This window comes from Falsihalocynthiibacter sp. CO-5D18 (genome assembly GCF_041205445.1).
Classification (GTDB): domain Bacteria; phylum Pseudomonadota; class Alphaproteobacteria; order Rhodobacterales; family Rhodobacteraceae; genus Falsihalocynthiibacter; species Falsihalocynthiibacter arcticus.
This window is the reverse complement of record NZ_JBGFCF010000010.1, coordinates 1-114,889: the sequence shown is the minus strand read 5'-3', so window position 1 is coordinate 114,889 and position 114,889 is coordinate 1. Positions and strand designations below refer to the sequence as shown.

At 52.0% G+C, this 114,889-nt stretch carries 105 protein-coding genes, 1 tRNA gene and 6 pseudogenes (1 of these 112 cut by a window edge); 73 read left to right on the top strand and 39 right to left on the bottom strand.

The window, feature by feature from the left end; translation table 11 throughout:
• The 5 genes from hydA to AB9F27_RS14170 form a co-directional block, all read left to right on the top strand.
• Positions 1-1,377, top strand: partial view of a dihydropyrimidinase gene (hydA, locus tag AB9F27_RS14190; RefSeq protein WP_335585746.1) — the 3' portion only. It extends 84 nt beyond the left edge of the window; the window shows 1,377 of its 1,461 coding nt (coding positions 85-1,461); its start codon lies beyond the left edge, outside the window; the stop codon is at positions 1,375-1,377.
• A 68-nt stretch (positions 1,378-1,445) separates the two neighbouring features.
• Complete coding sequence (locus AB9F27_RS14185; protein WP_335585745.1) at positions 1,446-2,228, top strand: ABC transporter ATP-binding protein; 783 nt, start codon at positions 1,446-1,448, stop codon at positions 2,226-2,228.
• A 65-nt stretch (positions 2,229-2,293) separates the two neighbouring features.
• Entirely contained in the window at positions 2,294-3,169 is an 876-nt protein-coding gene (locus AB9F27_RS14180; RefSeq protein WP_335585744.1) for an ABC transporter permease, read from the top strand.
• Between the two features lie 38 nt (positions 3,170-3,207).
• Positions 3,208-4,014 (top strand): ABC transporter permease, encoded by an 807-nt coding sequence (locus AB9F27_RS14175; RefSeq protein WP_369757889.1) that lies wholly within the window; start codon positions 3,208-3,210, stop codon positions 4,012-4,014.
• A gap of 35 nt (positions 4,015-4,049) precedes the next feature.
• Positions 4,050-5,033, top strand: a complete 984-nt coding sequence (locus tag AB9F27_RS14170) for an ABC transporter substrate-binding protein (RefSeq protein ID WP_335585742.1) — start codon at positions 4,050-4,052, stop codon at positions 5,031-5,033.
• Between the two features lie 143 nt (positions 5,034-5,176).
• On the opposite strand, the gene acs is transcribed toward AB9F27_RS14170, so the two are convergent.
• The 6 genes from acs to AB9F27_RS14140 all read right to left on the bottom strand — a co-directional run bounded on the left by acs (position 5,177) and on the right by AB9F27_RS14140 (position 12,489).
• Positions 5,177-7,126 (bottom strand): acetate--CoA ligase, encoded by a 1,950-nt coding sequence (acs, locus tag AB9F27_RS14165; protein WP_335585741.1) that lies wholly within the window; start codon positions 7,124-7,126, stop codon positions 5,177-5,179.
• Positions 7,127-7,264: 138 nt separating this feature from the next.
• Positions 7,265-8,008 carry an ABC transporter ATP-binding protein gene (locus AB9F27_RS14160; RefSeq protein ID WP_335585740.1) on the bottom strand — a complete coding sequence of 248 codons (744 nt, stop codon included), beginning with the start codon at positions 8,006-8,008 and terminating at the stop codon, positions 7,265-7,267.
• Positions 8,009-8,017: 9 nt separating this feature from the next.
• On the bottom strand, positions 8,018-8,776 hold the full coding sequence (locus AB9F27_RS14155) for an ABC transporter ATP-binding protein (RefSeq protein ID WP_039002515.1): 759 nt from the start codon (positions 8,774-8,776) through the stop codon (positions 8,018-8,020).
• Positions 8,777-8,790: 14 nt separating this feature from the next.
• Complete coding sequence (locus tag AB9F27_RS14150; RefSeq protein ID WP_335585739.1) at positions 8,791-10,014, bottom strand: branched-chain amino acid ABC transporter permease; 1,224 nt, start codon at positions 10,012-10,014, stop codon at positions 8,791-8,793.
• Between the two features lie 2 nt (positions 10,015-10,016).
• Entirely contained in the window at positions 10,017-11,048 is a 1,032-nt protein-coding gene (locus tag AB9F27_RS14145; RefSeq protein WP_335585738.1) for a branched-chain amino acid ABC transporter permease, read from the bottom strand.
• A 97-nt stretch (positions 11,049-11,145) separates the two neighbouring features.
• Positions 11,146-12,489 carry a substrate-binding protein gene (locus AB9F27_RS14140; protein ID WP_335585737.1) on the bottom strand — a complete coding sequence of 448 codons (1,344 nt, stop codon included), beginning with the start codon at positions 12,487-12,489 and terminating at the stop codon, positions 11,146-11,148.
• A gap of 228 nt (positions 12,490-12,717) precedes the next feature.
• Between AB9F27_RS14140 and AB9F27_RS14135 the strand changes: the two genes are divergently transcribed.
• The 5 genes from AB9F27_RS14135 to AB9F27_RS14115 all read left to right on the top strand — a co-directional run bounded on the left by AB9F27_RS14135 (position 12,718) and on the right by AB9F27_RS14115 (position 18,783).
• On the top strand, positions 12,718-13,980 hold the full coding sequence (locus AB9F27_RS14135; protein WP_335585736.1) for a helix-turn-helix domain-containing protein: 1,263 nt from the start codon (positions 12,718-12,720) through the stop codon (positions 13,978-13,980).
• Positions 13,981-14,117: 137 nt separating this feature from the next.
• A complete protein-coding gene (locus tag AB9F27_RS14130) occupies positions 14,118-14,486 on the top strand; it encodes a response regulator transcription factor (RefSeq protein ID WP_039002511.1) in 369 nt (122 codons plus the stop codon).
• Positions 14,483-14,764 (top strand): hypothetical protein, encoded by a 282-nt coding sequence (locus AB9F27_RS14125; RefSeq protein WP_335585735.1) that lies wholly within the window; start codon positions 14,483-14,485, stop codon positions 14,762-14,764. The genes AB9F27_RS14130 and AB9F27_RS14125 overlap by 4 nt, the downstream gene beginning before the upstream one ends.
• Before the next feature lie 2 nt (positions 14,765-14,766).
• A complete protein-coding gene (locus AB9F27_RS14120) occupies positions 14,767-17,499 on the top strand; it encodes an ATP-binding protein (RefSeq protein WP_335585734.1) in 2,733 nt (910 codons plus the stop codon).
• Positions 17,500-17,592: 93 nt separating this feature from the next.
• Positions 17,593-18,783, top strand: coding sequence for a FliM/FliN family flagellar motor C-terminal domain-containing protein (locus AB9F27_RS14115; RefSeq protein ID WP_369757884.1), 1,191 nt, complete (start codon positions 17,593-17,595; stop codon positions 18,781-18,783).
• A 7-nt stretch (positions 18,784-18,790) separates the two neighbouring features.
• Here the strand turns inward: AB9F27_RS14115 and AB9F27_RS14110 are convergent, their stop codons facing one another.
• The 3 genes from AB9F27_RS14110 to AB9F27_RS14100 are packed head-to-tail and all read right to left on the bottom strand — an operon-like array spanning position 18,791 to position 20,075.
• Positions 18,791-19,216 carry a TIGR01244 family sulfur transferase gene (locus AB9F27_RS14110; RefSeq protein WP_369756576.1) on the bottom strand — a complete coding sequence of 142 codons (426 nt, stop codon included), beginning with the start codon at positions 19,214-19,216 and terminating at the stop codon, positions 18,791-18,793.
• 20 nt (positions 19,217-19,236) lie between these two features.
• The gene (locus AB9F27_RS14105) at positions 19,237-19,656 is read right to left on the bottom strand and encodes a DUF6691 family protein (RefSeq protein WP_335586252.1); all 420 of its coding nucleotides are present in this window, start codon (positions 19,654-19,656) and stop codon (positions 19,237-19,239) included.
• On the bottom strand, positions 19,656-20,075 hold the full coding sequence (locus tag AB9F27_RS14100) for a YeeE/YedE thiosulfate transporter family protein (RefSeq protein WP_335586251.1): 420 nt from the start codon (positions 20,073-20,075) through the stop codon (positions 19,656-19,658). The genes AB9F27_RS14105 and AB9F27_RS14100 overlap by 1 nt, the downstream gene beginning before the upstream one ends.
• A 151-nt stretch (positions 20,076-20,226) precedes the next feature.
• Here AB9F27_RS14100 and AB9F27_RS14095 point away from each other — a divergent pair, with 151 nt between their 5' ends.
• Positions 20,227-20,439, top strand: coding sequence for a hypothetical protein (locus AB9F27_RS14095; RefSeq protein WP_039002504.1), 213 nt, complete (start codon positions 20,227-20,229; stop codon positions 20,437-20,439).
• A 9-nt stretch (positions 20,440-20,448) separates the two neighbouring features.
• Here AB9F27_RS14095 and AB9F27_RS14090 read toward each other — a convergent pair whose 3' ends face one another.
• Positions 20,449-20,664: a hypothetical protein gene (locus tag AB9F27_RS14090; protein WP_039002502.1), complete on the bottom strand. Its 216-nt coding sequence runs from the start codon at positions 20,662-20,664 to the stop codon at positions 20,449-20,451.
• 132 nt (positions 20,665-20,796) lie between these two features.
• Here AB9F27_RS14090 and AB9F27_RS14085 point away from each other — a divergent pair, with 132 nt between their 5' ends.
• Positions 20,797-21,057: a DUF2312 domain-containing protein gene (locus AB9F27_RS14085; protein WP_039002604.1), complete on the top strand. Its 261-nt coding sequence runs from the start codon at positions 20,797-20,799 to the stop codon at positions 21,055-21,057.
• Positions 21,058-21,482: 425 nt separating this feature from the next.
• Positions 21,483-21,740 carry a HipA domain-containing protein gene (locus tag AB9F27_RS14080; protein ID WP_335586250.1) on the top strand — a complete coding sequence of 86 codons (258 nt, stop codon included), beginning with the start codon at positions 21,483-21,485 and terminating at the stop codon, positions 21,738-21,740.
• 496 nt (positions 21,741-22,236) lie between these two features.
• Here the strand turns inward: AB9F27_RS14080 and AB9F27_RS14075 are convergent, their stop codons facing one another.
• Genes AB9F27_RS14075 through AB9F27_RS14060 form a run of 4 tightly spaced genes read right to left on the bottom strand, consistent with a single transcriptional unit; the run spans position 22,237 to position 25,478 of the window.
• Positions 22,237-22,926 (bottom strand): VTT domain-containing protein, encoded by a 690-nt coding sequence (locus AB9F27_RS14075; protein ID WP_335586249.1) that lies wholly within the window; start codon positions 22,924-22,926, stop codon positions 22,237-22,239.
• A gap of 49 nt (positions 22,927-22,975) precedes the next feature.
• Positions 22,976-24,415, bottom strand: coding sequence for a multicopper oxidase domain-containing protein (locus tag AB9F27_RS14070; RefSeq protein WP_335586248.1), 1,440 nt, complete (start codon positions 24,413-24,415; stop codon positions 22,976-22,978).
• A 21-nt stretch (positions 24,416-24,436) separates the two neighbouring features.
• A complete protein-coding gene (locus AB9F27_RS14065; protein WP_335586247.1) occupies positions 24,437-24,904 on the bottom strand; it encodes a rhodanese-like domain-containing protein in 468 nt (155 codons plus the stop codon).
• A 37-nt stretch (positions 24,905-24,941) separates the two neighbouring features.
• Positions 24,942-25,478, bottom strand: a complete 537-nt coding sequence (locus AB9F27_RS14060) for a calcium-binding protein (protein WP_335586246.1) — start codon at positions 25,476-25,478, stop codon at positions 24,942-24,944.
• Between the two features lie 167 nt (positions 25,479-25,645).
• Here AB9F27_RS14060 and AB9F27_RS14055 point away from each other — a divergent pair, with 167 nt between their 5' ends.
• The 4 genes from AB9F27_RS14055 to AB9F27_RS14040 all read left to right on the top strand — a co-directional run bounded on the left by AB9F27_RS14055 (position 25,646) and on the right by AB9F27_RS14040 (position 28,904).
• Entirely contained in the window at positions 25,646-26,371 is a 726-nt protein-coding gene (locus AB9F27_RS14055) for a response regulator (protein ID WP_039002326.1), read from the top strand.
• A complete protein-coding gene (locus tag AB9F27_RS14050) occupies positions 26,368-27,759 on the top strand; it encodes an ATP-binding protein (RefSeq protein ID WP_335586245.1) in 1,392 nt (463 codons plus the stop codon). The genes AB9F27_RS14055 and AB9F27_RS14050 overlap by 4 nt, the downstream gene beginning before the upstream one ends.
• Before the next feature lie 92 nt (positions 27,760-27,851).
• The gene (locus AB9F27_RS14045) at positions 27,852-28,268 is read left to right on the top strand and encodes a hypothetical protein (RefSeq protein ID WP_335586244.1); all 417 of its coding nucleotides are present in this window, start codon (positions 27,852-27,854) and stop codon (positions 28,266-28,268) included.
• 444 nt (positions 28,269-28,712) lie between these two features.
• Entirely contained in the window at positions 28,713-28,904 is a 192-nt protein-coding gene (locus AB9F27_RS14040; protein ID WP_369756568.1) for a cytochrome c-type biogenesis protein CcmH, read from the top strand.
• 712 nt (positions 28,905-29,616) lie between these two features.
• On the opposite strand, the gene AB9F27_RS14035 is transcribed toward AB9F27_RS14040, so the two are convergent.
• The gene (locus AB9F27_RS14035; protein WP_369757888.1) at positions 29,617-29,736 is read right to left on the bottom strand and encodes a DUF2933 domain-containing protein; all 120 of its coding nucleotides are present in this window, start codon (positions 29,734-29,736) and stop codon (positions 29,617-29,619) included.
• A gap of 472 nt (positions 29,737-30,208) precedes the next feature.
• On the opposite strand from AB9F27_RS14035, the gene AB9F27_RS14030 reads away from it, so the two are divergent.
• From AB9F27_RS14030 to AB9F27_RS14005, 6 genes are all read left to right on the top strand, one after another.
• Positions 30,209-30,667 (top strand): cytochrome c, encoded by a 459-nt coding sequence (locus tag AB9F27_RS14030; protein WP_335586243.1) that lies wholly within the window; start codon positions 30,209-30,211, stop codon positions 30,665-30,667.
• 394 nt (positions 30,668-31,061) lie between these two features.
• Positions 31,062-31,619 carry a cytochrome c gene (locus AB9F27_RS14025; protein WP_335586242.1) on the top strand — a complete coding sequence of 186 codons (558 nt, stop codon included), beginning with the start codon at positions 31,062-31,064 and terminating at the stop codon, positions 31,617-31,619.
• The gene (locus tag AB9F27_RS14020; protein ID WP_335586241.1) at positions 31,620-32,519 is read left to right on the top strand and encodes a cytochrome c; all 900 of its coding nucleotides are present in this window, start codon (positions 31,620-31,622) and stop codon (positions 32,517-32,519) included.
• Between the two features lie 64 nt (positions 32,520-32,583).
• Positions 32,584-33,984: a multicopper oxidase family protein gene (locus tag AB9F27_RS14015; RefSeq protein WP_335586240.1), complete on the top strand. Its 1,401-nt coding sequence runs from the start codon at positions 32,584-32,586 to the stop codon at positions 33,982-33,984.
• 55 nt (positions 33,985-34,039) lie between these two features.
• Positions 34,040-34,771, top strand: a complete 732-nt coding sequence (locus AB9F27_RS14010; RefSeq protein WP_335586239.1) for a DsbA family protein — start codon at positions 34,040-34,042, stop codon at positions 34,769-34,771.
• A 91-nt stretch (positions 34,772-34,862) separates the two neighbouring features.
• Positions 34,863-35,345, top strand: a complete 483-nt coding sequence (locus AB9F27_RS14005; protein WP_335586238.1) for a cytochrome c — start codon at positions 34,863-34,865, stop codon at positions 35,343-35,345.
• Between the two features lie 58 nt (positions 35,346-35,403).
• Here the strand turns inward: AB9F27_RS14005 and AB9F27_RS14000 are convergent, their stop codons facing one another.
• Positions 35,404-35,604 (bottom strand): heavy-metal-associated domain-containing protein, encoded by a 201-nt coding sequence (locus AB9F27_RS14000; RefSeq protein ID WP_335586237.1) that lies wholly within the window; start codon positions 35,602-35,604, stop codon positions 35,404-35,406.
• Positions 35,605-36,089: 485 nt separating this feature from the next.
• Here AB9F27_RS14000 and AB9F27_RS13995 point away from each other — a divergent pair, with 485 nt between their 5' ends.
• From AB9F27_RS13995 to AB9F27_RS13985, 3 genes are all read left to right on the top strand, one after another.
• Positions 36,090-38,231 (top strand): copper-translocating P-type ATPase, encoded by a 2,142-nt coding sequence (locus AB9F27_RS13995; RefSeq protein WP_369757887.1) that lies wholly within the window; start codon positions 36,090-36,092, stop codon positions 38,229-38,231.
• Between the two features lie 13 nt (positions 38,232-38,244).
• The gene (locus AB9F27_RS13990; RefSeq protein ID WP_335586236.1) at positions 38,245-38,664 is read left to right on the top strand and encodes a hypothetical protein; all 420 of its coding nucleotides are present in this window, start codon (positions 38,245-38,247) and stop codon (positions 38,662-38,664) included.
• A 433-nt stretch (positions 38,665-39,097) separates the two neighbouring features.
• A complete protein-coding gene (locus AB9F27_RS13985; protein ID WP_335586235.1) occupies positions 39,098-40,423 on the top strand; it encodes an APC family permease in 1,326 nt (441 codons plus the stop codon).
• Positions 40,424-40,532: 109 nt separating this feature from the next.
• Here the strand turns inward: AB9F27_RS13985 and AB9F27_RS13980 are convergent, their stop codons facing one another.
• The gene (locus AB9F27_RS13980; protein WP_335586234.1) at positions 40,533-41,408 is read right to left on the bottom strand and encodes a hypothetical protein; all 876 of its coding nucleotides are present in this window, start codon (positions 41,406-41,408) and stop codon (positions 40,533-40,535) included.
• A 116-nt stretch (positions 41,409-41,524) separates the two neighbouring features.
• Here AB9F27_RS13980 and AB9F27_RS13975 point away from each other — a divergent pair, with 116 nt between their 5' ends.
• The 11 genes from AB9F27_RS13975 to AB9F27_RS13925 all read left to right on the top strand — a co-directional run bounded on the left by AB9F27_RS13975 (position 41,525) and on the right by AB9F27_RS13925 (position 53,555).
• On the top strand, positions 41,525-43,198 hold the full coding sequence (locus AB9F27_RS13975) for an ABC transporter permease (protein ID WP_369757883.1): 1,674 nt from the start codon (positions 41,525-41,527) through the stop codon (positions 43,196-43,198).
• 113 nt (positions 43,199-43,311) lie between these two features.
• Positions 43,312-43,387: transfer RNA gene (locus tag AB9F27_RS13970), tRNA-Thr, on the top strand.
• Between the two features lie 164 nt (positions 43,388-43,551).
• A complete protein-coding gene (locus AB9F27_RS13965) occupies positions 43,552-44,739 on the top strand; it encodes a tyrosine-type recombinase/integrase (protein WP_369757882.1) in 1,188 nt (395 codons plus the stop codon).
• Between the two features lie 807 nt (positions 44,740-45,546).
• Entirely contained in the window at positions 45,547-46,161 is a 615-nt protein-coding gene (locus AB9F27_RS13960) for a Rieske 2Fe-2S domain-containing protein (RefSeq protein ID WP_369757881.1), read from the top strand.
• A complete protein-coding gene (locus AB9F27_RS13955; RefSeq protein ID WP_369757880.1) occupies positions 46,158-46,994 on the top strand; it encodes an aromatic ring-hydroxylating dioxygenase subunit alpha in 837 nt (278 codons plus the stop codon). The genes AB9F27_RS13960 and AB9F27_RS13955 overlap by 4 nt, the downstream gene beginning before the upstream one ends.
• On the top strand, positions 46,991-47,623 hold the full coding sequence (locus tag AB9F27_RS13950) for a glutathione S-transferase family protein (protein WP_369757879.1): 633 nt from the start codon (positions 46,991-46,993) through the stop codon (positions 47,621-47,623). The genes AB9F27_RS13955 and AB9F27_RS13950 overlap by 4 nt, the downstream gene beginning before the upstream one ends.
• Positions 47,620-49,011, top strand: coding sequence for an amidohydrolase (locus AB9F27_RS13945; protein WP_369757878.1), 1,392 nt, complete (start codon positions 47,620-47,622; stop codon positions 49,009-49,011). The genes AB9F27_RS13950 and AB9F27_RS13945 overlap by 4 nt, the downstream gene beginning before the upstream one ends.
• Positions 49,011-50,105: a BMP family ABC transporter substrate-binding protein gene (locus AB9F27_RS13940; protein WP_369757877.1), complete on the top strand. Its 1,095-nt coding sequence runs from the start codon at positions 49,011-49,013 to the stop codon at positions 50,103-50,105. Before AB9F27_RS13945 ends, AB9F27_RS13940 begins: the two co-directional genes overlap by 1 nt.
• Positions 50,102-51,607: an ABC transporter ATP-binding protein gene (locus AB9F27_RS13935; RefSeq protein ID WP_369757876.1), complete on the top strand. Its 1,506-nt coding sequence runs from the start codon at positions 50,102-50,104 to the stop codon at positions 51,605-51,607. The genes AB9F27_RS13940 and AB9F27_RS13935 overlap by 4 nt, the downstream gene beginning before the upstream one ends.
• On the top strand, positions 51,604-52,683 hold the full coding sequence (locus AB9F27_RS13930) for an ABC transporter permease (protein WP_369757875.1): 1,080 nt from the start codon (positions 51,604-51,606) through the stop codon (positions 52,681-52,683). Before AB9F27_RS13935 ends, AB9F27_RS13930 begins: the two co-directional genes overlap by 4 nt.
• Positions 52,680-53,555 (top strand): ABC transporter permease, encoded by an 876-nt coding sequence (locus AB9F27_RS13925; RefSeq protein WP_369757874.1) that lies wholly within the window; start codon positions 52,680-52,682, stop codon positions 53,553-53,555. Before AB9F27_RS13930 ends, AB9F27_RS13925 begins: the two co-directional genes overlap by 4 nt.
• A gap of 472 nt (positions 53,556-54,027) precedes the next feature.
• Here the strand turns inward: AB9F27_RS13925 and AB9F27_RS13920 are convergent, their stop codons facing one another.
• Together AB9F27_RS13920 and AB9F27_RS13915 are read right to left on the bottom strand one after the other, a co-directional pair.
• The gene (locus AB9F27_RS13920; RefSeq protein ID WP_369757873.1) at positions 54,028-55,017 is read right to left on the bottom strand and encodes an HAD family hydrolase; all 990 of its coding nucleotides are present in this window, start codon (positions 55,015-55,017) and stop codon (positions 54,028-54,030) included.
• A 162-nt stretch (positions 55,018-55,179) separates the two neighbouring features.
• The gene (locus tag AB9F27_RS13915) at positions 55,180-56,826 is read right to left on the bottom strand and encodes an arylsulfatase (protein WP_369757872.1); all 1,647 of its coding nucleotides are present in this window, start codon (positions 56,824-56,826) and stop codon (positions 55,180-55,182) included.
• Positions 56,827-57,564: 738 nt separating this feature from the next.
• On the opposite strand from AB9F27_RS13915, the gene AB9F27_RS13910 reads away from it, so the two are divergent.
• Positions 57,565-58,302: a competence protein CoiA gene (locus tag AB9F27_RS13910; RefSeq protein WP_369757871.1), complete on the top strand. Its 738-nt coding sequence runs from the start codon at positions 57,565-57,567 to the stop codon at positions 58,300-58,302.
• Positions 58,303-58,637: 335 nt separating this feature from the next.
• Here AB9F27_RS13910 and AB9F27_RS13905 read toward each other — a convergent pair whose 3' ends face one another.
• Entirely contained in the window at positions 58,638-59,522 is an 885-nt protein-coding gene (locus AB9F27_RS13905) for an AraC family transcriptional regulator N-terminal domain-containing protein (protein ID WP_369757870.1), read from the bottom strand.
• A 161-nt stretch (positions 59,523-59,683) separates the two neighbouring features.
• Between AB9F27_RS13905 and AB9F27_RS13900 the strand changes: the two genes are divergently transcribed.
• The 6 genes and pseudogenes from AB9F27_RS13900 to AB9F27_RS13875 all read left to right on the top strand — a co-directional run bounded on the left by AB9F27_RS13900 (position 59,684) and on the right by AB9F27_RS13875 (position 64,651).
• Entirely contained in the window at positions 59,684-60,598 is a 915-nt protein-coding gene (locus tag AB9F27_RS13900) for an aldo/keto reductase (protein ID WP_369757869.1), read from the top strand.
• A gap of 268 nt (positions 60,599-60,866) precedes the next feature.
• Positions 60,867-61,835, top strand: a complete 969-nt coding sequence (locus tag AB9F27_RS13895; protein WP_369757868.1) for an SDR family oxidoreductase — start codon at positions 60,867-60,869, stop codon at positions 61,833-61,835.
• A 345-nt stretch (positions 61,836-62,180) separates the two neighbouring features.
• Positions 62,181-62,402 (top strand): annotated as a pseudogene (locus tag AB9F27_RS13890) (ATP-binding protein); the annotation flags it as partial.
• Between the two features lie 147 nt (positions 62,403-62,549).
• Positions 62,550-63,362 carry a class I SAM-dependent methyltransferase gene (locus AB9F27_RS13885; RefSeq protein WP_369757867.1) on the top strand — a complete coding sequence of 271 codons (813 nt, stop codon included), beginning with the start codon at positions 62,550-62,552 and terminating at the stop codon, positions 63,360-63,362.
• Positions 63,363-63,433: 71 nt separating this feature from the next.
• Positions 63,434-63,943, top strand: a complete 510-nt coding sequence (locus AB9F27_RS13880; protein WP_369757866.1) for a DUF1993 family protein — start codon at positions 63,434-63,436, stop codon at positions 63,941-63,943.
• 447 nt (positions 63,944-64,390) lie between these two features.
• Positions 64,391-64,651: a hypothetical protein gene (locus AB9F27_RS13875; protein ID WP_369757865.1), complete on the top strand. Its 261-nt coding sequence runs from the start codon at positions 64,391-64,393 to the stop codon at positions 64,649-64,651.
• Between the two features lie 274 nt (positions 64,652-64,925).
• Here AB9F27_RS13875 and AB9F27_RS13870 read toward each other — a convergent pair whose 3' ends face one another.
• Positions 64,926-66,107, bottom strand: a complete 1,182-nt coding sequence (locus AB9F27_RS13870) for a phytanoyl-CoA dioxygenase family protein (RefSeq protein ID WP_369757864.1) — start codon at positions 66,105-66,107, stop codon at positions 64,926-64,928.
• A gap of 80 nt (positions 66,108-66,187) precedes the next feature.
• Here AB9F27_RS13870 and AB9F27_RS13865 point away from each other — a divergent pair, with 80 nt between their 5' ends.
• From AB9F27_RS13865 to AB9F27_RS13815, 11 genes and pseudogenes are all read left to right on the top strand, one after another.
• The gene (locus AB9F27_RS13865; protein WP_369757863.1) at positions 66,188-67,222 is read left to right on the top strand and encodes a LacI family DNA-binding transcriptional regulator; all 1,035 of its coding nucleotides are present in this window, start codon (positions 66,188-66,190) and stop codon (positions 67,220-67,222) included.
• A gap of 340 nt (positions 67,223-67,562) precedes the next feature.
• On the top strand, positions 67,563-68,474 hold the full coding sequence (locus tag AB9F27_RS13860) for a hypothetical protein (RefSeq protein WP_369757862.1): 912 nt from the start codon (positions 67,563-67,565) through the stop codon (positions 68,472-68,474).
• A gap of 147 nt (positions 68,475-68,621) precedes the next feature.
• Complete coding sequence (locus AB9F27_RS13855; RefSeq protein ID WP_369757861.1) at positions 68,622-68,879, top strand: helix-turn-helix transcriptional regulator; 258 nt, start codon at positions 68,622-68,624, stop codon at positions 68,877-68,879.
• Positions 68,788-69,246, top strand: a complete 459-nt coding sequence (locus tag AB9F27_RS13850) for a helix-turn-helix domain-containing protein (protein ID WP_369757860.1) — start codon at positions 68,788-68,790, stop codon at positions 69,244-69,246. Before AB9F27_RS13855 ends, AB9F27_RS13850 begins: the two co-directional genes overlap by 92 nt.
• Before the next feature lie 52 nt (positions 69,247-69,298).
• Positions 69,299-70,318, top strand: a complete 1,020-nt coding sequence (gene xerC, locus AB9F27_RS13845) for a tyrosine recombinase XerC (protein ID WP_369757859.1) — start codon at positions 69,299-69,301, stop codon at positions 70,316-70,318.
• Between the two features lie 64 nt (positions 70,319-70,382).
• Positions 70,383-71,833, top strand: a pseudogene (locus AB9F27_RS13840) (N-6 DNA methylase).
• Positions 71,830-72,324 (top strand): annotated as a pseudogene (locus AB9F27_RS13835) (restriction endonuclease subunit S); the annotation flags it as partial. The pseudogenes AB9F27_RS13840 and AB9F27_RS13835, both read left to right, overlap by 4 nt.
• A gap of 54 nt (positions 72,325-72,378) precedes the next feature.
• A complete protein-coding gene (locus AB9F27_RS13830) occupies positions 72,379-73,023 on the top strand; it encodes a restriction endonuclease subunit S (protein WP_369757886.1) in 645 nt (214 codons plus the stop codon).
• A 50-nt stretch (positions 73,024-73,073) separates the two neighbouring features.
• A complete protein-coding gene (locus AB9F27_RS13825) occupies positions 73,074-73,880 on the top strand; it encodes a hypothetical protein (protein WP_369757858.1) in 807 nt (268 codons plus the stop codon).
• Positions 73,870-76,166 (top strand): annotated as a pseudogene (gene hsdR / locus AB9F27_RS13820) (EcoAI/FtnUII family type I restriction enzme subunit R). Before AB9F27_RS13825 ends, hsdR begins: the two are co-directional and overlap by 11 nt.
• A gap of 367 nt (positions 76,167-76,533) precedes the next feature.
• The gene (locus tag AB9F27_RS13815; RefSeq protein WP_369757857.1) at positions 76,534-76,950 is read left to right on the top strand and encodes a hypothetical protein; all 417 of its coding nucleotides are present in this window, start codon (positions 76,534-76,536) and stop codon (positions 76,948-76,950) included.
• Between the two features lie 1,097 nt (positions 76,951-78,047).
• Here the strand turns inward: AB9F27_RS13815 and AB9F27_RS13810 are convergent.
• The 5 genes from AB9F27_RS13810 to AB9F27_RS13790 form a co-directional block, all read right to left on the bottom strand.
• The gene (locus AB9F27_RS13810; RefSeq protein WP_369757856.1) at positions 78,048-78,242 is read right to left on the bottom strand and encodes a hypothetical protein; all 195 of its coding nucleotides are present in this window, start codon (positions 78,240-78,242) and stop codon (positions 78,048-78,050) included.
• Positions 78,242-78,541 (bottom strand): hypothetical protein, encoded by a 300-nt coding sequence (locus AB9F27_RS13805; protein ID WP_369757855.1) that lies wholly within the window; start codon positions 78,539-78,541, stop codon positions 78,242-78,244. Before AB9F27_RS13805 ends, AB9F27_RS13810 begins: the two co-directional genes overlap by 1 nt.
• A 99-nt stretch (positions 78,542-78,640) precedes the next feature.
• A complete protein-coding gene (locus AB9F27_RS13800) occupies positions 78,641-78,829 on the bottom strand; it encodes a helix-turn-helix transcriptional regulator (protein ID WP_369757854.1) in 189 nt (62 codons plus the stop codon).
• An 89-nt stretch (positions 78,830-78,918) separates the two neighbouring features.
• Positions 78,919-80,019, bottom strand: coding sequence for a hypothetical protein (locus AB9F27_RS13795; RefSeq protein WP_369757853.1), 1,101 nt, complete (start codon positions 80,017-80,019; stop codon positions 78,919-78,921).
• Complete coding sequence (locus tag AB9F27_RS13790) at positions 80,020-81,219, bottom strand: tyrosine-type recombinase/integrase (protein ID WP_369757852.1); 1,200 nt, start codon at positions 81,217-81,219, stop codon at positions 80,020-80,022.
• A 336-nt stretch (positions 81,220-81,555) separates the two neighbouring features.
• Here AB9F27_RS13790 and AB9F27_RS13785 point away from each other — a divergent pair, with 336 nt between their 5' ends.
• A complete protein-coding gene (locus AB9F27_RS13785; protein ID WP_369757851.1) occupies positions 81,556-82,743 on the top strand; it encodes a tyrosine-type recombinase/integrase in 1,188 nt (395 codons plus the stop codon).
• A 798-nt stretch (positions 82,744-83,541) separates the two neighbouring features.
• Here the strand turns inward: AB9F27_RS13785 and AB9F27_RS13780 are convergent.
• Positions 83,542-84,219 (bottom strand): Crp/Fnr family transcriptional regulator, encoded by a 678-nt coding sequence (locus AB9F27_RS13780; RefSeq protein ID WP_335586715.1) that lies wholly within the window; start codon positions 84,217-84,219, stop codon positions 83,542-83,544.
• 293 nt (positions 84,220-84,512) lie between these two features.
• Between AB9F27_RS13780 and AB9F27_RS13775 the strand changes: the two genes are divergently transcribed.
• The 6 genes from AB9F27_RS13775 to AB9F27_RS13750 all read left to right on the top strand — a co-directional run bounded on the left by AB9F27_RS13775 (position 84,513) and on the right by AB9F27_RS13750 (position 94,280).
• Entirely contained in the window at positions 84,513-86,441 is a 1,929-nt protein-coding gene (locus AB9F27_RS13775) for a DUF3604 domain-containing protein (RefSeq protein ID WP_335586716.1), read from the top strand.
• A gap of 4 nt (positions 86,442-86,445) precedes the next feature.
• Entirely contained in the window at positions 86,446-88,236 is a 1,791-nt protein-coding gene (locus tag AB9F27_RS13770; protein WP_335586717.1) for a DUF3604 domain-containing protein, read from the top strand.
• Positions 88,237-88,306: 70 nt separating this feature from the next.
• On the top strand, positions 88,307-89,290 hold the full coding sequence (locus AB9F27_RS13765; RefSeq protein WP_335586718.1) for a transporter: 984 nt from the start codon (positions 88,307-88,309) through the stop codon (positions 89,288-89,290).
• A 795-nt stretch (positions 89,291-90,085) separates the two neighbouring features.
• Positions 90,086-90,904 (top strand): alpha/beta hydrolase, encoded by an 819-nt coding sequence (locus AB9F27_RS13760; RefSeq protein WP_335585891.1) that lies wholly within the window; start codon positions 90,086-90,088, stop codon positions 90,902-90,904.
• A 55-nt stretch (positions 90,905-90,959) separates the two neighbouring features.
• Complete coding sequence (locus AB9F27_RS13755; protein ID WP_335585892.1) at positions 90,960-91,904, top strand: GGDEF domain-containing protein; 945 nt, start codon at positions 90,960-90,962, stop codon at positions 91,902-91,904.
• Positions 91,905-92,333: 429 nt separating this feature from the next.
• Positions 92,334-94,280, top strand: a complete 1,947-nt coding sequence (locus tag AB9F27_RS13750; RefSeq protein ID WP_369757850.1) for an ATP-binding protein — start codon at positions 92,334-92,336, stop codon at positions 94,278-94,280.
• Positions 94,281-94,614: 334 nt separating this feature from the next.
• Here the strand turns inward: AB9F27_RS13750 and AB9F27_RS13745 are convergent, their stop codons facing one another.
• The 5 genes from AB9F27_RS13745 to AB9F27_RS13725 all read right to left on the bottom strand — a co-directional run bounded on the left by AB9F27_RS13745 (position 94,615) and on the right by AB9F27_RS13725 (position 98,190).
• Positions 94,615-94,737, bottom strand: a complete 123-nt coding sequence (locus tag AB9F27_RS13745) for a hypothetical protein (RefSeq protein WP_335585895.1) — start codon at positions 94,735-94,737, stop codon at positions 94,615-94,617.
• 366 nt (positions 94,738-95,103) lie between these two features.
• Positions 95,104-95,715: a LysE family translocator gene (locus AB9F27_RS13740; RefSeq protein ID WP_335585896.1), complete on the bottom strand. Its 612-nt coding sequence runs from the start codon at positions 95,713-95,715 to the stop codon at positions 95,104-95,106.
• A complete protein-coding gene (locus tag AB9F27_RS13735) occupies positions 95,712-96,422 on the bottom strand; it encodes a phenylalanine--tRNA ligase beta subunit-related protein (protein WP_335585897.1) in 711 nt (236 codons plus the stop codon). The genes AB9F27_RS13740 and AB9F27_RS13735 overlap by 4 nt, the downstream gene beginning before the upstream one ends.
• 46 nt (positions 96,423-96,468) lie before the next feature.
• The gene (locus AB9F27_RS13730; RefSeq protein WP_335585898.1) at positions 96,469-97,281 is read right to left on the bottom strand and encodes an AraC family transcriptional regulator; all 813 of its coding nucleotides are present in this window, start codon (positions 97,279-97,281) and stop codon (positions 96,469-96,471) included.
• A gap of 321 nt (positions 97,282-97,602) precedes the next feature.
• Positions 97,603-98,190 carry a hypothetical protein gene (locus AB9F27_RS13725; RefSeq protein WP_369756555.1) on the bottom strand — a complete coding sequence of 196 codons (588 nt, stop codon included), beginning with the start codon at positions 98,188-98,190 and terminating at the stop codon, positions 97,603-97,605.
• Positions 98,191-98,265: 75 nt separating this feature from the next.
• Here AB9F27_RS13725 and AB9F27_RS13720 point away from each other — a divergent pair, with 75 nt between their 5' ends.
• Positions 98,266-98,784: a Crp/Fnr family transcriptional regulator gene (locus AB9F27_RS13720; RefSeq protein WP_335585900.1), complete on the top strand. Its 519-nt coding sequence runs from the start codon at positions 98,266-98,268 to the stop codon at positions 98,782-98,784.
• Between the two features lie 510 nt (positions 98,785-99,294).
• Here the strand turns inward: AB9F27_RS13720 and AB9F27_RS13715 are convergent.
• Together AB9F27_RS13715 and AB9F27_RS13710 are read right to left on the bottom strand one after the other, a co-directional pair.
• Positions 99,295-99,657 carry a hypothetical protein gene (locus tag AB9F27_RS13715; protein ID WP_335585901.1) on the bottom strand — a complete coding sequence of 121 codons (363 nt, stop codon included), beginning with the start codon at positions 99,655-99,657 and terminating at the stop codon, positions 99,295-99,297.
• Between the two features lie 7 nt (positions 99,658-99,664).
• On the bottom strand, positions 99,665-100,051 hold the full coding sequence (locus AB9F27_RS13710) for a DUF302 domain-containing protein (RefSeq protein WP_335585902.1): 387 nt from the start codon (positions 100,049-100,051) through the stop codon (positions 99,665-99,667).
• Between the two features lie 240 nt (positions 100,052-100,291).
• Here AB9F27_RS13710 and AB9F27_RS13705 point away from each other — a divergent pair, with 240 nt between their 5' ends.
• The 4 genes and pseudogenes from AB9F27_RS13705 to AB9F27_RS13690 all read left to right on the top strand — a co-directional run bounded on the left by AB9F27_RS13705 (position 100,292) and on the right by AB9F27_RS13690 (position 103,031).
• A complete protein-coding gene (locus AB9F27_RS13705; RefSeq protein ID WP_335585903.1) occupies positions 100,292-100,663 on the top strand; it encodes an SHOCT domain-containing protein in 372 nt (123 codons plus the stop codon).
• Between the two features lie 96 nt (positions 100,664-100,759).
• Positions 100,760-101,385, top strand: a pseudogene (locus AB9F27_RS13700) (multicopper oxidase domain-containing protein).
• Between the two features lie 60 nt (positions 101,386-101,445).
• On the top strand, positions 101,446-101,721 hold the full coding sequence (locus tag AB9F27_RS13695; RefSeq protein ID WP_335585904.1) for a hypothetical protein: 276 nt from the start codon (positions 101,446-101,448) through the stop codon (positions 101,719-101,721).
• Between the two features lie 467 nt (positions 101,722-102,188).
• Positions 102,189-103,031, top strand: coding sequence for a sulfotransferase (locus AB9F27_RS13690; RefSeq protein ID WP_335585905.1), 843 nt, complete (start codon positions 102,189-102,191; stop codon positions 103,029-103,031).
• Positions 103,032-103,280: 249 nt separating this feature from the next.
• Here AB9F27_RS13690 and AB9F27_RS13685 read toward each other — a convergent pair whose 3' ends face one another.
• Together AB9F27_RS13685 and AB9F27_RS13680 are read right to left on the bottom strand one after the other, a co-directional pair.
• Positions 103,281-104,393 (bottom strand): choloylglycine hydrolase family protein, encoded by a 1,113-nt coding sequence (locus AB9F27_RS13685; RefSeq protein WP_335585906.1) that lies wholly within the window; start codon positions 104,391-104,393, stop codon positions 103,281-103,283.
• 260 nt (positions 104,394-104,653) lie between these two features.
• A complete protein-coding gene (locus AB9F27_RS13680) occupies positions 104,654-105,019 on the bottom strand; it encodes a hypothetical protein (protein ID WP_335585907.1) in 366 nt (121 codons plus the stop codon).
• A 74-nt stretch (positions 105,020-105,093) separates the two neighbouring features.
• On the opposite strand from AB9F27_RS13680, the gene AB9F27_RS13675 reads away from it, so the two are divergent.
• The 3 genes from AB9F27_RS13675 (at position 105,094) to AB9F27_RS13665 (ending at position 107,474) form a co-directional block, all read left to right on the top strand.
• Positions 105,094-106,071: a sodium-dependent bicarbonate transport family permease gene (locus AB9F27_RS13675; RefSeq protein WP_369757849.1), complete on the top strand. Its 978-nt coding sequence runs from the start codon at positions 105,094-105,096 to the stop codon at positions 106,069-106,071.
• 1 nt (position 106,072) lies between these two features.
• The gene (locus AB9F27_RS13670) at positions 106,073-106,381 is read left to right on the top strand and encodes a DUF3240 family protein (protein ID WP_335585909.1); all 309 of its coding nucleotides are present in this window, start codon (positions 106,073-106,075) and stop codon (positions 106,379-106,381) included.
• 427 nt (positions 106,382-106,808) lie between these two features.
• Positions 106,809-107,474, top strand: a complete 666-nt coding sequence (locus AB9F27_RS13665; protein WP_369757848.1) for a L,D-transpeptidase — start codon at positions 106,809-106,811, stop codon at positions 107,472-107,474.
• Here the strand turns inward: AB9F27_RS13665 and AB9F27_RS13660 are convergent.
• From AB9F27_RS13660 to AB9F27_RS13650, 3 genes and pseudogenes are all read right to left on the bottom strand, one after another.
• On the bottom strand, positions 107,471-107,761 hold the full coding sequence (locus AB9F27_RS13660) for a hypothetical protein (RefSeq protein WP_369757001.1): 291 nt from the start codon (positions 107,759-107,761) through the stop codon (positions 107,471-107,473). The two genes, AB9F27_RS13665 and AB9F27_RS13660, sit on opposite strands and share 4 nt — an antisense overlap.
• 519 nt (positions 107,762-108,280) lie before the next feature.
• Positions 108,281-109,708 carry an IS1182 family transposase gene (locus tag AB9F27_RS13655; RefSeq protein ID WP_369757847.1) on the bottom strand — a complete coding sequence of 476 codons (1,428 nt, stop codon included), beginning with the start codon at positions 109,706-109,708 and terminating at the stop codon, positions 108,281-108,283.
• A 530-nt stretch (positions 109,709-110,238) separates the two neighbouring features.
• Positions 110,239-110,679, bottom strand: a pseudogene (locus AB9F27_RS13650) (ATP-binding protein); the annotation flags it as partial.
• A 379-nt stretch (positions 110,680-111,058) separates the two neighbouring features.
• Here AB9F27_RS13650 and AB9F27_RS13645 point away from each other — a divergent pair.
• The 3 genes from AB9F27_RS13645 (at position 111,059) to AB9F27_RS13635 (ending at position 114,341) form a co-directional block, all read left to right on the top strand.
• Positions 111,059-112,150 (top strand): DUF1214 domain-containing protein, encoded by a 1,092-nt coding sequence (locus AB9F27_RS13645; protein WP_369757846.1) that lies wholly within the window; start codon positions 111,059-111,061, stop codon positions 112,148-112,150.
• Positions 112,151-112,330: 180 nt separating this feature from the next.
• The gene (locus AB9F27_RS13640; protein ID WP_369757845.1) at positions 112,331-113,323 is read left to right on the top strand and encodes a DUF1214 domain-containing protein; all 993 of its coding nucleotides are present in this window, start codon (positions 112,331-112,333) and stop codon (positions 113,321-113,323) included.
• Between the two features lie 22 nt (positions 113,324-113,345).
• Positions 113,346-114,341 (top strand): DUF1214 domain-containing protein, encoded by a 996-nt coding sequence (locus AB9F27_RS13635; protein ID WP_369757844.1) that lies wholly within the window; start codon positions 113,346-113,348, stop codon positions 114,339-114,341.
• Positions 114,342-114,889: the final 548 nt, after the last annotated feature.

The following is a 114,889-nucleotide window of genomic DNA, read 5'->3' as shown; positions in this document are numbered from 1 at the left end:
AAACAGATAGGCGAAAACCTCTCGGGCGACACATATATTGATGCGGAAGGGGCTTACGTGATCCCCGGCGGGATTGATCCGCATACCCATCTTGAGATGCCCTTTATGGGCACGACGGCGGCGGAGACTTTTGAGAGTGGAACATGGGCCGCGGCGGCCGGTGGCACCACGATGTTGGTTGATTTCTGCTTGCCCGGCCCTGATGGCTCGATAAAAAACGCGATCAACGAGTGGCACCGCAAATCCGCACCGCAAATTTGTTCCGACATCGGCTATCATATGGCGATCACGGGCTGGAATGAAGACATCCACCGCGAGATGAAAGACGCGGTTGATATGGGCGTCAATTCGTTCAAGCACTTCATGGCCTATAAGGGCGCATTGATGGTGGAAGACGACGAAATGTTTGCATCTTTCCAGCGCTGCAAGGAGCTTGGTGCGCTGCCGATGGTGCATGCCGAGAACGGCGATATCGTTGATATCCTTCAGAAAAAATACCTAGCCGAAGGCATCACGGGCCCAGAAGGGCACGCTTATTCGCGTCCGCCAGAACTTGAGGGCGAAGCGGCAAATCGTGCGATAACGATTGCCGATGCTGCGGGAACGCCGCTCTATATTGTCCATGTTTCTTGTGAGCAGGCCCATGAGGCCATTCGTCGGGCGCGTCAAAAAGGTATGCGGATTTACGGCGAGCCGTTGATTCAATTCCTGACATTGGACGAAAGTGAGTATTTCAAAGGCGATTGGATGCATTCGGCGCGGCGCGTAATGAGCCCGCCGTTCCGTAATAAAGAGCATCAAGCCAGCCTTTGGGCGGGTCTTCAGAGTGGGTCATTGCAAGTAGTCGCGACGGACCATGCGGCCTTTAATTCAGAACAAAAACTGATGGGGAAAGATAACTTTTGCCTCATTCCGAACGGCTCAAATGGGGTGGAAGAACGGCTTGCTGTTCTCTGGACAGAGGGCGTTGAAACGGGCCGCTTGACCCCCAATGAATTTGTGGCCGTAACCTCTACAAACATTGCAAAAATCCTCAATATATATCCGAAAAAAGGGGCGATAATGGAAGGGGCCGACGCGGATATCGTTGTTTGGGATCCGAAGATTTCAAAAACAATAAGCCAAGCCAATCACCATTCTGTCTTGGATTACAACGTGTTTGAAGGGTTCGATGTTAAAGCGCAAAGTCGGTATACATTGAGCCGTGGCGAAGTTATTTGGGCATGGGGGCAGAATAGCCAGCCTCAACCCGGTCGCGGGCGCTTTGTACCAAGGCCGGCCTTCTCGAGCGCTTCAAAAGCCTTGAGTAAGTGGAAAGAACTCAACTCTCCACGCACAATTAAAAGGGATCCAATGAACATTCCTGCGGGAATCTAAATCAACGTGCCGGCAGTGTCGGCACGTACAAAAATGACCGGAAAACCGGCAATCTCAAGGGGGACGGCGTGAGCCAAGCAACTGTAATAGAAGCTAAAAATCTGGACCTGACATTTCAAACAAACGATGGTCCAGTCCACGCGCTAAAGGATATTAGCCTTAAGATCAACCAAGGCGATTTTGTTAGCTTCATCGGACCGTCGGGGTGCGGGAAAACTACGTTTTTACGTACGATTGCTGCTCTTGAGACGCCGTCGGCTGGGGAATTGACCGTCAAAGGAATGAGTGCGGAGGAAGCACGTCAGAAGCGCGCCTACGGGTTTGTTTTTCAGGCGGCGGGCCTTTATCCGTGGCGAACTATCGCGGGGAATATCCGACTGCCCCTTGAAATCATGGGGTTTTCTAAGTCTGAGCAAAATGAGAAGGTCGAGAAAGTACTCGAACTTGTTGAGTTGGCGAATTTTGGCAATAAATTTCCGTGGCAGTTATCGGGTGGTATGCAACAGCGCGCGAGTATCGCGAGGGCCCTTGCGTTTGACGCCGATATTTTGCTGATGGATGAACCCTTTGGTGCTTTAGACGAGATCGTGCGAGATCATTTGAATGAACAGTTGCTAAAGCTCTGGGCGCGAACCAACAAAACAATTGGCTTTGTTACGCACTCGATTCCGGAAGCCGTGTATCTGAGCACCAAGATCGTCGTTATGAGTCCGCGGCCCGGACGCATTGCTGACGTCATTGAAAGTACGCTGCCCAAAGAACGGCCGCTGGACATTCGTGAAAGTCCCGAGTTTATCGAAATTGCACATCGGGTGCGGGAAGGCTTACGTGCAGGTCATAGCGATGATTGATGTGGGCTTGTTATTTTCGAACATCGACTGGCAAATCAGTGCGATATTGGAAGGGAAATTCTCTTATGCGTAGCATTTTTCCAATATTGACGGTTGTAACGGCAATCATTGTTGTTTGGTATTTTGGAACTTACCAAATGAACAAAACTTGGACGCAAGACCAAGCGCGGCGTGCAAATGTTGAGCTTACGTTGAACGAAATCGTCGCGGATACAATGGCCCAAGACCGGCCCAAGCTCCCGGCTCCCCATCAAGTGACGCAAGAAATCTGGAAAACTACGGGCGCAATGGTGCTTGAGGGCAAGGGTATGTCTAAACGAAGCTTGATTTATCACGGGTGGATTACTTTGAGTTCAACGTTGGTTGGTTTCGCCATCGGCACCATCGGTGGAATTCTATTGGCCGTGGGCATCGTCTACAACAAGGCGATGGATATGAGCGTTATGCCGTGGGCGATCGCTAGCCAAACTATTCCGATCCTTGCCATCGCGCCGATGATCGTGGTCGTTATGAACTCTATCGGGGTGCAGGGACTGTTGCCCAAGGCCATTATTGCAGCCTATTTGTCGTTTTTTCCGGTCGTTGTTGGCATGGTGAAGGGACTGCGTGCACCCAATAATATGCAACTTGATCTAATGAAAACCTACAATGCCAGTGGGGCTGAGACGTTTTGGAAATTGCGCCTCCCAAACTCGATGCCCTACTTTTTTACAAGTCTGAAAATCGGGATTGCTGCGGCGCTGATCGGCGCGATTGTAGCGGAACTTTCATCCAGCCCGTTGCGTGGTTTCGGCGGCCGAATGTTGACGGGGAGTTATTACGGGCAGACCATCCAAATTTGGAGCGCTTTGTTTTCGGCAGCGGTTATGGCGGCCTGTCTCGTTGGATTTATTGATTTTTTACAACGCGTCACGTTGCGTAGAATGGGGATGACGCAATGATTTGGATCGTTTCTGTACTGCTTTTTTGGGCTGCGGCCATGGGTGTGAATATTAAAATCGCCAATAGCGTTGTGGCGAAAACGCGTGCGGGAAAACTTTTTGTGCCGACACTGTTTGGCGTCACAATTCTGGTTGTTTGGGAAGGGCTTGTGCGGGGCATAGAAGTGCCTGCCGTAATTTTGCCGCCGCCAAGCGCCATCGCGGTACGGCTGAGTGAAAGTCTACCAATTCTTTGGACGGATTTTGTTCAAACCTTTGTAAAGGGCGCTTTGACGGGGTATATCATCGGTTGTGGCTCCGCGTTTCTGATCGCAATTGCGATTGATCGCTCTCCGTTTTTGCAACGTGGTCTGCTTCCAGTTGGCAACTTTGTCGCGGCCTTGCCCATAATTGGTACTGCGCCCATCCTCGTGATGTGGTTCGGGTTTGATTGGCATTCCAAAGCCGCAGTTGTGGTTGCGATGGTGTTTTTCCCAATGCTGGTCAATACGGTTCAAGGGCTAAAAGAAACAGATGCAATGCAACGCGATTTGATGCAGAGTTATGCAGCAAGTTATTGGCAAAGCTTGTTTAAACTGCGCCTTCCTGTTGCGATGCCGTTTGTTTTTAATGGGCTTAAAATTGCGACAACACTGGCGCTTATTGGGGCAATCGTTGCTGAATTTTTCGGTTCTCCGACTCGTGGGATGGGGTTCCGCATTTCAACGGAGGTCGGGCGTTTAGGGCTTGATATGGTGTGGGCAGAAATTACGATTGCGGCAATTTCGGGATCGTTGTTTTATGGATTTGTGGCGTTCGTTGAGAAAAAGGTAACCTTTTGGCATCCGTCTCAGCGGCGTCGGTGATAATTAAAAAAACTAATCAACATGGGAGACTACCAATGAAAAAACTACTGACAAGCGCTCTAGCTTTGGGCTTTGCTGCGGGTGCGGCGAATGCTGCTGATGATCTTACTTTGCAACTTAAATGGGTGACGCAGGCTCAATTCGCGGGCTATTACGTGGCTCTTGATCAAGGATTTTACGACGAAGAAGACCTGAACGTTACGATCAAACCCGGCGGCCCCGATGTGGCGCCAGCACAGGTTATCGCTGGTGGTGGTGCCGATGTTGTTGTGGATTGGATGCCTTCTGCTTTGGCCGCGCGCGAGGCGGGACTTCCGCTCGTGAACATTGCACAACCGTTCAAAAGCTCCGGCATGATGCTTACGTGTCTCAAGGAAAGCGGCATTGTTGCTCCCGCTACGGATTTCGCCGGAAAAACACTTGGTGTTTGGTTCTATGGCAACGAGTATCCTTTCCTGAGCTGGATGAGCACCCTTGGCTACACCACAGAGGGTGGCGACGGTGTAACTGTTCTAAAGCAAGGGTTTAACGTTGATCCATTGTTGCAGGGGCAGGCCGATTGTGTGTCGACAATGACCTATAACGAGTACTGGCAGGTGATTGACGCAGGGCTTACTCCTGATGATTTGGTGACGTTCAAGTATGAGGACGAAGGCGTTTCGACACTTGAAGATGGTCTTTACGTTCTAGAGGACAAGCTTGCTGATCCTGCGGAAGTCGACAAGCTTGAACGCTTTGTGCGTGCTTCAATGAAGGGCTGGAAATGGGCAGAAGAAAACCCAGACGAAGCTGCGTCAATTGTTTTGGACAATGACGAAACAGGTGCGCAAACAGAGAAGCACCAAGAGCGCATGATGCGCGAAATTGCTAAGCTTACAGCGGGATCAAACGGCGCGCTCGACATCGCGGATTATGATCGTACGGTTGCGACTCTCTTGGGCGGTGGCTCTGATCCTGTCATCTCCAAAATGCCTGAAGGGGCCTATACATTGGCCATCACAGACGCCGCATTGAAATAGGCGACTGATTTTACTTTCGAGGGCGTCTCCTTTGGGGGCGCCCTTTTTTGTCGCACGCTTGCCAGTCTTTGATACTTCCGAAGCACAACAAAAAAGGGCCACCCCGACAAGGAGTGGCCTTAACTCTCACGATTTTAGCTGAATTACTTTAGCTCGATACGGGTCGAGATAAGCTCATCTACAACACCTGGGTCCGCCAGAGTCGACGTATCGCCCAAGGAGCCATAGTCATCTTCGGCAATTTTGCGCAAAATACGGCGCATGATTTTTCCAGAACGCGTTTTTGGCAATCCCGGGGCCCATTGGATGATATCGGGTTTGGCAATCGGGCCAATTTCCGTACGGACCCATTTCTCAAGATCTTTGCGGAGTTCATCCGTTGGCTCAATACCGTTCATCAAGGTGACATAGGCGTAAATGCCTTGGCCTTTAATGGGGTGCGGGAAGCCAACAACCGCCGCTTCGGCGACATGGGCATGGGCCACCAATGCACTTTCGACTTCGGCAGTACCCATGCGGTGGCCAGAAACGTTGATCACATCATCCACGCGACCAGTGATCCAGTAATACCCATCCGCATCGCGGCGACAGCCATCGCCCGCAAAATAATACCCTTTGTAATCGGAAAAATAGGTCTTCTCGAACCGCTCGTGGTCGCCGAAAACGGTCCGCATTTGGCCGGGCCAGCTTGTTTTGAAACACAGAACACCTTCGGCCTCGGTCTCATGGATTTCTTCGCCCGAGGTCGCGTCAAGTACGACAGGAGCGATGCCAAAGAAAGGCAGGGTTGCGGAGCCAGGTTTCGTAGCAGTTGCGCCGGGGAGGGGGGTCAGAAGGTGACCGCCGGTTTCGGTTTGCCACCATGTGTCAACGATGGGGCATTTGCCTTTTCCGACCACGTCGTTGTACCAATTCCACGCTTCTGGATTGATGGGCTCGCCCACGGTTCCAAGTAGTTTGAGGCTGGAAAGGTCATGTTTTTCAACGGGTCCGTTTCCGTGCGCCATGAGGGCGCGAATGGCTGTTGGGGCTGTATAGAATTGGTTGACTTTGTGTTTCTCGCAAACCGCCCAGAAGCGCCCCGCGTCGGGGTATGTCGGCACACCCTCAAACATTATAGTCGTCGCGCCATTGGCGAGAGGGCCGTAGATAATATAGCTGTGACCCGTAACCCAACCCACATCGGCCGTACACCAAAAGACGTCGCCGTCATGGTAATCGAAGGTGTACTGGTGCGTCATCGCGGCGTAAACGAGATAGCCGCCGGAGGAGTGGACAACGCCCTTGGGTTGGCCAGTGGAGCCGGACGTGTAGAGCACAAACAGTGGATCTTCGGCATTCATTTCTTCGGGGGCGCAGTCGGTGCTAGCTGCGGCCATTTCCGCTTTGACGTCGATGTCGCGCCCTTCAGTCCAAGTGGTTTGGCCGCCCGTGTGTTTTACCACCAAGCATTTTACTTTGTCGTTACAGTGCAAAAGTGCCGCGTCTGCGTTTGATTTGAGGGCTGTATTGCGTCCGCCGCGCGGGGCTTCGTCGGCTGTAATGACGAGTTTCGCCGCGCTGCCGTTAATGCGATTGGCAAGCGCATCCGGTGAAAATCCAGCAAAAACAATAGAGTGCACCGCGCCGATGCGCGCGCAGGCCAACATCGCGTAGGCGGCCTCTGGGATCATGGGCATATAAAGGACAACGCGGTCGCCCTTGGTTACGCCTTGAGATTTAAAGACATTCGCAAGCCGACAGACGTTTTCATGCAGCTGTTTATAGGTGATGTGTTGCGCGGGGGTGTCCGGGCTATCAGGTTCAAAAATGATCGCCGTTTGGTCGCCGCGCGTTGCAAGATGGCGATCGATACAATTGGCAGCCACATTGAGGGTTCCGTCGGCGTACCAATTGATGTTCACACTTCCGAGTTCGAAATTCGAGTTTGAAACTTCGGTATAGGGCTTGATCCAGTCAATTCGCTTGCCGTGCTCGCCCCAAAACGCATCGGGGTCCGCGATCGACGCGGCATACATTTTTTCGTAAGTGGCTTTATCTGCGTGAGCCTCTGCAGAAAATGCGGCGCTGGGTGCGTAGGTTTTATCACTCATTTGAAGTCTCTCCTCCCGATGTGCGCAGCGTGAGGAGACTGGGCACAAATTCCTTGGTCGATGTTTACCACTTTTTGCGCAAAGCGCGAGGGGTGGTCCCGCATTTTTCTGCGGGGCCGTTTGAAACTGCGCCGTGCTTTAAATAGCGAGGTATTCCGCGCGCAATTTGTCGTCGTTAAGGACCTCGTCAGCAAGGCCGTCAAAAACGACGGTCCCGGTATCCAAAATGACCGCACGATCTGCAAGTTTTAGCGCACGAATGGCATTTTGCTCAACGATCACGGTGGTGATGCCTTGCGCTTTGATGATGTTGAGGGTTTTCTCAATCTCGTCAACGATGACAGGCGCAAGCCCTTCATAGGGCTCATCTAGCAACAAAACCCTAATATCGCGGGCAAGGGCGCGGGCGATGGCGAGCATTTGTTGCTCACCGCCCGAAAGCGTGACGCCTTCCTGCTTGCGACGTTCGCCAAGGCGCGGGAACAACTCATAGAGGCGCTCAAGCGACCAGCCAATAGGCTCGGCAATCTGCGCAAGTTGCAGGTTCTCTTCAACCGTAAGACCCTGAATAATACGGCGATCCTCGGGAACTAGGGCCAAGCCTGCACGCGACGCTTCATGCGCCTTCATTTTATGCAAATTTTGATGATCGAGCCAGATTTCACCATGGGTAAGCATCGGATCATCGAGACGTGCCAGAGCCCGTAAGGTTGAGGTTTTACCCGCACCATTGCGGCCGAGAAGGGCAAGGATTTCGCCTTCATGCACGTTAAAACTCACCCCTTGGACGATGTAGCTCTCGCCATAGTAAGCATGTAAATCCCAGACGGAGAAAAAGGCCGGAGCCGTGGCGGCGTGGTTTGCGTTTTTCGCGAGAGCCATGTGGGCCTCCTATTCCTGAGTTTCGCCGAGGTAAGCTTCTTTTACCTTGGGGTGACCCTTGATGTTTTCGGGGGTGTCTTCGACCAATGGAGTGCCTTGGGCGAGAACGGTGATGCGTTCCGCGAGCGAGAAGACCACATGCATGTCGTGCTCAATGATGGCCATAGTAATGTCGCGGCTATCTTTGATTTCCTTGAGCAGGTCGATGGTATTATTGGTATCGGCGCGCGCCATGCCAGCCGTTGGTTCGTCTAACAGCAACAGGCGCGGTTCTTGGACCAAGCACATGGCCATCTCAAGGCGTCGCTTATCCCCGCGAGAGAGGGAGCTTGCTGTCATGTGCAGTTTGTCTTGCATATTCACATCGAGCAACATTTTTTCTGCTTGCTCGTTGATGTCCACTTCGTTTTCAACGGTTTCCAAGGCGTGCAAGCGGTAGGACCCGTCACGTTTTGCAAAGCAGGGGATCAGAACGTTTTCTAAAACCGTGAGATCGGCAAAAATCTCGGGTGTTTGAAACACACGGGAAATGCCCATCTGATTGATTTCATGCGGCTTACGCCCCAAAACAGATTGGCCGTCGAACATCACTGAACCCGTATCGGGAATGAGTTTGCCAACCAAAACGTTGAGGAGGGTGGATTTACCGGCCCCGTTTGGGCCGATAATTGCATGAACGGTGTTTTCAGCAATGCTGAGGTTGACGTCTCCGAGTGCCTGGAGCCCCCCAAACCGCTTGCCGACGTTTTTTACTTCTAGAATACCCATGTTCGTATCCTTTCTTATTCGGCCACGTGAGGAGTGGGTTTCGGGGCATGCGTTTTGTTAGAGTTTGGATCCCCCCCGCCACTGCGCTTGTTTTTAATCCATTTCGTGATGCGTTGTCCGCCTTCCATCAGCCCTCCTGGCAGGAAGATCACGACGAGCATAAAGAGCGCGCCAAGGGTCAGGTGCCAGCCTTTGCCAACGAAGGGGTGGATCAGCGTCACAAGGAGGTTTTCCAGACCATCAGGTAGGAAATTAAACCAACCGTGCAAAACCGTATCGTTGATTTTTGAGAAGATGTTCTCGAAATACTTGATGAAGCCAGCCCCAAGGACAGGGCCCATCAATGTACCTGCACCGCCGAGAATGGTCATGATGACAACCTCGCCAGAAGCGGTCCATTGCATTCGTTCGGCGCCCGCGAGGGGATCCATCGAGGCCAGTAAACCACCCGCCAAACCTGCGTACATACCCGAGATCACGAAAGCGGCCAAAGTGTAGGGACGCGCATTCAAACCAGTATAGCTCATGCGTGTTTGGTTGGTTTTAACCGCGCGCAACATCAGCCCAAAAGGGGAGCGGAAGATGCGCAGGCTGATGTAGAAGGCAATCACTGCAATCACGCCACAGAAGTAGTAGCCAACGTTGAAGGTGAATACGTGTCCAAGGACTTCCCATTTGGCGGAACTGTTCATCGAAAGGCCAAAGAGGTTGGTGTTTGGAAGCGAACCCGAAGTGTTTTTCGCCATAAGGATGCGCGGATCATCTAGGGCCAATTGCAAGCCGGTTTCCCCGTTTGTGATGGGGGTAAGTACCGAATAGGCGAGGTTGAAGCTCATCTGTGCCAAGGCAAGTGTGAGGATCGAGAAGTAGATCCCAGACCGGCGCAGCGAAACATATCCAATCACGAGGGCAAAGAGGCCCGAGACAATAATCGCCAGAATAATTCCAGGAATGACGTTTACGGTGAGGAGTTTCATCATCCAGACTGCGGAGTAAGACCCCACGCCCAGAAAGGCTGCGTGCCCAAAGGAGAGGTAGCCCGTGAGGCCAAAGAGGATGTTGAACCCGATCGCGAAAATACCATAGATCGCAAAGCGTTGCATGAGATCAGGGTAGCCCGCGTTGAATTGCGCCAAGCCGGAATTTTCGGCGAAAGGTTGCGTGAGAAACGGCGTCAACATGGTCAAAGCGATCACGAGCAGCAGAAATTTGGTGTCTTTTTTGTTGAGACCTAGCATGATTATTCCTCCATCACACCTTTGCGGCCCATAAGTCCGCGAGGACGGGTGAGCAGAATGATAATTGCAACCAGATAGATGATAATCTGGTCAATTCCAGGGATGATGTCTTTGATCCAATTCATGGAAGCAAAGCTCTCAAGTATCCCTAGCATGAAGCCCGCAAGCACGGCGCCCGGAAGGCTGCCCATACCGCCAACAACCACAACAACAAAGCTTAGTACGAGGAAGTCCATCCCCATATGGTAGTTGGGCGAGTTGATCGGCGTATACATCGCCCCAGCAACCCCCGCGACGGCGGCCGCAATCCCGAACATAAAGGTAAAGCGTTTGTCGATGTCGATGCCAAGGAGCCCGACGGTTTCGCGGTCGGCCATACCGGCACGCACAACCATCCCAAAGGTGGTGAATTGCAAAAAGCTAAAGACCGCACCAATCACCACGAGGGAGAAGCTAAAGTAAACCATGCGCCAGTAGGGGTAGATGATTTTATTTGCGTCCATACCAAAGGCTAGGCCAAAGTCAAACGAGCCTCTGAAGACATCCGGGGCCGGTGTAGGAATGGGGTTTGCGCCGTAGATCGCCTTGATGATTTCCTGAAGGACAATCGCCAACCCGAAGGTCACAAGGATTTGGTCCGCGTGGGGGCGTTTGTAGAAATGTTTGATCAACCCGCGCTCCATAACGAAGCCGACAAGGATCATGAAAGGTATAGCAAGGAGGAGGGAAAGTGGGACCGCCCAGTCGATGATGGCTGCACCCGTTTCGGGGCCAAACCATGCTTCAACATAGGGGGTCTTGATCTCAGCGGGATTGCCGAGGAAATCAACTTTCGTCTCGTCCAACTTGACGGATGACAAACTTAGGAGTCTGCTAAAGGTGACGGCACAAAATGAGCCAAGCATGAACAGCGCACCGTGGGCAAAATTGACCACCCCCAACGTGCCGAAAATTAGAGTTAGGCCCAAAGCGATCAGCGCATACGCAGACCCTTTGTCCAACCCATTCAGAATTTGAAGAAGGAGCGTGTCCATTATCCCCACCCGATTTTTTTATGATTTGGGGCGCCTACATTTGTAGGGCCAAGGGGGTTGGGCGCAACGCATGCGCCCAACCATTGTCGATCAAGCGTTAAGCGCCTGGGTTACATTGACCCAAAGCACCACCCGCAAACATGGGGTTGTCTGGGGCGTAAGTCACTTGGCTTACTGGGGTAACTTCAACGATTTCAAGAAGGTCAAACTCGTTTTCTGGGTTCTCTTTACCCTTCACAACAAGCACGTCTTTGAAGCACTGGTGATCTTCGGCACGGTAAAGTGTTGGACCGTTGCCAAGACCATCAAACTCAAAGCCTTCAAGCGCTTCAACGATACCACATGGGTTAAACGTACCCGCGCGTTGTGCCGCATCCGCATAAAGAAGTGTCTGACAGTAAACCGTGTGTGCGGCCTGACTTGGTGGGAAGCCATATTTCGCGCCAAAGGAGCGCACGAAGGCTTGCGACGCTTCGTCCTGAAGGGACCAGTGCCAGTTTGTCGAGCCAAAGATACCTTTAACGTTTTCGCCCGCACCACGCGCCATGAGGCGGGAGTAAAGAGGCACAACAATTTCAAAGTTCTTGCCGTTGACTTGCTTTTCACGCAGACCAAACTGAACCGCGTTGGTCAGCGAGTTCACCATGTTTCCGCCGTAGTGGTTCAGAACCAAAACATCCGCGCCGGAGTTCAACACAGGTGCGATATACGAGCTGAAGTCTGTAGAGGCGAGCGGTGTGCGCACCTTGTTCACAGTGGTCCAGCCCATGGCTTCTGTGGCTGCGGCGATGGACTCTTCTTGTGTCCAGCCCCATGAGTAATCCGCCGTCAAGTGATAGGCGACGCGGTCGTTACCATAGAGTTTCTCAAGCACAGGCGCCAAAGCAGCGGCAGACATGTAAGCGTTGAAGAAGTGACGGAAACCATTGGCTTTTTTGTCTTTACCAGTGGTGTCGTTGGAGTGTGTCAGGCCGGCCATGAAGATCACGCCTGCTTCTTGACAGAGACCTTGAACCGCAATCGCAACACCCGAAGATGAGCCGCCTGTGATCATCACAGCGCCGTCTTTTTCGATCATGGATTTAGCAGAAGCCCGCGCTGCATCGGATTTAGTTTGTGTATCGCCGGTTACGAATTTGACTTCGTTACCCAGAATACCCGTGCCATCCAATGTCTTGGAGCTAAAGGTGTTCATCATGCCGCCGTCGCCGCCACCGTTCAGGTGCTCAACTGCGAGTTGGTAGGCACGAAGTTCGTCAGCACCCTCGTCGGCATAAGCGCCAGTTTGGGGTACGTTAAAACCAAGCGTTACGCCACTGCCGTCAGGGGCATTGGTATAGGCCGCTGCGGACGACGCTGTGAAAATCGTGGGAACAGCAAGACCAGCGCCAGCGATGGCACTGGTTTTAAGTAAACCACGACGAGTGAGTAAATTGGACATTCATATCCTCCCGATTGAATTAAGTAACATATGCCTCCTCCGCATATGCCACTCGCCCTTTACAGAACATGAACAGTATTCGTCCGGGTTCGAAAATTTCGCAACAATAGCTTTTAAACAAAGATTATTTTTGTAAAGATATAGACATTAAAAGTGATTAATGTGTAAAGTTATTAACGCGCACGCGCAGAAAATGCTGCATTTGTTGAGGTTTCCGCGGGAGGAAGCATGACGTCACACCAATTGACAGGCCATAGAATACGAGATCGAAGGGTCGCAGTCGGGCGAAGACAGGGGGAATTGGCCAGGCAGGTCGGAATTTCACCGTCCTACCTCAACTTGATCGAACACAATCGTCGCAGAATCGGCGGTAAACTGTTGATGGATATCGCACGGGCCTTGGCAGTTGATGCGTCGGCCCTTTCTGAGGGCACAGAAGCCACCCTTTTGGCCCGCCTTCTTTCGGCCGCGGCCAGCCAAATGGCGAGTGCCGCCGAGATCGACCAAATAGAGGGGTTTGCCGCGCGGTTTCCGGGGTGGGCGGCGCTGCTGGCCAGTCAAACACAACGGGTTTCTGCGTTGGAGCGCCAAGTCGAGGCCCTGACGGATCGGCTTGCACATGATCCTATTCTCTCGGGGGCGCTGCATGAAGTTCTCTCAACCGTGACTGCGATCCGCTCCACTGCGGCTATTCTGGCCGATCCGCAAGACATGGAGCAGGCGTGGCGCACACGTTTTCAGCGCAACCTCTATGAGGATTCGGTACGCTTGGCCGAGTCTTCGCAGGCTTTGGTGACGTATCTCGATCGCGATGAGGCGGCTTCCTCACAGGCGGGGACTCCTATCGACGTTTTGGAGGCATACTTACGAGAGCATAGTTTTCATCTTCCTGCGCTAGAGGTTGGCGATGCGGATATTCCCAATCTTGTCATTGCAGCAGGAATTGAAGGCGATGCCGCTCAAGAGGCGGCGCGCCAGTATTTCACGCGCTATGTGCAAGATGCTGCGGCAATGCCATTGGGAGCGTTTCAGCAGGAGGCCATCCGCGCACAATACGACCCCGCAAAGCTAGCCCGCGCTTTTTCCACCAGCATTCCCTCCACAATGCGGCGCCTCGTGACCCTCCCTGTCGAAACGGAAAACGCCGCCATTGGCCTTGCAATTTGTGACGGCACGGGGGCTTTGGTGCTGAGGCACGCAATCGGCGGATTTCCTTTACCAAGGTTTGGGGGGGCGTATCCAGAATGGCCACTGTATCAAGCTCTGAGCCGTCCAAATTTACCCGTGCGGCGCCATATTCAACAGGGGCAGGGCAGTTCTGCGCGCCAGTTCCTCGTCTATGCAATCTGTCAGTCGGTCGCGCCTCTTTCGTTTGATGTGCCACCGCAACTAGAGGCAACTATGTTAATTTTACCCGCAGCGCTTGTGCCAGATATTATCGGGGCCACGCCCGATCTTTTCCTGTCAAACACGCCTGTGACCCGGATCTAGCCGGTTTTGCGATTGCGTCGCATCAAAGTTGCTTTTGACATGAGGTAAGAGTATCGAAATAGTCAGGGCACGTAAAATGGGAGGTGGAGGCCTCCTGACAGGGGTTCTCGAACTGGCTGTCGAATCGGGAGGGATAGATGGGCAAACATGTCCTATTGATTGAAGATGAGCCGAATATTGTCGAGGCGATCCGTTTTATTCTGGCGCGTGATGGCTGGCGGGTGGATACCCATGCGGATGGACGCTCGGCGGTGAATGCGGTTCTTGATGTCGCACCCGATGTGGTGATTTTGGACGTTATGCTGCCTCATAAAAGCGGGTTTGACATCCTGAAGGAGTTGCGCGAAATCGAAGCGACCGCGACGTTGCCCGTGTTGATGCTTACAGCGCGCGGCCAAACCAAAGACCGCGCATTGGCCGAGAGTTACGGGGTGAGCCATTTTATGACCAAGCCCTTCTCCAACGCCGAAGTGCTTGAAATTATGCAAACACTTTGCCCCGCATGAACGAACCATCGCGCCCCCTCTTTGTGGCGCATGCCACCTATCGGGCGCGCCGAACTATGGACGCAGCCCGGCTTTTGCCACTGTTGGGCGTCATTCTTCTTGTCGGCGTTCTGACCTTGATCCGCAGTAATGCCTCCGATGACGGGATCTCTGGGTCGGTGTTGTTTATGTTTGGGGTGTGGGTCGTTTTGATTGCGCTGGCGGCGCTTTTGGCTCGGCCGTTGCATCGTATCGGGCGCAAAGAGTATAAAGCGTCCAAGTCGGACCACGAGGCCTAGAGATGGTCCCGTTTAATGCGCTAATTGCCGTCTGCCTTACCTATGTTGTCGCCCTGTTTCTCATAGCCTTTTTCGCCGAAAAACGCGCAGCGGCAGGGAAGCTTGGCTGGCTGCAATCCCCGCTGGTCTATACGCTATCCCTATCGATTTATTGCACCGCTTGGACCTTCTATGGTGCCGTTGGATATGCGGCGCGCTCAGGGCTTGAGTTCGCGACAATTTACATCGGCCCCACGATTGTGATGATCGGGTGGTGGTGGTTTGTCCGAAAACTGGTGCGAGTTGGGAAAATGCAGCGGATCACCTCCATTGCCGATCTTATTTCCTCGCGTTTTGGGAAGTCGACGTCGCTTGGTGTTATCGTCACTTTGATGGCGGTCGTTGGGTCTACGCCATATATTGCCTTGCAGCTTCAATCGGTTACGCTCTCATTTTCGGTTTTTGCGACACATAGCGGCCAAGGTGCCAGCATGGATTTGAACGCCACCGCACTTTGGGTGGCGATCGGGCTTGCGGTCTTTACGGTGTTATTTGGAACCCGCAATCTGGACGCCAACGAGCGCCATCACGGCGTGGTGACGGCCATCGCAGTTGAAGCGGTTGTAAAACTTGTCGCGCTCTTGTCCGTCGGTATATTTGTGGTCTGGGGCGTGGCGGATGGTATGGGGGATACGCTGGCGCGGATCGACGCGTCGCCGCTCTCGGACATCCCCCCCAACACCAGCCGCTGGATCAGTTTGACGTTCCTTTCGGCGGCCGCGTTCATCTGTTTGCCGCGCATGTTTCAAGTCATGGTGGTGGAAAATTCCGACGAACGCCACGTGGCCACAGCGAGTTGGGCTTTCCCGCTGTATTTGTTTTTGATGTGCCTCTTCGTGCTGCCAATCGCTGTGGTTGGCCTCGAACTTTTGCCCAATAATAACCCCGATCTATTCGTTCTCAGCCTGCCGCTATCGATGAACCAAAATGGCCTTGCGATGTTGTCCTTCCTTGGCGGCTTTTCCTCGGCCACCTCGATGGTAGTTGTTGCGGCGATTGCCCTGTCGACGATGGTGTCAAACCACATTGTAATGCCACTTTGGCTCTCCAAAAACCAAAGCGGTGCGACGGTTTCGGGCGATGTGCGGCGTGTTATTTTGCTTGCGCGTCGTACATCAATCGCTGGCATATTGGGGCTTGGTTATATCTATTATCGTTTCTCAGGCGGCGGCGCGGCGCTCGCGGCCATTGGGTTGATCAGTTTCGCGGGGGTTGCGCAGTTTTTGCCCGCCCTCGTCGGTGGTATGTTTTGGCGCGGAGCAACACGGATCGGGGCCATCGCGGGCCTGCTGACGGGGTTTGCGATCTGGGCCTATGCGTTGTTTTTACCCAGCCTTGGTGCCAATGGTCTTATGAGTGCCTCTGTGATGGAGTTTGGCCCTTTCGGGATAAGTTGGCTTGCGCCGCAATCTTTGTTCGGTATCAAAGGCTTGGATCCCGTTGTTCATGCGATAGTCTGGTCCACATTCCTGAATACTTTGGCGTTTTGTACGGTATCTTTACTGAGTTTCCCCTCTCCATTGGAACGCCTGCAAGGAGCACAAATCGTCAACGCATTTGAGCATTCGACGACCGCGCAAGAGTGGAGGGGGCATGGCGGCGAAGCAGAAGATCTTCTGGTGATGTCCCAACGTATTCTGGGGGCGGATCAGGCGCAGAAAGTGTTTCTTCAGGCCGCAAAATCACAGGGAAAACAGGGGTATCTGCCCGATACTTCGCCAGATTTCCTCAGTCGAATTGAGCGCGAATTGGCTGGATCGGTTGGCGCTGCTACCGCGCATGCAATGGTTGGGCAGATCGTCGGCGGGGCCGCAGTTTCGGTTGAGGATTTGATGGCGGTGGCCGACGAAACGGCCCAGATGTTAGAATACTCAAGCCAGCTTGAGAACAAAACCGCAGAGCTTGGGCGCACGGCACTTCAATTGCGCGAAGTGAATGAAAAACTGACCGAATTGTCGATCCAAAAAGACGCCTTTTTAAGTCAGATCAGCCATGAGTTGCGCACTCCGATGACCAGTATTCGCGCCTTCTCAGAGATTCTGCGCGAGGAGGGAAAAATGACGGATTCCGAGCGTAAAAAATATTCGAGCATTATCCATGATGAGACCCAACGCTTGACGCGGCTTTTGGACGATTTACTCGATATTTCGGTGCTGGAAAACGGGCAAGTGAGCTTGAATGCACAGGATGCCACGTTGGGCGTGTTGCTTGATCACGCAGTTTCGGCGAGTATTTCGCATGATGCCCATCCGATCACCGTGATACGGGATGCGGGGCGCGAAATGGTTCCGCTTCATACTGATAGTGATCGATTAACTCAGGTCTTTATCAATCTGATTTCAAACGCACAAAAATACTGTGACGCCGAAACACCTGTGCTGCGTATTCACGTGCGAACACCAACACCGGATGGGTGGATTGAGATTATTTTCGGCGACAATGGATCAGGAATTTCGAACAAAAACCAAGGTTTGATTTTTGAGAAATTTTCGCGCCTCGGGGATCAGGCCGCAGCAGGAGGGGCCGGGCTTGGCCTTGCGATTTGCCGTGAGATTATGATCAATCTTGGCGGCGAAGTGAGCTATTTACCAGGGCAGAGTGGCGCGGCGTTCCGCGTTTCATTCCCGAGTAAATTACCTGACCGCAAAGTAACCCATGCGATGTTGGACCTTCCAAGCGAGGAAATCGCGATCTAAGGGTTAATTTTTGCGAAGTCGTGGCCACTAGTAACGAATTCTCAACCATGTTTGCCCAAAAACAGAGGGTATGCCATTGGGAATTCAAGGAATATGACTGCCGACGCGGTTCAATCAGTACTAAAACGCTTGATGGAGCGGGTCGGGGAGAGCCCCGACCTATCGTTGATGACGCCCTGCAAAGCGATGCGCAATGCTCTTCCAAAGGCGGCGGATCATGCACTGGACCTACCGTTGATCGTGTCGGATGTTTCCCTGAAAAGTCACACTCGCGAAATGTTGCTCAGTAAACTTGAGGACAACCGCCTGTACATGCTCATACAATCTACGGACGATCGTCTCGGCATTGCGATTCCGGATGCGGCCCTATTGGCGAGTCTGATTGAGATTCAAACAATAGGGGATGTCTCACCGAATCCGCCGATTGCGCGGCGCCCCACCCGTACGGATGCGTCCTTGGTAGAGCCATTTCTAGATGCCGTTCTTGCCGAATTCGTGCATCAGCTTGCGGGCAAGGAGGAACTTCCGCGGTTTCTTGGGTTTTCCTATTCCCGTGTTATCGAAGATCAGCGCCATCTGCCCCTCGTTTTGCCAGAAGACGATTATGCGTGTTTTGAGATTGCAGTGGGGTTGGGCAAGGTGGCCAAGCCCGCTTACTTGATCCTCGCCTATCCGAGCTTGCGGGTGGATACGAAAGCATCCGAGGATGTCGGTCCCTCCAAAAAATGGACGACAAAACTCGAAGCAGGGGTGATGGGAGCCGAGGTGGAGATTGACGTGACCCTGCATACGTTCACCATGCCGTTGGACGAAGTCCCCAATCTTGTCGTTGGGTATGAAATTATACTGCCGCGTATGTCCGTGAACACCCTTAAAGTAAAAGGGAGCGATGGAAGCGTCGTCGCTCAGGGATCGTTGGGCCAGTCCAACGGTTTTCGCGCGGTAAAAATTTCGGGTGGTGAGGGTGCTAAGACGGCGCAGTCAAAGTCCTCGATGGCACAAATGAATGGAAATCCGCTTGAGGCCATGGGACCCGTCGATGGGCCAATACCTGTCACCGCGACGGATGCCGTTTTGCCAATGGACACCGGAGTTCCGAAAGATTTTTCCGATATGAGTCCACCGGATGAAGTGGACGAGCCTGACGACGGATTGGGCGATTTTCCGGCAATGGACGATTTTCCATCCATGAGTGACTTGCCACCGATGGACAATTTACCACCGATGGGCGATTTGCCAGACCTTGATTTCGAGATGGACGTGAGCCCAATTCAAATCGACTAGGAAAGTCCTATTTTTCGGCGAGAATGTCGAGTTGGTTGCGCATGGCTTCAAGCTGATAGCCTGCCGCCTCGCCTGCCGCAATGATTTGGCTTGTGGATATTTTTCCGGCACTTCCCAAGGCCCAAACGACAGTTGAGCGATTTCCCGAAGCGCAATATGCAAAACACTTGCCAGTCGCGGTTTCGATCTCACGGGCCTGAATATCGAGAATATCTTGGGTCAATTGCCCATGTACGACGGGGTTGATCACAAATTTCAGCCCCGCAGCTTCCACTGCGGCCTTGATTTCCGCCGCCTGTAGGGCTGGTGGAACTTCAGAATCCGGTCGGTTGCAAATGACCGTGGTAAAACCAGCATCCACCAAGGCCTGAACATCGTTTGGCTCAATCTGGGCAGAAACGGCATAGGTATCTGTAATCGTTTTAATATCCATGCCGTCTCTTAGCACGTGATTTAGGCGGATTCTAGCCGAGATTTTAGCCTTGGCGCGAAAATCATTCCAAGCGTCATGAAGGCAACAAATGTGAGGCCTCCCACACCGCCAAAGCTCAAAGATGCAATTGCGGGACCAGGGCAAAGGCCAGCCAACCCCCAACCGGCCCCAAACAAAACCGATCCAACCACAAGGCCGCGACCAAGGCGTGGTTCTGGTGGTGCAGGGAATGTGCCACCTAATTTTGGCGTGCGCCCTTTGGAATAAGCCCATGCTACCGCCATTGGGAGGATAGCGCCGCCCATGACGAAGGCGAGCGTCGGATCCCATGATCCAAAAACGTCGAGCCAGCCAATAACGCGCTGGGTGTCCGTCATCCCAGAAATCAGCAACCCTGTGCCAAACAGGCTTCCGGCGAGAAGAGCATAAAAGTTGCGCATTAGATCACTCCCAAGATGTGACGGAACAGAACGACTGTCAGGCCGCCCGCTAGGATATAAAAAACGGTTGCAACGATGCCGCGCAACGAAAGACGCGAGATACCGCAAACGCCGTGGCCCGACGTGCATCCGTTAGCGATGCGTGTGCCAATTCCAACCAAAAGGCCCGCGGCGGCTACGATAAATAGGTTGGAGGTAACGTTGGTTTGGGAGGGGTAAACCGTGGCGGCCAAAATCGCGGGTACGATGAAAAGTCCTGCCAAAAACGAGCCGCGTTCCATGTTGCGACCCGACCCATCAATGAGACCACCGATGACACCGCTTGCGCCCATAATGCGACCGTTCATCAACAAATATACTGCTCCAGCACACCCTATGATGAGCCCGCCTATGAGGCCCATAATCCAACTTTGTTCCATTCTTCGACACCTTTTCCTGTGATTCCCCGCTGGGATGAAAAGATATATAGGCAAACTTTGATATATCTCAAGGCCGAAGCGCAAAAGCACTGTATACTGACAGCATTGACGTGGGGCTATTTTGGCGAATCGCGTTAAGTATGGAGGAAGTATGGCTTTTGAGACCTTAAAAACGGCAATTCTGCTATTGTTGGACGAAATTGAAAAAGCGCCAGAGGATGTGCATATATTGCAGGAATCTTTGCGGGAAAAACTGTCTGAGATGCGCGCGCTTGGTTTGCCAGTTCCCGAGGATTTGGAAGCCTTTGAGCGCGCCCTAGAAGACGAGAGCGCGGAAGACTATTTCAACAATCTTCCCGTCTAAGGCGCTGACTTAGCTTAAAAAAATTCCGGCTACGACCATCATAAGGCCGAGGATTGACGTAAACAGGGCCCCCATATTCCAAGCGACAAGACCACGCAAACGCACGCGCATCTCTTCATCGCTTAGGCCCTGTTTGCGCGCGCGCAGCGCGGAAACAATACAATAGATCAAGCCAATCAGGCCGATCAAGGATAGCACCGCGCCAGCGATAATCAGGATGTCCATTCATTTTCTCCAAGAACAAGTGTTTTGCCGCCTAAAGGATGTCAGCTTTCAGAGCAAGCCCCTTGCGGCTCTGGATTGTGTTGAGTAGCTATGGCGCAGCAAAAAACAAAACAAACCGACGAGGGTTTTCTGATGAACGATTTTTCCAGCGATGCAACTTATCGCGTGACCGCCGACGAGCTGCGTCAATTTATTGAGCGCATAGAGCGTTTGGACGCCGAGAAAAAGGACCTCGCGGAGCAGCAAAAAGAAGTCATGTCCGAAGCAAAGGGCCGTGGATACGATACTAAAGTCCTTCGTAAAATCATTGCCCTGCGTAAGCGTGATGCGAATGATTTGGCGGAAGAAGAAGCTGTGATGGAGATGTACAAAGAAGCTTTGGGGATGACTTAAAAGCGTTTGCATGTACCGCCATCGGTAGCTTTTTAAGTACCTCAACTACGGTGGAGGTACTGCAGTCAAGCTTACCGCAAAAAAATGCGGAAGCTGGCCCGACGCGACGTTGCCCCCAAATATGTCGCTGGGCTAGCGTATCTGAAGGAACACTGCGCAAAAATCAATATCTCGATACCCGAAGTTTCGTGCTATATTGGCTTAAGAAGTAGAATAAACGAGCCCCAAAAAGAGTTGCTGAAGCTAAGTCCCTGAAAGCCTCAAAAGCTGAAGTTTTAACGGACAAAATTCGATTGAAGAGCACTTAGGTTTTAGAGCATCACTCTGAGTATGAACAACTTTTTAAACAAAATGAAAAATTGGGAAAGCAAGAAACGATAGCGACTATACCTCTTGCTTAAAAGTCCGCGGGGCTTCGCGGCCTCGTGCGCAAAACAGATGATCACTTGCGGAATTATGGGTTTTTGCGAGGTGGGAACGGCTGGCGGCTGTCGCCTGCATTCGACATCAATCCGGAGCATCGGCCGGGTGGTCAATTACAGGCACCGATTTCGGAGATTCATAGGGCAGAATATTCTATTCGCTCGGTTCTGGATACGGCCCCGTATTTTGATCTGACGACGGGCGAGGCGCGCGAGATGATTGGGGATATGGCGCGGTATATTGCCGGCTACTGGCGTTGAATTTGCAGTGAATTACAAGTGACTCGCAGCGGTTGGACCGACGATTGAAAACCATGATATCTCATAGGCTGCGCGTCTTTGAGCATGGTAGGAAACTAAACTGAGGCAGCCATCAAAATCTGCATCATCCGGAGTGGTGCTCGGTCAAACTCGCCCAATCGATTTAATGAACGGGATGTTCAAAATGGCGACTATGCATTCGGCAATGAAAAGTCTGATATGAATGCTTATCGACACCTTGAGTTCCCAAATAGATCGATCTTTCGCTTGCCACTATCCAAAGGCCGCGACTGGCCGCAAGGCTAAATTGATTAATGCGATTTTGTCGGGCGCGTTTGGCCGCGCTTATTGCACAATTCGGTGGGAACACCGGACGCTTACGACGACGTTGGGGCTCTTGCAACTCTCCCACGGCAAGCGGTTAAAAAGCGCGTTGACGATAGAAAATTAAGAAAACAAGCGACAATGAATGTGCTTTTGCAATAAATATTGTGAACTATTCATCGGTGTCATCACTGTCTTCAAGGGCCGTTCTGCGTCGGAAAAACGCAAGTAAAAGCGGCACGCTTGTTAGCAGGCCCAGTCCAAGAATCACGCCCATGATCCACTTTGAATTGCCCTCCATGGCCTCGGCTCCGAGAAAGACTAAGGCAAAGCTTGCAGGCAGAATGCCGGCGAAGGTTGCAAGTAGAAAACGCCAGAGATGCAGGCGACTGAGGCCTGCGGCGTAGCTCATTACGTCAAAGGAGACGAACGGCAGTAATCGGCTGAAGAATACCGCAAACGTTAGCGCGTTCTGCGAACCCAAAAGGCCTTTTCCGGCCTTCTCTCCAAGGAACCGCTCAACAGCGTCTTGGCCAAGATGACGTGCAATGAGAAACGCGAGAACGGCCCCCGTTTCCGCCCCAATTGCCACATAGATCATACCCGCCATCTTGCCGTAAGCGGCCCCCGCAGCAACGGCGATTGGCGCGCTAGGAATTGGGCTGGCGACAACCGCGAGGGTCATCAGCGCAATGATGGCGAGCGGGCCCAGCACCCCCAGATTTTCGATCCATGCGGTCGTTTTCTCGGCGTCAAACATGGCAGGCACCTCAAAATACCAAAGCAAGATGGCAGCGAGCGCCAAAACGGCGAAAACCGCAATGACGAGAGGCTTTGTTTTGATGGCTTTGATCCTTAACATGCGAGGGTTCCCTGAAGGGATCGGGAGCGACTTTGGTAGACCACGTCCTTCATCCAACTGTGAATTGGCCCATCATTCCGCCGTCTTCATGTTCGAGGATGTGGCAATGATACATAAAAGGGGCTTGTTTGGAGGCAGGGTGATCAAATTTGATTAAGAGATCGACAGACCCGTTGACCAGAACGGTGTCTTTCCACCCTGTGTTTTGAATTTGTGGTGGCTGGCCGTTTTCCGACAGGACTTGAAACATTGCGCCGTGAACGTGAAACGGGTGCATCATCAAGTCGGCGGAAATTGTCCAGCGTTCCATTGCGCCAAGGTCGACGTTGAAATCGATGCGCTTCATGTCAAACGGTGCCCCGTTGATGGAAAAGCGCCGGTCCGATTGGCGAAACATCATACCCATGCCCATCGACATATCGAGGGAAAAGCGACGCCATTTCGCGTTGGCGGCATCGGCGGTTGGGCGGTTACCACCAAGGGCCGTGGGGAGGCGCGTTATCCGTGTAAGAAGGGATGCATCGACACTAAAAGGAAGTACAGGGAAGTCGGCGGTGCTTTGATTGCCGCCGCCCATCATGCCCGTGTTCGGATTTTGCGCTGAAACGAGTGTCACCGTGCGTTCGTTGGAAAAATCAACCAACACTTCATACCGTTCCCCCGGTGCAATCCTGAGGCTCGTGAGGGCGATGGGTTGATCTAGGAGCCCACTATCTGTCGCAACGAGATGCATCGGCCGATTGTCGGATAAGGCCAGCGTATAAATCCGAGCGTTCGATCCGTTCAAAAGTCGCAGGCGCACCACTCCGCGCGGCACAACCGCAGTCGCGCCGATTTGTCCGTTGATCAACATCGTATCCCCAAGAAAACCGGTCATCTGTTCGGCCATCCCGATGGACAAATCCATTTGCCCATTGCGCGTAAACCGGCGATCCTGAATTACGAGAGTCAGGTCATCCACCCCGTAAGTTGACGGGAGTTCTCGGGCGTCATCTTGGCCGTCCGAGATTTGCAACACGCCTGCCAATCCCATCTGAACCTGTTTGGCCGTCGCACCATGAATGTGGGAGTGATACCAAGCGGTGGCGGTGGGTTGGGTCAAGGTGATTTCTGGTGTCCACGTTGCCTGCGGTGCGATGGGTTGATGAGGCCCCCCATCGACGTTCCCGGGCACGAGAAGCCCATGCCAATGCACCGAAATCGGCTCATTCAAACTGTTTGTAACCTCTGTGACCGTTGTTTGCCCTGTCGCCATACGCAGGGTCGGTCCGAGGAAGGGTTGGTTAAATCCCCATGTGTCAGCGCGGGACGAACCTTTAAACAAAGTTCGCCCCTTTTGCGCCTCCAACCGAACCCGCCTTGTCGTCGTTGCATCCATAAGTGGGGGCATGACGAGACGTTTGGGAGCTTCCTGACTAATGGATAAATTCGGAAAGCCCACAACTGCGGTGCTTGCTGCGATACCGCCTAGAAGGGTTCGACGTTTCAATTTGTATCTCCGTTTATTGTTTTAGAGCAGATCGTCGGGAAGGGCGGCCTGCGCCTCTTCAATCGTCACAATTGGCAGACCCGTATTGATCCATCCGGCGCCGACACTTGACCCAAGCATCCCTTCGGAGACATCAATGAAATTTTCGTATCCAGTCGCTTTCAGGTTCTTATAAACGGCCCCTGAGCGTCCCCCCGTCGCACATATCAGCGCAACGGGCCGGTCTTGGGCAAGCGTTCGCGCCGCCATAAGTCGCTCCGAAAACCCTTCCTCATGCAGGCTCACAGGCCACGCACCCTGTGCCACGCCTGTCTCGGCCCACTCCCGAGGCGAGCGGATATCCAACAGAAGAATTTCATCCAGTTGCAGGGCCTCATAGGCCTCACTCACCGACCAAACCTCACGGTTTTGGGCGAAAGTAATCGGGGCGAAAGTTGTTGCGGGGAGAGCTGCGATGAGGCCGAGCAATGTCCTACGGTTCAGTTGCATAAAGGGGTTTCCTTTCGATTGTGCTGAGCGTGGTCGCCTAGTTGTCGGACGGACCAGACTCTTCACCCATACCACCATTTCCTCGCATCGGCATGTCCATTTGGTCGGCAGGTGCGGTCATTTCGCCCATTGTTACCATGCCATCCCCATCTGCATCGAGATTTTGAAACCGATCAACCATTTGCGCGCGAACCATTTTGCTGTGAAGCGCCTCAAATTCGTCGATTGAAAGAGTCCCGTCGTCATTCGCATCCGAATTTGCGTGCATCGATTGCAACATTCCATGAGCTTCTTCGTCTGAAACAGTGCCGTCGCCATCGGCGTCTGCCTCAATGCCCTCCATCATCACGCCCTGCATCAACGCCATCATATTCTGGTTCATCATACGTGAGTGCATTTGCATCATCATGCCCATGCTTCCCGCCATGTTTCCATTCCCGCCCATCATACCATTGAACGCTTGTGGTGCGCCTTTGGGTTTTTCGCCGTCATGATGTCCTGCATCCGCAAAGGCGGTGGTGCTAACTGCGGTGAATAGGACAAAAGATATTGCTGTTTTGAGGGTATTTGACATTGTTGTCTCTCCAAAATTATTTCCGCTTTACACTGACAAGAAATGACAGAAACCAAAGCCAGCGCACGCTTGGATTTGTATCCATCTGTCGCAATGGAGGATGGCTGATACAATTGGCGACAAAAATGAGCCTGACCCGACGGATATATTTGATTTAGAAAGAGAACATGATGAACCCGCCACATATTCTCGTCGTAGACGACCACCTGCAAATCCGTGAAAGCGTGACCCGTTTTTTGATTAAAAATGGACTGCGGGCCACCCCAGCTAAGGATGCAAAGGACATGGATTCCAAGCTGGCGATGGGGCATTTTGACCTTATCGTTTTGGATGTCATGATGCCTGGAGAAAGCGGTCTATCGGTCTGTCAGCGCCTTTCTGGAGAACAAAAAATACCCATCATTTTGTTGACGGCATTGGGCGACGATACGGACCGTATTGTCGGCCTCGAAATCGGCGCTGACGACTATATTTCTAAGCCGTTTAACCCGCGCGAACTTCTGGCACGTATTAAAGCAGTGCTGCGTCGTGCGGCACAACCCGAGAGGGTGATTGGTGATTTTGCGAGTAAGAAAATACGTTTTGCACACTTAGTTCTGGATGCCGACCGGCAGGTTTTGTTGAGCGAAGGTCAGGAAGAAATTGCCCTAACAAGCGCGGATTTCAAATTGCTGGTCGTGCTGCTCGAACGCCCCCGTGTCGTTCTGAGCAGGGATCAGCTTTTGGACTTGGCGGCAGGCCGGTCTGGAGGGCCCCTTGATCGTACAATTGACAACCAAATCAGTCGACTGCGGCGCAAAATTGAAATAGACGTCCTGCGCCCTAAAATCATCAGGACCATTCGCAATGGTGGATACTGCCTGTCGGTTGATGTTGAGGTTTTTGGCGGATGATGGGGCTTTTACGTACGTTGCGTGTGCAGCTCGTTCTTCTGGTCATGGCAGCCTTGTTGGTAGCCCAATTTATTAGCCTTTGGTTGTTTGCTGACGAACGCAGCCTCGCGGTTCGCGCTGCATTGGGGTTTGAGGCTGCCGGTCGTGCGGCGAATGTTGCGCGCTTAATTGAAGAGGCTCCTCCAGAACTTCACGTCTCGATTTTGCGCGCGTCCAACTCCCCCTTGGTGCGGTTTGAATTGGCGTCTCGGCCCATTGTTCAACACGCGGACCATTCTGACAGTGGCATGGTTGAGGGACGCATTCGGGCGTTGTTAGACGACAGTTTTAGTCGCGATATTCGCGTCGAACTGCACGAAATAGAGGGGCAGATTTTGCCTCTCCCACACCTTTCGCAGGAAATGGCCCAAATGCATGTTGCCATGATGCGCGGCGAGTTGTCGGCGGTTGAAATGAACCTGTCCATTGGCATTACGGGCGGGGATTGGCTTAATGTGAGCACGCGTTTTGAACGGCCACCCATTCAATGGCCGATCTATTCCATGCTCACTTTCGCCCTCTCTGCCGCCGCAATTTTGGGGGTCGTTTTTTGGTTTTTGATGACCCGTCTTACAGGCCCGTTGCGGGGTTTGGTACAGGCGGCGGATCGTCTGGGTCGCGGTGAGGATGTCTCTGATTTACCTATGGTTGGACCCGCCGAGGTGCGCGACCTTACCTCTACTTTTAATCGGATGCAGGATCGCCTCACGCGGTTTGTAGCCGACCGCACGCGGTTGTTGGCAGCCCTTGGGCACGATCTCCGCTCACCGCTTACGGCCCTGCGTGTCCGCGCCGAAATGGTGGATGATGAGGAAACGCGTGACAGTTTGGTCGCCTCGGTCGAAGAAATGCAGTCGATGGTCGAGGCAACCCTAACCTTTGCACGCGGGTTGACGGGGGGGGAGGGGCCAGAAGTCGTTGATCTGAAAGCCTTCCTTCAATCCCTTCAAACAGACATGCACACTCCATTCGAGCTTGCAGACGGCCCAACAATCGACGTGCGCCTGCGCCCCAATGCAATGCGCCGCGCTCTTAGAAACGTCATTGAAAACGCCGTGCGCTATGGGGGAAATACACGGGTGTATCACACGGTTTCAAAAGACGAATTTGTCATAATCGTGGAGGATGACGGCCCTGGAATCCCTGCCACGGAACTTGAGCGTGTGTTCGATCCTTTTTTCCGGCTTGAGCAGTCACGGTCGTTAGAAACCGGCGGGCATGGCCTCGGACTGTCGATTGCGCGCACAATCATTGGCGCACACGGTGGCGATATATCTCTGTTAAACCGCGAAGAGAGCGGGTTGCGCGCCACAATCACCATCCCGCTCGCCAATAGCACCGCAGCATAAGGCAAGATAGACCGATAAATTTAACGATTTTTACCTCCCTTTCCCTTTAAGAGGAAAGGCACATAGAGTCACCCAAGTGACTGTAATATATTATGATTTCTCTAGACGTTGACGCCTTGATGCGCAGTTTTGTAACCAGTGATTTCACGGTTTTAAACGTGGCCGAGAATTCTCACCCGCTCAAGCCGCTGCTTTTTAAAATTGTGGGGGCACGGGGGCGTCACGCAGGGTCACTATTGCTATGGGTCCTGATCCCCCCCGTTTTTGGCGCCGGCGTTTCGCTCTTTGGCTGCAACGTCCCAGAGCGGCTAAAAGCGCGGACACTGGTGGTGCAGGCGTGGATCAGTACGGGATTCTTCTCGTTTATGTTACTGACTTCAAACCCATTCCACCGCCTCTGGATGGTAATGACCTCAACCCGTTGCTTCAAGATGGGGCCACACGCATCCGCCCCCTTGACGTATCTTTTGTGGGGTCTGCGCGCGCAATTTGCCATGCGCCGCGCATGAAATGACCTTCGCCCATACGGGGCGCGCGATTGCGATGTTTGGCTTCATTGGGTATGGCGCGTGGAAAATATAAGAAATCGTCTTTGTCACCCCTGAAACGATTATTGCTATTGCGGGATTTGGCGTGACATTTGAGGGTATGGAAGGGGTCCGTGGCCCAATTACGCCGCGGATCGCGGTGCTCTTGTGGTGGAACGTAGTGGCAAACCAATCACCTATTGGATATCCTGAGGGGCAAAGTACCAAGACAGAAAGCGCAATCCGCTCGAAACTTGCGGGCGACCTTTGTACCTCAATATAGTCCCCGGTAGCGTAAAGCCCTTCCAATCGCAACAGTCCCCGCAGAGTAACTATGAAACGATTGATTGCCTTCACGGTAATTTTTATTGCGCTTGTCGTTGGTGGGTTCTGAACCCAGACCGTGATCCAAATGAGGTACCTTCCGTGCTCATTTCTCAACCTGTGCTGGATTTCGATTTGCCGCCAATTGAAGGCATCGATGTGCCCGGATTGGCGCGTGATTTGAACTTGCTCGTGCGGGAAAGGCTGGTTGCCGGCGATAGCAACGCCCTAGCCATCGCCTTCATTCAGGTGCGGTATGGCGATTACGGCTCACCCGACCATTTTTGCTTTTGATGGCGGTGGCAATTAGGGTGCTCACCTTCCGACGAACGTCTCGTCAGGCCACACCAAAGGGACTGAGCGACGCAGAAGAACAAGAAATTGATACCTTCATCAATGAACAAAAAGCAGGACCGCACACATGATTTGGGCTTTGGTGGTATTGTTGCATTTTCCTACTAGGGCCTCAAAGGGTCGCCAGAGTTTTCCAACCTCGTTTTCGCCAACCGTCAGACAGAAGGCCAAGAAGAAGAGCGTGTTGTTGAGCTAACGGATAAGCTTTTTGCCGGTTTGCTCGCGGCCCCTGAAGGCGGTGCGTCGCAGGGCTGGATGCTAATGGCGCAAACCTACTACCGGATGGAGCGCTATGAGGAGGCCATGTCGCGGAGCAGGGCATCGTGTCTCCTCAGGCGGTCATTGAGATTGATAGGGCCGTTACCTTGGATCCAAGCAATCCGGCAGCCACGTGTTTGGGTGACGAATCTGATGATCTTGAAGGGGGGTGCGCTTTGCGAAAACCTACACCGTTCTAGATGAGCATGGGCAAGCCATTGAGCGATGCGCGTTTAGCGAATTTGGTATGGTGCGTGTTTTGTTAGCGGTTGCTTTATTTCTGGAAGCGTGAGGTCTGTGAGTGCAAATCCTTGGCGTCCGTTTTCGCAAGTGAATATGTTCTTTAGGGCTTCAGGTGTACCAGAATATTGGCTGCCGGTGAGGGCCCACATCATTACGCCTTCGTTTTGTTTTCTTGGAGCCGTGGCACTTTTTTATTCATGACTTCATGCATGAATATATGCGCGCCAACACACAGTATAATCGGAGCAAAAGCGGTTAGATTTGAGCCAATACTCGTCAGTTTTTACCTGTTAAGAACTATCCTCCAATTGGGATTAGCATGACGCGCAACAGGCAATCATTGCTAAGTGGACGAATTCTAAAGGTTGATTTTTTAGTACGCTGATTTTCGGCTTTAGAAACCTTTAGTTTATGTGAGGCTTCCAATAAACGCGTCTATCCTCCTTCAAAGTCAAGGATACATTTGGATACAAATTTGGTGCTTCCAAAACGTTGAAGCATCCCGTGAAAACTGCATAAACTAGGTCAACGTACCAGCCATTGAGCAAACATTTGAGGATGAAATGGGGAAACAAAAGTGAACAGAACTCAAAAGCACAGAGTGTTTGCCTGTGGGATCACTTTTCTAGCTATGCCTTCTGTTTTTCGGACACTCCCTATGATTTGGCAAAATTATCAGATTCAAGGCACTCGGGTGAAATCGATTTGAGTGTAGTCTTTAGAAAATTCAAAAAGGTACGATTATGATTAAATCGGGATATCTGATCGGTGGGGTCCTCTTGTTGGGCGGAGCCCTTGTTGGCTGGAAGGCTATGCAGCCTGCCACCGCCCCACAAGGCCATTCAATGGCACCTCCGAACACCAGTGCAATCGCTGAAGGATCGCCGATTGTCGAAGTGCAATTGCCAACTCAGTTGTCGGAAAATGCGTCAATCGGCAAACAGGTTTTCGACGCCAAATGCTCAGAATGCCATGGCGTGAATGCTGCAGGGCAAAATGGCGTTGCGCCGCCGTTGGTCCATATAATTTATGAACCGGGACATCATTCCGACGAGGCATTTTTGAATGCGGCCCAAAATGGCGTGGGATCACATCATTGGGATTTTGGCAACATGCCCCCAGTGAAAGGTTTAACACGCGCGGAAATCCTCTATGTTGCAACTTATGTTCGTGAATTGCAGCGTGAGAACGGGATTAATTGATGGTGTCAAAGGGCTCTCTGGTTTTGTTTGGGATCGTCAAAGTGGTGACGCTTGTCGCCATCCTTGTGTTTACGGTTTTCCCCCGAGACTTGAGTGCTCATGAGGATCCAAGGGATGTGGCTTCTGTTTCAATTTCACACGAGTCCCCTGATCCATCGCATGCACACAAGGAGTTGGAAGCACAATCAGGCCATTGCCATCCCGGAATAGACTGCTTTGTTCCAGCCGTATTTTTCCTAAATACTGAAATTTTGATTACTCTACGACAGATGCAAACCAACTCTTTTTTTGTTCACTCCTATGGCGAAAGCTGGTTGCTTTTGCATGAAAGTCCCCCTCCGCGATACTGGTCTTGAAATAAACTTGTTCCAAAAAACCTTCACGGAGAAAACAGATGAAAACAACACCTATATTAGCATCCATAGTCGTAGGATTTACCGCCATTGCCGCCTTTGCGCATGGCGGCGCGATGGGGATCGTAAAAGAGCGTATGGATGCCATGGATGCGATGGGCAAGGCTGTCAAATCCGTCGCCCCCATGATGCAGGGTACAACTGACTACAACGCAGAGACAGTTAAACAAGCGGCGGCGCTTTTCTTGCAGCATTCTGGCGAAGCAATGACTTCGTTGTTTCCGGAGGGTTCGGGGGCAGCACCGTCGGAGGCCAAGGCAACCGTATGGTCAGATTGGGACGAATTCTCCGAACTTGCCGAGCGGCTTGGCGTGGCAGCTGAAGGATTGGCCAAGGCTGCGGACAATGGACTTATGATGGGTGGCAATACAAGTAAATCCGCCAGCGATATGATGGGCGGCGGGGGAATGATGGGGGCTTCGCCTGCAACCAACATGTCCGTCGCACAGATCGCGGCGATGCCAGCCGATCAAGCCTTCACGATTGTGTCTCAAGTATGCACTGCGTGCCATACAAAATACCGCGCCGAGAATAAATAAATGAGATGGGTATTCAAGTTGGCTCTAGGGTCTGCGGCTCTTGGGGCCGTGGTCATTGGGGCGCTCGTTGTCTGGCCGATTGGTAACAGTCCTGCGCAAATTTCTCTTGAGGGGGATGTCGGCCGCGGTGCCTATCTTGCGCGTGCAAGTGGCTGTATTGCCTGTCACACTGATTTTGAAGCAGGAGGGGCGCCTTTGGCGGGAGGGGTCGAGTTGAAAACCCCCTTTGGCACATTGTATTCTCCAAACTTAACTGGCGACCCTGTTCACGGGATTGGCGATTGGACCATTCAAGAATTTGCGGTGGCAGTTCGCCAAGGGGTCTCGCCTGAGGGGGAGGCCTATTATCCGGCGTTCACCTATCCGTTTTATGCGAATTTCACCGATCAGGATATCGCTGACCTTTGGGCAGCTTACCAAACAGTGGCCCCAGTTGCGGAACCTTCAAAGCCCCACGAAATGGCGTTTCCGTTTGACCAACGTTGGGGCCTTAAACTATGGCGCGCGGCATTCCTCAAACCACCTCGCACCAAGCCAAATCCGGACAATGATGCACTGTGGAATCGAGGGAGGCTTCTTGTTGGGGGTGCCACGCATTGTGCCGCCTGCCATACCGCACGAAACTTTGCGGGAGCGCGAAAAACCGACACCGAACACTTCAAGGGCAACGCCACTTTGCCAGGTGGCGGAAAAGCCCCGGCAATTGACTACGAAACCCTGCAAATGCGGGGCTGGACGGTGGATAACCTTGCCTATGCATTGAGCACAGGTGTGAAGCCCGACGGGGATGCCTTCGGTGATTCCATGGGGGAAGTTGTTTTGTATGGCACGAGCTTCTTGAGCCCTGAGGATCATCGCGCAATGGCCATCTACTTGTTGGATGATCATAGCGGCGGATAATTGATTGCGCATCACGTATTGGAAGTTGGGAGGGGACGAACCCCTCTCCTATGAAGGAACAGAAATGACACAAACACGACGTGATGTTTTGCAAATGGGTGCCGCGTTTGGCGTTGCGGCAATGGTGCCGACAATTGGCCGCGCGCAAACCGCAGATATGCAAAGGATTGTCGCACGCCCTGCCAGCGTTCAACTAGCGCCGCCCGAATACCCCAAGACCGATATTTGGGGGTATGACGGCACGCTGCCTGGCCCTGAAATACGTGTGCCACAAGGCGGGCCCGTCGCGCGGCGATTTGTGAATGAACTGCCGCAAGCAAGTTCGATGCATTGGCACGGCCTGCGCATAGAAAATGCTATGGATGGCGTTGCGGGCCTCACCCAAGAAGCGGTGCCAACGGGCGAAACGTTCGACTACGAGTTTGTTGCGCCAGATGCGGGCACCTATTGGTATCACGCGCACAATCGGTCAACCGAGCAGGTTGCGCGCGGCCTTTATGGCGCGTTGATCGTCGAAGAACCAACCCCTGCCGACGTGGATCGCGATGAGGTGCTGATCCTTGATGATTGGCTGCTTGATCCGGAAACTGGCCAACTGGACCCCGATTTTGACGCCCCCCATAATAGTAGCCACGCAGGACGCCGCGGCAATTTTATTGCGACGAACGGAAGCTTTGACACAACGTGGGAGGTGCCCGCAAATACACGGCTGCGCTTGCGTCTCATCAACGCCGCAAATGCACGGGTTTTTCAGCTAGGCCTGTCTGGCCTTGAGGGCTGGGTGATGGCGCTGGACGGTATGCCCCTCGAAACCCCGGAGCCGATTCCGGAGATGATTTTAATGGCCCCTGGTCAACGCGTTGATCTATTTGTCGATGTGACCGCCCCTATGGGTGAAACCGCGCATCTGGTGCGCATTGAAGAGGATCAAGGCTATTCTCAAGCGGCGTTTAGCGTGGTTGACGCCCTCGACTCTTCCAAAGAACAACGAGGGGCACCTGTGCCCTTGCCCCCCAACCCGAATATGGACGTGCCAAATCTGGAAACCGCGCGTCGCATCACTCTTGATATGGAAGGTGGCGCGATGGGGCGTCTGGAGACGGCCGTTTTGGACGGCGAGCGCATGGATTTCCGCGAGCTTGTGGCGGCCAATCAGTTCTGGTCTTTTAACGGTGTGGTGGGCATGACGCAGACGCCTCTTGCAAGCCTTGCGCGGGGCGAAACGGCAAGAATGCGCATCGCCAACAACACCGTGTTCCCCCATGCAATGCATCTTCATGGCATGCATTTTCGCGAGATTGCCGAAGACGGTACAATAGGCCCTCTCAGGGATACGCTTTTGATCTTTGGGGATGAATCACGAGAGATCGCCTTTGTTGCGGACAACCCGGGGAAGTGGCTTTTCCACTGTCATATGCTGTCGCATGCCGCGTCTGGCATGATGACGTGGATTGAGGTGGCGTGATGCAAAACCATTTTCGCGTTCTCAAAATCAAATTTCCCCCAACAGGAGACTTAGTATGAGCATCAGGAATTTAACCACGTCGGTGGCGCTGTGTCTTGCGGTCCCTTTTGCAGCGTATGCAGATGGGGTGAGCGACGAGCGGATAAAGGAACTTGCCCTAGAGGCCATTCTTGAAAACCCGCAAATAGTCATGGAAGCGGTTGCGATCCTCGAAAAACAGCGCTTGGAAGGCGAGTCATTGGCCGTGGCTGATGTGCTCACAAGTCAGCGAGCTCTATTGGAACAAGACCCAAATGCACCGGTTTTAGGCAATCCGGACGGCGATGTGACCGTTGTTGAGTTCTTTGACTACAATTGCCCCTACTGTCGAAGTGCAATGGGTGAAGTTCAAGCCATGCTCAAAAAAGATCCAAATGTGCGCTTGGTGTATCGGGAGTGGCCCATCCTTGGCGAGGGTTCGGTATTTGCGTCCAAAGCGGCGCTTGCTGCGCGCAATCAAGGAAAATATGAAGAGTTTCATTGGGCGCTCATGGGTATGAAGGGGCGCGCCGATGAGAAGAGCGTTCTCGCAATTGCAAAGGATATTGGTCTTGATGTGGACGTGCTTCGGCAGGATATGGACTCCCCAGAAGTGGCGGAACATATCGCCAGTTCCATGAGCCTTAGTCAAACCTTAGGGTTCAACGGAACCCCTTCCTTTGTGATCGGCAACCAACTCGTCCCCGGATTCGTCGAACAGGCGCAGCTTTCAGAATATGTTGACGCCGTGCGAGAGGGGCAGGAATGATTGGGCTCCTTTGCGTTTTAAACTCGTAGCGAGTTTGCGCGAACCATTAGAATGTGTGAGGATTTCGGTGAACAGGAAAAGGAATGGATTTATGAAGAAGGGCAACAAAACTGCCATCCTCGTTGCCGGATTGGGTGGCCTTGCCGTGATCGCTTTTGTGGCCATTTCATTCCTCTTTGTTGGCACAGACACGCCCCCATTGAAGCAGCCCTCAAATTCAAACGTTCAGGCTGGTGCTGCTTTGTACAGCGAGAATTGTGCATCGTGTCATGGCAAGGATCTTGAGGGGCAGCCCGACTGGCGCAGCCAAAATGAAAACGGCATGCTTCCGGCACCGCCGCATGACGAAAGCGGCCATACATGGCATCACGGTGACGCGTTATTGTTTGAATATACAAAACTCGGAGGGCAGGCTGTGCTGGAGGCTTCTGGCGCAACGGGTTTTACAAGTGGAATGCCGCGTTTTGAGGGCCAGCTCAGTGACGAAGAAATTTGGGATATCCTCGCATTTATAAAATCAAACTGGTCGGAACGGGCGCGGTTATCGCAGGCCGAGCGGTCTAAAGGCGAGTAATCCAAGGACGATAATTCGTTTCCACCACCTTTGTGGTCAAGGATGGTGGAAACAAGATCTAGGACACAGGAGAACTCGCGTAGCCCTCAGTTTTGAGAATTGTCGCCAAAGCTTCGTTATCTAGGCGGCTTGTGACCTCAACGACATGTGCCTCAAGATCAAAGGTCAGGATAGCCGCGGAATCTGCGGCGGTGACAGCTTTTTTGATCGCCGCGGTGCAGTGGCCGCAAGTCATATTTGGAACGGTGAATTTGCTCATGGGTTTTCCTTTTGCTGGTTTTGGGTAAACGTGGGGGTTCCCACGTGGGAAGGTCAAGCCTCATAATTTGCGTAAATATCCCTTTGACCCTACCTTCATCGTGGTCGGCAGTCGCACTCGAAATAATCGAGGTATACAGGTTGAATTGTTCAATGCGAATGTGTTGACTGTGGGGGTGCGGCAGAGGCGTCCCGTTGGATAGCGGATTACCCGATGCGCACACGCGTGCGACGATATTCTGGCCGCTGGGGCCACTCAGATCGTTACGACGAATACAATATTTCACCCCAGCTACGAAATTTCCAAAGCGTCGTTGTTGGCGGAGGCCACGAGAACAACAGGCTCGCGAATATGGTAGATTCATTCCCTTTCTAAACCACAGAAGGGCGCCCCGAAAGACAAACAGAAATCCGGTTAGGAATATTCACATGATGAAACACACCAAAGGACAAGACTCACAGTCCGCTGAGGTGGCGGAAAAGGATATGGTTCCCAAGAATTTTTCCGGAACAATCTATACCTGCCCGATGCATCCGGAAGTCCGTCAGACCAAATCCGGTTCTTGTCCGATCTGCGGCATGGGATTGGAGATTGAATCTGCCACGTTGACCGACGATGGTCCGAACCCTGAGTTGATCGACTTCACGCGCAGGTTCTGGGTCGGCGCTGTGCTGACAATACCGTTGCTGATCCTGACCATGTCGCCGTTTGTTGGTGCTGGTTGGATTCGGGAGATATTCGGCGAACGCGCCACTTTGTGGATCGAATTCGTTCTGGCTACACCAGTGATCCTCTGGTCTGGCTGGCCGTTCTTCACCCGTGGATGGACCTCATTTCGGACAATGAAACTGAACATGTTCAGTCTTATCGCAATGGGCATTTCGGCGGCCTATGGTTTCAGTGTAGTTGCCGTTTTGGCACCGAGCATTTTCCCCGACGGGTTTCGCAGTGCGGATGGCCATGTCGGCGTGTATTTCGAGGCCGCGGCCGTAATTGTGACGCTCGTGTTACTGGGTCAAGTGATGGAACTGCGCGCCCGTGAAGGCACGGGAAAGGCGATACGAGCGCTGCTTGATATGGCCGCCAAAACGGCCCGCGTGATCCGTCCCGATGGCACTGAGGAAGAAGTGGCTTTGGAGGATGTGCTTGTCGGCGATCACCTGCGCGTCGTTCCCGGCGACAAGGTGCCTGTGGATGGCACTGTCGTCGAAGGACACTCCTCCATAGATGAAAGTATGATTTCGGGTGAGCCGGTTCCTGTTGAAAAAGTCGCAGGCGACATGGTCACTGGCGCCACAATCAACGGCACGGGTTCTCTGGTGATCGCGGCGACACGCGTTGGCGCCGACACCATGCTAAGTCAGATCGTCGAGATGGTGGCAAGCGCCCAACGTTCGCGCGCACCAATCCAGAAATATGCGGATACGGTTGCCGGATACTTCGTCCCAGCGGTGATCCTCGCCGCGATTTTGGCCTTTTTCGGTTGGGCGTTTTGGGGACCAGATCCAGCCCTTTCCTATGGGTTGATCTCGGCCGTGGCCGTGCTGATCATTGCTTGTCCCTGTGCCCTTGGCCTTGCGACGCCCATGTCCATCATGACCGCCACGGGGCGCGGCGCACAGGCGGGCGTACTGATTAAAAACGCCGAGGCGCTGGAGCGGTTCGAAAAGGTCGACACGCTGATTGTGGACAAAACCGGCACCCTCACGGAAGGCAAACCACGTCTTGTCGCGGTCCTGCCAGAACCGGGGCATGACGAGGCCGAGGTGTTGCGACTTGCGGCGTCGCTGGAGCGCGGTTCTGAACATCCTTTGGCCGAAGCTATTGTGCGCGGTGCGGAAGACCGTGATGTTGCCATGGTTAAAGCTGAAGACTTCGAAGCGATCACGGGCAAGGGCGTCAAAGGGGTGGTCGACGGCAAGGCGGTGGCGCTTGGAAATCTTGCCCTGATCACCGACATGGGGCTGAAAGCCGACGCCTTGATTGCCAAGGCGGACGCACGTCGCGACGAAGGTGAAACTGTAATGTTCGTCGTCTTGGGTAATGAAATTGCAGGGTTGGTCAGTGTGGCGGATCCGGTCAAAGAGACGACACCTGCTGCGTTAAAAGCCCTTCATGAATTGGGTTTTCGGATCATCATGGCCACTGGAGACAACGAACGTACGGCAAAAGCGGTCGCTGCCCGTTTGGGTATCGACGAAATTCGCGCGGATGTTTTGCCCGAGGATAAGGCGCGGATCATTCGCGAGTTACAAGCCGAAGGCCGCAAGGTTGCGATGGCGGGTGATGGCGTGAATGATGCGCCCGCATTGGCGCAGGCCGACGTTGGTATTGCGATGGGGACGGGGGCCGATGTGGCAATCGAAAGTGCGGGCTTCACGCTGGTCAAAGGTAACCTTGACGGTATCGTGCGCGCGCGCCGTCTGTCGCATGCAACGATGCGCAACATTCGCCAAAACCTGTTCTTTGCGATGATCTACAACGCGGCGGGTGTGCCGGTAGCGGCGGGTATCTTGTTCCCCTTCCTAGGAATTTTGATCAGCCCGATGTTTGCCGCCTTTGCAATGTCAGCCTCGTCAATCTCCGTAGTCGCGAATGCGCTTCGACTGCGCCGGTTAAAATTTTGATGGAAACCAACCGATGAACCGCATGATCTACATCTTTGCTACGGCCTTTGCCCTAATCGGCGTAGCCGAAATCTTCTATTTCTTTTTCTGGGGAGTTTATCTGTTCCCTGGGGGGAGTCTGGCCGCTAAGGCCGTCTGGGTCGCCTCTTGCGGGATCGCGATGGGGGCGGCAATTGGCGCGGCAACTTTGTTGTTGGTCGAGGGCCGCACATCGGGCAAGGCTGCAATACTGACGGGGGCGGCCATAGTAACCACTGTTGGCAGTTATTGCGCATGGCTTTGTAGCCGCGTCGATGCGAAATTCGAGTATTTCGGTGGGCCGGAAAACGGGACACTCTTCATCTTGTCGGGCGTCATACCAGCCATCGCTGGTGGCCTGCTTTATGGCTGGTGGCTCTATGGCAGGGAGCAAGGGATTGGTCATACACTTTGAACGATCCCCACCCCCCTCTTGAGGCAGGTTTTGTCCTGTGGTGGCGCACATGGAGGACGATGGGACGCATGATTAAGGCGATAGATGCATCAGAGATGGGGCTTCTTAGCGTGTCGCTAACGACAAAAACTTAGAAAGGAGAAAGTGAATGAATGGTTTTGGAATGGGCTTTGGCGGCCTGTGGATGATCTTAGTACTGGTTCTTGCCGTCTTGGCGATAGCCGCGCTGCTCAAATATCTGCGCAAGTAAAACAAGTTGCCGCAGCTTCTGGCGGGTATTGGAAACTCCAGCCTTACCCAAAAGTCTAAGTGTGATCAGGGCTGTCTTCGATGCGGCCACTGGTTCTGTGGCCATGTGTAATAATCAACGTGATTTTTGTTGTAATATTGATTTGGCGGGACCAAGCAAGCAAACCAAAATAGAGGCAGATGTATGACACATTCACACCGCGATGACGATTTAAAAAAGGGCTCCATCAGCTTGGGTGGGGCGGTTGGCATGGGGACGGGCGTTATGATCGGTGCTGGCATTTTTGCGCTGACCGGCCAAATCGCCCAGCTGGCGGGACCGTATTTTGCCCTGTCTTTCGTGCTCGGTGCAATCGTTACGTCCTTCAGCGCTTACAGTTACATCAAGATGTCTAACGCTTGGCCGTCCTCTGGAGGGATAGCAATGATCTTGCAGAAGGCCTATGGTCCCGGTGCCATTGCCGCCGGTGCCGCGCTTTTGATGGCTCTATCGATGGTGATCTCCGAAAGCCTTGTGGCACGGACATTCGCCACATATGTCTTGCGGCCCTTCGATATTGCAGGCGGCCCGCTGGTGCCGATATTGGCGGTCGGGGTCATCCTGTTCGCATTTCTTGTTAACATTTCGGGCAACCGGACGGTCGGCCTCCTTTCGATAGTTATGGCCGTCATTAAAATCGGCGGTATTGCGCTGTTTGGAATAGTTGCCTTGTGGTCTGGTGGCTTCAGTTTTCCAGAAACGAGCAGCAGTGCAGGAGGGTTTAGTGCCACCGGATTTGTCGCCTCCGTAGCGCTGTCGATCCTCGCATTTAAGGGGTTTACCACGATCACCAATAGCGGTTCAGAAATCACCACCCCCCATCGCAATGTGGGGCGCACTATCATGATCTCGATTGCAATCTGTGTCGTGATCTATCTTTTGGTGGCCTTTGCCGTTGGATCAAACCTTACCATTGAACAGATCGTTGCAGCAAAAGACTATTCGCTGGCAGAGGCGGCCTCGCCTGCATTGGGGCAATTGGGGTTCTATTTCACGGTTGTTTTGGCGGCGGTGGCCACAGCATCTGGCGTAATGGCGAGCGTTTTTGCGGTCTCGCGGATGTTGGCAATGCTGACGGACATGAAGATGATACCACATAGCCACTTCGGAATGTCCGGCTCTATCCAAAGCCATACGTTGGTCTACACTGTGGTCCTCGCTTCTACGCTGGCGGTGTTTTTTGATCTGGGCCGGATTGCTTCACTTGGAGCATTTTTCTACCTCGTCATGGACATGTTGGTGCATTGGGGTGTGTTCCGAAGCGTGCGAAAAGAAATTGGTGCGAGCGCGGTAATCTTGTTATGTGCACTTTCGTTTGACGCCATTGTTCTCGTCGCGTTCACAATGATGAAGTTGGCGTCGGATCCATTGATCGTGCTTTTTGCCGCAATCGGTATCACTACAGTCTTTGTCTTTGAGCGCATCTATCTGTCACGTTGGACCGCTCCACAAGCCGAAGGCGGACACTAGCGTGCACCCTAGATAAACCGGTTGGCACGCCGTGGTTCGCCCTTGCAGATTAGGAGCCTTAGCTCCATTTCCGCGCGGGAACTGCTCAAATCTTAAGACAGACGGGCAACTACAATCCGATGAATCGCACACTCGGCATTCGTTTTATCGTTTGCACATCATTTTCATAAATTGCTGTGAGTTCTTCGACATAAGCGTCGTCCCACCCAGGCAGGTCGATTTCGGTTTCTATTTCATCGGGTTTCGCGAATTTATCTAGGAAGGCGGCGATAATGCGACCCTTTTGCACATCGTTTTGGGGGGGGTGCGCCTCGAGATATCCCAAAAACCGCTTCATCCCTTCGGGCGACATGATTTCTTCAACAAGGTCGTATTCTCCGTCAAAGGAATAGCCGTCCTCAATCCCTGACAGCGCCGAGAGAATGTGGGACCAAATTAGGGGGGTGTCTTCGTTGCACCAAACCGTCACCGGCGCGTGGGGGTAGGTGTCGGTAATCGCTTGAATGACGGTCGACCATCGCAGGGCCTTTGGGTCGCTCCCCGCAAGGTAATCGAGGTAGTCCATTTTCGGGGTGCGCAAACAGAGTTCGGGAATAAGAACGGCCGGATTGCAAATTCCTAAATGGAATTCCAGATCATAGCCGTGAAACAAGTTGCTATAGCTTGTAATTTTGTCTGTTATTTGCGGATAGAAATTCGGGCCATCAAACACGCGCGGAGCGACGCAAATGAAGTTTTCGTTGGACAAAACCAGACGGTCAGCATGATCTACTTCGAGAATGGTATCCAAAAGGGCTTCTTGGGTTTCGACGCTCGCACGTGCCCCCCCAAGGGCCGCGATGGTTTTGCGAATAAGGTTGCGATAGCGTCCCGGTCCAGGAACCACAACTCCACGTCCAGATAAATACCCTTTGTTCTTAAGTAAGCCTTTAAGAAGTTTGTCATTATCGGTTGAGTGTGCTCCCAAATGGAAAGCAATCTGCATGCGTTTCGCCCCTATGCGTCTTGGGGCCGCGTTGCGCGGCACCTTTGAAGGTAATATACGTGGTTTTCTGGACAGGCAAACCGCTTTCCTTTAGCAGTTCCGCGATGAGAGAAAAAATGAACCCCACCATAGTTGACAAACCCCTATTCTCGCGTGGTTTAGCACGGTTGCGACCAAATGTTTGGTCGCTGGGGGCCGTGCTCATTGCGGCTCTTGTGTTGGCCCCGATTGTGTCTGTTATCTGGATAGCCTTTCATCCGGTTGAAAACATTTGGCCGCATCTTTTGGCCACCACGTTGCCGCGCTATTTTGCCAATACCCTGATTTTGATGTTGTCCGTGGGCACGCTAAGTGCGGCGGTAGGAATGGGGGCGGCATGGCTTACCACCATGTATATTTTTCCAGGGGTGCGATGGTTTCAATGGCTTCTGCTGCTGCCCTTGGCGATCCCTGCTTATTTGGGCGCCTATGGTTTGGTTGATTTCTTGGAGTATGCCGGGCCCGTGCAAACGGGATTGCGCAATATCATGGGCTATAGCAATCGTCTGGATTACTGGTTTCCGGAAATTCGGTCGATGTATATGGCCGTTATTGTCCTTACGGCAGCCCTATGCCCCTATGTTTTCCTCCTGTCACGGGCTGCATTGCGCGAACAATCTGGCGGCAGTTACGAGGTGGCGCGGGCATTGGGGGCAGGGCCGTTTAAACGGTTTTGGCGCGTTGGTGTTCCGTTGGCGCGTCCTGCTATTGCGGCAGGTGTGGCTATTGTAATGATGGAAACCGCTAGCGATTTTGGCACGGTCGAGTTTTTTGCGGTCCAAACCCTGACGACCGGGATTTTCAATACGTGGCTTGAGAGCAATAACGCTGGTGGCGCGGCCCAGATCGCGGGCGTTGTGCTGTTACTTGTTCTCGTATTGGTTGCGCTTGAACGGGTAGGGCGCAAGAACAGCCGGTACCACAATACCGCCCGCCAATCCCGTGCAATTATTGCCATTCCGCTGACGGGCGTGCGGGCATGGATCGCCAGTTTCCTGTGTTTCATTCCCTTCGCCGTTGGGTTTCTTTTGCCCGCTAGTGTGCTCACCTATCATGCGCTCACAAATCTTGAGGCGTGGCAGAACCGCGGCTTGATCGAAGCTCTGGGGAATACATTGCTCGTGGGGATTTCCGCAGCCTTTCTCACCGTTTCTGCAGCGCTATTCCTCGTTTATGGCGTGCGGTTGACAGGGCAAAAACTCCCCCGCTTGCTCCTGCCCGTCACAACCTTGGGATATGCCGCACCAGGAGCTGTTTTGGCCGTCGGCGTGCTAATCCCGATGGCGGCGATGGACCACTTCATTGCCGATTGGGCTGAGGCCGTTTTCGACCGGAATATCGGTCTGTTGATGACAGGTACCGGATTTGCGATCATTTTCGCCTATTGTGTCCGGTTTTTCGCAATTGCACAGGGAGCCACAGACGCCGCTATCGGCCGTGTCGCCCCCAGTTTGCCCCTTGCGGCCCGCTCTCTCGGCAAAACCGCAGGCGGTACTCTATGGCACGTTTATTTCCCCCTTATTCGCGGCTCTGTCGGAACAGCCCTCCTGTTGGTTTTCGTCGATTGCGTCAAAGAACTCCCCGCCACGCTCCTCTTGCGCCCCTTTAATTTCAACACCCTCGCAACTCGCGTTTACGACCAAGCAAGCCTTGAGAATCTGTCTGACGCAGCCCCCGCCGCAATTCTGGTCATCCTCGTCGGATTGACCGCCGTCCTCCTCCTTGCGCGCACACACAGACAGAGCCATTGAGAGATGAATATGATGAATTTCAGCAAGAAATCCCGTTCCAGCAAAACTTTCTTCATTTTCGCAAAAATCCTCCTTGCATCCCCCATCCGAGGTTGCTAAATCACCGCCACAGTGCCCCTATAGCTCAGCTGGTAGAGCAACTGATTTGTAATCAGTAGGTCCGCGGTTCGAGTCCGTGTGGGGGCACCATTTTCCAGTTTATTAAAGTCCAGTGACATCCGATTGAAGCTTGTTTATAAGGGTTTCTAACGATTTGTTGTCCTATCCCGTCCAATCGTGTGCGGCTGTATCCTGCCTAAAAGGGGGGTACTTTGGGGGTAGGGGTAGATTTAGGAAAATTGGATACCCCCAGCATGGCGCTTACAGATGTAAAGATAAAGAATCTAAAGCCTAGAGCGAAATCTTATAAAGTAAGCGACTTTGATGGTTTGTTTGTTGCTGTTCAGCCAAGCGGCTCTAGGCTCTTTCGATTTAAGTATCGGTTGGATGGGAAAGAGGGGCTGCTTTCATTCGGTAAATATCCCGATGTTTCGTTGTTGCAAGCAAGGCAAAAGAGAGACGATGCACGAAAGCTAGTTGCGGCTGGAATTAATCCAAGCTTGGCACGACAAGAAGGTAATGTGCTTCGACAGCAGGAAAACGCGAATACCTTTGAAAAGATAGCTGCACTCTATTTGGCCAAGATCACGATAGAAGGCCGAGCGCCCGCCACTTTGAAAAAAGTATCGTCCTTTATCGCCATCGCGAACAAGGATTTCGGGCGCTTACCGATCAATGATATTTCATCAGCAATCGTTCTGAAGACCCTGAAAAAGAGTGAAGCCAAAGAACTCTACGAAACCGCGCATCGCATTCGATCCACTGTCGGCGCGGTGTTTCGCTATGCTATCGCGAACGGGTTGGCCGAAAACGATCCAACGTTTGCATTACGCGATGCGCTTATTAGGCAAAAAACCAAATCACGCGCTGCAATAACAGACAAAGATGCACTTGTTGGATTGCTGCGAGCAATCTCAGGTTATAATGGGCAAAACACCACACGTTTAGGATTGGAATTGCTGGCAATCGTCACAACGCGCCCCGGAGAATTACGCTTAGCTGAATGGGCAGAATTCGATTTTGAAGCGAATGTCTGGAAAATTCCAGCCGAGCGCATGAAAATGCGCATTGAACATGCCGTGCCGTTGCCAAGACAGGCGATTAAATTATTGTTGGAATTGAAAGAAGAGACAGGTCATGGGCGGTTGCTTTTCCCATCTACCCGTTCATTTCATCGCCCCATCAGTGAAAACACCTTGAACGCCGCATTGCGCCGAATGGACTATACTGGCGAAGAAATGACTTCGCATGGATTTAGGGCAACATTTTCGACTTTAGCCAATGAAAGCGGCCTTTGGCACCCCGACGCAATCGAACGTGCTTTGGCACATGTCGAACGAAACGAGGTGCGTCGTGCTTATGCACGTGGGGCGTTTTGGGAGGAGCGTGTGAAGATGTCAGAATGGTGGGCGGAGTTTTTGGACGACTTGCGAGCAGGATAGAAGTCTGCGACGTTACCTGCAGGTCTAGAAATGCCGCCATGGTCTGTTACTCAAGCGTTTGAATTCTGGCAGATATTGCGAGATGCAAAAACGGTACTTCCGGCCCAAACCCGCCGCTCAGAACAGTTTCAAATGCTGCGGTGCAGCCCACCGAAGCGGACATTGACACGTTGCCGCAGCATTATTAGGTCGCTAGGTCTGCTAAGCGGACAAAACCGACGTTCGCTGCGTGAGCATCAATGTCGGCTTTTTTAAGTCCTATGTCCCCAACATAGAATTAAAATTTTAATTGTTTAAAATGACGTCTACGCGCTGTGATGCTCTTAACAAGTGCATGACATCTTGACTGACCTCAGGTCGGATGAAATGTTATTTAGTACAAGTTACGAAGTGTCTGAAAATTTTGCTTAGGATGAAACGTTGCCAGTAACAATTCCAACCCAGTCAGATCAAGTCGGGTCAATCCAGATATTCGGGCGCGTTGCCGCACCAGATTTCCCAGAGTGGATAATGCGTCATGCTTTCAAGCTGGGGTTGCGTGAATTTAGCGCATCTTTGCATGCCGATTGTCTTAACGTACGCGCGACTGGGCAGCACGAAATGCTAAACGCGCTGGCGTTGGCGTGTAGCTTGGGACCTCAGTCTGCACTTGTTGCGCACGTGGATTTCAAATCGACGGGTCAAGACGTTCATATTGACTAAATTTTGACCAAAATTGAATTTTTGATCAAAAAAGTAACTTTAATCCAGAATTCTGATTGATTGCTCTGCGCTCCAGGGCGTACCTTCATCTTGGGGAAATTTGGGATGAGGTGTGTTTTGACTTGGGTGGCTATCGCGCTGAGCGCGGATTTGCAGCGTGCAATGAGCATGCCGTGTTGTCTTAACGGAAACGATTTGGCCATTTGGCGTGGTGCATCGGGACAGGCATTTGTTTGGGGTGATCGCTGTCCACATCGTGGCATGCGCCTGTCACAGGGTTTTGTGCGTGGCGAAAAGTTGTCATGCATTTATCATGGCTGGCAGTATGGCAGCGATGGCGGGTGCGTTTCCATTCCAGCACATCCCAATCTTGTGCCCCCAAAAAGCATTTGCGCCAAAACCTATCAGTGCGCCGAGGCAGATGGTTTGATTTGGGCCACATTGACCGAAACCACCGATGCCCCGCCACCTGTTCACTTGTCAACGCCCGTGCGCACACTTCACATCGACAGCGCTATTGGTGACGTGGCAACCTATTTCGGGTCACCTGATGCCACACTCATTCATTTGGACACTCCCCGTCCGATCACTCTCGCTCTGCACCCTGTCAACGATACCAGCACTGCAATCCATGCTTTGACCTGCGATCCTGACGGCCGCAAAGAGGTTTCGCGCTGGCTGGAGATCCAACGCGCAAACATCGAAAGGGCTGCGGCATGACCAGTAACGCTGTAAATTATTGGTATCCCGTCGCTATGTGCTCTGGCATCCATGCACCGCGTGATACGTTGTTGTTGGATGAAGCGATCACTTTGGGTCGGGATGGATCAAGCTACTGGGTGCGCGATGCGTCCGGTAAATCCTTGCCCACTGTTGTGCGTTACGGCCATCTTTGGACCAGTCTTGGACAACCAGATCGCGACCTGTTTACGATACCCGAAGCCGAAGCTCCGGGCAGACGCCTTGTCGATTGTGGGTCCATCAAAGTGAAATGTTCGCCCTTGCGGGCCGTAGAAAATTTCCTTGATATCGCACATTTCCCTTTTGTTCATACCGATGTGCTTGGCGCGGAACCCCATACCGAGGTCGCACGTTACGACGTTGAGATCCGTGAAGACGTCGATGAAGTTTGGGCAACCCGTGTCAAATTTTACCAGCCACAAGCCGCGCAATCGGCCGATGGCGGGATCACCACAGATTACATGTATAGGGTCGCAGCCCCAACGGTTGCCGTGCTTTATAAGACCTGCCCACCGCGCCCCGGCGAATGGGATGTCATCACCCTTTTTGTCCAACCATTGAATGAAGAATGGTGCGAGGTTTGGCCATGGATGGCGCTTTATGATGACACGACATTGCACGCAGAATTGGTGAGTTTTCAACAAATGATCTTCATGCAGGACCGTTCAATTTTGGAAAATCAAATCCCACGCAAGCTGCCGCTTGACCCTGGAATGGAGGCACCAACACAGGCAGATATGACTTCGATCGCCTATCGCCGCTGGCTGAAGAAAATCGGATATACATACGGCGCACAGGTGGTCGCAGCATGATCCTTTACGACTATATACTCAGTGCAAGTTGCTACAAAGTCCGGCTGATGGCTGCACTTGTGAACGTACCGCTGACATTGAAAGCGGTTAATTTTCACCCAAAGAAAGATCACAAATCAGATACGATGCTTGCGTTGAACCCCGCAGGCACACTGCCAATACTCGTTGATGGCGAACACATCATGTCACAATCTACACAGATGCTCCGGCATTTGGCGACGCAGGCGGACAGCGGATGGCTGGGGACAAATGCCGATGCAGAATGGCTCAACTTCGCAGATCAATTGAACGCCAGCCTCGGTATGGCACGATTGCACGACATTTTATCTTATGATGTCGATATCGAGAAGGCACGCCGAGATGGGGTGACACAGCTACGTAAACTTGAGGAACACCTAAGCGAAATACGATTTGACGGTATGGCGTACCTAACAGGTGCATGTCCAACCATCGCTGACATTGCCTGCTTTCCAAACACCGCCCTTGCACCTGATGGCGGCGTAAGCCTTGATCCTTATCCAACGATCCGCCTGTGGATGCGTGCGATCCGCTCTTTGCCAGGGTTTATCGAAATGCCCGGCATCCATCGGCTTCACGAATTGGCCCCAGATCCGGCGTTACCTGCATGACAACGACCCTTTTGAAATCTTGCGAAGCGATCGTGACTTCAGCAGCAGAGCCGGTTTTGTGGCGCCACGATCTGCTCATCGAAGCTGGAGCGATCAAGGCCATTGGACCTGATCTGTCGCGCAACTTATCCGATGATTGCAAGGTCATCGACGCTTCTGGAATGTTCATCTATCCTGGTTTGGTCAACACGCACCACCATTTCTTTCAGTGCTTCGTGCGCAACCGGGCTGAATTAGATTGGACCCGCTATTCTGTTATTGAATGGCTTGATCGTATTTATCCGATCTTTTCGAAACTGACAGAAGATTGCTTTTACCACAGTTCAGTGGTGGCGATGGCCGAGTTGATCAAACATGGATGTACAACGGCCTTTGACCACCAGTATTGCTTCCCACGCCATGCTGGCAGCCATATCATCGACCGTCAGTTTGAAGCCGCAGAACTGATGGGTATTCGTTTTCATGCTGGTCGAGGCGGTAATACGCTGCCCAAGTCCGAGGGCAGCACCATCCCAGATGAAATGCTGGAAACCACAGATGGATTTATCGGCGATTGCGAACGGTTGATTGACAGTTACCACGATGCGGGCCCGCTTTCGATGCGTCAAGTCGCGGTAGCACCCTGCCAGCCCGTCAATTGCTACAAAGAAACATTTGTTGAATCTGTGCGTCTTGCACGGGACAAAGGTGTGATCCTGCACAGTCACGTGGGCGAAGGCGAAAGCCCGATCATCGAACAGATCCATGGCAAACGTTCGGTAGAATATTGCGAAGACATCGGTTTCGCGGGACCAGATACATTTTACGCCCACGGATGGGAGCTGACGCGCGCCGAACTTGCGCGCATGGCGGCGTCCGGCACAGGCGTTTCCCACTGTCCTGAACCCGTCTATCTGGTTGGCGCAGAGGTCACGGATATCCCAGCGATGGATGCGCTTGGCGTGCGCATCGGCCTTGGGGTTGATGGAGCTGCCTCAAACGACAATTCCAATCTGATGCACTGCGTCCATTCGGCTTATATGTTGCAATGTTTGGCGGCCTCGGGTCGTGAAGATCCTGTGCCAACGCCGGCGCGGTTCCTAAACTATGCGACCGAGGGCGGTGCCTCTCTTTTAGGGCGCTCGGACATCGGGGCATTGCGCGTTGGAATGGCTGCAGATCTGTTCGCAATTGATACCCGCAAGCTCGATTATGTTGGGACACGTCACGATCCAATCAGTTTAATTGCCAAGGTTGGCATCGGCGCTGTTGTTGATCTGACGATGATTAATGGACAGGTTGTTTGGGCCAATGGTTACTTTCCACATCTTGACGAAATGGCGCTTTTTCATGCTGCCGAACAAACGCTGCACACAATTTTACCGCAACACCAAACAGGGGAACTCTAATGTCACATAATGTACAACGCCGCACCTTTCTAAAGGGCACACTTGCTGCAACTACCGCGATTGCGCTGCCTATGAAGGCAATGGCGCAGGATGTGTTGAAAATGGGGGTCGTGCTGCCCTCTCCCGCGGCTGATGTGGGCTGGTCCCACACGCTGATAGAAGGCGTAAATGCCGTAAAAGAAGCTTATGGCGACCAAATCGAGCTTACCATTCTGGAAAACATCGCGGAAGGTCCAGATGCCGACCGCATCGCAAACAGTCTTGTTGCTGAAGGCAACAAAGTGCTGCTTTTGGGGTCGTTCGGCTACCAGAACGGCGGCATCCAGATTGCCAAGCGCAACGCTGATGTGTCGATCATCCATGCGTCTGGCTATCTGACCGAACCAAATTTCTCACCTTTCACCGCCAAATACTGGCAGGGCACGTATTTGATGGGCATGGCCGCTGCATCGCTTACAAAAAGCAAAAAGCTGGGCTGTGTGGGCGCGTTTGCGATCCCAGAGCTAATCACCTCGATCAACGCTTTCATGTTGGGCGCACGTTCTGTTGATCCTGAAATCGAGATGAGCGTTGTTTGGGTGAATTCTTGGTTCGATCCAGCGGCAGAGCAAAACGCCGCTAAGGCCTTGATGGCCCAAGGCGTCGATGTTGTCTTTTCCAACGCCCAAGACACACCGTCCGTGATTGCGGTTGCTGAAGAGGCAGGCGCTTATTCCTTCAACCTGAACTCATCCATGGCAAAATATGCGCCATCGAAATATCTTGGCGTTGTTGGAACCGATTGGGGCCCGCACTTCAAACGGCTTGTTGATGGCCATTTGGCTGGTTCGTTTGAAGGCAATAATTTCTGGCTCGGGATGGACGATGATGTCGTCTATACTGCTGACTGGAACGCAGATATTCCTGCCGACGTTGTAGCGCAAATCGAGGCGAAACAGGTTGAGATTGCAGCAGACACATTCACTGTCTTCCAGGGACCACTTGTTGATCAGGACGGCACAGAACGCTATGCTGAAGGTGTTGCAATGACCGACGGTGAAATCCTTAGCATGGATTGGCATGTCGCAGGCGTCACAACGCCACTTCCTTCATGAGCGATCACTCGCCTGCACTTTTGACACTCAACGATGTGTCAAAGCGGTACGGGACAGTGCAGGCAAACAAAGGCATCGACCTCGCGGTACGCGCAGGGTCGATCCATGCGGTGTTGGGTGAGAACGGGGCGGGTAAATCCACCCTGATGAAGATGGTTTACGGCGTCGAAAAACCCGACAGCGGCATAATTCATTGGAACGGAACACCGGTACATCTGAACAAACCGTCCGACGCGCAAGCGTTGGGGATAGGCATGGTGTTCCAGCACTTCTCGTTGTTTGAAACACTTAGCGTTGTGCAAAATGTCTCGCTTTTGGTGCCTGGAAAACAGGCTGAACTGGCGGATAAGATCACGGCATTCGGCAATCAATTCGGGCTGCATGTGGATCCCGATGCGATGGTGCATCAACTATCGGTGGGTGAACGGCAACGGGTCGAAATCATCCGCTGTTTGCTGTTAGATCCCAAATTGTTGATCTTGGATGAGCCTACGTCAGTTCTGCCGCCGCAAAGCGTCGCTATGTTATTTGAAACATTGCGCAGCCTTCAGGCCAAAGGCATGGCAATCCTTTTCATCTCTCACAAACTCGATGAAATCAGAGAACTGTGCGACGAGGCAACCGTTTTGCGGCGCGGCGAAGTGACGGGACGTGTCGACCCACGCACGCATTCAGCAGCCGATCTGGCCAAGCTGATGATTGGGCGCGAAATACCGAAACTGACGAAACATAACAACACGGCAGCCGGTGATGTCGCGCTGCAACTGCGTGGTTTGGAGCATCCTTCGAAAACCCGTTTTGGAACCTCATTGAAATCGCTTGATCTGGACTTGAGAAGCGGCCAAATCATTGGAATTGCAGGCATATCAGGGAACGGTCAACAAGAACTGGCCGCCTTGATTTCGGGTGAGGCGCTCTGTGCCAAGGCAGATATGATCACGATTTTGGACCAGCCTGCTGGACGGCTTGGGCCATCGCAACGGCGTGCGCTTGGATTTTCGTTCGTACCCGAAGAGCGATTGGGGCGCGGTGCCGTGCCTGAAATGTCGCTGGCTGACAACAGCCTGCTGACGGCTCACCGCCAGGGAATGCTGCAAAACGGTTTCATCAAGCGTAAGGTGGAACGGTTGTTTACCGATGCTTGCATCGCCGATTTTGACGTGCGCACCCCTTCTCCTGAAACTGAGGCAGGCGCGCTGTCTGGTGGCAATTTACAGAAATTTATTCTTGGTCGCGAGATCATGCTCGCACCCAAAGTCATGTTGGTGTCCCAACCCACTTGGGGTGTTGATATCGGTGCTGCAACCGCGATCCGGCGGCGCCTGCTTGAAATGCGTGACCAAGGGGCGGCGATTCTTGTTATCTCGGAAGAGCTGGAAGAACTGTTCCAAATTTGTGATATCCTACATGTCCTTAGCGAGGGGCAATTGTCCGAACCATTAGATGCTGCAACAACAACGGCCCAAGACATCGGTGCCTATATGATCGGGGCGACTGAATGACGATCCAACTCGTGCGCCGCGACACAGCATCACGCGCGGCGATGGTATCGGCACCAATTTTAGCTTTGGTACTAACCTGCCTGACCAGCCTAGTTCTATTTGCACTGCTGGGAAAACCCGCCGGAACTGCACTTTATGCCTTGCTGCTGAAGCCATTCTTAAGCTGGTACAGTTTTACCGAAATCCTTTTGAAAACCGCGCCTTTGATGCTGATCGCACAAGGGTTGGCTATCGGGTTTCGCGCCAATGTCTTTAACATCGGGGCCGAGGGGCAGTTTATTGTCGGAGCCATCTGCGCCTCTGCGTTTCCTGTGTTCTTTCCGGATGGTGCATTTCCGCTGATGTTGCCCGCGATGATCATCGCAGGTGCCATCGGCGGCATGGCCTATGGGTGCATCGCCGCAGGGCTAAGAACGCGCTTTGGGGCCTCAGAAATTCTGGTGACTTTGATGCTAAGCCTCATAGCAGCGCAGATTTTGAATTATCTGCTGTTGGGACCTTGGAAGGATCCACAAGGTTTCAATTTCCCGCAAACCGTCATGTTCCCCGACAACGCGATGCTGCCGCTTTTGTTTGAAGGGACGCGCACGAATATCTCACTGCTTTTCGCGTTGATAGCCAGTGTTCTAGCCCATTTAATGATGCAACATCATTTCAGTGGATACCAACTGCGCACTTCGGGGCTTGCGACGCGAGCAGCACTTTATGCGGGTTTTAATGGGAACAAAATGATCTGGATCAGCCTTGCTTTGGGCGGAATGGCCGCTGGCATTGCAGGCGCGAGCGAGGTCTCAGGACCTTTAGGACAGCTGCAACGCTCTGTCTCATCCGGTTACGGCTACGCGGCGATTATCGTAGCCTATATGGGCGGGTTAAGGCCCATAGGTATCGTTGTCTCAAGCTTCCTTATCTCGGTCGTCTATATCGGTGGGGATAGCGCAACAGTAACAGCGGGTTTGCCGGTCGCTGCGGTTGAGGTGTTCCAAGGATTATTGCTCGCCTTTTACCTCCTGACTTTCACGCTGATCCGTTTCCGAGTTGAATTTACCCCGTCGCAATCGCGAGGCAACACATGAGTATCGTCGCGTTTTTACTTGCAGGCACTTTGGCTGCCGCATTGCCTCTTTTGCTTGCGGCGCTGGGTGAAATGGTTGTTGAGCGCACAGGTTTACTAAACCTCGGCCTAGAAGGCATGATGGCCATCGGAGCTGCCGTTGCGTTTATTTGTGTTTTTGAAAGCGATTCACATCTGCTGGGCTTTGCAGCGGCCGCTTGCGCAGGCGCGCTGTTGTCGATGGTCTTTGCTGGGTTGGTGTTGACAGTGAAAGCCAACCAAGTCGCGGCGGGTCTTGCTATCAGTATTCTTGGGTTAGGATTATCAGCTCTTTTCGGGAAATCCTATGAAAGCCTCACGATTACTGGCCTACCTAAACTGCCCATGCCCATTCTGTCAGAAATTCCCGTACTTGGCCCAACACTGTTCACCCAAGACATCGTGGTTTGGCTCACCATTCTTGGCGCAATTGCAATGTGGTATGTGCTGAACCGTACAAAGGCCGGGCTTATTGTGACGGCGATCGGAGAAAACAGCGATGCTGCGCGCACAATTGGATATCCCGTCACAAGCATTCGCTGCGCTGCCGTTGCCTTTGGTGGGGCAATGTGTGGGTTGGCTGGGGCCTATGCTGCGACGGTCTACACGCCTTTATGGGCCGAGGGCATGATCGCAGGTCGCGGCTGGATCGCGCTTGCTTTGGTTGTCTTTGGGACCTGGAAAACAGGGCGGATCGCATTCGGTGCGGTTTTGTTCGGGCTGCTGTCGTTGGGCGAGTTAACAGCGCAAGCCGCAGGGGTTGGGCTACCTTCTCAACTGCTCTCAAGCTTGCCTTATATCGCAACAATCTTGATGCTTGTCGTCATCTCGAAACGAAGCAGAACATCCATATAAGAAACGCTTAGCTCTGCGTTTAATTTCTTGTTCGGATCGCGCGGGCTCACAACTAAATTTTAGCGCTGCGTCATTTGGGTGGGCCCGCTGTTTGCAGCTCAAGACTGAGATCGACGAATGCATAGCTATGCTTCCCAGAAGCGGACATTCGTCCCACTGCAGCATTTGACACATTGGGCTCTTTGCCGACATTCGCTGCGTTTGCATCCATTGGCAACCCTGGCATTGCCGCTAACGGCCCAAAGCCGACCTCCACGACCTACTCAAGATGCTGCGGCGCAGCCCGTCATTGCAGACATTCGTGCAAAGTGCAGCATTTTGACGGGCTGAACGTTGATTGGTCGGACTTTTCAGACCTTCGCGTAGTTCAGGCCGACTAGCGTTTTCGGCCCAAAACAGACACTAGAATGAACGCCAAACGTGCCAGCGAGCGCAACACTAAGACCTCGAGAACGAGGTATTATCTCTTGCTTCACTTCTTGGGGTTTGGCCAGATTTCGCTCCAGTCAGATGCCATGTCCACAACTACCCAGCCTTCTTTTGACGCAAGAGGCATGACCTTGTCTGTGTGTTTGTCATAGGCAAACTCGCGGTCAGCATCAGTGTGGTGTATCAAGATGGATAGTCCATCGTTTAGCGCCGTATACTGGAGCATGTGCTGGTCGCCATTTGAATTGCCCGCGGCAAAAATTGGTGTCCGCCCAATTACCTTCTGAATTAGGCGCGGCTTGCCATCCCAATTGTTTAAGTGGTCCACACGATATGTGCGCACGAATTCAGGCCCGTCGCTTCCTATGACGAACTCCTCTCGAACCGTTGTTCCGAAAACCCGTTCTGGGGGAATGCCATAAAGTTCTTCCGAAAATACCCTCAGGAATGCTCCTTCGTCAGCAGTGAAGATGTAAACTGTGAAGTCATTCTCTTCGAGATAGTCAATCAGCTCGATCATTGGCTGATAGGTCAAATCCGCTATTCCGACGCCAAACTTCGGATGTTTAAAACCGGACGCAAATGTCTGTGCCCACAGCGTATAGTCAGCGGATGACAGGCCGCCAAATGGAGCGGCAAAAAGCTGACTTGCAAGGGTTTCATACTCGGCTGTCGCGTAGAGTTGTGCGAAATACCCAAAGTCTTTCTGTGCAACGGATTTCCAGGGCTCGCGCTTCAACAAAGTCTGATCGGCTTCGATCTGTTTCTTCATCTTCGCAAACGCGGCATAGGCGTGCGTATACATCGGCTTTTCGGTCCAAAGCGTGCCATCATTGTCGAACACTGCAATGCGCTCTTCCACCGCCACGAACTTATCTGACGACGGGTCGGTTACTGCTTCGACAAAAGCAGTTATTTCAGTTTTCGTTTTGCTATCGTTCCAGGACGCCAATGGGCCAGCATGGCTCGCGGACAGGGAATTTGCAAAAAATGCAAACGTCACAACAAGAACTCGAGTTATTGGTTTTCGCATCAAAGGGTCTCCTAAAGATGAGTGAATCCGACGGATTGTTGGAACAGAAAATGCCATCCGGACATTTTGAGGAAGATATTTGGTCGAGGAGCGCTGACGCAAAACCTTTCTGACATCATGGTTTGTTCGGGGCGTTGCTGAGCAGCGTCCCGAACATCTGGGTTAGTTTCCGGTCGGTAGGCTCAACTTGAAGCCGTCTTTTTCCAACTGGTCACGCACCATTGTGAACCGATGGTATTCGCTAAGCGTGATCGGGCCAGAGTAGGACTCACTCTGAACCGGACGTGGTGGGTACTCGATGTAGGTTTTCACAACCCGCTCAACCTCACCCATCAATGTCGGCATGGTCCAAGTGTTTTCGCGGCCAGTCGTCATGAAAATGTCATACCGCTCCATCGGATCTTCCCAAAGGTTGAACACCTGCGGCACGGTCGCGACATATTGCTGTGCACCGCGCCATCCCAGTTCGGCGGCAGGAGCTTCCGATCCGGCTCGCGCGCCGTTGTCACCGCGAATGTTGAAGACCGCTTTCCATTCACCAACGCGCACGGCACCTGGAGCAAGTTCATTCTCGGTGAAATACGACCAGGTATTGCGCTGTGGATCAGCCTCGCCAAACAGCACAGGTGCCATGTCAATGCTATCAAAGATCGTGGGCTGATCTTCGCGATCTTTTGTCGGCAACTGAACGCCCGCAAGGTGAGCAAAAGTCGCCATCAGATCAGTGCCACCTGCAATGTCATGTGATTTGGAATTAGGCTCAATCTTGCCAGTCCACTTTGCGAAGAATGGCACACGATAGGCACCTTCACGGTCGGTTCCCTTTGTCCCACGGAAAGGTGTCATACCCGCATCAGGATGCACATCCTGCCATGCGCCGTTGTCCACGGTATAGATAATCAGGGTGTTTTCTTCGATGCCGAGCTCCTTGACCTTATCTAGGATCTGCCCGGTGCGGTGATCCAGTTCTACAACTTTATCACCATACTTGTTTTTGACCGCTGACTTGCCTTCAAACTCAGGTGAAGGAAGGTTTGGCTGGTGGTTCGCAGCCCAGTTGATCGACATGAAGAACGGTTGATCAAGGCCCGCGAGGCGTTCAAGCTCGGCAACTGATTTTTCGGCACCAACCAAGTCCAAACGTGCCAGATCTTCGGTTGTCATTTTATCAATAGCGAGAATCTCGTTTGCGGCCTCTCCGGAAACACCTTCGAACACTCCGGTGGTATTGGCCAGATAAAACGCCCGCTGCTCATCCGACATCTGCACATTCCAGTCTGGCAGAGCGTATGTATAAGCATTCAAGTGGTAGAGAAACGTGTTCTCCATTTTGTCGTACCCATGGGCGGTGGGCATCGCATAGTCGGCTTCGCCGAGGTGCCATTTGCCCATGAAGTAGGTGTTGTAATCAGCTTGCTTCAATACAGAAGCGATTGTCCACTCCGCGGCTGGTAGTCCTCCGCCTTGCCCCTGAAAGGCTACAGTCGTCATGCCGGAACGGTTTGGGAAACGGCCTGTCTGCATAGCAGCACGTCCGGGTGTGCAGGAGGATTGTGCATAAAAATCCGTAAACATCATCCCTTCCTTGGCCAGCTGATCCAAATTGGGGGTGGCCATTCCGCGTGCCGCGCCGCCATGATAAGCACCTAGATCCCAGTATCCCGTATCGTCAGACACGATCAGGATAATGTTAGGTTTGCTTCCGTAGGTGGAAAGCGACGACGGATCGAAGTCCAGGGCATCCGCCGGGAAGGCCGACACAAGAGAGACCGCGGCCGCCCCAAGTGTTACTTGAATAGTTGTTTTCATGTTGAAGTAGCCATCCTTTAGGGTTCTGTTTTTGAAATAGTCGCATTACGCCCAATATTAATTGAGACGAACAGTCTCACGATCCCGAATCAAAGCAATGGTAAGAAAGATTAGAGCGATACCTACTGGGGTCAAGTCTTGGGTCTCGGAGTTCTACTAAAAGTTTATGGTTACCGGTCGATTTCAGCCAAAAATACCAGATTACATAACAACAAATTTCTAAGCTGAGCCATCATCACTGGACGCTGCCGCGAACGGCGGCCTGTCGCCCTAACTGACGGATACTGCGCTCGGCAGTTAGGGTGGTACTGGGTTCGAAACTGCCTTGCGGCGGATTAGAGCAAATATCGGGTTAGACGCCGCCTGAATGTCCGCTTAAATCGTTGCGGTGTGGCTCACTCGCGCCCGCAGCGAACGGCTCCTCTCCGCCCTTAGTGTCGAATGCGGCGTTAGCACGATGGTTTCGAACTGAGCCCTAATTTAGGCGACGCGAACGGCCCTTAGCTGCCCTTGGTGATGCTATTTTATGCCGCAACGCAGCTTTCCCGAAGCAGACATTCATCAAGTGTGCTGTATTTCTGCAGACTGGAAGGCGTCTTAACGAACTGGGTGAGCTTTCGCTGTGGGTGTTCCCATGCCCATTTACCGTAAGGGCAGCAGGCACTTCACGGTTTCGGAATCGGCCTGCTATGGTTAGTAATGGCCCCAATTAACCCTATTTGAACCGGAGGGACACAAATGCTTACTGCAGATATCAACGGCAACCGAAGTAGGCCATTGCCAGGCGCTGTTGGAATGTGTCCCTTTTGTCAATCAGAGATGATACCTCGCTGTGGTGAAGTCAGAGTTCATCATTGGGCCCACAAAAGCAAAGCGGACTGCGATCCTTGGTGGGAACCCGAAACTGACTGGCATCGTAACTGGAAGAACGAATTCCCTCTAAGATGGCAAGAGCGGATATTTTCGGATGAAGCGACAGGCGAAAGACACATTGCCGATGTCTATACGCTTGCTGATCTCACTGTAGAGGTCCAACATTCCCATCTGGAACCAGAAGAACGTCGGTCGAGAGAGGCATTTTATAAGAACATGCTCTGGATCGTCGATGGCTCGCGACTTGAGGGAAATCGAAAGAAAATAACAAAATGGCGAAACGGTTTGACTGAAATTATCCAGGGTCAAAAACGCACAGGTTTATTCCTAACTGATAACGCGGAAGAGTTTTTCCCCGAAAATTGGCTGGAAAGCCCCGTTCCTGTTTGCTTCGATTACATGGGCCCTAAAGCTGATTTTTCAGCTGCCCCCCAGCCACTTTTTCTGCTCTATCCGGGCATTGTCCACAGCAGCCGTCTCGTTGAGCCGCTGTCACGCGACGGGTTATTGCGATCCATTCTATCAGAGAAACTAAATATGATCTCCGTACGGAGCATCATGCAAAATGTTGCAAGGTTGCGCCTTGGGAAAAACCGAAGGTAACCGACTATTATCCTAGTTTTTTTTCTTGTGTGTTGACCACAATCACTTTGGGTTTCGGGCTTGAACCGGATCTCATGCTTGGCGAACCATGTCGTGCTTTGATGGTCCAACTTCCGGCGTTCGCGGCCCAAAGCCGACCTTCGTGAAAAGTGCAGCATTTGGCGCTAAGAGCGGATTGCCGACCTTCGTTCTATACGCAGCGAAGATCGGCAATCCGCCCTTAGTGTTTAATGACACGAACGGCCCTAAGCGGACCTTCGCCGATGCCGCAGCGAATGACTGCTGCGAGCCCAAATAGACATAATTGATGTAACGCAGCGAATGTCTGCTCCGCACTACGAATGCACCAAGTCGATGCGCATTATTTCTTTGCTCGGTGCCAGGCCAAACTTGCGGGTATAATCGCGACTGAAGTGTGTCGGACTTTCATACCCGAGCTTAAATCCCACCGCAGAGACGGTGTTTTGCCCGCTTTGCAGCAGCTCGCGCGCGGCGATCATCCGCAAGTCCTTTTGAAATTGGAGCGGAGTGGTTCCCGTTACCGATTTGAAGTGCTCATGAAAGGATGACTGGCTCATCCCGGCAGTTTTGGCCAGTTTTGCAACAGCGAGCGGCTCACGAAAGCCTGCTCTTATCTTCAAGATTGCTTTGCCGACGCGACTGGCGTGACTATCCACGGAGAGCAGGTTGCGCAACATTCCTCCGATGGGCGATATCAACAGGCGAAAATGAACTTCGCGTAAAATCGCGGGGCCAAGCACCTTCGCCTCCAGCGGCTTATCCGCCAACGATAGATAGCGGCCAAGCGGTTCTACCCATGAAGGATCTGCAGGCCCTGCGGACAAGGATCGTGCGTTTGGAACCTCGATTACGGTTTCGCCAACCTGTTCATACAGGCTGCGGATCGCTCCCAAGTCAATTGAGAAGATCAAGGCAAGATAAGGGATATCAGGACTGGCCAGCGTGATCTTGGATAGAACGGGAAGATCATGGCTGACCAGCAGCGCATCCCCAGCCCGTAGCTTGACAGATTGCCTCCCAATTGTCGTTTCTTTGGCCCCTTGTAGGATAAGACAGATGACAGGATTGTAGACGACCGCCTCCAACGCGCTGACTTCTTCCTTGCGCATTACAAAGAGGTTCGGCAACGTTGTGTCCGGTTTTATGCCAATATTGGTCAAATATGTTGCGGCGTGGTTTGCAATTTCATTGAGCTGCATGTCAATCTCCTCGCGCCATTCCATAGCACGCACTGACTTCGGGCGCACCTATAACAATAATGTTTTGGAGGAATAGGCATGCGCAATAGAGAATTTGGCAGGCGACGCCCCATCTTCGCGGTTAGGATGCCCTTAACGCTACGCCACAACTGGAGACGATCATGACCACCATGCAGCAAACTTTTCGCCTGAACGATAATACAGCAATCCCCGCCGTGGGCTTTGGCACGTATTTAGTGTCAAATGATGACGCTCCGGCCGCTGTGAGTTCCGCTATTTCAAACGGGTATCGCCATATCGATACAGCAGCAGCTTATCAGAACGAAGAGGCCGTCGGCGCAGGCATCCGCGCTGGGTTGGAGGCGACGGGACTGGCGCGCGATGCGATTTTTGTGACCGCGAAACTTTGGCCCGGCAATCCGGCATGGGGCGACACACCAAAATCACGCGATCAGACAGTCGCCGAATGTGATGCAAGCCTTGCAAAGCTTGGACTGGATTACGCCGATCTCTACCTCATCCACGCCCCTTATGGCGGGCCGGAACGTATCGCCCAATGGCGCGCACTGCTTGAGTTAAAGCAGATGGGCAAAGCCCGTTCTATTGGCGTGAGCAACTTTAACCAAGGCCACCTCGACGAGATCAAACAGGCCGGTCTGCCGATGCCTGATGCGAACCAGATCGAACTGCACCCATGGTCCCAAAAGCCAGAGTTGATCGCCTACATGGCCGAAAATGGGATCGCTCCGATTGCATACAGCAGCCTTGTCCCACTTTCGACATGGCGGACGCAGGAGGGGCAAGACAGTGCTAAGACCGATGCGATGAAGGCGGATGGATCGGTGTTCACTCAGATGGCCGAAAAATATGGCGTATCCGAAGCGCAGCTTCTTTTGCGGTGGGGCGTGCAAAACGGCTACGCCGTCCTACCCAAGAGTCTGAACCCAGATCGGATGCGGCAAAATATCGACCTTGCAGGATTTCAAATTGACGACGCAGACATAGCGTCCATCAAAACAATGGATCGTGGAGAGGGTGTCGCTTGGGCGACGGGCGATCCAAGCACGGCCGCGTGACGCCGCTTTGCACCAACGTCCGCTCTGCGGGGCAATTTCAACCGGTCGCTGCGCAAGCCCCAATGACAGGCTTCGACCCCAAAGCCGATTTTGCTCTTCAGAGTTGGCACTGCGCCTAAACGTTCGGAGGTTTAGGGAGGGCTTTCGGATTATTTGACGCGCAAGCTCGTCCTCGACTTCTTAAACTCGTCGGTAAGGCACGCACCAGGTGGAGCGCGGAGAGCACTTGGCCGAAAACAAGATAACCAATGCAAACGGAGAAATAACAATGAAAAACGACAATGAAAAATTAGACTCAAACGAACGCGTCGAGAGCGCAAGTCGTCGATCGGTCTTAGTTGGAGGTGGCGCTGCGACAATTGCTGCTGTTGCTGCGGTCGCAGGAGGATCAACACCCGCGCAAGCGCAAACTGGACGAGAGATGGAAGGCAAAACGGCCTTTGTGACAGGCGGTGCTCGTGGTATCGGGCTTGCCAGTGCAGATATGTTGGCACAATCAGGTGCAAACATCGTGCTGTTTGATATTGCTAAAAATCTGCCAGAAGTCGGCTACGACTTGTCTTCAGTTCAAGACCTTAACAATGCAAAGTTGCAGATCGAAACACATGGAGTTGAGTGCCTAACAATCCAAGGCGATGTGCGGGATCGCGCAGCATTGACAAACGCAGTCAATGAGACGGTATCCCGCTTCGGCTCGCTGGACCACGTACTTGTCAATGCCGGCATCACACAAGCTGGGCCCCTCGAGTTTCTCGATGATGATCTCGTGCAAACTGTAATGGACATAAATGTCACTGGGGCGTTGCGTACCATTCAGGCGGCGACCCCAGTCATGAGAAAGCAGAAATCCGGAAGTATTGTCGTAATTTCGTCCATCCTGGGGCGTCAGCCCAATGAATGGTACGCAGCATACACTGCATCTAAATGGGCTGTGATCGGAATGGCGAAATCGGCTGCTCTTTCGCTGGCCGGTGACGGAATAACATGCAATGTGATCTGCCCGTCGCTTATTGATACGCCTCTGTCAAGATCACTGATACCAGCGTTCTCTCCGGAAAATCCGACGTGGGAAGCCGTGATCGAAATTATGTCGGCGGCACATCCGCTGCCCAAAGCGGTGTTTGAACCAGAAGACGTCGCACGTATGGTGAAGTTCTTCGCAAGCGATGGTGCCAAGTTTATCACGGGTGAGGTTTTCAACATTGATGCAGGCCTAGGGGCTCGCGGCATCTCGTAACTACGTTACTAATGTCTTGGAGGTGGTCATTTTTGGTAGCCTCCAAGACTCAAGCGGGCACGGTTAGAGAAAACTCCATCCACTTTGGAAGTCATTCGACCGACTTGGGGAGTGGAAAGAACCTGGTGGTCATGCGGCGATTTTGCAGTGAGAAACTAGCTGCGTCATGTTGCTCAAATCTAGCACGTAAGTGCTGTTCGGTCGATACACACATGTAATTTATTCAAACGTAAAATTAGTGGACGCGCGCGATAAATTCGTTCTGCATGCAAACGCAAAGCCCCGTAGAGGCCTCTGCATTCATGTGCGGCAATGCGCGGTCGCTTCCGTGGGAGGTCAGGTGGCCTCTATGAGCAGACCAGCGTCATCATAACAACCAACCTCAGCTTCTCGGAATGGGCCCAGGTCTTCGGAGATGCAAAGATGACTACGGCGCTTTTGGATCGCCTCACACATCGTTGCCACATCCTGGAAACTGGCAACGACAGCTACCGCTTCAAAGCCAGCTCCGAGGCCGCAATGAAAACTCGAAAGGAAACGACCGCATTGACCAAAAATAGACGCTGATACATAAACAAAGGTGGGTCATATCTCGGTGAAAATACCGGGTCAGCTCTCAGTGAAAATCAACAGTTAACACTGTCTTTTTGCTTTGCGTGATGTAGGCTGAAAGGCGAGGTCGCAATCTTGCTGCCTCTTATTAGGGAGACGCAAATGACGACGATTAATGGTCAATTCGTTGGAACCATTCCGGATTTTTATGATACGGGACTTGGGCCTAATATCTTTTATGACTATGCTGACGATCTGGCTGCGCGAGCGGGTGCCAAAGGCGCACGTCATGTGCTCGAACTCGCAGCAGGAACCGGTATATTAAGTCGACGGCTCCGAGATATCCTGTCGCCAGACGCACGCCTTGTCGTGACTGACTTGAACCAGCCGATGCTGGACCTTGCGAGCCTCAAATTTTTACCCACCGAAAATGTTGAATTTTCCGAAGCTGATGCAATGGACCTTTCGTTCTCCGATGACGAGTTCGACATGATAGTCTGTCAATTCGGGGTTATGTTTTTTCCCGACAAGCCTGCTTCCTACCGCGAAGCCGCACGGGTCTTGAAACCGAACGGCCACTATATTTTTAATACTTGGGGTCCAATGTCGGCCAACCCTTATTCGCAAATATCTCATGAGGTTGTAGCACAATTTTTTCCTGAAAATCCGCCGGGGTTCTACAAAGCACCATTTTCATATGGCGATCCTGCTGATGTGATGCGTGATCTGAGAGCTGCCGGTTGGCAGGATGTACAACACGAAAAAATCTATTTTGATAAAGAGATTTTAGATCCTGAGGCTTTCGCAAACGCGATGATCCACGGAACGCCGATGGTTGATGAAATTCGACAACGTGGCGAGGTCAACCCACAGGATGTCGTCGATCTCATTCTCGAACGGTACCATGATCGTTTTGGAACCGGACCAGCAATAATGCCGTTGCAGGCCACTTCGTTTGTTTGCCGCGCACCTTAGGTCTGGGCCCTTTCTCAGATTCGCCAATCGCCGTAAGCGCTTCATTATCAAAAACAATAAAAGGATACCAAATGCCATTTTCCATCTATCAGGCGTCCGTGCCCGTCTACGTCAAGCTGCTCGCTGGTCAAGTGGGCATGATCGACAAGGCTGTGTCCGATGCCGAAACGAGGAAGTTTTCTCCCGAAACTCTGTTCACGGCACGCTTAAATCCAGAGATGTGGAGTTTTTCCGAGCAAGTGAAGGCGACGACAAATCATGCGTTTCGCGGTACAGCCCGACTAGCTGGCCTCCCATTCCCTGAAATCCCCGATGCCGTCGGAACTGAAGCAGAAATGAAAGCCCGCATCGCCGCCACCGTCGCGTTCATACAAAGCGTTGATAAAGCGTCTGTGGATAGCGGTCATGACCGGGAAATCACTTTCCCAATGGGCAATGAAACTGCCACGTTGACCGGAGTTAATTATTTCCTTGGGTTTACACTTCCGAATATCTATTTTCACCACACTACTGCGTTCAATATCCTCCGCCACAACGGTGTCTCGGTATCAAAAATGGACGACTTTATCGGTGGCCTTTAGTAATTTGCCTGAACCATAATTTTGGCCGGGCAGTTAAGGAAACATGGTACCTGCAAAGTCTGGAGCCGTAGACCAGACAAAGTAGAGCTTTTTTGTGGTCTGTGTCGGTTTAAAGAATAGCCCAGTTTCAGGCGCACTTGAATGTCGGCTTCCAATGTGGCGGTATGATTGTCTCGCGCATGCGGCGAAAGTCCGCAATCCGCCTTAGTGACCGAGTCTGCTTCCGGCCCTAAACAGACCTTGATGCATTGCGCAGCGAAAGTCGGCTGTGAGCTTCGCCTACAATATGTGTTTTGTGGCGCGATGGTCGAAAAGTACCTGAACATAATCCGATGCGTTGCCACAACTCACTGTAACAGTTCTAAATTTCAATTAGAAATCCATTGCAGAAGGCGAACATAGTGCGCAGTATTCATCCAAAGTCCGCTCCACATATTTGAGGCAACAATGTCAAAACTGGTTATTTTCACACTTCTTACCATTATTTCAGGGTGCGCCTTGCATGACCCTAACGATGTTGCCGGTCGACTCAGTCGCGAATTCGCCAAGGGTGAAAAATTGATGCTTGCTTGTGAAAAGAACGAAAAAAAATGTCCCGCTTACTTCGATTTCAAAAGAAAATGGGAATCTGAAATAAATAACTACACGACATTTGAAGCAGCTTTGGCAAAACACAAAGCAAGAGCTGCTAGTGGATACGCTTTTTAAGTTCCGAAGAGTGTACTCTCGCAGTGCAGACCTTGGTTCAACGCTCTGTTAACGACCGAATTCGGCCCTTAATGACGAATGCTGCGGTTGCGGGAAAGTCTCGAGCCAACTTCTAGCGAAGATGTCGCGAACGGCCCTAACCGGACCTTGATGCGTGGCGCAGCGAACGGCGGCTTCGAGCCTGAAGTGATAGTTTTCTGCAGAGCGGCGAATGGCCGCCTTGCAAGTCTGGTCGAGCGAAAACGGCAGACACTTTTACGCCGATAGCTTGAAGCTATGACGATTTCTTGACATGCATTTCATCCAAAATCGCTCCAAATTCCTGAAGATCAAAACCCTCAGCAAGGGCACGCGCAAACAGCGCTTGCTGGGTTTCAGGTGCAAGCCCGCCTTTGGGGGGATCGCGGTCCAAATTGGTCGGAAATGAATACCCTTCTGCAGACGCAGCAATTGCAGCCTTTAGGTCTGAAACGCCCAATGTGCTGTTCTGGTGTGCGGCCATCGCGTGGGGATACAGCAATTTGCACATCTTCTCACGGTCTACCGTTTCCATGGCACGCCCGAACGCAGACGACACCTGCAACAAGTTGGCCATGCGGTGAATGTCACTACTCGTATTTGCGCCGGCCGCATGAAAGAGAGCTGGGTTGAAAAATAGGGCATCCCCTTTCGCCAGCGGCAATTGAATGCAACGCTCTTCAAACAGCGCCCTAAAATCGTCCCGTCGCCACGCGGCATAACCTGCGCGGTAAAGTTGCGAGAACGGCAAAAGCTTTGTTGGGCCACTTTCAACTGGCATGTCACAATGTGCGACGGCACCTTGCAGCGTCAGAGCAGGCGAAAGGTCGTGAACATGCGCGGGATATTCCGCACTAATTTCAGCCGTTTGAAAGCCGAGGTGATAGTCTCTGTGGGCTTGCTGTGCCGCACCGCCGGGATGAACCAGATTGATCTGAGCTGTCATTTGATAGTTTGGGCCAAGCCATGCCTCGCACGCCGCAGCGATGGATGTATTGGCGAAATATCGTAAAAATACATCCGGAGCCTCTTCGCACAGTTTTTGCAAGGAGTTCCATATCCTGTCATTGGACCCCGACGCCGCAAAATGGTCCCCTCCGCCGCCACTTGCCAGTTTTTCTGTTGCAATAATTTGCTCGTAGATTGCAGTAGCCTCGTCAAGAACGGTAGTGTCCGCGTACGCCCCACGCAAAACCAGAACGCCTGCACCCGCCTGAAGAACACGCGCCCATTCAGCCGTTATTGTCCGACGTTGCGCCTTATCCTCAAGAGCAAGACGCAATTCTGACATGTCATAAATTGGTACATTCTTTTGGATGTTGTCAGCGTTTGGAACGTTTGATGGGTCTACAGCTTTATTAATAAGCGCGGTGAATTCGCCCAAATCACAGTCCGCGCTGTCAAAATATCCTGTATCTGTTTCGATCTGGTGGTTCATTGAATGTCTCCCTGTGTTATCCCCAGTGTTCGACAAAAAGACCTTGATTGGATTTCCAAAAGACATCAGAAACACATCAAATGACACATCGGTTTCCACTTAAAGAAATTGCGAGACAGTCAGGGCTCAGCACTGCGACGGTTGACCGCGCGATAAACAATCGCGCGAACGTCAGCCCGCAAACCAAGGCACGTGTTGCCGCAGCCATTTCCGAACTTGAAGGACAAGAGGGGCAATTGACCGCTCATGGGCGACGTCTGTTTTTCGATTTTGTCATCGAAGCGCCATCACGCTTCAGTCGTGAAGTGCAGCAAGCCGCCGAACAGGTTTTGCCACGTGTCGCAAACGCAGTGTGTCGCCCAAGGTTTTTGGCGCAAGAGATTATGGGGGGAAATGATGTCGTTGCTGCTTTGTCGCGCATCGCCAAGCGTGGCAGCCATGGCGTCTGCCTCAAAGCGCGTGATCTGCCGACAATTAGAGCGGCGGTGGATCAACTGATTGCATCAGGTATTCCAGTGGTCACTTTGGTTACCGATCTGACCACAACAAAGCGCATCGCATATGTCGGACTTGACAATCAAAGCGCAGGTCGCACGGCGGCCTACTTGATTGCGAAGACGGTTGGGGAAGGCGCAGGAACCGTGCTGACCTCAAAAAGCAGTGGTCTCTTTTTGGGGGAGGAAGAGCGAGAAGTGGCGTTCAGGGCGACACTTAACCGATTGTGTCCAAACCTGCGCATCATAGATGCAAGCGGAGGCAGCGGCGTTCATTTTGAAACATCGCGCATAATGCAAAATGTTGTAGCAGATTTTGACCAGCTGCGTGCCGTCTATTCAATGGGTGGTGGCAACACGACGATTTTGGAAATCCTCGAGCAGAACGGCGCACTCCCTGACATTTACGTGGCCCATGATCTGGACAGTGAAAACCGACGGTTAATCGAAAATGGCTGTATCAGCTTTGTGCTGCACCATGACCTTCGCGTTGATTTACAAAACGTGTTCCACGCCTTCTTGCATCACCACAAACTCATGCTTGATCCGCTTCATACGACCATCTCTCACATTCAGGTCGTTACTCCCGAGAACATTCCACCTCACAGCAGACGTCTTTAGCAGTAGGAACTTGCGCAAAAGCGGCGAAAAGTCGCTTTTTTTTGCAGAGCGGTCATCGGTAGAGACCGCAGCGAAGATCCGCTTTCCGCCCTTAGTTGCCACTTCAGTTTTCTGCCCATGAATTGCTCACGAAGTGGTCTGCATTATCCAACAAGGACAGTCTTTGGCATCCTGGTGCCAGCGCATAACCACTTACGAACGATGGGAGAATTGAAGCACGGGGCGCTTTCGCAGAGAAAGATTGTTGGAAGAAACAGTCGGGCTTCCGGATTGGAGGGCTGGATATCTTGATGAGCTAAGGGCAGGCTGTTTCAAATGTTGGAATCATTTGCGAGCGTTTATGGAAAAGTCAGAGAGAGACAAGTTACACGAAAGGATCATTCAAAAGGTCGGTGGTGAAATTGTTGCGAAAAAAGGACCTGTTGGATGCTTAGAGATGGGTGCCGACCATGTACGTATTATGGTGAGTATCACCCAAATGCGTGATGATATCTTGCATGCCATCTCCGATGATCTTCTGAAGATGGAACCGGAAGCGCTGTCCCACAGCTTCTCAACAGACGGAGCCCCAATTTCGGAGACCTCTAAATCGTGGGTTCGAGGTTATGAGAACAAGATCAATCAAAGGTTTGGACGCTTGCCGATATGGTATCATGTTCCATTTTTCCAAACGAAGGATTTGGCTGACTTTGAGCATTGGGGTAGGGCTGAGTTTCTATCAGTAGATGAGGTGGCTTGGCTTTCAGTGGGATTTGAACCCGCGAAAAAGCTCATGGACAAGATCAAGCCATTTGATGCGAGAGGAAATGCTCAAAAAGTGGACTCAATGGCTGAGTACATGACACGACATAAGGAGACGATCAGACGTAAGTTTGACCCATACAATCATAATGACAAGCCCGACCTGTTGCTCCTCCACGACTGGATTGAAGACGTGAAGCTAAATGTCCATCCGGAATTCATGGCAATGTTAGCTAAAAGGGTTACTTCAAATCGCCCGAGCATTGCGGTTCCCGAAGTTTCTATAATTCCTGAGCAACTGGATGGCCGTGAAATGGTTTCTATGTCAAAACTAATCGCTGCTATGGCCATTGACGGTTACGGCTACGACCCGAAAGCTCGGCGAAGTCAAATCCCGATGGAAATTCAGGGAGTCGCCGACAGATTAGGGTTGGCGCTATCGGACGACACCATTCGAAAATACCTCAAAAAGGGTTCGGAGTTGATTCCAGAAGATTGGAAACCTGAATGATCACTATTCGTTGAACGAATAGCGATATTTTTTTTGTTTAATATCAGCCGTCTAATCTTAATAGGGTAAAGGATTTCCAAATCCGCCTGACCCAGTAATTTCGATGCGAGGACTTGATCAGACTTCTTAACACAAGGACTGATCACAATGGACTACCCTACATTTCCTAAAGCTGGCTTCGTGCGTTTGGCACAAATCTTAGCGCCTAGGGGCCCAATCCCTGTATCTAAATCGACATGGTGGCAGGGCGTTAAGGATGGCCGATTTCCACAACCGCAGAAATTAGGCCCGCGAACAACCGTATGGAAAGCAGATGACATCTGTGCGCTTTTTGAAGGTGAAGCGGATGAATATGCGCGCCAACCCGATGGCAGTGAAGGCTGCGTTAACTTACGAAATTGGTGAGGCTGCCGCCGCGCTGGGCAAATCCCCAGCAACGATCCGCAATTGGATCAAAGACGGTTTGCCCGTCATGGCCTCGCGCAAACCTTACTTGATTTCGGGTGCTGCAATCCGCGATTACCTACGCGCCAAATATCAGGCAACCAAATCACCGCTGGCCCCGAATGAGTTATTTTGCCTTTCTTGCAGGGCAGGGCGCAAGCCTCTCGATATGTCAGTTGAGGCATTCGCAAACACACCTAAAACCACACGCCTGATGGGCATTTGCGCGTGTTGCGGCGCGTGCGCAAGCCGGATGATTTCCAACACTCAGACCCATGTGTTTTCCGAAACCTTCCAGATCAAGACAGGCGGGGGCAGCAATGCCTAATAGATACCGCCATGCCCCGCTTAAATGTACACTTAAACAGGAGCGCTAACCAATGCGTAAAAACAACGAAGAAAACGAGCGGATCAAACGCCGCTACCTGCAATATCTCAAGGCCGCTAAGCGCAAGGACGCTAGCACGGTTCTAAAGGCCGCTGAGGGTATTCTTAGGTTTGAGGTGAGCGTCGGTTACACCAGCTTCAAACGCTTTCGCATCGAGCAGGCGATCAAATTTCAGGACCGTCTGAGCGTCGAAGTGAGTAAGACAACGGGCAAGCCATTGTCAAAATCCACAATTCGCAGCATCCTTGCCGCCAACAAAGGGTTCATCTTTTGGCTAGCAGATCAAAGTGGATACAAAAGCCGTATTCGCCATTCCGACGCGGATTACTTCAATATGGACGCCAAGGGCGCGCGCGTCGCCAGTGCAACGCGCGAAACGCCGTATCCTTCTATGGAAATGGCACGTCATGCGTTCTCATACATGCCTGAAGCGACAGAGATCGAACGCCGCAACAAAGCGTTGTTCGCATTCTTTATGCTGACAGGCGCGCGGGATGGCGCGGTGGCGTCATTGAAGCTCAAACACATCAACATGATCGACGGTTGCGTTTATCAGGATGCGCGCGAGGTAAAGACGAAAAACTCTAAAACCTTCACCAGCTACTTCCTGCCCGTCGATCCCGAATACTTGGCGTGTTTCGCGGGTTGGGTCACTCATCTGAGAACAACCGCGCTGTTTGGGCCTGATGATCCCTTGTTTTCGCCCGCAAAGATCAAGCCAATAGATGGTTCGTTCCAAGTTGTTGGCCTTAATCGCGAGGTATACAAAAACGCCAACTCAATCCGCTCGGTAATCAAAGAGGCCTTCTTGCGCGCAGACCTCCCTCCCTTTACGCCCCACGCTTTCCGCAAAACGCTCGTGAAGTGGGCTGATACCACATACCCGTCGCGCGAAGCCTTCAAAGCATTTTCTCAGAACATCGGGCATTCCAGTGTCATCACCTCAGTCAGCGCCTATTGCCCCGTCTCCATCGAGCGCCAAGCTGAGCTGATTAAGAAAAGGAGCGGCTAATCAGGCTTTGGCCTTTATTTAAGACCCGTACCAATGCAAAGTGCCGAAAAATGAAAGAGCGCCAATGTTTGAGCAGACCTTCAAAAATATCGACAATATTATGTTCATGGAGCCGGGGTGTAACTCCGAACTGGATTATGCCGAACAATCCTCTTGGATGCTGTTCCTCAAATATCTCGACGATTTGGAGCAGGAACGCATCCTCGAAGCGCAAATGACGGGCGAACCTTTTCAACCGCTGTTTGAGCCGCAATACCGATGGTCAGAGTGGGCTTCACCAACGACCCCAGAGGGCAAGCCAGACCTTGACCGAACGCGGATCGGGACGGACCTTGTGGATTTCGTCAACAACGATCTCATGGCCTATCTGCGCAGCTTTGCCCAAACGGCGCTCGACCCAGATTCGATCCAATCCAAGATCGGGCAAATCTTTGGCGAGGTGCGCAACAAATTCGGCAACGGCTATATGCTGCGTGACGCGCTCGACCTTATCAACAACCTGAGTTTTGGCACCCAAGATCAGAAGTCTGAACTCTCTGACCTCTATGAAACCCGTATCAAGAATATGGGCAACGCGGGGCGCAACGGCGGGCAATACTATACGCCGCGCCCGCTAATCCGCGCCATGATCAAGGTTGTCGATCCAAAACTCGGCGAAACCATCTATGATCCCGCCGCTGGCTCTGCGGGCTTCCTGTGCGAAGCGTTCGACTATCTCAAGAGCCAAGCCACCAGCCCCGACCAACGCCAAATCCTGCAACGCAAAACCTTCTACGCGCAGGAACAGGCCCCGCTGGCCTATGTGATTGGGCTGATGAATATGATCCTGCACGGGATCGAAGCCCCGAACTACCTGCGCACCGATACCCTGTCTGAACGGATCGCGGATATCGAAGACAAAGACCGCTACGACATCATCCTTGCCAACCCGCCCTTTGGCACCAACAAGAACAAACAACTGCAACAGAACTTTCCGATCAAATCCTCGGAAAGCGCCTATATGTTCATGCAGCTTTCGTTGAAAGCCTAAAGGCAGGCGGGCGGGCCGCTATTGTTATTAAAAACACATTCCTCAGCAACACCGACGGGGCCTCCATCGCGCTGCGCAAGCAATTGCTGGATGATTGCCACCTGCATACGATCCTTGATTGCCCCGGTGGTACGTTTCTGGGCGCGGGTGTCAAAACCGTTGTGTTGTTCTTTGAACGGGGCAAGGCGACGCGCGACATCTGGTATTACCAGCTTGATCCGGGGCGCAACATGGGCAAAACCAACCCGCTCAATGATGGTGACTTGGCTGAATTCGTGACGATGCAAGCGGGCCGCACCTTGGGCGGCAAAGCATGGCTGGTCAATGTGAAGGATTTGGAAGAGGCCACCTATGACCTCTCGGTCAAGAACCCCAATGCCCCCGAGGAAGCCCCCCTGCGCGCGCCGCAAGAGATCATCGCGGATATGCTGGCACGGGATGCAGAGACGGCAGAGATTTTAGAGAATATTCGGGGAATGCTGTGAAGGCGGGATGGGAGGTTAAGGCACTTGGGCAAGTTGCGAAAACAAGCTCTGGCGGAACGCCCCTCAAGTCAAATAGGGGCTTTTATGAAGGGGGTGATATCCCTTGGCTTGTAAGTGGAGAGGTTGCAGGTTCCAACATTGTCACAGCGAAACGCGCAATAACTCAAAAAGGTTTAGACGGCTCCTCAGCAAAGCTATTTCCGGTGAATTCAGTTCTGGTGGCAATGTATGGTGCGACAGCGGGCGAAGTGGGCATTCTGAGATTTCAAGCTTCAACTAATCAAGCGGTTTGCGCCATATTGCCAAACGCGGACTATGTTCCAGAATATATTTACTACTACTTTCTACATATAAAGCCATGGCTTGTCGGCCAAGCAGTTGGGAACGCTCAACCAAACATATCACAAGCCAAAATTAAGGCGGTAAAAATCCCCCTCCCGCCCCTCGACGAGCAAAAGCGGATTGTTGCGGTTTTGGATGCGGCGTTTGAGGGCCTCACCCGCGCCCGCATCCACGTCGAAACCAACCTCCAAAACGCGCGGGAATTGTTTGAGAGATCAGTTGCGCTGGCCCTTTCCTCAAAAGGAGAGGCTGTTGAACTGAAAGATGTGGTCAGTTTTCATAATGGCGATAGAGGAAAGAACTACCCAAACAAAAGTGAATACGTTGTTGAGGGTGTTCCATGGTTGAACACCGGTCAAATACTTCCGGACGGCAGTCTCAACGCGACTAAAATGAACTTTATTACTCGGGAAAAATTTCAGTCTCTGGGTGGCGGACGAGTTCAGCAAGGTGATCTTGTGTTCTGCCTGCGAGGTGCCACCATTGGCAAGACGGCATTTGTTGCACCCCATACCGAGGGTGCAATTGCATCGTCGTTGATGATTATTAGGCCGAGCGGTAAGATTTCAGACAGATATGCATTTTATTTTTTAACGAGCGATCTTGGAAAAGAAGAAATCAAACGGTTTATCGGAGGCGCAGCGCAGCCGAACCTAGCAGGTGAAAGTGTTGGTCGGTTCCGTGTTTCTTTGCCGTCTCGCCAAATCCAAGACGAAATTGTTGAACAGCTTGATCAAATCAAGAACGCATGCGAGAGCCTTGCAACCTGCCAAGCTGCCAAACTCCAAGACCTCGACGACCTGCGCCAATCGCTCCTCCAAAAAGCCTTTGCAGGGGAGTTGACCTGAGCGCCGTATTGGGGCTTTGCAGTTCCGTAATTCCGCTCTAACCTCGCTCTATGGTAGAATTTATTTTTAACGATACGCATTTCAAAAAATTCGAGGAAGCGCTCGCAACGCCCCTCGACCGAGACATTCCCGGTGGTAAGAAGGTCGAAGGCTTTGTTAAAGGCTGTACGGGCGTCAGTGCCAAGGGCATGGAAAAAGGCACTATCGGCCATGATTACGTTCTCAAATGGGTAAACAGCGATTCAGACATCAGAACCAAATGCGCCATAATTTTGGCGTGGGGCGGGATGCGAAACCCTGACCGTGACTTGCTTTTCGGTCAGGAAGACCAGGGATGGGTGGGCGTTGCTAAGAAGCTTCAAACAATTGAAATAACCCGCAAGGCCGCGTTTGAAGAATTTACGGAGCGTCGTAGAAAAAATAATTTGAAGGGTATGGGCTGTGCCTATTTCACCAAGTTGATCTATTTCCTGCAGTTTCATAAAAACGCGCACTCAGCCAAGGGCTACATCATGGATCAATGGGTTGCGGAGGCTGTGAACCTTCTGGTTGAGGGGCCGGATATTGTGAAGCTGGATACGAGTTTGACCTTGAAGTGGAAGGGACGCTCCGAAGTCAGACAAAGTGCGGAGACGAGCTCGCTAGTGTCGGATAAAAACACGGGTCAAGACTATGAGAATTTTTGCGCGGCGATAGAAGCCCTGCGAAACAAGATTAACGAGGAGCGGGTTGTGAAGTTAACCCGTGCGCAGCTTGATCGAGCCTTGGGGGGATCGTCGAGGGCCGAGGACAACGACAAGTGGCGACCCCACGTGAAAAAGCAACGGCTGGAAAAGATGGAACTCTTTGGAAACTGAGGCCGATACCCGCGCGCGGCGCATTGATCCTGCCCTGCGTGATGCGGGCTGGGATGTGGTGCCCGGATCGTTGAGCAGCCGCGAGGAAATAGCCAAGGGCCGCATCGTCGCAGGGGGCAAGCGTGAAAACCCGATGAGCGCAGATTATGTGCTGCGCTATCACGATCACAAGCTGGCCGTGATCGAGGCCAAACGCGCAGGCATCGACGCCGCCGAAGGAGTCGCCCAAGCCAAGGAATACGCACGCCGCCTTCAAGCGCGCTTTGCTTATGCGACCAACGGGCTGACGTGGTACGAAATCGACACCGCCACAGGGATTGAACGTGACGTCGCAGGCCCGCCATCCCCTGATGAGCTTTGGGCGCGCATATTCGAAGCCGACAACGCATGGCGCAACCGCTTTGGCGCGGTCGCTTTTGAAAATGGCGGCGGCAAATGGCAACCCCGTTATTACCAGCACAACGCAATCAACGCGGCACTAGAGGCCATCGCGCTGGGCAAAAAGCGCATCCTGCTGACCCTCGCCACGGGCACGGGCAAGACAGGCATCGCGTTTCAGCTGTGCTGGAAGCTGTTTGAGGCCAAATGGAACCTCTCAGGAGAGCTGACACGTCGCCCGCGCATCCTGTTCCTCGCGGATCGCAACATTTTAGCCAACCAAGCTTTCAACTCGTTTGGGGCTTTTGAGGACGGCGCGCGTATGCGCATTGATCCTGGTGAGATCAAAAAGCGGGGCAGCATGCCCGAAAACGCCTCGATCTTCTTTACGATTTTCCAGACGCTCACCACCGATCAGGGCGGCAAGCTGGGCTATGAACACTACGCCCGCGATTTCTTTGATTTCATCATCATCGATGAATGCCATCGCGGGGGCGCAAATGCCGAAGGGTCATGGCGCGCAATCCTCGACTATTTCGAACCCGCAGTGCAGTTAGGTTTGACCGCAACGCCCAAACGCACGGACAACACTGACACCTATGCCTATTTCGGCGAGCCGGTTTATGTTTATTCTCTGCGCGAAGGGATCGAAGACGGCTACCTAACGCCCTTTCGTGTGCGGCAGTTCATTTCGGACAAAGATACCTACACGTTCGAGGGGGCCGACGAGGTTGTCACTGGTGAGGTTGAGGAAGGTACGACTTTTGAGGAAAAGGTCAAATGCGTGAACGGGAACTTCACCGTGTCCGCACCTTCCTGAGTGAAATCAAACTAAACGAGAAAACCATCGTTTTCTGTGCCACCCAAGCCCATGCTGCACTAATCCGCGATCTCATCAATCAAGAAGTCCGCAACCCAGACCCCGACTATTGCGTCCGCGTGACGTCTAACGACGGGGCAGGGGGGGAAGCGTTTTTGGAGCGGTTTCAGATCAATAGCCGCACCATTCCGACGATCCTGACAACCTCGCAAAAGCTATCGACTGGGGTCGATGCCAAGAACGTTCGCAACATCGTTCTCATGCGCCCGATCAACTCTATGATCGAGTTCAAGCAGATCATCGGACGCGGCACTCGGACTTTCGAAGGGAAAGACTACTTCACGGTTTATGATTTCGTGAAAGCCCATGAGAAGTTTGACGATCCTGAATGGGACGGAGATCCGGCAGACATTATTGTAAGTCCTCCATCCGTTCCCAAAGACCCTAAAGAAAAAAACGAGACGGACACTGGCGACGGTCCAGATGATCCAACAGACGGAATGCCTGCGAGGGAGATGCTGGAAATCAAGCTTGGCGATGATCATATCGTCAATATTGCAGCCACGACGTTCTGGGGGCCAGACGGCAAGCCCATTAGCGCACAAGAATTCATTAAACGGATGTTTGGTGAATTACCCGAATTGTTCAAAGACGAAGATGAGTTGCGCAAGGTTTGGAGCAACCCCGACACCCGCAAAGCCCTATTGAGCCGCCTTTCCGAACGTGGCTACGATGCATTGGTCCTGATGCAAATCAAAGAAGCGATCAACGCTCAAGATAGCGACATTTACGACGTACTGATGCATATTGCCTATTCGCGCATCATGATGAGTAGGCAACACCGAGCAGAAGTCGGCTTGCGAAGACTCGAAGATGAATATGACGAAAAGATAGCTTCTTTCCTAAGCTTTGTCCTTTCACACTACATTGAAAACGGTGTCGAAAACCTCGACCGTTCTAAGTTGCCGGACTATTTACGATTAAAGTTTGGCACTTTGGCTGAAAGTGTCGTTGTCTTAGGAGGAATGGACCGAGTGAGTTCATCGTATATTGGCTTCCAAAGGCACATTTATAGTCCTTCGAATTGATGTGTGGGGGTACTATTGGGGGTATGCGGAGAATTTTGTTTTATTTAGTTATTTGTTTTCAAATAGATGAGGCTTTAATGTGAAGACGTGTGGGCACCAGTTAAATCCATTAAATCGTTTGATTTAAATGACTTACTTGAGCATAATTGAGTCTAGCCCCACTTTTAGACCCACCAGTGACGATTGATAAGTAAGTTCTGTTTACGGGCTTTTTCTCTCATTCCTTCCTCGGTAAGCTTCGAGGGTTACCTTGTTCATCTCGAAACACGGACAAGCTATCTATAACGCCCTACATAAGACTTCTTTAGCAATGGGGTGGCAAAGGTAATGTAAGGCCAGTATGCCTTTTAAGGTGGAGGAGAAGAGTATGTTTAGTTTTCTGAAAAAGAAGTCGGCTCGTTTGCCAGATGGTAAAGAAGCTATTATTGCGCAATTGCTTTCAAATCAACTGATGTTGACTGGAACTACAGGAAGCCAGTTTGCAGTGGATTCCTTGGAAATCGATGATGACTTTGCGCTTGGCTATTTATTTGGAATGGCTGATATGGGAAGCTATCAATTTGGTCCGAAAGCTCGAAGCGAAGATGATACCCTAAATTATATTTGTAGAGTTTTGACGATTTTCATCCAAGCGGACGCTCGACACTTTCTTGAAAAAATATTGGAACGCCAAGAAAAAGAGATGTTTAATGTGGGACGGGAGCAAGGAGCTAACGAGCTTGGTGATTGGGTGAAAAGCCAGGGGCAGTCCATTCCAACCACGTTATTAAACCTTACCTCTTAATGACTTGTACGCAAGTTGAAGCGTTGAAATATAAACATCTTGTCGCGACCAATACGCACGCGAGGCAAAAAAGGCTTTGCGGCGTTCGAAAACCCCATTTTGTGGATGTGTGAAAAGGGCTACCCACCTTCGGTCCCCAGAAAATCCTTTCAAGGAATCACACTCCCCCCATGGGGCCAACTTTTTACCTTCCAACTGACGGGGAGTAGAATTGCCTAACCCCAGCGGTCCCAAAGTGCCGACGCTAGGGATTTACACTCCCCCCCAGTTCTAGCCAATTCTCTAAGTGAGGCTTAGAAGCTTAGAATTTCGTCACCAGTACGCGCACGCGAGGCAGCACGCTTTACGGCGTCCGATTATTCCAGAGATGCTTAGACATTGTTGTGGATATGCTGGGGCCGTGAACCCCACAAATTTTTGCTTATGTAATTAGGAAGCCTTGGAAATACCGCTTTGGTTTTTTGCCCAGCGCGGTGTTAAGTTTTGTAAAGTTGGTGTTGATGCTGGTGACAGTTACCCGCGCCTTGAGCGAGTCTGTTGCTGCGCTAAATCAACCGCCTATGGCTAAATGTATATATGTACCAATTATTGGGACGCACGATTTCTAAAGCATGGGTTTGACGTACCAGTTTTTGGGACAGTTCCCCGTATTTTAGGCACATTTAGTGACCTTCGTCCCAATTTTTGGTACACCTTGTCCCAATTTTTGGGTGGGGCTTTTGTTTTTTCGCCAACTAATGAATGACTTCTTTGCGGGCTTTCCATCGGCGCTGGGCAATTCCTCCAACTCCCAAATTGAAGCTCGCCCAATTCCTGACGGGCCTAGATGCGGTCTTTGTGTTAGGCGAATGAAGCCACGCTCCTCGAGTTCTCGAAACATTGAAGCTATGGAATTTTTACTGACGTTAATCGCTTTCGCCGCGTCCCTGTGGCTAAGATATATTTCGCCATTGTTGCTCCCATTGAATCGTCGCCGTAATTCAATATACAGCGCTCTAGGCGCGGGCTTCATTGTTGCCCACGCTTCGCTCGCCTGAACCCATTCCAGGAGTTGCACATGCCTTTCACCACCGCCGCGCTTATGTGCCTTGTATGTCTTAGCCACCGTTGCTCGCCCCCTGAAACACAACTGCCAACCAAATGCGCAATGCTAGCGTAAAACTCCCACAGCCCCCCAGAGACAACCAAACTGCCTCTGTGGTGCCATGTGCTGCCTGCCGTACTTCAACGCGCCACAGGCTGTCCTTTCGCCGTATTCTTGCGCGGGGTTTTTCTTTGGTTTCCAGTTCCATCACACGTCCCCCCATGGGCGAACATCGGAAGTAAGGACGTACCGCGCATGCGTGCCCTTAAATGGCCCGTTATGGGCTTCTGTGATTGTTTCAATATCGACACCTAGCTTGCGCAATGAATGAACGTACGCGCTCCACCTTGGCGCGGGATTGTCGATAGGTGTGCAGCCAAGTTCGCCGCTTGCAATTAGCTCAGAGAGTGCCCAACGTTCGCGGCCCTGTATGGTGATTTTCTTAGAGTGGCTGTTTTCGTTTGTGACTCGGAACGCTCTTGCGCCCCATGCTTTTGAATTACTCATTTGATTGTCCTCTTGTATTGATTGAGAGGACGGGTCGAGCTAGGATGTTTTTGCGAAGTTTGCCCAGCATTAAGCCCCGTCCAAATTGGCGGGGTTTTTTCATTGCGCAACTGTTTGGGCGCGACTTTTCAGCCATTCGCTCAATACGCTTTCAGGCCATGCAACGGCTTTCTTACCCATGCGAATTGGGCGGGGAAACGTGCCTTCGTCCATCATGGCATAAATGGTGGTACGGCTCAGGCCCGTGATTACTTCAACTTCTTTGCGGCGATAGTGCTTCTGTAACATCGTGCTTTATCCTGTATGAATATGAACATTTGCGCTCATACAGGTTTGATATTCTTTCGAAGATTGGGACAGCAACGGCACTGTCCCAACTATTTGCCATACCGCTTCCAGAGTTGGAGATTTGCGACCAGACTCGTTCCCACGCCTCTTTCGTAAACCAACCTTGCGGCATTTGATCTAGTGTGAGGGCGCGGGCCTTCAATTAGCTCACGCATTTGAGAAATTACGGGCGCTCTATTCTCAGCATGAAACGCTTTCCGCGTATCCCCCCCTTTTTTGTCTCGCTTGAAATCACGGATGCCACGCAAAGTTAGGCTCTCGTGCGCCTTGGCATGGAGTGATTGGTAGTCGTTTCCGATATACACGCCAACAGATGCAATAGCCTCAATAGTCTTCTTATCGAGAGGGGTTCTCTTGTCCTCGGAACGCCCCTCGAACATTGAAAGAACGCTATAATTCTCGAGTATTTGGCAAGCATGAAAAAGGCTGCTGTTGGGTTCAATTACTCGTTCGTTCAAAGCCCTTCTTAGGTCAGTAAACACTCTCCATGGTTCTTTTTGCTTCCATTCCTCCAGTTCCATAAAAAATGCTTTTTGTTCGCTTTTGGGCACTTTAGAAATTTCTGCTGCGCTCCACTTAGAGATGGAGTACTCCTTAAAATCGCGAATTTCTTTCAGCCTTTCGATCCATTGAGATTCCTGCGAAGTAGTATCAAATTGTGTATATTCACAATCTAGTTCGCTGTAGCTTAAGCCGAATGTAAATTCGTCTAATTGACGGGCTACAATCTTTGGAAGATGTAATCGGTTCCCGCATGTGTCAACGAAGTAATGATTTGACCCTAGATGCACTCTCGAAAGGTCATCTGGTAGCCAGAAGCCTTTGTCTCTAAGGTAGTCCATTGCGAAGTAACAAGCGCGTAGAAGGCCGCCATTCCCGTCACCTATTACTTCACTTTCGCTCGAATTTCTTTCGAGAGTAGAATACAATTCCGCTTTATAAAAATCAGCCCAATTTGTCGCGTGATGTGCTTCAATGACATCCCTGTAACTGTAGAGTTCACTTCCATATTTTCTAAGTGGAAGTTCGCTTCTGAGGCGTTTTGAGAGTGTCTGAGCGTCGTTTTCGGACAACTTATAGATGTCTATTTCGTGCCACCGTTCGCTCTCGTACAGCTTGATCCAATCCAACTACCCAATCCTCACAATTTTGGCCTGTTGTGCCGTCACAAAATCAGCCCAGCGCTGCATCAGCACTTGGCGTTGTTCGAAATGGTCAGTTCGCCTGTAAGCCCGCTCCACAGTGCCGCCCACTGTATGCCCCAAGGCCGTTTCTGCTACATCATGCGGGGTGTTGGTGTTTTCGGCCACCCAATCCCGAAAGCTAGAACGAAACCCGTGTGGACGCTCTGCCATGCCGCGACGCTCCATAAGGCGAGCCATTGTTGCATCGCTTATCACGCCTTTACGCGGGCTGGGGAAAAGGAACCCGTCGCGGGCATTGAGCCGGGCTTGTTCAATTATCGCCATTGCTTGACTGGATAGGGGCACCCTGAAATCCGAGGTCTTACCTTTGCGGCCTTTGAGCGTTTCGCCTTCGATAGTCCAAACGCCATCATCGGGTTGATTTTCTTTGATTTGGTCAATGTGCATGAAGCGAATGGAATTGGAGCGAACGGCGGTCAACATGAGAAGGCGCAAAGCAAGATGCGTTGTCGTGTCTTCGTCTAGGCTAGAATAGAACGCGGGAACGTCGCGCCAGTGAAGGGCAGGGATGTGCTTTTCCGTGTGGCGTTGTTTGCCTAATAGGGCGCGGGCTTTGTCTGTGGCCTGTATATCCACCTCATAGCCCAGCGCGGCGGCGTGTTTCATACAGATGCTTAAACGGTTCATCGCTTTGCGGGCGGTAACGGCCTTTGTATGCCAGATAGGGGCGAGCGCGTCGCGAATGTCGATTTGGTCAATCTCGGAAACGGGCACTTTCCCAAGGCGTGGCAAAATGTGAATCTCTAAGGGGCTAAACCAACGCCCCGCTTTTCCGTCACCTTTGAGTTCAGCTTTGCGGCTTTCAAATGCGTCTAAAGCTACATCTGTTAAAATATGCAAACTGCGCTGGGCGGCGCGGGCTAAGCGCTCACGCTCCTTGATAGGGTCTTTGCCCAGACGTACCAACCCACGCCATTTCTCAGCCTCAGAACGGGCTTCTTTGAGGGGTATGGCAGGAAAAGTTCCTAAGCCCATTTCGCGGCGTTTGCCGTGGACGGTGACAAGTAAAATCCATTTTCCGCTCTCTTTCCCTGCCTTGTGAAGCCATAGGCCGCCACCGTCACCATACTTGCCAAAAGGGGCAGTTTTGACCAATGCCGCGCTCAATTTGTTCAATTCTCTCATTTTTCTAGCCCCACCTTTAGCCCCATCTCTATATATAGTATATACGGGAATATTACGGAACAAGAGGGAAGTAGTGATATGGTGTAACCTATTGAAAAACAATCAACTGTTTCTAAATGGGAATGGAATTGTATGGCTTGGAACGTGTGTTCGGTGCCGTGTGGGGGCACCATTTTCCAGTTTTTTAAAGTCCAGTGACATCCGATTGAAGCTTGTTTATAAGGGTTTCTAACGATTTGTTGTCCTATCCCGTCCAGTCGTGTGCGGCTGTATCCTGTCTAAAAAGGGGGTACTTTGGGGGTAGGGGTAGATTTAGGAAAATTGGATACCCCCATCATGGCGCTTACAGATGTAAAGATAAAGAATCTAAAGCCTAAAGCGAAATCTTATAAAGTTAGCGACTTCGATGGTTTGTTTGTTGCTGTTCAGCCAAGCGGATCAAGGCTCTTTCGATTCAAGTATCGGATGGACGGAAAAGAAGGGCTGCTTTCATTCGGGAAGTATCCCGATGTTTCGTTGTTGCAAGCAAGGCAAAAGTGGGATGACGCACGAAAGCTCGTTGCGGCTGGAATTAATCCAAGCGCGGCACGACAAGAAGGCAATGTGCTTCGACAGCAGGAAAACGCAAATACCTTTGAAAAGATTGCTGCGCTCTATTTGGCCAAGATCACGATAGAAGGCCGAGCGCCTGCAACTTTGAAAAAAGTATCGTCTTTTATCGCCATCGCGAACAAGGATTTCGGGCGCTTGCCAATCAATGATATTTCCTCGGCAATCGTTCTGAAGACCCTGAAAAAGAGTGAAGCCAAAGAACTCTACGAAACCGCGCATCGCATTCGATCCACTGTCGGTGCGGTGTTTCGCTATGCCATCGCGAACGGGTTGGCTGAAAACGATCCGACGTTTGCGTTGCGCGATGCGCTTATTCGGCAAAAGACGAAATCACGCGCTGCAATAACAGACAAAGATGCACTTGGCGGATTGCTGCGAGCAATCTCAGGTTATAATGGGCAAAACACCACACGTTTGGGATTGGAATTACTGGCAATCGTCACAACGCGCCCCGGAGAATTACGATTAGCTGAATGGGCAGAATTCGATTTTGAAGCGAATGTCTGGAAAATTCCAGCCGAGCGCATGAAAATGCGCATTGAACATGCCGTGCCGTTGCCAAGACAGGCAATTAAATTGTTGTTGGAATTGAAAGAAGAGACAGGTCATGGGCGGTTGCTTTTCCCATCTACCCGTTCATTTCATCGCCCCATCAGTGAAAACACCTTGAACGCTGCGTTGCGCCGAATGGACTATACTGGCGAAGAAATGACCTCGCATGGATTTAGGGCAACATTTTCGACTTTAGCCAATGAAAGCGGCCTGTGGCATCCCGATGCAATTGAGCGCGCATTGGCCCACGTTGAGCGAAACGAGGTGCGTCGCGCTTATGCACGTGGGGCGTTTTGGGATGAGCGTGTGAAGATGTCAGAATGGTGGGCTGAGTTTTTGGACGAATTGCGGACAGGATAGAAGTTGAGGACGTTGCTTGCATGTCTATAAATGTCGTTCTGGTCTGTCTATTAAGCTATGCGCACTCAGCAGGACGGTTAAAAGCAATCGCAGGTGCCAAATTTGGGAAAAGTAAGCCTTGTGCGTGTAGAAAATCTTAGTACAAACCGCAGCGAAAGCCCGCCCATAAGCATGTGTCATCGGGAAACGCAGAGCAAGGCTGACGCCCAAGGGAGTCTGGGGTGTGGCCGACCAGCCATTTGCGCCTCCTGTCTCACAATTAAGAAATAATGCATTTGGGCAAGCTCTATTGGGCAACGCTGGTTGCTTTCGGCCCTTAGCTGCCTCTCGCCGGACATGTTGTATGCTGCAATGCGGCCCGTCGAACCTGCCGTTCGCTGCATCTGCGAAATACGCACCTAACTGAACTCACAGTGTGCGGACTTAGCAGTCATACGCGCGCACCTGCCCGAAGTTGACCTTGGTGCTTGGTGATCCACAGGCTTGCCTTAAAGACACCCTGAGCCACATCACAGGTACAAGATCATTAAAATGGATCAGCTTCTGCCGTGGAATTATAAGGGGTGAATGGACGCTTACGATCATTTGGGTCTACCCAAATTATAATTGGAGGCCACGCAGTTTTTATCAAGCTTTGTTGACTTGCACAGCATTCGACACGAAGGGTGGAAACCCTCGTTTTTAATTGGGTCTAGCTGAAAAATTCACGTGGCCGCTTTCAGAATTACTACGAATAGATTCTTTTGCTTGGGCAGGATGCTCAAAGATTCGTGCGGTGTTGGATGCGAAGTCATAAGCTCACAGAACCCGCGCTGTCAGCGCGCCTGCATTGCATATCACTAAACTACCGTAGCCAATCGAGATTTCTCCGTTTCTTTCCATCTCCCGCAGAATACTCCCTGCGGATGCTCTTGATAGATTTGCGGCGACGGCCAACTCCTGCTGCGTGGCCGGAATGGCTTTGATTGGGGGGGATCGTGGGTGCCCTAAACGGTTTCCCGACAGGCGCAACAAAACGGAGGCCATTCTTTTTTGCGGTGCGGAAAGCATCAAGTCGTCTGCCGCTCCGATTGCGGTGATCAGGTGTTGCCCGGCTAGTAAGGCGATCCATTTCCAAGCTTCGGGGAATTCTCTGGAAAGTTGCAGAAAATCGTAACGGTTGATCTTTAAGAGGAGCATGTCGGTTGCGGCCTCAAACCCCAGCATGCGAGGAGAGCCAGAAACGAATTCGTTTTCCCCGAACCAGAATCCGGGCCCAATGACATGAGACAGTCTTTGTTCGTGTTCATTCATTGCCATTTGCATCCGCGCCGTACCGGAAGCAATCCCATAAAGATTGCTATCATTTGCTCCAATTCCGTAAATAATTTGCCCAGAATCTATCTGGATCCAACGGCCAGTTTTAAGGAATGCATCGGCGAATTCTCGTGGTGGATCACCAAGCCAACCAGCGCGCAATTTGGAATAATCTGGCATGAAATCTCCGAAAATGCTAAGATTGTATGAGAATACACAATCTTTTTGCAGAAGCCATGCTTATGTGTCTGCTATTGATTTTAACTGTGGATCGCGTTGGCCTTCAAAAAACAACGCGCCATCGACCATATTTTGTTGCTGATTTGCCTAAATTCGAGGGTGCAGCTCCACGCGTTAAATCGGGTAAGACTGCCCATTATTGGGGTAATGGCACGGTTGGGCGGTGACGGCTCCCTCGTGTTCAGTACGCTAAATTCACGTGGTCAGTGTTCCACATTCTGGGAGGAATATTAGTGCGAATTTGTAATAGTTCAGTATCGGTAATGGCGGTTGCAGCGGCTTTTGCAACCACCGCTGCGGCACAAGACGCAATTGATATGACCGGACTTGATCCGGTCTTTGCCGAACGGCCTTATTCCCCCTATGCAGACCGAGCGTTTCCCGAAAACGTCTATTTTGGGGACACCCACGTACACACGGGCTTATCGGGCGACGCTGGCGGCGGAGGGACCAGACTCCTACCGCGCGACGCCTATCGATTTGCTCGCGGCGAACAAGTGAACTCTAACACTGGCCAACCTGTAAAGCTGCGCACCCCTTTCGATTTTTTTATGATCACCGACCACTCCGACGGTATGGGAGCGATTACGGATATGATCGCGGGGACTCCAAATATTGTTGCAGATCCCGATGGCAAGAAATTCCACGAAGCCTTCGCGAAGGGCGGGCAAGAGGCGCAAGCGGCCGCGACGGAACTTGTGCGGCAGTTTTCTCAGGGCGTACTCTCACCGGCGTTGAATTATCAGCCCGGAAATCCGGCGTACAAACGCGTCTGGGACGACATTATTCAAGCCGCTGAGGAGTTCAATGATCCGGGTACATTCACGACGTTCATCGCCTATGAGTGGACCTCTCTAGAGGCGGGGAATAACCTCCACCGCAATGTGATTTTTCGGGATGGTCCCGAACGTGCGGGGCAAATTGTTCCGTACACGACAACCCCTCCTTTGGGCAGCCGCGACCCGAAAGATCTGTGGAAATGGCTTGAAAACTATGAAGCTAAGACCGGTGGCGATGTGACGGCTATTCCGCACAACGGCAACCTTTCAAACGGCATGATGTTCGCGTTACAGGACGATTTCGCGGACGGTGCACCCTATGATGCGGAATATGCACAGCAACGCAACAAGTGGGAGCGTCTGTATGAGGCGACCCAGATCAAAGGCGATGGCGAAGCACATCCTCTTTTGTCTCCAGACGATGAATTTGCGGATTTTGAAACTTGGGACTGGGGCAATCTAGATATTTCGGAAAAGAAAACGCCAGAAATGCTTCCCGGAGAATACGTTCGGTCAGGATTACAGCGTGGGCTTCAGCTGGAAAATGAGTTGGGCACGAACCCCTTTAAATTCGGTCTTGTGGGAGCTGGGGACGCCCATACTGGCCTTTCTACGCCTGACAATGACAATTTTTATGGAAAATTTACGGCCTACGAACCGAGCGAACACCGCGCCAATCATCTATCCAAGAGAAACGATGATCTCGATATTGAGTATCATTCGTGGCGCTATATCACGAGTGGTTTGACCGCCGTTTGGGCTACCTCAAACGCCCGTGGCCCAATCTTTGACGCCATGGAGCGCCGTGAAGCCTATTCCACAACGGGCACCCGTATTCGGGTTCGGTTCTTTGGCGGTTGGGATTTTGAGGAGGCCGATACGCATCGTCGCGACCTTGCACAGGTTGGCTATTCTAAGGGCGTTCCGATGGGGGCAGACATGCACCCCGGTGAAGGGTCGCCTTCCTTCCTAATTTTCGCCTTGCGTGATCCTATGGACGCAAATCTGGACCGAGTTCAAATCGTTAAGGGCTGGTTGGACTCTGACGGTGTGCCGCAAGAGAAAGTATATGATGTTGCATGGTCTGATGATCGCGTTGCTGATGCGAACGGAAAAATTCCTGCCGTGGGGAATACCGTCGATCTTTCGATCCCCAGCTGGACCAACACAATTGGCGCATCTGAATTGGGGGCCGTGTGGCAAGATCCTGATTTTGATTCCACCCTTAAAGCATTTTATTATGGCCGTGTGCTTCAAATTCCAACACCACGGTGGACAGCATATGACGCTATAAAGTTCAATTTGGACCTTCCTGAAAACATCCCAATGACAGTTCAGGAACGCGCCTACACTTCGCCAATTTGGTATAGCCCTGAAGGATAATTTTATGAAACGTGTACTTCCCTCCCTTGCGGCCGGCCTTTTGGCAACCACCGCTTTTGCGGAACCAAACCCACTGCGAAACGCCTATTTTGGCGAAACACACATGCACACAGCATTGTCTTTGGACGCCTATATTGGGGGCGCGCGATTGATGCCATCGGACAGCCTGCGTTTTGCCAAAGGCGCACCCGTGTTGGTAAACGGGCGTCATAAACAGCTTGAACGCCCTCTCGATTTCGCGGCCGTAAGCGACCACGTTGAATATCTGGGTGAGATGTATTCGACGATCTTCCCTGACGCCCCGGGGTATCTTCAGGATGATCTTCAAGAACTACGCACGCTCGAAAGTCTTGAGGACAAACAAGCGTGGTTCTATAAATACGTGGTGTCCAATAATCGCGGAGACAATCCAAGCCACCCGCCTTTTTACCAAGGGCCCGAGACCACAAAATCCGGTTGGCAACTTATTATTGATGCCGCTGAAGAACATAATGATCCAGGGGTTTTCACAGCGCTCATAGCGTTTGAATGGTCGTCCGCACCTAAAGGCGGCAACATGCATCGCAACGTGATTTTCCGCGACAACATAGTGCCCGAATTACCGCTTTCGAGCTATGATACCAATAAAGTGGAAGAGTTGTGGGAGTGGTTACAAGCCACACAAGACGCGGGTTCAACGCTCTTGGCAATCCCGCACAACTCAAACGCATCCAAGGGCCAAATGTTCCCGAAGGTGGATAATTTTGGCGATCCGGTCGATGCCGATTATGCCCGCACTCGTGCTAAGTGGGAGCCGCTCATAGAAATGATGCAGATTAAGGGCAATTCCGAAGTTCACCAGTCATTCTGGACTGCAGACGAGTTTGCCGATTTTGAGAACGCCAATTCGATCCAAAAGAACTCCAACCGGTATTTCTCCAAACGCGATTTCGTGCGTGAGGGGCTGAAGCTGGGTGTGGCCTATGAACAAGACCTTGGCGAGAACCCTTTCAAACTTGGGTTCATCGGAGGCACAGATAGCCACAACGGACTTACTTCGGACGTAGCGGAAGATGATTTCATCGGGGGCCACGGTCCGGAAGATGGCAGCGTGGAGCGCCGCCGCACGGCAGGAGTCGGCGGCTGGATTGACGGCATTGATCTCTCTATCGGCTCACTTGCAGGTGTTTGGGCTGAGGAAAATACACGTGCCTCAATTTACGATGGCATGAAACGGCGCGAAACATTCGCAACTTCAGGTCCGCGCATTCAAGTACGCATGTTTGGCGGGGCAGACCTCACGGCAAACCTCAGCGATCCAGTTGCAATGGTTGAGGATGGCTTTGCCAACGGAGTGCCGATGGGAGGAGATTTGGCCTCGAGCGAGACCGCGCCAACCTTCACGGTATATGCGCTTAAAGATCCAATGGGTGCAAATCTCGATCGCATTCAAGTCATCAAGGGGTGGGTGGACAGCCGCGGCGAAACCCATGAACAGATTGTGGATGTAGTATGGTCGGATGATCGCGTCGCAAGTGCCGAGGGTCTCCTGCCCGCAGTTGGGAATACCGTCGATCTAACCACCGCCCTATACACGAATGATATCGGCGCAACGACACTCATGGGGAGCTGGACCGACGAGAGTTTTGATCCAAGCCAACACGCGTTTTACTACGCGCGGGCCATCGAAATTCCAACGCCAAGGTGGTCAACTTATGATGCGGTTCGCAATGATCTACCGTTGTTGCCCGAGGTAGCGGCCACCATTCAAGAGCGCGCTTGGGGATCACCAATCTGGTACACCCCTGCCAAGTAACCGAAAACGACATCCGGTTAACGATTTTGCGGATGTCGCGCTTGTTTAACTCGTTTGATTGGAAATCAAAATGTCGCTGACCCACCGCCACGTAGTGGCCGCCCTTTTCGCGATAGGTATCGCAGGCCCGACTTATGCAGTTGAAGGCGGGCTTGGCGCCTATCTCCTTGGGTCTCGAGACAGCTTTTCGGGCATTGTGCCGGGGCCTGGCACCTATGCGGGCATTGATTTTGTTCAGTCGGAAGGGTCAGTTCAAGGATTGTCGCTCGCGGGCTTGCCAATCAGGGCGGATAGCGATTTGAAGCTGTCCTTCGCCAAACTCAGCGTGACGGAAGTTTTTGACGGCGAGCTTTGGGGGGGAACGCCTGCTGTTAACATCAACATCCCCTTCGTCATCGATGCCAACCTGACGTTTATCGGCCAAACGCCCCCCCTCACAGGCCTGCCAATTTCGGATACGGCCTCCGGCGTTGGCGATATTACCGCGACAACATTGGTGGGATGGCACAGCGGCATGCTACATTATAGCGCAGCTTTTTCTGTATTTGTGCCCACAGGGAGCTACAGCACGGCCACCCTAGACGTTCCGAACAGAACGATAAATGCCCTCAATACCGGCAAAAATATTTGGTCCTTTCAACCCGTTTTTTCCGCAACCCATTTCAATCCGACCACGGGGCTGGAGGTCTCTGGGGCTGCTAGCCTTTTGTTTAGCACCCGCAACAAAGCCACGGATTATCAAAACGCTCCGGCTTTGAATCTTGAGGCCACAGTAATGCAACATGTGAAATCCGGATGGGCCTTTGGGGCTTCGGGCTATGCCTATCGACAAATCGGCGATGACAGCGGCACAGGCGCGCAAAGCACGAAAGCGTTTCTGGGCGCTGAAAGTCTAAGTGGACAAGTGTTTGGCTTGGGCCCCGCGATCACCTACAGCGGCACCTCTGTGTTTGGAAAAGACGTCAGCCTTAAGTTAAAATACTATAAAGAGTTCGGAGCAAAACGACGATTTGAGAGTGATACCTTGTGGCTCAATGTCTCGATGGTTTTTTAGGTTTGGCGGCCTTGCGATGTGTCTAAATCGCTTAGAAGAATGTTCGCTGGCAACGCGTGTTGTGAAATAAGCACGGCATTCGCCAAATCGATTTCTGGCGCGCGGACCAGTGCCGCTTCAGGCGAAAAGCCTTGCGCCAACCAGCGCTGCACAAGGCGGTCTTGTAAGACATCACCCGCCACATCAAGACGAAGATCACGATCTTTTTCTTGGCATTCTTACCTCAATTTTTCGTTGCAGAGAACGGGCCGATTATCGCACAGTTTTACCTACTCGGAGCTTTGATGGTTTGCGTGACTCTTGTTGTATTTGGTGTCGTGGTGATTGCTGCCTGCTCACTTGGCGCTCGGACCAAAGATTCTCCAAGCGCCCAAATTTTGCTCAACAGAGTTTCTGGCATAGTTTTTGTGTCGTTGGCATTCAAATTGGCGGCCCCTGAAAATTAGTTTTACGGGTGCGGCAGGTCTGGGCTCGAAGCCGACTTGCGACAGCGCTAAGAAAACTCCCGTTTCTAGGATTCCCCAATGTCGGCTTCAAACGTTCCGGCACACCCGGTTCGCACTTGCAGCGAATGTCAGCTGTCCGCCCTTATTGTCAAAATGTGCATGGTGCAGAAATTGACCACATTACTCTCGCCCATGGTTGCCGTGAACGGCCCAAAGCTGACCTTGGCACCTTGCGAAACGAATGGCAGGCCTGAGTCCTAAACGTTTATCGGCGAGATGCTCGTTTAGGAGTTGTTAACTTTATTTTAATATTAACGATCTGCGTAATAGCAGGCTTCTTTTGGTTTAAATGTGGTTTGTTATTCAAACTTTGACATCCGCTGGGGTTGGGCTTGTACATCAAATCAACGGGGTGCCGCAATTGGGAATGACAAAAGGCGACGTATTACTGCGCAACAATGTCACTGTGATTGGATCGGGAGAGCACACGCTTCTCATGGCGCATGGCTTCGGTTGCGACCAGACTATGTGGCGTTTTCTAACACCGGAACTCTCTAAACATTTCCGAATAGTTCTGTTTGACTATGTGGGGAACGGAAAATCAGATATATCGGCATTTAATGCAAAGAAATATAGCGCTTTGGAAGGCTACGCCGAAGATGTGACAGATATCTGTGATGCCTTGGATCTCAAAAAAGCGACACTCATCGGTCATTCAGTTAGCTCAATGATCGGATTGATTGCGTCCCTACAGTCTCCGGAATACTTCAAAAACCTTGTTATGGTATGCCCGTCACCGTGTTTCTTGAACCTCCCGCCTGACTATTTTGGAGGATTTGATCGCGCCGACTTGGAAGAGCTTATCGACCTAATGGACAAAAATTACATCGGTTGGGCGAACTACCTCGCTCCCCTAGTTATGGGTGCGGACAAGGGGTCGGAATTAGTCGGAGAGCTTTCGGACAGCTTTTGCTCAACAGACCCTGTCATCGCCAAAACGTTTGCCAAGGCGACGTTCTTTTCGGACCTAAGGCACCTGCTACCTGAAGCGATGCACCCAGTTCTTATCCTCCAAAGTAGTGTTGATGCGCTCGCGGGAACTTCAATCGGCGAGTTCGTTAAAAAGGAAATTCCCAAGGCGACACTGAAGGCCATTGCCTGCACATGACTCACCCAAAAGAAGTCGGTCAGAATGTGACGGAATTTCTTAGAGTTTCGACCTGATGACGGACCTGACAAGTGTCGAACTGGATGATCTGCCTTTTGGGTGTATTGTCTCAAACAATCATCGCAGAATCATTTTTTCAAATCGGTATATCACCGATGAGTTGGGATGGCCTGTCGAGCAAGTTGTCGGCCAGGCTTCTACCACCATTATGTCGCCTGCTTCTCGGCTTTTCTGCGAGAGCTATGTTTACCCGATGCTTCTCGAAAGTGGCGAATGCCTTGAAATACAACTGACATTCTTAAGCAAGGACGGCGCTCGTCTACCAGTGATTGCAAATGCTAAGACCCGCAAGGATGGAACAATCATCTGGGGGTTCTTTTTGGCCGTCAACAGAGACAAACTATATCACGAGTTGGTTCAAGCCAGAAGCACGCTGGAGGAGCAATCGATCCGCCTTGCAGAAATGGCCACAATAGATGAGCTAACCACCCTCATGAATCGTCGGGCTTTCAATCTAGAAATTGAACACCAATTCGCCGCCTGCGAGCGAAGTGGTGATTCATTGTCGCTTCTGATCCTTGATATAGACGACTTCAAAAGGATTAATGACACCTACGGTCACAGCCACGGCGACAATGTGTTGCAAGCCTTGGGTTTATGCCTTTCAAAGGCTTGCCGAGAAACAGAAACAGCAGCGCGCTTCGGTGGCGAAGAGTTCATTTTTACGCTAAATGGTACCGACAGCGAGGGAGCATTTTCATTTGCTCAACGCATACACGATCAAATTGCCAATGATGCAAATCAACTGCGTTCCATTACCGTTAGCATTGGGATTGCAACCCGAATTGGGCACTTCGGCCCCTCATATCTTGACTTGTTGAAGCAAGCGGACGCGGCCCTATATCGAGCAAAAGCACTCGGAAAAAACCGGACTGTCAATGGTGGGAATTTCCCCTCGTCACGATTATATTCGACGGGCGCTGAAAAAGGGAGTTGTTGATCTCATAGTTGGAGGATCACTAAGTAAACCTCTGCAGTTGCAGTAAATGACGGCAAAGCCTCACCCATCAATGCCGACCTTGCCGCCTTGCGCGACGAAGCACCACTACGAGCCCATATTCTTAGATGCTGCGGAGTGATTGAACGTTGGCTTTCGTGACCAGAGCCAAGAACTTGAAAAAGTCGCACGCATTATTACGAAGGGTTTTGGTGTAAATTAAGTGGCTTGGATTAGACATCTACAGCCTTCAGAAAAATTAGACGCCAAACCGTCTAATTGCTATTCAAGCTGGAATGCTACAGATTGCTCGAACGAGCTCTCGTAATTGTCGAGACGCCGTTCCAAACATAGAATATTATTCCGGTTACGTTCAACGTTGAGGTTAAGATAATGGCTGTGATGATCCAGTTTGCTGCGAGTGAGCCATAAATGATTAAGTTGGCATGGGTTTTGCCCACTGTTCTTGCCGTGCTTGCGGTCGAGGTTTCCTTTCGCACAGGAATGGCAATTCCTATTCCGTTTCTCATCATCGTAGTCTGCGTGGTGATTGCTGGATCGATGGGCGGACAACGTTCTGGGTTGATTTCCGGACTGATTGCGTCCCTTTTTGTCTTTAATTCATACCTCGTTGGATTTGGACCTGCCACTTTGACAGGGAGTTTGCTGCAAGTTGCCCTTGGGTCGGTGTTATTCACGCTTCTGGGCACATTGCTTGGGCGACTACGAGAACAACGCGATACAGGCATACAAGCGCTGCGTGACAGGGAGAAGACCCTTGAAACTTCCCTGAACGAACAGACCGAGGAAAAGAACAAACAGGTCACCATGGTGGCTGAAAGTGAAGCGCGGCTAAAAACAGCGATCCGCATTGCGCGCATCGGCCTCTTTTCTTACGAAAAATCAACTGGAACTTGTACGTTCTGTTCAGAACAATACGCTGCACACTTTGGTTTGATGCCGGACGAATATATCACCAAAACTTCGGGGCACAGCCCAGATCTTAGCCATATACATGCGGATGATCTCCATATTATCGTAAACGCAATCGCTCGATTGAATGACGGTGAAGACCAAGTTTATGAATACCGCGCTCTGCATCCGGATCATGGGATTAGGTATATCTCCGAAATAGTAGAGCCCGTTATTGATGAAAACGGCAAGGTAATCGCAAATACCGGCACAAGTATTGACGTGACCGAGCTGCGCCTGGCCGAAATGCGCCTGCGCCAGTCGCAGCGGATCGAAGCCGTTGGCACTCTAACGGGCGGTGTGGCGCATGATTTCAACAACCTACTTGCCATCATCCTTGGAAATCTGGAGTTGTGCCTTGAAACAGGTCGCAAAGACGATTGGAAAGCCCGAATCGAAACAGCTGTTGATGCGACCAATCGTGGCGCGGGCCTGACCAAAAACCTGCTTAGTTTTTCGCGCCGCGCACATCTGAAGCCAACGCGACTTAATCTGAATCACAACGTGCAAAACACGATGTCCTGGTGCGCCCGCGTCTTGCCCAAAACGATAAACATCGAGACGTCGTTGCAGGCCGGACTATGGGATGTTGAAGTTGATGAAACATCTATAGAGACCTCGATTATCAACATCCTCTTAAATGCCCGAGATGCGATGCCTGAAGGCGGCAAGGTGACAATCGAAACCGCAAACATGCGGATTGGCGAAGAATATATGTTAGAGCGGGGTGAGGATATTGAACCGGGTCGTTATGTCATGTTGGCAATTAGCGATACCGGCCACGGCATCCCTGCCGAAAAGCTAGAACATGTTTTTGAGCCTTTCTTCACCGACAAAGGCGTTGGCCGTGGATCTGGCTTAGGGCTTTCGATGGTACACGGTTTTATAAAACAATCCGGAGGTGCTATCCGCATTTATTCAGAAGTTGGTGTCGGGACAACATTCAAACTTTACTTTAAGGCTACAACTCAGGCTTTAGTTCCCCCCAAAAGAGAGCCGCACAAGCAGTTTCATATTCCCAGCGAGCGAGTTGAAATTCTCCTTGCAGAGGATGAAGAAGAAGTTCTGCTCATTCTGAAACGCATTTTGGCGAATGCGGGTTACTCAGTCACAACCGCAGCCACAGGCGACGAAGCTTTAGAAATTTTCAATACTGACCTTCGGTTTGACCTTGTTTTGACAGACATCGTGATGCCAGGGAGCCTTCAAGGTCCTGCATTGGCTAAAGCCATTCGATTGATTGATCCCAATTTACCCTGTATCTTCTTGTCAGGCTATGCCTCTGAGGCGACGGTGCACGGCAACGGGCTTAAGCCGTCTGATATCCGCCTAATGAAACCCGTAAGCCGACAAGAACTCCTCAGTGCGGTGTCCAAAACGCTAAGCTCTGTCGACCAGAGCAATTGAATTAAATTGGGGTTGGGGGGAATCGGCCGTTTTTGTCGATCTCCTGAAAGCAATAATTGGCGCAGGCCTCATAAAGGTTCATTTATCCACATAGCAGACCTTCGTGCATTCCGCAGCAAAAGTCCGGTTTCCGCACTTAGTTCCAATGCCGCACTTGAAAAATGAGTCCGCTTCCGGCCCTCAGCCTCGCAGATGCTGCGGCGCAGCTTTCGCATTGCGGCCATTGGTGCATCGCGCATCATTTCAATTCAACTCCTATAGTCTTTCGGCGACCATCGCTTCCGTTGTGATTTTACCACTCCAGCGATTTGGTCGCCATTTTTATCGCCTTACGTCACTTTTTACCTGTGATTGATATTGCAGGTTTCCCGTTCTGGGAACCCGCAGTTGCAGAGACTTTCTGCTTCTCTTTTTTGGGTTTTTTGGTCTCTTTTTTGCTGTTTTTACCTTTGGCCATCGTCTGCCCTTTCAATGTGCAGCAATCCGACGCCGTAATGGCTTGGGTTTTACTGCGGTCGTTCACTAATTGTCTGTTTGAGGCACTCGGTTGTGCCTTATGTGATTGCCTACGTTGCGGTTATCGCATTCTTTATTTCGCTCTCCAAGCTGCGGTGCCGATTGTGGCGTGCAACTGCAATTGTAGCAACAAGTTTGAGTTTCTATCGGCCCAAACCTGCCGCTCAGAACATTTTCAAATGCTGCGGTGCAGTCCACCGAAGCGGTCATTGACACGTTGCCGCAGCATTATTAGGTCGCTAGGTCTGCTAAGCGGACAAAGCGCCAATTCGCTGCGACTGCGCCAATGACTGCTTTAGGAAAGTTACTAACGGCCCCCTAGAGCAAGTCGCAGACCAAGCAAGATGAATGCCCCCGCGAATGAGCGTTTCAACCAGACCATGACTTTTGGACGTGTTATTACATGATCGCGCGCCGCAGACGCACATGCCCCGTAGATGACGAAGACAGCAAAAGTCATCGCCATGAACACCAAGGCAAGTGCTGTCATCGCAAATGTTGGCCGCGAGGTGGTTGCCGGTACAAACTGTGGAAGAAATGCCAAAAAGAACAATGACAATTTAGGGTTCAGAGCATTGAGCAGTATTCCATCGCGGATCAAACGATATGCACCGATTGGTTCACTGTTCTCGGAGACTGCCAACGCGCTATCATCGCGTAAAATCCCCCACGCCATGTAGAACAGATAGCCCACGCCAGCCCATTGAACGACTTGGAATGCCAATGTGCTTGTCTGAATAATTGCGGCAATCCCTATGATAGAGGCGACCGCGTGGGGAATGATGCCAAAAGTACAACCCAATGCTGCGACAACAGACGGTCCAAAGCCGCGTCCAAGGCCAATTGCCAGTGTGTAAATCACACCAGTACCTGGCAGGATGCAAACGATGAAAGCCGTGACCAGAAACTCGATGCTCATGTCTGAGATCTCAAGTCGGTATCGAAATTGCCTATCGCGCCTTCGATATGTCCTTTGGACAACCGACCTTGCCACACGTTGGATATCTGATCCGCCAGCCGGTCTCGTAACGCAAGAACGTCAACTTTCGCTGTCTCGTGCAAGCCTTCAATCACGATCAACGCATCAGTGGTAGAGGCTTGTATTGCCGACAAACCGCTTTGACGATTGACCCAACGACGCGCATGCACGTTCTTACCATCATCGCGGAAAATGATCTCACCGGTCTCTGGCGTTTCGATATCCCCGCCAAAGGTCTGATATTGCTCATCACCAGCTGCCGGACAGACCTGAATGTTTCCCTCAACCTTCGCCAAATCGAACGCTGCTACAGGGAGAGCGCCCATCGCAGACACCGCGTTACACAGATCGACCAACGGATGAAGGCTTGGCAGAGAGCCGTGCTGTCTTAACCGCCGTAAAAGAGCTTCCGAGGCACATCGCACTTGTGTCGGCTTAAATCCCATCTTTGCGTAACCGGCCCGCCACGCTTGTATCTCTGGCAGCGAACTTTCTGTGCCGTCCCCCAGTCGAGCTTTGGCTGCCTCTTCCCATTCTCGCACTTGCGCATCGATAGCGACATCGTTGTTGATATTGGAGACGAAAATTAAGCCAGTCTGTAGATGAGGGAATGTCTCCGTCATATGCGGAGCGTAAGTGAATTTCATAGGTTAAGCCTGCCAAATAGAGTTCGTCTCTACCTAAACGTCTTGGCTATCTTGGGTCTTGAACGATATTGCCCATGCTTGATTGGTATTTTCCTGGCGGTACACCAAACTGACGGGAGAAAGCGCGGGTCATGTGGCTTTGGTCCGCAAAACCTAATTCCGCTGCAACCGAGGCAGGATTGTTACCAGACGCAAGTGCGCGACGGGCTTGCCGCAGCCGCAACTGCATTGCGTACTCATGGGGCGTGGTGCCTGTCTCGCGTTTAAAACGTCGCAAAGCTCCTGTCCTGCTCATACTCATGATCACCGCTATCTCTTCGAGGGTCGGAGGTGATTCGAGGTTGTCATTCACACGCTGCAAAGCATGCTGTGTGACACGCGAAGGTAGTCGATCCCCAATGCACGTCGATGTGACGAGCAGGTCAGCGAAAAGACCCGTCAGACCTTCTTCCGCCGCTGTGAGGTCATTTTCACAAAGTGAGGCAAAAATCTTCAACATTGCTGATGCGACGGCGGGGGAATGTTTGGCTGCAAATTCAATTTCACGCGATGCAGCGTTTGGACCAATCATATCATCAATGACGAATGGCTCAACAAAGAGCATTTTCCATGATCGCAACCCAGACATGGGCTTACCATCATGAACCTCGTTCGGGCTTACGGCTATCACGTCACCCGGATAGGCTTCGACAAAGCCCTGTTTTGACCAAGAAGCATGACCGCCAAACGTCATCACACCAATCCCATATTGGTCATGAGCATGGCGCGGGAACGCTCTGTTCGACGCAAGAGAGATGGCGTCAACACCATCAAGGCGTCGTGGCAGAAATTCGACCGAATGCGAGTTTGGACAAGTCATAACTTGGGACTACCACGCCGTAATCAATTGCGTCGACTAGAAGTCTTGTCTGACGGTATTTATACAATCGCTTCTATCATATTCTCGCCAGTGCAAAGTGAAGTGGACATTCATGCGCCGTGCAGCATCGGTCAAAGAGGGCTCCTTGCTGACTTTCGCTGCGTTTGCACACGAAATCAACGTCAAATCGGAGGGCGAGCGGCGGCTCTGCGGACGAAGCTGCCGTCCAACTCGACGAAGCGAACGGCAGCTTATCATCGACCTCATATCCCTTTCGCTACAACATAAAGCGGGACTTTGGGCCGAACATGTCGCATCGCGTCAGTGTGCGTGGGCGTCTTCTCCACGCGCCATCATCATATGATGTTCGCGGTGATGGTCCTGGCTTGCCATAAGTCCGAAGAACCCCAGTCCTCTTATTCGCGCTACCACAGCAGGATCACCGCTCGTCACGCGAAGCTCCACGCCGTTTTCCGCATCGATTGCCTCGACGGTCCAACGGTCGTCCTCCGCCAGTTGGGCCGCGTGTGCGGGAACCATGCGGCGGAGAGTGGCGATTGTGTCTGTATCTCCCGTCGCCATGGAAGAAAGGCCGTCCGGCAGTTCTGTCTCTTCCACATTAGTGTCCGAGACTAGGCGGTCCATATCGACCAGATGAGTCTGCAGGCCTGCCAGATCGACCTGGCCCCAATTAGTGTCAGGATCGGCTTCCAGCACGCGCACAACTTCGGACAGGGCGGCGAAAGCCCCCTGTCCCGGTTCGGTCAGGATCGTGTTTTGAAGCGGCTGGTCTTGAGCATGTGTCGCGTGATCCATGCTGTCCCCTTGGTTGGAGTGTGTTGTCTGGGCATTCGCGAAAGCCGTTCCACCGAGCAGCGCCGTCACGATCACGATCATCTTCGTTTTCATTCTGTTTCCTTACATTTATGATATTTATCCAGAACACCCTAGCGGACACTGCGGCCATACCGTATGATTTGTATCATGTTAGATTGGCAGCATATATTTGATGACGCGCCGACGAAGACCTTTGTGCAGGGGGTTGTCGTCTTCCGCAGGGAAGATCACGTTCATTCGATGTATCTTATTCGATCCGGCACTATAGCACTTGAACGTCCCCTCACGGATGGAACAGCACTTACGCTAAGCGTTGCCACCGTCGGAATGGCACTGGCAGAAGCATCATTATTCGCCACGACCTATCATTGCGATGCGGTTGCACGCACGAATGCCAAGATCGCGATCATGCCACGTGCCGCCTTTCGGTCTGCGCTGCGCGAACGGCCAACCGCTGCTTTGAGCCTGATCGAAACTCATGCCAAAGAGGTCCAGTCCCAGCGAGCGCGCATTGAGATTCTGCGCCTGCGCCGAGTGTCCGACAGACTGGACGCATGGCTGGAGCTATACGATGAGCCACCGATGGGTGAATGGATAAGGGTTGCCGATCAGATTGGTGTTTCGCCCCCCGCGCTTTATCGCGAACTTGCACGTCGGAGAAAGTGAGAGAGATCATCGTCCGAACCATTTTTTAGTAGGAGCAGACCTTCGCTGCGAAGTGGCATTTCGGTAAAATGGGCTCGTTGCTGCCGTTAGCTGCAAAAGCCACTAAGGTCGGCTCTGGGCCGTTCTCGACATTGATGGAAAGGGGAAGCGGCCCGAATGCTGCACCATGCACATTTCGACTTAATGGGCGGGATGCGGACATTCGCTGCAAGAGTTCGAATCTCGTGTCAGTATGGTGAAGCAGCCATTCACACGGTTCTGAATCCGCCTATTTTATTTACTACGACGCTCTATCTGAGTCACGAATGACGATATTGAAAATAGATAAGGAATGCGCGCCAGAATAGATGAACCTTTCGACTGGATTATTGAGTGGGATCGTAACGCCCATAAAGAGAAGACAGCATCCTTCCAACCCACGGGGCTTGCTCTCGCTCGCCAATGTTTTTCGAGCGAGAGCTCGTCAGGCGTGTGTGACCAAAGCACCTTGCTTTGCCGAGAGATGTTGATTCAAGTGTTTTTACGGTGATTTATCGCCATCCAGACTGCAACCGCAGTGTGCAGCGCGACAGTTGGCGCGAGCAACACCCCCCAGGAGTGCTCGATCACGGCGAGGTAAATCAAAAGCATTGCGATGGCCGCATTGTAAAGCAGCAAGGCTCTGAAAGGCGGGTTTCCGACGACGCCCCGCTCTGGCAAGCACGCAAGCCCGAGGCAAAACAGTGTCAGACCGAACAGACGCGCCGTGAGCATTTCGACGCGCTCACTGTCAATAAGCCCACGTGCCTCGGTGAACACCGATGGCGCGAAGGGCCATACGCCGAGCTGGGCAATCCCGAGGATCGCAATCGCCGCGAAGATGACGACGCGCAAGTTTATCTCAGATCGCCGCGACGGCCTTCGCCAGAAGGTCGCGAACCTCGCCCGCGACGGCCGTCAGCTCAGCGCTTTCTACTGCCTGCATCGACGCAACCGGGTCGATGGAGCTGACCTCAATACCGCCATCGACCTCGCGTAGGATGACGTTGCAAGGCAGCATCGCGCCCACGCGCGGTTCCATCCCGATGGCAGCGTAGGCCATCTTCGGATTGCAGGCACCGAGAATGCGGTAGGCCGGCATCTCAACATCGAGTTTCTTTTTCATCGTCGCCTTTACGTCAATTTCGGTCAGCACCCCAAAGCCGTTGTCAGCAAGGGCGTTTCGGGTGCGGGCATCGATGTCGTCGAATGTGCTGTCGTTGAACAGGCGATTGATTGTGTAACTCACGGGGCTGCACTCCTTGTGTTGGCTTGTCAGAAGCAGAATTGGCAAGGCGGCACCCGAATTGGCCTTGTTTGGTGATTTCAGATGTTTCGTTATCAATCTGCGCCTGCGTTTCGCTGCTGCATGCTACCGCAATTGAGTCTCGCCGTCTTGATCCACATCAGGGTCTGTGCCCCAATTTTCGCATATAACTAGATGTATAACAGGTTGTCCGTGTTGATGTCACATAAATGGAGTTACGGAATGGAATTCAAGAACAAGGTAATTGTCCCGAGCGTAGTAGCCGCATTCTGCGTGGCCGCCACGTCGGCGATGGCACAGGTCGGGAAAATCCCGGATCGAAACGGCTTTTACGATCATGGACATGACATGATGTGGGGCAGCAGTCAGTGGGGAGGCTTCGGAATGGTCCTTGGGCCGATCTTCATGATCTTGATCGTGGTCGGGATCGTTGCAGGGATCTTATATCTCCTGCGGCTGTTTGGCATGGCCGGACCTGCTTCTGGCAGCCACGCTGCGCACGACCGTGCTTTGGCGCTTCTTAAGGAACGTTATGCCAAGGGCGAGATCGACTCGACCGAGTTCACTGAGCGCAAGAAGCTGCTCGCTGATTGATCCGCGACGCGTTATGTTCTTTCTGGACAAGCGAGCCTGTTACAAAGCTAGTACTAGGCTCGCCGAGCTTCGGCCTCCTGCTTCAATCAGGCATATCTGGGTCCGACCATCCTGATTCAGAATGGCGAACTGGCCGCAAAAGTGCAGAATTCGCTTGATGACCCCATCAGCACGCACTGGCATGGCCTTCTGGTGCCCGGAGAGCATGACGGTGGTAAACTCGGCCGATCGCACCCGGTGAGACATGGGGACCAAAGATGACAGTTGCGCAGGACCCAGCAACCGTCTGGTACAACTCGCATATCCACGAACGCACTGCAGAACAGGTTTATTTCGGACTGGCAGGGGGCATCCACGTGACCGACGGGCAGGACGACGTCCGTAGTTTGCCGTCCACGTACGGGGTTGATGATCTAAAGCTTGTTTTGCAGGATCGCCGGTTCGATGGTTCCGGACGTATGGTCTATGACCCGTCCACGATGGATGTGATGCACGGGTTTGCCGAGAACCGGATGCTCGTCAACGGACAAGCAGATGCCACGGCGGTCGTGCCCTTGGGGTTGGTGCGTTTGCGCCTGCTCAATGGTTCGAACGCCAGTATTCTTGGTTCAACCGTGGACGGTAAACCCGTCGAAGGTACCTTGAAGGTCAATGAACCCTTCGGCCTCGCCATTGATCAGAAAACCAGACTTGGGTCACCAATAGCGGCACAAACACCTTGATCCGCTTTCCGACCAACGACCCCGCCAATGCCGTGGAATTTGAGGTTGGAAACAGCCCGCATGACATCGCCACCGACAGCCAAGGAAAAGCTTACAGCGAAGATTGACGGCTTAGAAGACTCAATGTCCGACGATGAGCTCGCGGCCAAAGGTTGGATCGATCTGTGGGACATCGCCGACAAGTATCCCGGCGGCGATGTGTCGATGATCCGCTCTGACGGCACGGTTCTTGGTCCCTTTGACGCTGAAAAGAGCATGAACGGGGCTTGGGGCATTTCCGTGGATGGCAATGACAATATATGGGTCTCGAATTCTATGAGCCAATCCATCACCTAGTTGTTTGGTGTGCGCACAGAGACCTGCCCATCAGGTGTTGCCACAGGAGAATCGATTTCACTCCAGAACGGCTACATTGGTGGTCTACAAATCATCGCGGGTATCGCGCTCGATCCTGCTGGCAATGCTTGGGTAACCACCCATGAAGGAAGGCTCGATTGGACCTCTTGTTCGAAAATGATCGATTTCACATCCATAGATGATGCTCGACAGCGGATTAGAAAATAAATAGTGTTTGGCAACGAAAAAACGGTCGAAATTCTCACACGGCAGCTTGACGCTGAGCATCTTTGAGGGGCCGCTGAAACCAGCTCGGAGGTCCCATGAAGCCTGAACGAAAGACGGGATGCGGTAACAATCAACCCGGGCCACTCGTTGGGGGCAGCCCAATTTTTTGAGCTCAGCGTTTCCAACGAATTCTTGGACGACCTGTCGAAATAATGAAAAATCAAGACTGAAAGTATAAAATGGGTATGCAAGACAAATTAGTATTTATCGGGGGCCCTCCGCGTTCTGGGACGACGCTGCTTCAACGAATGCTGAATTTGCATCCCCTGATTTATGCTGGGCCAGAGTTTGATTTTGTTCCGCCGATCATCAGGCTCCGCAAAAGGATGCTTGCAAGCATTGAATCTGGGAGGATTTCTGAGTTTCTTTCTGAAGATGAACTGGACGAATATTTTAAGAATTTTTTGGGCGGTATCTTGGAAGGGAAGTTGTTGGCTAGCGGAAAGAAAGTGATTTGTGAGAAATCCCCAGCCAATGCAGAAGTGATGCCAGACATCTTGGATCTCTTTAAAGATTCAAAAGGGATCGTAATACTAAGAGATCCTAAGGATGTGATGGCATCGCTTTTTTCGGTTAGGGATCGCTACGAGGCGAAAGGCAAGCAAGCTCCTCAGTTCACCGTTGACGCAAAAAGTGCTATAATCCGCTATTCTTCGGTGCTCAATCCAACTTTGGAGGCCCTCGAACGGTTCCCACAACGAGTGTGCTTGGTCTTTTATGAAGATTTGGTGGAAAGACCTAAGCAGGCAATATCAGAAGTTCTAGATTTCCTCGGCCTTAGGGAAATCGACGAAGTCTTGGACTTGGGACGCGACGACTTGCTTCAGAAAAGGGATCGAAGCGGAATGTGGCACACCCAAGAGCAGCTCACGCGTTCTATTTCTCAGGCAAGCGTTGGAAAGTGGAAGCATGCAATCACGAACAAAGACCTTGTTGAGCTAGAAGCTGCCTTCGGTGAGGTCAAGTTGCTCAGCAGATACTTCTCAGAACTGGATATCCGCCAAGGATCTGATGACAATTAATTCACCAAAAATGTCATCAACCGTCTAATTTCGTTTCGTCAAAAGCCTTAGCGCATTATCGGTGAAAACTGTGCTTGGGCTGACAACTTGGAGCCAGAAAACTATAGCAACAATTCGTGGACAAGCGTTAAGATCACTGGAGAGGTGAAAACCGTCGACCGGCCTTAAAGTGTTGGGCACCGAGGGGGAAGCACGCATGCCCCTAGATAGGAACATGCATGCTCAAGAACCGATGGGACGTAACCGTCCTTAAAAATCGGCAGTCCGATCATTGATTACGAAGCCATTTTCCATCTCCAGCGTCGTAGGTTTTGTGATCTTGGCTATGACTTTGCGCACATCGATACTCTCAACGGCTTGTGTCTGATATGTCTTGTAATAATACTGAACGTTTTTGGTATCGGAAGCGGACGTCCAGATTGTGTAATCAGTTTGCAGGCTGTCGTCATGACCTTCGCGGACCGCGCCTTTTGGAATGTCAAAAGCGTTGAGGATGTGAAACGCATTGAAGATCGCCTCACTTGCGTCTGCCGCCGGGAGTGTCGTATTTGCGAACGCAACCGCCCTTACAAAACGAGAGGGCGACGTGAAATCGCCTGGAAGTCCAGCCATTCCAGTTCCCTGTCCATAGGGCTGCAATGTCTGACGGCCAACCGTGATTTCTGGAACGTTCTCAGCTTGCAGGCCGATATAGTTGCGCAGGTTGGTCAGGTGCCAATCGTAGGGCGGATTGTTGGTCATAGCATTCACGGTGTTATCGTGGATAGTAAGGCCGTCCACAGTGTATTCGATAACGATCGAAGCGCCGGTAGCATCGGTCACACCGTAATGAAACGGTGCCACGCCCCTGAGCGCGTCAATATGGGTGCCCACGACTTCAATGGTTGGCAGAGCGGCCTTGACCTCGTCTACGGTCGCGAATTGCCCAAGGATCCAGTTGCCCAATTCTTCGGAAGAAACCGCATGGTCGCGATTTGCGTCACTGACGGTACCAAAAACGGCGTCACCGGCGAAATAGAACGCACCGAAATAAAGCCCTTCGGTATTCAAACCGTCGAAAACAATCGGCATGTCGAGACCGTTAGCACCGAGAAACCCATACTTAGCTTCGAATGTGAAGCCCGTTTGATCCTTGTCTAGCACGAGAGTTTCAATGGATGTTCCGGCGGGCACTGCATAGATATTAGATTGGACATCAAACCCAAATTCCATGGTGCGCGCAGGAACCACTGTACCATCCTGCGCGTGCAGCACGATTCCCGTACAGGCAAGAGCGGATTGGGTGCCTAAGGCGAGTATGGCAGCCCCAGCGATCAGGGTCTTAATGCTCTTAAAAACATTATTAGATGTTGTAATTTTCATGTTATTTTTCAAATCGTTAGGTAGTGGTAGTTAATGTGACTTAGGGCTACCTAGGCTTCCCACACTTAGCAAGTTTATAATGCCGACAATCGGCAAGAGATATACAGGCGCTCAGCGCTGCCAACACTAGTACGGTCAGGGAAAACTGCACCCAAAACCTGCAGGTCTTAATCAACTGCTACATAAGGTCCTCCAACGAATTGTTTCCGAGTTGACGAGTTCCGTCTGTTGGATACTGCTTCATATTGTTCCACCAAGCTCTACTTAATTTCACGACCTGCCCACCAGAGGCGATCATCGATCATGAAAAAGCCGACAGTTTCATTTTTCGTATGGCTATTGAAGGCGATTGCAAGGATCGCGGTGTTATTGTCTACCCAGTCTTGCGTTGCGTCTCGGCATGCGTCCTTTGAACCATCCGTTTGCGCCCGGCACTCAAGAAATTTCTCTTGATACGTGTTGCGTAATAGTTCCTTATCTTTAGGTATGTCGTGGCCGATGTCAGTGCCGCCGAACTCCATTCCTTCTACAGTTATTTTCCGAAGAGCAAAGTCAACGCCGCCCGTTCTATCGTACAGAATGATGTAATCTCTATAGGCAAAGGGCCCTTCGGCGGACCGAAACATCGTTTTGAATTGCGCAGCGTCTTGGCAACCTTTAGACCAATTACGAAATATGCCCCAACCAACAAAGGTTCATCATGTCCGAAGTCCTTGCGCTTGCTGGCGCGAACCTTTTATCGCCGATTATCTTATCATTTGTGTTGGGCCTTTTGGCCGCGATGGCGCGGTCCGACTTGTCTATTCCCGAGGCTGTGGCGAAAGGCATGTCGATATATCTGCTGTTTGCGATTGGCTTTAAAGGCGGTGCCGCGGTCGCGGATCATGGCGTCGATGCGGCTCTCCTTATGACTGTCGGTGCAGGCGTCCTTCTGTCGTTCGGTCTCCCCCTTCTTGCCTTTGCGTTGCTGAAGATACTCACGGGGTTTTCTCGGTTGGATGCAGCCGCTGTGGCTGCGCATTATGGATCCATAAGTATCGTAACATTTGTGGCTGCAACTTCGGTTCTAGAAGGACGTGCCATCGCTGCCGAGGGATATATGGTCGCTGTCGCCGCTGCTATGGAAGCTCCGGCGATCCTGTCTGCCTTGTGGTTGGTGTCACGCAACGGTTCGGGCGGGAGGATGGAACCGGGCCTGATGCGAGAAATTCTGCTTAATGGCTCTATCGTTTTGCTGGTTGGCAGCTTTGTAATCGGGATGGTGACGGGCGAAAGAGGTTTGACCGAGATTGCACCGTTCATTGTGTCGCCTTTTAAGGGGGTACTTTGCCTGTTCCTGCTGGACATGGGGTTGGTCGCGGGACGCGGGTTAAGGCAGTCGAAAGGTGTCTTGGGCTTAGGCGCGGTGGCATTCGGTATTGTAATGCCACTGGCTGGATCAATGATTGGGCTTGGGATGGGCATGTTGATCGGACTGTCGACTGGTGGCGTGGTGCTATTGATGGCTCTTGCAGCTTCGGCGTCCTACATTGCTGTGCCGGCTGCGATGAGGGTGGCATTGCCTGAGGCGAATCCAGCGATCTATTTGACGTTGTCGCTAGGTGTAACGTTCCCGTTCAATCTGACTTTGGGGATTCCCCTTTATGTGGCTGTAGCCACGCAGCTAACCGGAGGCTGACATGCAGATGCATCCCGCGAAACGCGTTGAAATTGTGATTGAAAAACCATTGGAAGGGCGACTGACTGATGCCCTAACTGAAGCTGGCGTGACGGGCTATACGGTTGTGCCGGTGCGAGGTGGGTCGGGCCGGTCAGGCCCATGGACGCGCGAAGGTCAGATTGGCCGCGCAGGCATGGTCATGGTCATTTGTCTGATTAAGCCGGAGCGGCTAGACGCGCTTCTTGAAGCTGCGTTTGCGGTCGTTGAGCGTCATATTGGTGTGGTTTCTGTTAGCGACACACTCGTCTTAAGGGCTGAACGCTTCTAACCACTCCCTTATACTTCGGCTATGCCCCTAATGTGGGTAAAAAATTTAAGGCGGTCCTTCCCTTGGATTTGGTATGTCAGTGGCCGCCTCCTGCAATAGGGAACATTCGCCGCGCTGCAGGATTTGGGTTAAATGGTCTCAAACCTGCCGTTAGCTGCACCTTACAGCAATGGCAGCATTGGGCCGGAAGCAGAAGTCATTCTCGAAAGCAGTATTCGAAACTAAGTCGCGGAATTTGTCGCTATCATTGCTGCCTAGAACGGACGGCAAGTTGAAGCCAAGTGTAGATATGTACGGACTATCAAGACACTTCCTGTAAATTCTCTAGTTGGGATGGTGGATCAACTTTACATGGACCTTCGGCGCAACAGAATATACCTTGGCGAAGTGAATTTTTATTTTATCGGTGCACAAGGAACTTAAACCCATGCTAACCAGACGCCATTTTGTGATCACTTCTGGTGCGTTATTTTCCGCACCTATCCCAAGCGCGCTGTCGGCTGCTCCAACATCGAATTCCGCGAATTGGGCGGCATGGGATGCACAGGTAACCCCGCCCAATTACGATCCGGCGACATCCAACCCTTGGGGTTTTAACCCGCGCTTCCTGCCGCAAGTTGTTGAGGCTAATGCGGGGCTAACGCCTGGTGACATCCACGTTGATGCTGTTGCTCGCTATATTTACCACATCCGAAGCGACGGCACCGCGATGCGTTATGGCGTGGCAATCGCGCGCGGGAGCCTTTATGAGCCGGGGACATATACCGTCCGACGCAAGGCTAAATGGCCAACTTGGACCCCCACAGCCGCGATGATAAAACGCGATCCGCAATTGTTTGTGCAATACGCCGACGGTCAGGACGGCGGCCCGACGAACCCGCTCGGATCGCGGGCGTTTTATCTATATGTCGGAAATCGCGATACCTATCTTCGTATTCACGGCACGCCTAGCCCTGGTTCTATTGGCGGGCGAGCGAGTTCGGGGTGTGTACGCATGGCGATGCCACACATCAATGATTTGTACGATTTTGTCTCGCCCGGAGTGCAGGCCTATCTCTATCCGCCAGAGGACACAGTTACCGCGCGGAGTTAAACCTCTGGGGAGCGCGTGCAGATCGGACGCCCCTCGTTTGAGCGAAGAGGTAGGAATGTTGTCTCAACGGGGCCAGCATAGCGATAGACATAACACCCATCTGAGTCATTGATCCGTACTTCACTTAGGTCCTGATAAGGAGCGGCGATAGCCACAAGTCCTTCGGGAACATCGCTCATTCGATAATCCACAGGTTGACCGTTGACTGAGGGCTGCGCGCCTTGAAACTCTGTGCACGCTGTAAGCGCAAGCGTCGCGCAGCCAATAACACAAGCCAGAACTTTCATTGCGTAATTCCCTCAAACATTAACTAATTGCCGTAAGTGTACGAAATAACGGCGGCTATTGTCGAGAGGGTGGGGTGGCGCTAACGTTTTCGCGCCGCCGTGAGGGCCGATCCGAGGACACCTTGGCCTTTTTCCTTGGGTATTGGAGCGGGTTTAGCTCTGTTTTTAGGATTGGGTTTTGCATCAGAGTGCCCGCACGGTGCGAATTCGGTGTTGTTAGGTGCGGCTCATGATATTTTGGAAGGCCGATCTGCGACAAACGGAGTTTTCCTGAAGCCATAAATAGTTTCGTTCGGACAATTATTCGCCAAAGCAGTCTTTTGGGCAATCCTTCTTCTACGGACGCTTCGGGCCGAGGCTGTGTGGAAACGCATTTGATTGCGTGATCTGAGGCTCTGCTTTTCTGTCTTTGGCGGTTTTCCACTCCAAGAGCGTGATTTACCCCAAATGGCACCCTATTTGATCGTGCAGGGGCTTTTATAGCAGGCTTCGACAGAGAATTTACGTCAAACGGCTCCATTATGCTCTCAAGATGGCCATCAATGGGGCAATACCGATAATTTTGAGTACCCGTTTGAAGTTATAGACTAGGACGTGCAGGCTCATTTCCGCCGCGACCTTTTCTCGTGTTCGGGTCAGGAAATGGGTGTAGCCCATCCACGCCTTCAATGTTCCAAAGGGATGTTCTACCGTTGATCTGCGGACCCGCATGGCGTCAGGTTTTTCTTCCAGCCTGCGCTCGATGTCATCCAGTACGTCTTCTTGCTCCCAACGTCGGATGCGGCGCAATTTCTCCGTCGTACAGCGCGGCTTAAGATGGCAATTTGAACAGGCCGACAGATGCCGGTAGAAGTTGATGTCGCTCTGACGATCTGACCGGTGGGCACCTTTGGTCAGGGTCTGCCCTGCCGGGCAGATATAAACATCGTTCTGTGCGTCGTAGAGAAAGTCCTGCTTGATGAAGAACCCTCGTTTGGTGCCGCTCGATGTGAGCGGCTTGGGCACATAGGTGGTGATGCCAGTGTTGGCGCACTCAAGCAGCTGTTCGCCGCCATAGTATCCCCGATCTGCGACAACCGTGATCTCTTCGCCGCCAATTGCCAAACGCGCTTGGTTGGCCATCTTCACCAATTGGCCCCGATCACTGCCTGATGATGTCACCTCGTGCGCCACAATCAGGTGATGCTCAACATCAACGGCTGTCTGTACGTTGTAGCCAACAATGCCGCCGCCTCGATGCCTCATGGAGCGTGCGTCAGGGTCGGTCAACGAAACCTGGGCATCTGGTGCGTTTTGCACCTTTGCATCGATGGCTTTCAATTCCTCCATTTGCTCTCTGAGCCTGACGATGCGTTCCTGCAAATGAGCAACCTTAGATGCAGGCAAGGAAGGTTCATTGCGGTCCGCCGCATCCAGCTTGGAAAGATAGCGTTCAATACTGGTTTCAATGTCTGCCATGCGTCGCTTCACTTTGGCAGGCGTGAAGTTCTTATCCCGGTTGTTCACCGCTTTGAACTTGCTGCCATCAATCGCAACACCGTCACCGTTCAAAAGACCGACGTGACGACATAACATCACAAACTGACTGCACACCTTGCGGATTGCTTTGCTGTTATCGCGACGGAAATCCGCAATTGTTTTGAAGTCTGGCGCAAGACGACCGGTCAACCACATCATCTCAACGTTGCGGCCAGTCTCCAGCTCCAACCGGCGGCTCGACTGAATGCGATTGAGATAACCGTAAACATAAATCTTCAGCAGAACCGCCGGATGATAACCGGGCCTTCCGGTCGCGGCTGCGTCGCTAAAACCAATATCGACCAAATCAAGCGCATCAACAAATGCGTCCACGGCACGAACCGGATTATCTTCGCCCACAAAGTCTTCAAGATGATCAGGGAATAGAACCCCTTGATCTCGATCATCGCCCTCCATGAAACGCTTCATCCAACGCCTCCTGATTACACAAGAAGATTAGCAGATATATGCGTTTCCACACAGCCTCGGCCGTTCGTGTCATTAAACACTAAGTGCGGAAAACGGGCTTTCGCCGCAAGCGCGAAGTATGATCAGCGAAGCGCCAAAGCGGATCTTTACCGCTCTATAATACCGAACTAGGCCGCAACCGTTAAAAACGGGCGGTTAGCAGGAGTTTGCGCCACTTTGTTGTCGCCAGTGAAAACCAAAGAATACTTTGGCTCTGCTCACTCCGTTCAAATTTAAAACGCAAAAGAAGGCGACCACTTAAATTTATGTCTGACAAGGTCAGCGGTTCGGGTATATCTTAGTCTAGTGTTTTATTTACAATGAATTATGTCAATCGCAGAGTAAAAAGGGTCCAGATCGCGGCGTAAAACTGGTCCACTGACTTCTCGTTTGTCGTGCGCTTTGGCGCGTGTGCTCCCCATTTAGCTAACGCGTGCCAAAGCGCATGTTGGCCCTTGGGCCGACATTGTTCTGATCTTGATGTGTTTTGGTTATTGGCGGCTCTTACGGCTATGTTTGAGCCGGTAACTCTCGCCATTCATCTCCAGGATATGGACGTGATGGGTCAAACGATCCAGCAAAGCGCCTGTGAGCCGTTCGGAACCAAAGACTTCGGTCCACTCATCGAAAGGCAGGTTCGAGGTGATTATAATTGAGCCGCGTTCGTAGCACTGGGATATCACCTCGAAGAGGAGTTCCGCACCAGATTTGCTGAGGGGCACAAATCCCAATTCATCAATGATCAACAGGTTCTGGCTCGTCAGGTGCTTTTGAAGCCGCTGCAATCTCCGCTCATCCTGCGCTTCAATCAGATCATGGACCAGGGCTGCCGCCGTAGTGAAGCGCACTTTCAACCCTCTTTGGCATGCCGCCAACCCAAGCCCCAAAGCAATGTGCGTCTTACCGGTTCCCGATGGGCCGAGGGCGATGATGAGGCCAAGGTTGCTGAGATTGTGCGCCTGATGGCGATGGTCTCCCTCTACAATCGCCAGATTGATATTCTAGCGGCGATTCCAGACGAGCAGGACCGCGCAAACCTCAAGGATGAGTTCGTCGAAGAGCTAGAAGATTCCTGTGATGACGATGCGGGCATGTTGTTGGCTGGAGCCGTCGATCTTGCGGTCAAGGAGACGATGGAAGCATTTGACTCAGATCAAGGAGATCTATTGGAACTTTGGACTAAAGTAAGTGGTGCTCTAAGAGTTTTTTGCTTTGTGCAATTGAAAAATGTCAGTTCGAAGACGCCTATTTTAGCACCATTTCTGTGCCCGATCTCTTTCCTAATAGAGATAATAGCAAAGGAGACCACATATGCTGCTTAAACTGGTAATGAAATCTTTAACTCTAGCCATTTTTACCTCTGGTCTGTCGATCGGAGCGTCGGCCCAAGTCGCATCTGGTGATATTCGGGCCGCACTTGATGCTGACGAATACCCATCGATGTTGAATTCTGTGCCTGTTTCGTTAGAGAATTTTCCAACCGCCGAGACTCATCACATGATGCAGGTTGCCATTGAAAACATCGCGGACATTGGAGATTGGGCGCATGTTCGAGATTTGACTCCGATTGATGCGCAAAACGTCGTCCGGATGAACCGGGACACGCTCTATTCTTCGGTGATTCTTGACCTTTCAACACCGGCGGTTCTGATCAAAAATGATGTTGGCGACCGTTATCAGTCCGTTCTGATCATCAACGAAGGGCATTTCGCCCGCAAGGTGATCTATGAGCCTGGAGAATACGAACTAACCCAGGAAGATTTGGGCAGCCGGTATGTGGTCGTGATTGTCAGAACACTCGTGGATGCCGAGGATCCGGAGGATGTTTCAAAGGCGCACGCGGCGCAGGATGCGCTTTCCGTTGTGCAGGCAGACAAGGGTCAGTTTGAGGTTCCCAATTGGGACCAGAGCGAATTGGAGTTGATGCGCGACGCCTTGAAGACGCTGGGCCGGTTTTTGCAAGATCGCGACTCGGCTTTTGGCGCAAGCATGGAAGAGGTCGACCCAACAGCGTTTTTGATTTCGTCTGCGGATACGTGGGGGGGCTGGAAGCCCGAACATGCTGTTTATCAGAATCGGACCCCGGCGCTGAACGACGGGAAAACGCCCCATGTTCTGACCCTGACCGATGTTCCGTCTGCGCCGAACGCGTTTTGGTCCATCAGCGTCTACAACGCCGACGGATTCTTTCAGAAGAACGAATTCGACAAATACGTGGTCAATAGCCGAAAGGCTGAAACGGATGCGGACGGTAACGTAACCATTCATTTTGGCGGCGACCCATCTCAGCCAAATTTCCTGCCGATCATGGATGACTGGAACTACATGTTGCGGATTTATCTGCCGCAAGAAGCCTACTTTTCAGGATCTTGGACGGCGTCTGAAGCTACACCCGCAAACTAATATTTACCTTCCCAGAATGGGATCGACAAAACGCAATTCTAACACCCTTGGGACGGCTGCGGTGTAAGCCCAGTCAAGCAAGACACACACCAAGAAGGACCTTTCTATGCCAAAATTTTTTTCCACACAGTCCCGACCCTCGCAACTTTCTTCGTTGTTTCTTTCATTGGTAGTAGTGCCTTGTCCCAGTCGACAAGCGCCACGCTGGACGCCCTTGTCGATAGCAGGGAAATCCCGGTCACGGTTGATAATTTTGTCCGCGCCGCAACGGATGTAGAGCTTGGAAAATACGTCTCACTGGCCGGTGGGGTAAACCAATTCTTCCATTTTCGAGCGCCAACCCCGGTGGAAGACCAACCGACCATCCGCATGAACCGCGACACACTGTATAGCACAGCCGTAGTCGATATTAGCGAGGGCGCAACCCTGACGTTGCCCGATGTGGGGGACCGCTACATGACCGCGATGATTGTTAATCAGGACCACTATATCAACGATGTCTTTTTCGGCGGCGGCACTTATACGTTGGACACAAAGACATTCGACACACCCTACGTCATCGTTTTCATGCGGGTTCTTGTCGACGCAGCCGACCCCGAGGATGTTGCCGCGGTGAACGCGATTCAGGATGGCATGACGATCAATGCCGCCTCCTCCAAACCTTTCGTCACACCGGATTACGACAAAGATAGCCTCGATGCGATAATTTCCACGACCTTGGGCTTGGGCCCGTTTGTGCCCGACAGTTTTCACATGTTCGGCTCCAAAGATAAGGTTGAAGCCGTGCGCCATTTCCTCGGCACGGCTGGCGGCTGGGGTGGCTTGCCCGAGGCCGAAGCATTCTATCTGAGTGTTGAACCCGGTCTGCCTGTTGGAGCTTACAGAATCGAGGTCCCCGCGGACGTCCCTGTGGAGGCGTTCTGGTCCATCAGCCTCTACAATTCGGGCGGCTTCTTCGAGCCAAATGCCCTTGATGCCTACAACATCAATTCGGTCACTGGGGAGCGCAACGACGACGGTAGCATGACCGTGCATTTGGGTGGCTGCGACGACGGCGGGATCAACTGCCTTCCGATCATGGAGGACTGGAATTATACCGTGCGCCTCTATCGTCCGGCGCCTGAAATTCTCGACGGAAGCTGGAGTTTCCCTGCCGCCCAGCCTGTGAATTGATTAAGTGCAAAAGGAAATGACTATGAAAGCTTTACTAACCCTCGCGCTTTGCGCACCGACGCTGGCTTTTGCCGAAAGCGTCACAGTCGAAACCTTTGTGCGCGCCGAAAGCGATCACATGATCCGGGCGCAAATGGAATCCTTTGGTGTAGATTTCGGGGAGATCACCCATGTGCGCGACCCCATCACGCCAGGCAACCAAAGCGTCATTCGGATGAATCAGGACACGCTTTATTCCGCGACCCTGCTGGATCTGTCTGAACCGGTAGAGATTACCCTGCCCGAAGTGGGCGGGCGCTATCAGTCCATGCATGTGATCAGTCAGGATCACTACCTGTTCGCCGAGGCACAGCCCGGAACCTATAAGCTGACTGAAGAAGAGGTCGGCACCCGCTTTGCCATCGTGGCCTTCCGCACTTTTGCTGACGTCACAGATACTGACGACATCGCAAAGGCCAATACCGCGCAGGACGCGATAGAGCTTCGCGGTGGGGGGAACGGACCATTCGAGGCGCCTGACTGGGATCAGGACGACCTCGCCGTGGCCCGCAAGGCGTTGAACGACATTGCCGTCCTTGGCTTTGATGCAAGTTATGCGTTTGGTCGCAAGGACGAGACTCGCCCGGTTGACCACCTTGTCGGCGCCGCCGCAGGTTGGGGCGGCCTGCCGCGCACCGCAGCGTCTTATGTTTTTGTCAGCGTGGCCGCCAACGACGGCAACACCCCGCACGCGGTGACGGTCAAGGACGTGCCGGTGGACGCGTTCTGGTCCATTACCGTCTACAACGCCGACGGTTATTTGGAGGCTAATGATATGGGTGTGAACAGCTATAACAACTTCACAGCCAAGCCAAACGATGACGGGTCCTTCACGCTCCATTTTGGCGACTGCGAAGATGGGCGGTTGAACTGCATCCCCATCACGCAAGGCTGGAACTACGCCACCCGCCTTTATGAGCCCCGGGAAGAGATCCTCGACGGAAGCTGGACCTTCCCAGAATTCGATCAGATCGACTAAAATTAGTGCAACCACCGCGTGAAACCTTACTGAAGGGATCAGCCTTGTTTCACACGGTGGTTTGGGACACAAAACTGACTTGCATCACCACTTGGAAAACTCCCTTTCGCAGAGCCGCTCAAAGTCTGGGTGCATAAATCCAGAAATCCTAACACGCACCTACCCTGAGGGTCTGAATTTGACCACAATCGCTTTTCGCTTCAGCTACGATGCTCTGAATCCCGTCATTGAGGATGGGTGCGGAGAATAGGCACTTTGTCTGCTCAGCAGACCTTGGCGCCCACCGCAGCGAATATCCGGTTTCCGCCCCTTAATCCCATTTATGGCTGGACCATACAACTTCGCCGACCACGTTTTCCGATATAGCAATCATGTCGTCGCCCATACGGTGTTCCGTCTGTTAGTTGACAAGAATAACTGCAGTAGACAGAGGTGGTCCTAAGTTTTCGACCAGTTTGCAGCCTAGTTAAGGTGGATCAGGGTTTCATGTCAGGCTGCTACTCTCATTGGTTCTGTTTTGTTGGCATAGGCCTCGTCGGGGGGCGAGA

Bases quoted from the DNA above. Each gene is read 5' to 3' on its own strand.
- AB9F27_RS13825 (WP_369757858.1), top strand. From the start codon at position 73,074: ATGGTAGAATTTATTTTTAACGATACGCATTTCAAAAAATTCGAGGAA.
- xerC (WP_369757859.1), top strand. From the start codon at position 69,299: ATGCGTAAAAACAACGAAGAAAACGAGCGGATCAAACGCCGCTACCTG.
- AB9F27_RS13945 (WP_369757878.1), top strand. From the start codon at position 47,620: ATGACAACGACCCTTTTGAAATCTTGCGAAGCGATCGTGACTTCAGCA.
- AB9F27_RS13955 (WP_369757880.1), top strand. From the start codon at position 46,158: ATGACCAGTAACGCTGTAAATTATTGGTATCCCGTCGCTATGTGCTCT.
- AB9F27_RS13730 (WP_335585898.1), bottom strand. From the start codon at position 97,281: ATGACTTGTCCAAACTCGCATTCGGTCGAATTTCTGCCACGACGCCTT.
- AB9F27_RS13850 (WP_369757860.1), top strand. From the start codon at position 68,788: ATGACATCTGTGCGCTTTTTGAAGGTGAAGCGGATGAATATGCGCGCC.
- AB9F27_RS14120 (WP_335585734.1), top strand. From the start codon at position 14,767: ATGGTCCCGTTTAATGCGCTAATTGCCGTCTGCCTTACCTATGTTGTC.
- AB9F27_RS13660 (WP_369757001.1), bottom strand. From the start codon at position 107,761: ATGAAAGTTCTGGCTTGTGTTATTGGCTGCGCGACGCTTGCGCTTACA.
- AB9F27_RS13735 (WP_335585897.1), bottom strand. From the start codon at position 96,422: ATGAAATTCACTTACGCTCCGCATATGACGGAGACATTCCCTCATCTA.
- AB9F27_RS13635 (WP_369757844.1), top strand. From the start codon at position 113,346: ATGAAAGCTTTACTAACCCTCGCGCTTTGCGCACCGACGCTGGCTTTT.
- AB9F27_RS13915 (WP_369757872.1), bottom strand. From the start codon at position 56,826: ATGAAAACAACTATTCAAGTAACACTTGGGGCGGCCGCGGTCTCTCTT.
- AB9F27_RS13680 (WP_335585907.1), bottom strand. From the start codon at position 105,019: ATGTTTCGGTCCGCCGAAGGGCCCTTTGCCTATAGAGATTACATCATT.
- AB9F27_RS13865 (WP_369757863.1), top strand. From the start codon at position 66,188: ATGACACATCGGTTTCCACTTAAAGAAATTGCGAGACAGTCAGGGCTC.
- AB9F27_RS14140 (WP_335585737.1), bottom strand. From the start codon at position 12,489: ATGTCCAATTTACTCACTCGTCGTGGTTTACTTAAAACCAGTGCCATC.
- AB9F27_RS13780 (WP_335586715.1), bottom strand. From the start codon at position 84,219: ATGCCAGATTATTCCAAATTGCGCGCTGGTTGGCTTGGTGATCCACCA.
- AB9F27_RS13750 (WP_369757850.1), top strand. From the start codon at position 92,334: ATGATTAAGTTGGCATGGGTTTTGCCCACTGTTCTTGCCGTGCTTGCG.
- AB9F27_RS14000 (WP_335586237.1), bottom strand. From the start codon at position 35,604: ATGAGCAAATTCACCGTTCCAAATATGACTTGCGGCCACTGCACCGCG.
- AB9F27_RS13810 (WP_369757856.1), bottom strand. From the start codon at position 78,242: ATGGAACTGGAAACCAAAGAAAAACCCCGCGCAAGAATACGGCGAAAG.
- AB9F27_RS14085 (WP_039002604.1), top strand. From the start codon at position 20,797: ATGAACGATTTTTCCAGCGATGCAACTTATCGCGTGACCGCCGACGAG.
- AB9F27_RS13790 (WP_369757852.1), bottom strand. From the start codon at position 81,219: ATGAGAGAATTGAACAAATTGAGCGCGGCATTGGTCAAAACTGCCCCT.
- AB9F27_RS14060 (WP_335586246.1), bottom strand. From the start codon at position 25,478: ATGTCAAATACCCTCAAAACAGCAATATCTTTTGTCCTATTCACCGCA.
- AB9F27_RS13740 (WP_335585896.1), bottom strand. From the start codon at position 95,715: ATGAGCATCGAGTTTCTGGTCACGGCTTTCATCGTTTGCATCCTGCCA.
- AB9F27_RS13940 (WP_369757877.1), top strand. From the start codon at position 49,011: ATGTCACATAATGTACAACGCCGCACCTTTCTAAAGGGCACACTTGCT.
- AB9F27_RS14135 (WP_335585736.1), top strand. From the start codon at position 12,718: ATGACGTCACACCAATTGACAGGCCATAGAATACGAGATCGAAGGGTC.
- AB9F27_RS13885 (WP_369757867.1), top strand. From the start codon at position 62,550: ATGACGACGATTAATGGTCAATTCGTTGGAACCATTCCGGATTTTTAT.
- AB9F27_RS14015 (WP_335586240.1), top strand. From the start codon at position 32,584: ATGACACAAACACGACGTGATGTTTTGCAAATGGGTGCCGCGTTTGGC.
- AB9F27_RS13725 (WP_369756555.1), bottom strand. From the start codon at position 98,190: ATGAAAACGAAGATGATCGTGATCGTGACGGCGCTGCTCGGTGGAACG.
- AB9F27_RS13655 (WP_369757847.1), bottom strand. From the start codon at position 109,708: ATGAAGCGTTTCATGGAGGGCGATGATCGAGATCAAGGGGTTCTATTC.
- AB9F27_RS13645 (WP_369757846.1), top strand. From the start codon at position 111,059: ATGCTGCTTAAACTGGTAATGAAATCTTTAACTCTAGCCATTTTTACC.
- AB9F27_RS14090 (WP_039002502.1), bottom strand. From the start codon at position 20,664: ATGGACATCCTGATTATCGCTGGCGCGGTGCTATCCTTGATCGGCCTG.
- AB9F27_RS13665 (WP_369757848.1), top strand. From the start codon at position 106,809: ATGCTAACCAGACGCCATTTTGTGATCACTTCTGGTGCGTTATTTTCC.
- AB9F27_RS14030 (WP_335586243.1), top strand. From the start codon at position 30,209: ATGATTAAATCGGGATATCTGATCGGTGGGGTCCTCTTGTTGGGCGGA.
- AB9F27_RS14145 (WP_335585738.1), bottom strand. From the start codon at position 11,048: ATGGACACGCTCCTTCTTCAAATTCTGAATGGGTTGGACAAAGGGTCT.
- AB9F27_RS13675 (WP_369757849.1), top strand. From the start codon at position 105,094: ATGTCCGAAGTCCTTGCGCTTGCTGGCGCGAACCTTTTATCGCCGATT.
- AB9F27_RS13880 (WP_369757866.1), top strand. From the start codon at position 63,434: ATGCCATTTTCCATCTATCAGGCGTCCGTGCCCGTCTACGTCAAGCTG.
- AB9F27_RS13745 (WP_335585895.1), bottom strand. From the start codon at position 94,737: ATGGCCAAAGGTAAAAACAGCAAAAAAGAGACCAAAAAACCCAAAAAA.
- AB9F27_RS13770 (WP_335586717.1), top strand. From the start codon at position 86,446: ATGAAACGTGTACTTCCCTCCCTTGCGGCCGGCCTTTTGGCAACCACC.
- AB9F27_RS13895 (WP_369757868.1), top strand. From the start codon at position 60,867: ATGAAAAACGACAATGAAAAATTAGACTCAAACGAACGCGTCGAGAGC.
- AB9F27_RS14010 (WP_335586239.1), top strand. From the start codon at position 34,040: ATGAGCATCAGGAATTTAACCACGTCGGTGGCGCTGTGTCTTGCGGTC.
- AB9F27_RS14110 (WP_369756576.1), bottom strand. From the start codon at position 19,216: ATGGATATTAAAACGATTACAGATACCTATGCCGTTTCTGCCCAGATT.
- AB9F27_RS13705 (WP_335585903.1), top strand. From the start codon at position 100,292: ATGGAATTCAAGAACAAGGTAATTGTCCCGAGCGTAGTAGCCGCATTC.
- AB9F27_RS13720 (WP_335585900.1), top strand. From the start codon at position 98,266: ATGTTAGATTGGCAGCATATATTTGATGACGCGCCGACGAAGACCTTT.
- AB9F27_RS13800 (WP_369757854.1), bottom strand. From the start codon at position 78,829: ATGTTACAGAAGCACTATCGCCGCAAAGAAGTTGAAGTAATCACGGGC.
- AB9F27_RS13960 (WP_369757881.1), top strand. From the start codon at position 45,547: ATGAGGTGTGTTTTGACTTGGGTGGCTATCGCGCTGAGCGCGGATTTG.
- AB9F27_RS14065 (WP_335586247.1), bottom strand. From the start codon at position 24,904: ATGCAACTGAACCGTAGGACATTGCTCGGCCTCATCGCAGCTCTCCCC.
- AB9F27_RS13690 (WP_335585905.1), top strand. From the start codon at position 102,189: ATGGGTATGCAAGACAAATTAGTATTTATCGGGGGCCCTCCGCGTTCT.
- AB9F27_RS13905 (WP_369757870.1), bottom strand. From the start codon at position 59,522: ATGCAGCTCAATGAAATTGCAAACCACGCCGCAACATATTTGACCAAT.
- AB9F27_RS13990 (WP_335586236.1), top strand. From the start codon at position 38,245: ATGAACCGCATGATCTACATCTTTGCTACGGCCTTTGCCCTAATCGGC.
- AB9F27_RS14175 (WP_369757889.1), top strand. From the start codon at position 3,208: ATGGGTGTGAATATTAAAATCGCCAATAGCGTTGTGGCGAAAACGCGT.
- AB9F27_RS14180 (WP_335585744.1), top strand. From the start codon at position 2,294: ATGCGTAGCATTTTTCCAATATTGACGGTTGTAACGGCAATCATTGTT.
- AB9F27_RS13815 (WP_369757857.1), top strand. From the start codon at position 76,534: ATGTTTAGTTTTCTGAAAAAGAAGTCGGCTCGTTTGCCAGATGGTAAA.
- AB9F27_RS13855 (WP_369757861.1), top strand. From the start codon at position 68,622: ATGGACTACCCTACATTTCCTAAAGCTGGCTTCGTGCGTTTGGCACAA.
- acs (WP_335585741.1), bottom strand. From the start codon at position 7,126: ATGAGTGATAAAACCTACGCACCCAGCGCCGCATTTTCTGCAGAGGCT.
- AB9F27_RS13935 (WP_369757876.1), top strand. From the start codon at position 50,102: ATGAGCGATCACTCGCCTGCACTTTTGACACTCAACGATGTGTCAAAG.
- AB9F27_RS13925 (WP_369757874.1), top strand. From the start codon at position 52,680: ATGAGTATCGTCGCGTTTTTACTTGCAGGCACTTTGGCTGCCGCATTG.
- AB9F27_RS14170 (WP_335585742.1), top strand. From the start codon at position 4,050: ATGAAAAAACTACTGACAAGCGCTCTAGCTTTGGGCTTTGCTGCGGGT.
- AB9F27_RS14075 (WP_335586249.1), bottom strand. From the start codon at position 22,926: ATGTTAAGGATCAAAGCCATCAAAACAAAGCCTCTCGTCATTGCGGTT.
- AB9F27_RS13930 (WP_369757875.1), top strand. From the start codon at position 51,604: ATGACGATCCAACTCGTGCGCCGCGACACAGCATCACGCGCGGCGATG.
- AB9F27_RS13695 (WP_335585904.1), top strand. From the start codon at position 101,446: ATGACATCGCCACCGACAGCCAAGGAAAAGCTTACAGCGAAGATTGAC.
- AB9F27_RS14150 (WP_335585739.1), bottom strand. From the start codon at position 10,014: ATGCTAGGTCTCAACAAAAAAGACACCAAATTTCTGCTGCTCGTGATC.
- AB9F27_RS14105 (WP_335586252.1), bottom strand. From the start codon at position 19,656: ATGCGCAACTTTTATGCTCTTCTCGCCGGAAGCCTGTTTGGCACAGGG.
- AB9F27_RS13785 (WP_369757851.1), top strand. From the start codon at position 81,556: ATGGCGCTTACAGATGTAAAGATAAAGAATCTAAAGCCTAAAGCGAAA.
- AB9F27_RS14025 (WP_335586242.1), top strand. From the start codon at position 31,062: ATGAAAACAACACCTATATTAGCATCCATAGTCGTAGGATTTACCGCC.
- AB9F27_RS14115 (WP_369757884.1), top strand. From the start codon at position 17,593: ATGACTGCCGACGCGGTTCAATCAGTACTAAAACGCTTGATGGAGCGG.
- AB9F27_RS14005 (WP_335586238.1), top strand. From the start codon at position 34,863: ATGAAGAAGGGCAACAAAACTGCCATCCTCGTTGCCGGATTGGGTGGC.
- AB9F27_RS13975 (WP_369757883.1), top strand. From the start codon at position 41,525: ATGAACCCCACCATAGTTGACAAACCCCTATTCTCGCGTGGTTTAGCA.
- AB9F27_RS13900 (WP_369757869.1), top strand. From the start codon at position 59,684: ATGACCACCATGCAGCAAACTTTTCGCCTGAACGATAATACAGCAATC.
- AB9F27_RS13870 (WP_369757864.1), bottom strand. From the start codon at position 66,107: ATGAACCACCAGATCGAAACAGATACAGGATATTTTGACAGCGCGGAC.
- AB9F27_RS14130 (WP_039002511.1), top strand. From the start codon at position 14,118: ATGGGCAAACATGTCCTATTGATTGAAGATGAGCCGAATATTGTCGAG.
- AB9F27_RS13920 (WP_369757873.1), bottom strand. From the start codon at position 55,017: ATGCGAAAACCAATAACTCGAGTTCTTGTTGTGACGTTTGCATTTTTT.
- AB9F27_RS13995 (WP_369757887.1), top strand. From the start codon at position 36,090: ATGGTTCCCAAGAATTTTTCCGGAACAATCTATACCTGCCCGATGCAT.
- AB9F27_RS13910 (WP_369757871.1), top strand. From the start codon at position 57,565: ATGCTTACTGCAGATATCAACGGCAACCGAAGTAGGCCATTGCCAGGC.
- AB9F27_RS13950 (WP_369757879.1), top strand. From the start codon at position 46,991: ATGATCCTTTACGACTATATACTCAGTGCAAGTTGCTACAAAGTCCGG.
- AB9F27_RS14045 (WP_335586244.1), top strand. From the start codon at position 27,852: ATGATTTCTCTAGACGTTGACGCCTTGATGCGCAGTTTTGTAACCAGT.
- AB9F27_RS13670 (WP_335585909.1), top strand. From the start codon at position 106,073: ATGCAGATGCATCCCGCGAAACGCGTTGAAATTGTGATTGAAAAACCA.
- AB9F27_RS14100 (WP_335586251.1), bottom strand. From the start codon at position 20,075: ATGGAACAAAGTTGGATTATGGGCCTCATAGGCGGGCTCATCATAGGG.
- AB9F27_RS14050 (WP_335586245.1), top strand. From the start codon at position 26,368: ATGATGGGGCTTTTACGTACGTTGCGTGTGCAGCTCGTTCTTCTGGTC.
- AB9F27_RS13860 (WP_369757862.1), top strand. From the start codon at position 67,563: ATGGAAAAGTCAGAGAGAGACAAGTTACACGAAAGGATCATTCAAAAG.
- AB9F27_RS13985 (WP_335586235.1), top strand. From the start codon at position 39,098: ATGACACATTCACACCGCGATGACGATTTAAAAAAGGGCTCCATCAGC.
- AB9F27_RS13760 (WP_335585891.1), top strand. From the start codon at position 90,086: ATGTGGTTTGTTATTCAAACTTTGACATCCGCTGGGGTTGGGCTTGTA.
- AB9F27_RS13805 (WP_369757855.1), bottom strand. From the start codon at position 78,541: ATGAGTAATTCAAAAGCATGGGGCGCAAGAGCGTTCCGAGTCACAAAC.
- AB9F27_RS14125 (WP_335585735.1), top strand. From the start codon at position 14,483: ATGAACGAACCATCGCGCCCCCTCTTTGTGGCGCATGCCACCTATCGG.
- AB9F27_RS13875 (WP_369757865.1), top strand. From the start codon at position 64,391: ATGTCAAAACTGGTTATTTTCACACTTCTTACCATTATTTCAGGGTGC.
- AB9F27_RS13755 (WP_335585892.1), top strand. From the start codon at position 90,960: ATGACGGACCTGACAAGTGTCGAACTGGATGATCTGCCTTTTGGGTGT.
- AB9F27_RS14160 (WP_335585740.1), bottom strand. From the start codon at position 8,008: ATGGCTCTCGCGAAAAACGCAAACCACGCCGCCACGGCTCCGGCCTTT.
- AB9F27_RS14055 (WP_039002326.1), top strand. From the start codon at position 25,646: ATGATGAACCCGCCACATATTCTCGTCGTAGACGACCACCTGCAAATC.
- AB9F27_RS13965 (WP_369757882.1), top strand. From the start codon at position 43,552: ATGGCGCTTACAGATGTAAAGATAAAGAATCTAAAGCCTAGAGCGAAA.
- AB9F27_RS14155 (WP_039002515.1), bottom strand. From the start codon at position 8,776: ATGGGTATTCTAGAAGTAAAAAACGTCGGCAAGCGGTTTGGGGGGCTC.
- AB9F27_RS14020 (WP_335586241.1), top strand. From the start codon at position 31,620: ATGAGATGGGTATTCAAGTTGGCTCTAGGGTCTGCGGCTCTTGGGGCC.
- AB9F27_RS14095 (WP_039002504.1), top strand. From the start codon at position 20,227: ATGGCTTTTGAGACCTTAAAAACGGCAATTCTGCTATTGTTGGACGAA.
- AB9F27_RS13765 (WP_335586718.1), top strand. From the start codon at position 88,307: ATGTCGCTGACCCACCGCCACGTAGTGGCCGCCCTTTTCGCGATAGGT.
- AB9F27_RS13685 (WP_335585906.1), bottom strand. From the start codon at position 104,393: ATGAAAATTACAACATCTAATAATGTTTTTAAGAGCATTAAGACCCTG.
- AB9F27_RS13980 (WP_335586234.1), bottom strand. From the start codon at position 41,408: ATGCAGATTGCTTTCCATTTGGGAGCACACTCAACCGATAATGACAAA.